At 66.4% G+C, this 82,199-nt stretch carries 76 protein-coding genes, 1 tRNA gene and 1 pseudogene; 38 read left to right on the top strand and 40 right to left on the bottom strand.

Going from position 1 to position 82,199, the window contains the following annotated elements; translation table 11 throughout:
• Nucleotides 1–8: 8 nt before the first annotated feature.
• Together Rhe02_RS30945 and Rhe02_RS30940 are read right to left on the bottom strand one after the other, a co-directional pair.
• Nucleotides 9–617, bottom strand: a complete 609-nt coding sequence (locus Rhe02_RS30945; protein WP_239124158.1) for a response regulator transcription factor — start codon at nt 615–617, stop codon at nt 9–11.
• Between the two features lie 9 nt (nt 618–626).
• Nucleotides 627–1,061 (bottom strand): nuclear transport factor 2 family protein, encoded by a 435-nt coding sequence (locus Rhe02_RS30940; protein WP_203911942.1) that lies wholly within the window; start codon nt 1,059–1,061, stop codon nt 627–629.
• A gap of 73 nt (nt 1,062–1,134) precedes the next feature.
• Here Rhe02_RS30940 and Rhe02_RS30935 point away from each other — a divergent pair, with 73 nt between their 5' ends.
• The 3 genes and pseudogenes from Rhe02_RS30935 to Rhe02_RS50795 all read left to right on the top strand — a co-directional run.
• Nucleotides 1,135–2,127, top strand: coding sequence for an MDR family NADP-dependent oxidoreductase (locus Rhe02_RS30935; RefSeq protein ID WP_203911941.1), 993 nt, complete (start codon nt 1,135–1,137; stop codon nt 2,125–2,127).
• Nucleotides 2,128–2,146: 19 nt separating this feature from the next.
• Nucleotides 2,147–3,613: an MFS transporter gene (locus tag Rhe02_RS30930; RefSeq protein ID WP_203911940.1), complete on the top strand. Its 1,467-nt coding sequence runs from the start codon at nt 2,147–2,149 to the stop codon at nt 3,611–3,613.
• A gap of 428 nt (nt 3,614–4,041) precedes the next feature.
• Nucleotides 4,042–4,380: pseudogene (locus Rhe02_RS50795) on the top strand (helix-turn-helix transcriptional regulator); the annotation flags it as partial.
• On the opposite strand, the gene Rhe02_RS30925 reads toward Rhe02_RS50795, so the two are convergent.
• The 6 genes from Rhe02_RS30925 to Rhe02_RS30900 all read right to left on the bottom strand — a co-directional run bounded on the left by Rhe02_RS30925 (nt 4,321) and on the right by Rhe02_RS30900 (nt 11,913).
• Nucleotides 4,321–6,147, bottom strand: coding sequence for an ABC transporter ATP-binding protein (locus Rhe02_RS30925; RefSeq protein WP_203911939.1), 1,827 nt, complete (start codon nt 6,145–6,147; stop codon nt 4,321–4,323). The pseudogene Rhe02_RS50795 and the gene Rhe02_RS30925 overlap by 60 nt on opposite strands.
• A complete protein-coding gene (locus Rhe02_RS30920; protein ID WP_203911938.1) occupies nt 6,144–7,793 on the bottom strand; it encodes an ABC transporter ATP-binding protein in 1,650 nt (549 codons plus the stop codon). The genes Rhe02_RS30925 and Rhe02_RS30920 overlap by 4 nt, the downstream gene beginning before the upstream one ends.
• 96 nt (nt 7,794–7,889) lie before the next feature.
• Entirely contained in the window at nt 7,890–8,045 is a 156-nt protein-coding gene (locus Rhe02_RS30915) for a SapB/AmfS family lanthipeptide (RefSeq protein ID WP_203911937.1), read from the bottom strand.
• A gap of 25 nt (nt 8,046–8,070) precedes the next feature.
• The gene (lanKC, locus tag Rhe02_RS30910; RefSeq protein ID WP_203911936.1) at nt 8,071–10,668 is read right to left on the bottom strand and encodes a class III lanthionine synthetase LanKC; all 2,598 of its coding nucleotides are present in this window, start codon (nt 10,666–10,668) and stop codon (nt 8,071–8,073) included.
• 135 nt (nt 10,669–10,803) lie between these two features.
• Nucleotides 10,804–11,424: a TMEM175 family protein gene (locus Rhe02_RS30905; RefSeq protein ID WP_203911935.1), complete on the bottom strand. Its 621-nt coding sequence runs from the start codon at nt 11,422–11,424 to the stop codon at nt 10,804–10,806.
• A 72-nt stretch (nt 11,425–11,496) separates the two neighbouring features.
• Nucleotides 11,497–11,913, bottom strand: coding sequence for a nuclear transport factor 2 family protein (locus tag Rhe02_RS30900; RefSeq protein ID WP_203911934.1), 417 nt, complete (start codon nt 11,911–11,913; stop codon nt 11,497–11,499).
• A gap of 87 nt (nt 11,914–12,000) precedes the next feature.
• Here Rhe02_RS30900 and Rhe02_RS30895 point away from each other — a divergent pair, with 87 nt between their 5' ends.
• Entirely contained in the window at nt 12,001–13,077 is a 1,077-nt protein-coding gene (locus Rhe02_RS30895; RefSeq protein WP_203911933.1) for an acyl-CoA dehydrogenase family protein, read from the top strand.
• Between the two features lie 37 nt (nt 13,078–13,114).
• Here Rhe02_RS30895 and Rhe02_RS30890 read toward each other — a convergent pair whose 3' ends face one another.
• From Rhe02_RS30890 to Rhe02_RS30865, 6 genes are read right to left on the bottom strand one after another with little or no spacing between them, the layout of a single operon-like run.
• Complete coding sequence (locus Rhe02_RS30890) at nt 13,115–14,344, bottom strand: NAD(P)/FAD-dependent oxidoreductase (RefSeq protein ID WP_203911932.1); 1,230 nt, start codon at nt 14,342–14,344, stop codon at nt 13,115–13,117.
• The gene (locus Rhe02_RS30885) at nt 14,344–14,667 is read right to left on the bottom strand and encodes a 2Fe-2S iron-sulfur cluster-binding protein (RefSeq protein ID WP_203911931.1); all 324 of its coding nucleotides are present in this window, start codon (nt 14,665–14,667) and stop codon (nt 14,344–14,346) included. Before Rhe02_RS30885 ends, Rhe02_RS30890 begins: the two co-directional genes overlap by 1 nt.
• 10 nt (nt 14,668–14,677) lie before the next feature.
• On the bottom strand, nt 14,678–15,190 hold the full coding sequence (locus Rhe02_RS30880) for a flavin reductase family protein (protein WP_203911930.1): 513 nt from the start codon (nt 15,188–15,190) through the stop codon (nt 14,678–14,680).
• A gap of 12 nt (nt 15,191–15,202) precedes the next feature.
• On the bottom strand, nt 15,203–16,150 hold the full coding sequence (locus Rhe02_RS30875) for an aromatase/cyclase (RefSeq protein WP_203911929.1): 948 nt from the start codon (nt 16,148–16,150) through the stop codon (nt 15,203–15,205).
• 9 nt (nt 16,151–16,159) lie between these two features.
• Nucleotides 16,160–16,945, bottom strand: coding sequence for an SDR family NAD(P)-dependent oxidoreductase (locus Rhe02_RS30870; RefSeq protein ID WP_203911949.1), 786 nt, complete (start codon nt 16,943–16,945; stop codon nt 16,160–16,162).
• A complete protein-coding gene (locus Rhe02_RS30865) occupies nt 16,942–17,205 on the bottom strand; it encodes an acyl carrier protein (protein ID WP_203911928.1) in 264 nt (87 codons plus the stop codon). Before Rhe02_RS30865 ends, Rhe02_RS30870 begins: the two co-directional genes overlap by 4 nt.
• Nucleotides 17,206–17,365: 160 nt before the next feature.
• Here Rhe02_RS30865 and Rhe02_RS30860 point away from each other — a divergent pair, with 160 nt between their 5' ends.
• The 14 genes from Rhe02_RS30860 to Rhe02_RS30795 all read left to right on the top strand — a co-directional run bounded on the left by Rhe02_RS30860 (nt 17,366) and on the right by Rhe02_RS30795 (nt 34,121).
• On the top strand, nt 17,366–18,094 hold the full coding sequence (locus tag Rhe02_RS30860; RefSeq protein WP_203911927.1) for a 4'-phosphopantetheinyl transferase family protein: 729 nt from the start codon (nt 17,366–17,368) through the stop codon (nt 18,092–18,094).
• A complete protein-coding gene (locus tag Rhe02_RS30855) occupies nt 18,091–19,482 on the top strand; it encodes an acyl-CoA carboxylase subunit beta (RefSeq protein ID WP_203911926.1) in 1,392 nt (463 codons plus the stop codon). The genes Rhe02_RS30860 and Rhe02_RS30855 overlap by 4 nt, the downstream gene beginning before the upstream one ends.
• Before the next feature lie 141 nt (nt 19,483–19,623).
• Nucleotides 19,624–20,808, top strand: coding sequence for a glycosyltransferase (locus Rhe02_RS30850; RefSeq protein ID WP_203911925.1), 1,185 nt, complete (start codon nt 19,624–19,626; stop codon nt 20,806–20,808).
• Entirely contained in the window at nt 20,801–22,588 is a 1,788-nt protein-coding gene (locus Rhe02_RS30845) for a lipopolysaccharide biosynthesis protein (protein ID WP_203911924.1), read from the top strand. The genes Rhe02_RS30850 and Rhe02_RS30845 overlap by 8 nt, the downstream gene beginning before the upstream one ends.
• 75 nt (nt 22,589–22,663) lie before the next feature.
• Nucleotides 22,664–24,160, top strand: coding sequence for an O-antigen ligase family protein (locus tag Rhe02_RS30840; protein WP_203911923.1), 1,497 nt, complete (start codon nt 22,664–22,666; stop codon nt 24,158–24,160).
• Nucleotides 24,157–25,173, top strand: a complete 1,017-nt coding sequence (locus tag Rhe02_RS30835) for a Gfo/Idh/MocA family protein (RefSeq protein WP_203911922.1) — start codon at nt 24,157–24,159, stop codon at nt 25,171–25,173. The genes Rhe02_RS30840 and Rhe02_RS30835 overlap by 4 nt, the downstream gene beginning before the upstream one ends.
• A complete protein-coding gene (locus tag Rhe02_RS30830) occupies nt 25,170–26,117 on the top strand; it encodes a thiamine pyrophosphate-dependent dehydrogenase E1 component subunit alpha (protein WP_239124156.1) in 948 nt (315 codons plus the stop codon). Before Rhe02_RS30835 ends, Rhe02_RS30830 begins: the two co-directional genes overlap by 4 nt.
• The gene (locus Rhe02_RS30825) at nt 26,114–27,109 is read left to right on the top strand and encodes an alpha-ketoacid dehydrogenase subunit beta (RefSeq protein ID WP_203911921.1); all 996 of its coding nucleotides are present in this window, start codon (nt 26,114–26,116) and stop codon (nt 27,107–27,109) included. The genes Rhe02_RS30830 and Rhe02_RS30825 overlap by 4 nt, the downstream gene beginning before the upstream one ends.
• Complete coding sequence (locus Rhe02_RS30820) at nt 27,109–28,233, top strand: biotin/lipoyl-containing protein (protein WP_203911920.1); 1,125 nt, start codon at nt 27,109–27,111, stop codon at nt 28,231–28,233. Before Rhe02_RS30825 ends, Rhe02_RS30820 begins: the two co-directional genes overlap by 1 nt.
• A 14-nt stretch (nt 28,234–28,247) precedes the next feature.
• Nucleotides 28,248–29,372 (top strand): DegT/DnrJ/EryC1/StrS family aminotransferase, encoded by a 1,125-nt coding sequence (locus Rhe02_RS30815; protein WP_203911919.1) that lies wholly within the window; start codon nt 28,248–28,250, stop codon nt 29,370–29,372.
• Nucleotides 29,373–30,374, top strand: a complete 1,002-nt coding sequence (locus tag Rhe02_RS30810) for a glycosyltransferase (RefSeq protein ID WP_203911918.1) — start codon at nt 29,373–29,375, stop codon at nt 30,372–30,374. It begins immediately after the preceding gene.
• Entirely contained in the window at nt 30,367–31,350 is a 984-nt protein-coding gene (galE, locus tag Rhe02_RS30805; protein WP_203911917.1) for a UDP-glucose 4-epimerase GalE, read from the top strand. Before Rhe02_RS30810 ends, galE begins: the two co-directional genes overlap by 8 nt.
• Entirely contained in the window at nt 31,347–33,251 is a 1,905-nt protein-coding gene (locus tag Rhe02_RS30800; RefSeq protein ID WP_203911916.1) for a DegT/DnrJ/EryC1/StrS family aminotransferase, read from the top strand. Before galE ends, Rhe02_RS30800 begins: the two co-directional genes overlap by 4 nt.
• 12 nt (nt 33,252–33,263) lie before the next feature.
• On the top strand, nt 33,264–34,121 hold the full coding sequence (locus Rhe02_RS30795; RefSeq protein ID WP_203911915.1) for a phytanoyl-CoA dioxygenase family protein: 858 nt from the start codon (nt 33,264–33,266) through the stop codon (nt 34,119–34,121).
• 58 nt (nt 34,122–34,179) lie between these two features.
• Here the strand turns inward: Rhe02_RS30795 and Rhe02_RS30790 are convergent, their stop codons facing one another.
• Nucleotides 34,180–34,671, bottom strand: a complete 492-nt coding sequence (locus Rhe02_RS30790; protein WP_203911914.1) for a hypothetical protein — start codon at nt 34,669–34,671, stop codon at nt 34,180–34,182.
• Between the two features lie 815 nt (nt 34,672–35,486).
• On the opposite strand from Rhe02_RS30790, the gene Rhe02_RS30785 reads away from it, so the two are divergent.
• From Rhe02_RS30785 to Rhe02_RS30770, 4 genes are all read left to right on the top strand, one after another.
• Entirely contained in the window at nt 35,487–36,995 is a 1,509-nt protein-coding gene (locus Rhe02_RS30785; protein WP_203911913.1) for a recombinase family protein, read from the top strand.
• Nucleotides 36,996–37,079: 84 nt separating this feature from the next.
• Nucleotides 37,080–37,391: an STAS domain-containing protein gene (locus tag Rhe02_RS51025; protein ID WP_203911912.1), complete on the top strand. Its 312-nt coding sequence runs from the start codon at nt 37,080–37,082 to the stop codon at nt 37,389–37,391.
• A gap of 230 nt (nt 37,392–37,621) precedes the next feature.
• Nucleotides 37,622–38,446 (top strand): hypothetical protein, encoded by an 825-nt coding sequence (locus Rhe02_RS30775; protein WP_203911911.1) that lies wholly within the window; start codon nt 37,622–37,624, stop codon nt 38,444–38,446.
• A 34-nt stretch (nt 38,447–38,480) separates the two neighbouring features.
• Nucleotides 38,481–39,689 (top strand): helix-turn-helix domain-containing protein, encoded by a 1,209-nt coding sequence (locus Rhe02_RS30770; RefSeq protein ID WP_203911910.1) that lies wholly within the window; start codon nt 38,481–38,483, stop codon nt 39,687–39,689.
• 314 nt (nt 39,690–40,003) lie between these two features.
• On the opposite strand, the gene Rhe02_RS30765 is transcribed toward Rhe02_RS30770, so the two are convergent.
• Together Rhe02_RS30765 and Rhe02_RS30760 are read right to left on the bottom strand one after the other, a co-directional pair.
• A complete protein-coding gene (locus tag Rhe02_RS30765) occupies nt 40,004–40,534 on the bottom strand; it encodes a hypothetical protein (RefSeq protein WP_203911909.1) in 531 nt (176 codons plus the stop codon).
• 105 nt (nt 40,535–40,639) lie between these two features.
• A complete protein-coding gene (locus tag Rhe02_RS30760; RefSeq protein ID WP_203911908.1) occupies nt 40,640–42,325 on the bottom strand; it encodes an aminotransferase class V-fold PLP-dependent enzyme in 1,686 nt (561 codons plus the stop codon).
• 194 nt (nt 42,326–42,519) lie between these two features.
• On the opposite strand from Rhe02_RS30760, the gene Rhe02_RS30755 reads away from it, so the two are divergent.
• Nucleotides 42,520–44,553 carry a carbohydrate-binding module family 20 domain-containing protein gene (locus tag Rhe02_RS30755; protein ID WP_203911907.1) on the top strand — a complete coding sequence of 678 codons (2,034 nt, stop codon included), beginning with the start codon at nt 42,520–42,522 and terminating at the stop codon, nt 44,551–44,553.
• Nucleotides 44,554–44,557: 4 nt separating this feature from the next.
• Here the strand turns inward: Rhe02_RS30755 and Rhe02_RS30750 are convergent, their stop codons facing one another.
• Nucleotides 44,558–46,627 carry a HelD family protein gene (locus Rhe02_RS30750; protein ID WP_203911906.1) on the bottom strand — a complete coding sequence of 690 codons (2,070 nt, stop codon included), beginning with the start codon at nt 46,625–46,627 and terminating at the stop codon, nt 44,558–44,560.
• Nucleotides 46,620–47,240, bottom strand: a complete 621-nt coding sequence (locus tag Rhe02_RS30745) for a DedA family protein (protein WP_239124154.1) — start codon at nt 47,238–47,240, stop codon at nt 46,620–46,622. Before Rhe02_RS30745 ends, Rhe02_RS30750 begins: the two co-directional genes overlap by 8 nt.
• Before the next feature lie 144 nt (nt 47,241–47,384).
• On the opposite strand from Rhe02_RS30745, the gene Rhe02_RS30740 reads away from it, so the two are divergent.
• Nucleotides 47,385–48,020: a carbonic anhydrase gene (locus tag Rhe02_RS30740; RefSeq protein ID WP_203911905.1), complete on the top strand. Its 636-nt coding sequence runs from the start codon at nt 47,385–47,387 to the stop codon at nt 48,018–48,020.
• A gap of 50 nt (nt 48,021–48,070) precedes the next feature.
• On the opposite strand, the gene Rhe02_RS30735 is transcribed toward Rhe02_RS30740, so the two are convergent.
• A complete protein-coding gene (locus Rhe02_RS30735; protein ID WP_203911904.1) occupies nt 48,071–48,400 on the bottom strand; it encodes a hypothetical protein in 330 nt (109 codons plus the stop codon).
• Between the two features lie 201 nt (nt 48,401–48,601).
• Between Rhe02_RS30735 and Rhe02_RS30730 the strand changes: the two genes are divergently transcribed.
• Both Rhe02_RS30730 and Rhe02_RS30725 read left to right on the top strand, forming a co-directional pair.
• Nucleotides 48,602–49,093, top strand: a complete 492-nt coding sequence (locus Rhe02_RS30730) for a DUF3145 domain-containing protein (RefSeq protein ID WP_203911903.1) — start codon at nt 48,602–48,604, stop codon at nt 49,091–49,093.
• A gap of 7 nt (nt 49,094–49,100) precedes the next feature.
• A complete protein-coding gene (locus Rhe02_RS30725; protein WP_203911902.1) occupies nt 49,101–50,498 on the top strand; it encodes an MFS transporter in 1,398 nt (465 codons plus the stop codon).
• 49 nt (nt 50,499–50,547) lie between these two features.
• Here the strand turns inward: Rhe02_RS30725 and Rhe02_RS30720 are convergent, their stop codons facing one another.
• The 10 genes from Rhe02_RS30720 to Rhe02_RS30675 form a co-directional block, all read right to left on the bottom strand.
• A complete protein-coding gene (locus Rhe02_RS30720; RefSeq protein ID WP_239124153.1) occupies nt 50,548–51,339 on the bottom strand; it encodes an aldo/keto reductase in 792 nt (263 codons plus the stop codon).
• 16 nt (nt 51,340–51,355) lie between these two features.
• Complete coding sequence (locus Rhe02_RS30715) at nt 51,356–51,982, bottom strand: HAD family hydrolase (protein ID WP_203911901.1); 627 nt, start codon at nt 51,980–51,982, stop codon at nt 51,356–51,358.
• Nucleotides 51,983–52,115: 133 nt separating this feature from the next.
• Nucleotides 52,116–53,528 (bottom strand): acyl-CoA carboxylase subunit beta, encoded by a 1,413-nt coding sequence (locus tag Rhe02_RS30710; protein WP_203911900.1) that lies wholly within the window; start codon nt 53,526–53,528, stop codon nt 52,116–52,118.
• A 15-nt stretch (nt 53,529–53,543) separates the two neighbouring features.
• Entirely contained in the window at nt 53,544–54,770 is a 1,227-nt protein-coding gene (gene fabF / locus Rhe02_RS30705) for a beta-ketoacyl-ACP synthase II (protein WP_203911899.1), read from the bottom strand.
• A gap of 10 nt (nt 54,771–54,780) precedes the next feature.
• Nucleotides 54,781–55,020, bottom strand: coding sequence for an acyl carrier protein (locus Rhe02_RS30700; RefSeq protein WP_203911898.1), 240 nt, complete (start codon nt 55,018–55,020; stop codon nt 54,781–54,783).
• 45 nt (nt 55,021–55,065) lie between these two features.
• The gene (locus tag Rhe02_RS30695) at nt 55,066–56,010 is read right to left on the bottom strand and encodes a beta-ketoacyl-ACP synthase III (RefSeq protein ID WP_203911897.1); all 945 of its coding nucleotides are present in this window, start codon (nt 56,008–56,010) and stop codon (nt 55,066–55,068) included.
• Nucleotides 56,007–57,176 carry an acyltransferase domain-containing protein gene (locus Rhe02_RS30690; RefSeq protein ID WP_203911896.1) on the bottom strand — a complete coding sequence of 390 codons (1,170 nt, stop codon included), beginning with the start codon at nt 57,174–57,176 and terminating at the stop codon, nt 56,007–56,009. The genes Rhe02_RS30695 and Rhe02_RS30690 overlap by 4 nt, the downstream gene beginning before the upstream one ends.
• Before the next feature lie 78 nt (nt 57,177–57,254).
• Nucleotides 57,255–58,457 (bottom strand): PucR family transcriptional regulator, encoded by a 1,203-nt coding sequence (locus Rhe02_RS30685; protein WP_203911895.1) that lies wholly within the window; start codon nt 58,455–58,457, stop codon nt 57,255–57,257.
• Nucleotides 58,458–58,466: 9 nt separating this feature from the next.
• On the bottom strand, nt 58,467–59,183 hold the full coding sequence (locus Rhe02_RS30680; RefSeq protein ID WP_203911894.1) for an LppM family (lipo)protein: 717 nt from the start codon (nt 59,181–59,183) through the stop codon (nt 58,467–58,469).
• Between the two features lie 42 nt (nt 59,184–59,225).
• Nucleotides 59,226–59,864 carry a hypothetical protein gene (locus Rhe02_RS30675; RefSeq protein ID WP_203911893.1) on the bottom strand — a complete coding sequence of 213 codons (639 nt, stop codon included), beginning with the start codon at nt 59,862–59,864 and terminating at the stop codon, nt 59,226–59,228.
• A 131-nt stretch (nt 59,865–59,995) separates the two neighbouring features.
• Here Rhe02_RS30675 and Rhe02_RS30670 point away from each other — a divergent pair, with 131 nt between their 5' ends.
• A complete protein-coding gene (locus Rhe02_RS30670; RefSeq protein ID WP_203911892.1) occupies nt 59,996–60,547 on the top strand; it encodes a copper resistance CopC family protein in 552 nt (183 codons plus the stop codon).
• Here the strand turns inward: Rhe02_RS30670 and gltX are convergent.
• Nucleotides 60,521–61,882 (bottom strand): glutamate--tRNA ligase, encoded by a 1,362-nt coding sequence (gene gltX, locus Rhe02_RS30665; protein WP_203911891.1) that lies wholly within the window; start codon nt 61,880–61,882, stop codon nt 60,521–60,523. The genes Rhe02_RS30670 and gltX overlap by 27 nt on opposite strands.
• A gap of 27 nt (nt 61,883–61,909) precedes the next feature.
• The gene (locus Rhe02_RS30660) at nt 61,910–63,637 is read right to left on the bottom strand and encodes an ABC transporter ATP-binding protein (protein ID WP_203911890.1); all 1,728 of its coding nucleotides are present in this window, start codon (nt 63,635–63,637) and stop codon (nt 61,910–61,912) included.
• Between the two features lie 23 nt (nt 63,638–63,660).
• On the opposite strand from Rhe02_RS30660, the gene Rhe02_RS30655 reads away from it, so the two are divergent.
• Both Rhe02_RS30655 and Rhe02_RS30650 read left to right on the top strand, forming a co-directional pair.
• Entirely contained in the window at nt 63,661–64,308 is a 648-nt protein-coding gene (locus Rhe02_RS30655) for a ThuA domain-containing protein (protein WP_203911889.1), read from the top strand.
• A gap of 9 nt (nt 64,309–64,317) precedes the next feature.
• Nucleotides 64,318–65,013 (top strand): fibroblast growth factor, encoded by a 696-nt coding sequence (locus Rhe02_RS30650; RefSeq protein ID WP_203911888.1) that lies wholly within the window; start codon nt 64,318–64,320, stop codon nt 65,011–65,013.
• Here the strand turns inward: Rhe02_RS30650 and Rhe02_RS30645 are convergent.
• The 5 genes from Rhe02_RS30645 to aceE all read right to left on the bottom strand — a co-directional run bounded on the left by Rhe02_RS30645 (nt 64,965) and on the right by aceE (nt 70,514).
• Nucleotides 64,965–65,468, bottom strand: coding sequence for a hypothetical protein (locus Rhe02_RS30645; protein WP_203911887.1), 504 nt, complete (start codon nt 65,466–65,468; stop codon nt 64,965–64,967). The genes Rhe02_RS30650 and Rhe02_RS30645 overlap by 49 nt on opposite strands.
• 7 nt (nt 65,469–65,475) lie before the next feature.
• On the bottom strand, nt 65,476–65,880 hold the full coding sequence (locus Rhe02_RS30640) for a secondary thiamine-phosphate synthase enzyme YjbQ (protein ID WP_203911886.1): 405 nt from the start codon (nt 65,878–65,880) through the stop codon (nt 65,476–65,478).
• Between the two features lie 24 nt (nt 65,881–65,904).
• Nucleotides 65,905–67,164, bottom strand: coding sequence for a M48 family metalloprotease (locus Rhe02_RS30635; RefSeq protein ID WP_203911885.1), 1,260 nt, complete (start codon nt 67,162–67,164; stop codon nt 65,905–65,907).
• Nucleotides 67,165–67,232: 68 nt separating this feature from the next.
• Nucleotides 67,233–67,472 (bottom strand): DUF6289 family protein, encoded by a 240-nt coding sequence (locus Rhe02_RS30630; protein WP_203911884.1) that lies wholly within the window; start codon nt 67,470–67,472, stop codon nt 67,233–67,235.
• Nucleotides 67,473–67,778: 306 nt separating this feature from the next.
• On the bottom strand, nt 67,779–70,514 hold the full coding sequence (gene aceE, locus Rhe02_RS30625; protein ID WP_203911883.1) for a pyruvate dehydrogenase (acetyl-transferring), homodimeric type: 2,736 nt from the start codon (nt 70,512–70,514) through the stop codon (nt 67,779–67,781).
• A gap of 223 nt (nt 70,515–70,737) precedes the next feature.
• On the opposite strand from aceE, the gene Rhe02_RS30620 reads away from it, so the two are divergent.
• The 3 genes from Rhe02_RS30620 (at nt 70,738) to Rhe02_RS30610 (ending at nt 73,270) form a co-directional block, all read left to right on the top strand.
• On the top strand, nt 70,738–71,265 hold the full coding sequence (locus Rhe02_RS30620; protein WP_203911882.1) for a hypothetical protein: 528 nt from the start codon (nt 70,738–70,740) through the stop codon (nt 71,263–71,265).
• 76 nt (nt 71,266–71,341) lie between these two features.
• Entirely contained in the window at nt 71,342–72,904 is a 1,563-nt protein-coding gene (locus Rhe02_RS30615; RefSeq protein WP_239124152.1) for a mucoidy inhibitor MuiA family protein, read from the top strand.
• Between the two features lie 9 nt (nt 72,905–72,913).
• Complete coding sequence (locus tag Rhe02_RS30610; RefSeq protein WP_203911881.1) at nt 72,914–73,270, top strand: YciI family protein; 357 nt, start codon at nt 72,914–72,916, stop codon at nt 73,268–73,270.
• A 10-nt stretch (nt 73,271–73,280) separates the two neighbouring features.
• Here Rhe02_RS30610 and Rhe02_RS30605 read toward each other — a convergent pair whose 3' ends face one another.
• Genes Rhe02_RS30605 through Rhe02_RS30595 form a run of 3 tightly spaced genes read right to left on the bottom strand, consistent with a single transcriptional unit; the run spans nt 73,281 to nt 75,375 of the window.
• Nucleotides 73,281–74,072 carry an ABC transporter permease gene (locus tag Rhe02_RS30605; RefSeq protein WP_203911880.1) on the bottom strand — a complete coding sequence of 264 codons (792 nt, stop codon included), beginning with the start codon at nt 74,070–74,072 and terminating at the stop codon, nt 73,281–73,283.
• The gene (locus tag Rhe02_RS30600; protein WP_203911879.1) at nt 74,072–74,968 is read right to left on the bottom strand and encodes an ABC transporter ATP-binding protein; all 897 of its coding nucleotides are present in this window, start codon (nt 74,966–74,968) and stop codon (nt 74,072–74,074) included. Before Rhe02_RS30600 ends, Rhe02_RS30605 begins: the two co-directional genes overlap by 1 nt.
• Entirely contained in the window at nt 74,968–75,375 is a 408-nt protein-coding gene (locus Rhe02_RS30595) for a GbsR/MarR family transcriptional regulator (RefSeq protein ID WP_203911944.1), read from the bottom strand. The genes Rhe02_RS30600 and Rhe02_RS30595 overlap by 1 nt, the downstream gene beginning before the upstream one ends.
• Nucleotides 75,376–75,511: 136 nt before the next feature.
• Between Rhe02_RS30595 and Rhe02_RS30590 the strand changes: the two genes are divergently transcribed.
• From Rhe02_RS30590 to Rhe02_RS30565, 6 genes are all read left to right on the top strand, one after another.
• Nucleotides 75,512–77,779, top strand: coding sequence for a thiamine pyrophosphate-dependent enzyme (locus Rhe02_RS30590; RefSeq protein ID WP_239124151.1), 2,268 nt, complete (start codon nt 75,512–75,514; stop codon nt 77,777–77,779).
• Between the two features lie 127 nt (nt 77,780–77,906).
• Nucleotides 77,907–78,323, top strand: a complete 417-nt coding sequence (locus tag Rhe02_RS30585; RefSeq protein WP_275412656.1) for a DUF3052 domain-containing protein — start codon at nt 77,907–77,909, stop codon at nt 78,321–78,323.
• A 13-nt stretch (nt 78,324–78,336) separates the two neighbouring features.
• The gene (locus tag Rhe02_RS30580) at nt 78,337–78,792 is read left to right on the top strand and encodes a peroxiredoxin (protein WP_275412655.1); all 456 of its coding nucleotides are present in this window, start codon (nt 78,337–78,339) and stop codon (nt 78,790–78,792) included.
• A gap of 58 nt (nt 78,793–78,850) precedes the next feature.
• A tRNA-Val gene (locus Rhe02_RS30575) sits at nt 78,851–78,922 on the top strand.
• A gap of 286 nt (nt 78,923–79,208) precedes the next feature.
• Nucleotides 79,209–80,804, top strand: coding sequence for a DUF262 domain-containing protein (locus tag Rhe02_RS30570; RefSeq protein WP_203911876.1), 1,596 nt, complete (start codon nt 79,209–79,211; stop codon nt 80,802–80,804).
• 20 nt (nt 80,805–80,824) lie between these two features.
• Complete coding sequence (locus Rhe02_RS30565) at nt 80,825–82,066, top strand: type II toxin-antitoxin system HipA family toxin (protein ID WP_203911875.1); 1,242 nt, start codon at nt 80,825–80,827, stop codon at nt 82,064–82,066.
• The last annotated feature ends 133 nt before the right edge of the window (nt 82,067–82,199 follow it).

The raw sequence follows: 82,199 nt of genomic DNA, 5'->3' as shown, positions 1-82,199 counted from the left end.
CGCCAATATTAGAGCCAGCCGGACTCGGTGGCGATGCGGATTGCGTCGACGCGGTTGCGGGCGTTGAGTTTTGTCGCGATCGCGGAGAGATAGTTGCGCACCGTGCCGGTGGAAAGAAACAGTCTTGCGGCTATCTCGGGCGCCTCGGCGCCGTCCGCGGCCAGCCGCAGCACGTCGATCTCGCGATCGGTCAGCGGGCATTCGACGCTGTCCCATGCCGCGAGCGCCAGGTTGCTGTCGACCACGCGCTGGCCGGCCGCCACCCGGCGGATCGCTTCGGCGAGGTCGCGGGAAGGGGCATCCTTGAGGATGAATCCGCCGACTTTGGCAGAAAGCGCTCGTCGCAGGGTGCCCGGCCGGCCGAGGCTGGTCAGGATCAGCGTGCGGCAGCTGGGTAGGTGTTCGTGGAGGGCGCTGGCCGCGGTCAGACCATCGATGCCGGGGAGATCTATGTCGATCACGGCGACGTCGGGCGTGCACTGCAGCGCGGTGGGCATGATGTCATCGCCCGACGCGACCTCGGCCACCACGTCTATATCGGATTCGAGCTCTAGCAAGGCGACGAGGGCGCCACGCACCATGTGCATGTCCTCAGCCAACATAACCCTAATCGCCACAACGGTAATCTACTTGCCGTCGAGCTGGCCTGCCCAGACCCGTGCCATGTCAGCCACGTCGTGCTGGAGCACACGTGACTTGACCAGCAGTTGTCCGTGCTGCCGGACCAGGACGTCGGCGACCGTGCAGCTGGGCTCGAAGGTGACCTGACCGTTTTGAGCCGTCACGCTGACGATGGCGGTGAACCGGACGTGAAGATCGTCGCCGGTTTCGCTGACCTGAAGCGCGCCCACCCAGTGCCGGAAAACGCTGTCGCCGTAATGCTCCAGGCTCGGGGTGATCCCCGCGGTCAGCTCGGTGCGGCCGTGCAGCTTGAACAGACCGGAGGCATGCTCAAACGACCCGTTTTCTGTAAAGGTCTGGACATATTCCTCCACGCGTCGCTCCTCCAGCAAGGGGAGCTGGCGCGCATAGAACTTCTGAACCTCGACGTAGATGTCCATGCGACGATATTGATGTTGGAGGCTCCACTTCCGCTTTAGCACTAGTGGAGACGGCTTTTGCACGATGCCGCTCATGACAACAACGCGACAGGTTTCTCTCGCCTCTCGCCCGCAAGGCGACCTCACCCTGGCCAACATGGCCCTGGTCGAGGTCGAGCTGGGGCAGCCAGGCGAGGGCGAGGTGCTGGTCCGCAACGAGTGGATGCTGATGGCTTCCGCATACCGCGACCTGATGAATGAGCAACCAACGTTGCCGATCCCGGGTTTCCAGATCGGCCAGGCGCTTTACGGGCGCGCGGTTGGCACGGTGGTGGCCTCGAACAGCCCCACGCTGAGCGAGGGCGACCTCGTTGAGCATTTCTTCGGCTGGCGCGAACACGCCAGCGGGCCCGCCCAGGCGTTCCGCAAGGTCGACCGTGATCTGTTCCCGGACTCCTCCTACTTCCTGTGCAACGGGCCGACCGCGTGGCAGGGAATGGTCGACGTCGCCGGCGTGCGCGAGGGCGACACCGTCTTCGTCTCGGGCGCGACCACCGGCGTCGGCTCCGTGGCCGGCCAGATCGCCAAGGCGCTGGGCGCCAAGCGGGTGATCGGCAGTACCGGCAGCAAGGCCAAGGTGGACTACCTCATCGAGGGCCTCGGCTTCGACAGCGCCTTCGACTACCACGACGGTCCGGTTCTCGATCAGCTGAAGGCGCTGGCGCCGGAGGGAATCTCGGTCTTCTTCGACAACGTCGGCGGCGAGCAGTTCGAAGCTGCCGTCCAGGTGGCCACGCCGTTCGCCCGCTTCGCGCTTTGCGGCTCACTTTCCGGTCAGCTCGGCACCGCCGACACCAAGCTGGATGTCATGACGGCCATCGCCAAGCAGCTGTCCATTCGCGGCTTCGCCTGCTACCACACACCTGAGCAGGTCGACACCTGGAACGAGCACTTCTCGCGGTGGCTCATCGAGGGCCGATTCGTTTACCCCCACACCATGGTCGAAGGCGGGATCACCAACGCGCCCGACGCGCTGATCGCGCTGCTTGACCGGCAGTACAGCGGAAACGTTGTGGTTCAACTGTAGAGAGGCAGGCACGGAAGAAATGAGCGGAAGCGACGTCAAGCCGTCCAGGCTGGGTCTGGTGCTCACCGCCTGCTGCCTGGGCCAGTTTCTCATGGTTCTCGACGCGGCCTCGATCAATGTGGCGCTCTGGGAGATCTCCCAGGCGCTGCATTTCGACCCCAGCGGCCTGCAGTGGGTAGTGAGCCTCTACACCATCGTGCTGAGTGGGTTCCTGCTGCTCGGCGGCAGAGCGGCAGACCTGTTCGGGCGCCGCCGCACCTTCCTGGTGGGCACCGGCATCTTCACGGCCGCAAGCCTCGTGGCTGGCCTTGCGGTCAACCAGCTCACGCTGGTGCTGGCGCGCGGGCTGGTCGGTCTCGGTGCCGCGATCATGGTGCCGGCCACGCTGGCCGTGCTGGGCACCACTTTCACCGAACCTGCCCGGCGGGCCAAGGCCTTCGGCCTGTGGGCCGCGTTCGGCGGGGGCGGTGGCGCGGTGGGCGCGCTGATCGGCGGCGCGATCACGGGCATGATCGGCTGGCGCTGGGTCGAGCTCATCAACGTCCCCATTGGACTGATCCTGCTCGCGGTCACCGCACTGGTGGTGACCGAGCAGAAGTCGGACGTCAGGGGCAAACTCGATTGGGCCGGCGCGATCTCGGTGACGCTGGGTCTCGTCGCGCTCGTCTACGGCATCACCCAGAGCACCTCGGCGGGGTGGGGGTCGAGCGAGGTCGTCTCCGCCCTGGTCATCGGCGTCGCGCTGCTCGCCTTCTTCGTGGTCGACCAGGCCAAGCTGGCCTCGCAACCGCTTGTCCCGCTGAGCATCTTCCGCAACCGCTCGGTCTCGGCCGCCAACGGCGCCGCCCTTTTCGCCAGCGGCGCCTTCGGCGTGACCTTCTTCTACGCCACCCTGTTGATGATGGGCATCCTGCACATGGACGGCTTCGCCGTGGGCCTGTCCTACCTGCCGCTCGCCCTGGGCACCTTTGTCACCGCGCGTGCCTGCGCCCCAGCGGTCAACCGCTTCGGCCCGCGCCCGATCCTGCTGGCCGGATTCATCCTGACCGGTGCCGGGCTGGCCTGGCTCGGCTTCGCCGACGAAACCTCCAGCTTTGCCGCTGACCTGCTTGGTCCCACGCTCCTGATCGGTCTGGGCGAAGGCATGGTCATCGCCGCCGGCACCATCGCCGGGACCGCCGGCCTGCCCTGGCAGCTGCAGGGACTCGCCTCGGGTCTCATCAACACCACCCGCCAGCTGGGGGTGGCGCTGAGCCTCGCCGTCATCGTGGCCGTCACCGCCGTCTACACCAACAACCTGATCGCTTCCGGCACTGCCGAGATCTCCGCCACCGCGGCCGGCTACGGCTTGGCCTTCTTCATCCTCGCCGGGATCGCCTGCGTGGGCTTTACCTGTGCCCTTTTCGTTCCGGCCAAACCCAGACCGGCACCCGAATCCCAGCCTCCGATCGAGGCCAAAGAGCCCGCCCTGGCCGGCTCCAAATAGGCAGCTCCCCAGCACCAACGGCCGGCCCGGCCCCCCTTCCGGGCCGGCCGTCCTTTTGTCGACACATCTGAAACGTTCAATTAATGGAGTAATCGAGGCACCCACGCCATGGCGTTGACGGTGTAGATTTGGTCTACACATACATGTGTGCGGAGGTATTGATTGCGCGAAGTGTCGTGTGCAGGGGCCACAGACACAGTCCGCCGCTGGTTTTAGTCAGCTGAGACTGGGGAATTTGACCTGTGATAAAGGTTGCACTGGCACATCAGAGCGGCTTGACGCGTGGGGCGCTGGCCGCAATTTTGAATCAGAAGGACGACCTCGAGGTGGTGTGGTGTTCAGCTCGCGGTGACGACCTGGGGGAGCAGGTTCGCCAAAAACGGCCGGACATTGTCGTGCTCGACTTTGATCTGCCGACAAGCACACCGATGACTGAACTCTGCAAAGATCTTGCTTCGCAGTGCCTCGTCCTGATGGTGGCGGAAAGGCGTTCAGCCTCATGCCGCAGCGGGGAGCTGGCCACGCTCGTGCCACGAATCGGGCTGATTACTACGGAATCGACGCCGGAAGCGCTCATCGACGGGGTGCGCAAGATGACCCGCGGGGAAATGGTTCTCGATGCGGAGCTTGCCCGCGCCGCGCTGGTGGCGGTGAACAATCCGCTGACCGAGCGGGAGAAGGAGGTGCTTCAGCTCGCCGAGGCGGGGTTAACGGCTCGCGATATCGGGGCCAAGCTGTTTCTCAGCTACGGCACCGTTCGCAATCATCTGTCCCGGGTGCTGACGAAGACGGGTGCCCGCACGCGGATCGAAGCCATCCGGCTCGCCCAGGAGGCGGGCTGGATCTGAGCCGGCCTTGCCGGGTGCGGTCCAATGGCCAAGCAGCTCACGATAAAGCGCTGAGCTGGCAGCCAAGGTCGCGTGATCGGCGGCGAGGGCGTGAGTACCGTCCAGTACCAACACTCTTGGGGCGCGTAGCGCAGAACTCACCCGGTGGGCGATGACGATCAGCGTCCGGCCCTGGGCCGCGAATGCCTGCTCGGCCAGGCATTCGGCCTCAGGGTCGAGATGGCAGGTGGCCTCATCGAGGATGGCGATCGGCGCCGAGCTCAGGTAGGACCGGGCCAACGCGATGAGCTGTCGCTCTCCGGCGGAAAGGCGCCCGGGGACCACCAAGGCGTCGAGGCCGCCGAGCCGCGAAAGCAGATCCCGGGCACCGACCGCCTCCGCGGCGGCGCGGATTTCGCCGTCGGTGGCGGCCGGGCGCAGGTAGCTGAGGTTCTCCCGGAGGGTGCCGCCGAAAACGTAGGCCTCCTGCGGAATGAGCATGCAACCCCCGCCATGCCGAACCGATCCGCTGCCGGGCGTCAACAGTCCACATAGGATCGCGGCCAGGGTGGATTTGCCGATCCCGCTGGGGCCGATCACGGCGAGATGCTCACCGGGGGCGACGACGAGATCGAGGTCGTGCAGCACGGGTTCGGAGTGCGGGCCGTAGGCGAAGGTCACCCGGCGCAGCTCGAGCCCATCGCCGCTGCCGGCCGGGGGCGGCGCAGGTGGATCGGCGTTGGTGACGTCGAGGATCCGTTTGAGCGTCACCAGGAAGCGCAGCCCGCTGCCGCCCAGACCGGACATCAGCTTGCTGACGGCCGGCTGCAACCCGAAGAGCACATAGGTGAGGCCCCCCATGATCTCGCCCGCGGTCAGGCCCCGGGCGACCAGCCACGGCCCTGCCGCGAGCACCACGATGAGCGGTGCCCAGCCCGCGATGGCGAAGCAGGCGGTGCGCAGCATGGCCGGCGCGGCCAGGGCCCGTTCCGCTGCGGCCTGGCGCTCGACCGGTTCGGCGATCATCGTCAGGACGGGATCCTGCGCCCCGCAAGCGATCACGTCGCGAGCACCGGTCAGGACGGTGCCGGTGGCGGTGGCGAGCTCCTCATCGGCGTAGACCGACTCCCGCAAACGTTGCGCGGCGAGCGGAAGGGTGGCCAGGAACGCGAGAAAGCCCACGGCGACCAGCGGAACGATGAGCGCCAGCAGGATGGGGGCCAGCGACACCAGGCCAGCCGCGGTGCCGATCAGGCTCGTGAGAAAGGCTCGTGCGGCCAGGATCAGCCCAGCGTAGGTGTCCCTGACCACCTCGACCTGGCGGGTGAGGCGAGCCACCGCGCCATCGTCGGGGCGGCCGGCGACGCCGTGGCGCAACGCGGCCGTCACCACTCGCCTCACGAGATCGTCGCGCAGCGGCTCGGCGAAATCGCTCAGGCAGCGCAACACCTGCCGCGATCCGAGCGCTCCCACCAGCGACGCGGCCATGACCGCGGCGAGCCAGGCCAGGCCGACGCCGGTGCGGCCAAGCAGAAACCCGTCGTCCACCGCGTGGGCCACGGCGATCCCGATCAGGGCGGCGGGCAGCATCTCCGGCACCGACCAGATCAGCAGGCGGACCAGCGAGCGGCGGCGAAGCCGGGACAGGCCATAGGCCACCGGACTTTGCTCGCCGCGCGAGGCCGGCCGGCGGGGCGTCGGTGTCATGGCGTTTCCGGTTGCAGAACGGCCCGGTAACGCGGGTCGGGCCAGAGCAGGTGATGCGGGGCGATCGCTTGCACCCGCCCTTCTTCGAGCCATACGACGAGATCGGCGCGGGCCGCGGTGGGCACGCGATGGGTGACGATCAGGCGGGTACGGCCGTCGTCTTCCAGCAGCGCCTGCGCGATTTTCATCTCCGTCACCATGTCCAGGCTGGAGGTGGCGTCGTCGAGCACGAGCAGGCGTTCGGCGTGCCAGGCGCGGGCGAGTCCCAGCCGCTGCCGCTCTCCGCCCGACATCGGGGTTTGGGCCAGCGGTGTCTGGTACCCAGAAGGAAGCCTGATGACAAAGCTGTGAGCCTGCACCGACCGGGCCGCCTGGATGGCTGAAGCCGGATCGCGGCCCAGGGCGATCGCCTCGCCCACGGTGCCGCCGATCAGGTGGGGGCGTTCAAAGGCGCAGCCAATGGCACGGCGCAGCTCGTGGTGGGTGAGTTCCGGCAACGGGATGCCGTCGAGCAGCACGGCCCCCGAGTCGGGATCGCGGAGCCGGGCAGCAAGCTCCGCGAGCACCGACTTGCCTGAGCCGGATCTGCCCACCACCGCGACCGAAGCGCCGCCGGGCAAGGTCAGATCAACGTTGTGCAGCAACGACTTCACGCTTACCTGCCGAAACCGCAAGGTGCCCGATGCCGAGGTGGGGAGCGTCGCCGCGCCGTACGCAGTGGACGGCCGGGTGAACACCTCGGCAAGTCGGTTGGTGCCCGCCCTGGCTCGGGCCAGGGCGCCGAGCACGCCGGTGAGACCGCCCAGCCCCGCGCCGAGCACGGCGTAACGGCTGGCGGCGAACAGCTCGCCCGGGGTGATCCGGCCTTGGGTGAGCGCGAACCCTCCCACCGCGAGTACAGCGACCAGCACCACCGGTCCTACCACGGTGGCTTGCGCGCTGGTGCGCGCCAGCACCGTCCACAGGCGACGGCCGTGCGCGCTCAGTTCCGGTACGGACCTGAGTATCCGCCGTTCCTCCTGTTCGGCCGTAGCTGCCGCGGCGATGGTACGGATTCCGGCAAGCGCCTCGGTGAGCCCGGTGGCGATGGCGCCCTGCGCCTTCTGATAGCCCAGCGCGACAGCGGTGGTGCGTCGGGTGAAGGCCCGAAGCACCATGGCCACCAGCCAAACCCCGGCCAGGAAGGCAAGCGCGATCCAGACATCGATCAAAGCGAGCAGGATCAGGCTGCCGAGCGGGGCGAGGACGCCAACCGCGGTGACGGCAAGGCTTGTCCCGGCCTGAGCCGCGTCGACGGCGTTGCCTGAGACGCGGCTGACCAGGTCACCGGTTTCGAAACGGGCGACGGTGGGCGCACTGAGCGACAGCAGATGCCGCACAGTGCGCAACCGCAGCCAGGCCGTAGTTCCGGCGACACAGGCCACACCGGCGGCGGCCTCCGCGAGATCGGTCGCGACGGCCAGCGCGATCAGAGCGGTGGCAATGATCAGCGCTCGCTCGACCTCCCCGCCGGACACGATCGCGTCGATCGCCGAGCCCAGCACGGCCGGCAGGGCAAGGGTCACGCCCGCGCTGGCCAGCGAACAGATAGCCATCAAGGTTAGCCAACCGCGGCCCTTGCGGACGATTTCGGCAAAATGCGTCACGGGGTATCCTTGTGTCTATCAAGAAGGCCGCGGGCCCGGGCGAATGCGAGTCGTCCGGGGCCGCGGTTTTTGGTGGTGTGGTGCGGTGTTTCGCTATCAGTTGGTGAAGCAGGCCGCAACGCTGAGAACGCTGTGGTCGCCGCAGAGCGCGACACTCAGGTCGCTGGCGGTGCAGGAGTGGCCGGAGGAGCTGGAGCCGGTCGCCATGTCGACGATCGGGCTGTCCATCGCCTGCAGGTCGAGAAGTGCCATGATGGCCTCCTTATATCGGGGTGTTTCACTGACCCACGCCGGTCGGCGTGGGGGTCTGCGGATCCGGCGTGTCAGCACGCTGGATCGGGTCGAGCAGTGGCACGTGCACGGGGCTGTCGTGCAGGGCGCAGCCGAGGGCGAGCAACACCCCGGCGGTGCCGGTCGCGAGATCCATCGACATCCGCAGCAGCGCTGTCCCGGGGAAGGCGATGCCGCCGGCGCGGGGCAGGGCGTGCCAGCTCAGCCCGTGGATCTGCCTGAGCACCAAGGGATCCGTCGCCTCCAGGTCGGCCCGCCCGGCCAGGTAGGCCAGGATGCCGGCCCGGCCCGAGAAGAGCCCGGGCAGGATGTACATGATGGATTGAGCGGCGCGCAGTGCCTGGCCGGAAGCCTCAGCGAAGCGATCGTCGTGCCGCCGCTTGAGGAATTCGTCCAGCGCCACCCCCACGCCCACACTGCCGACGTCGAGGTAGGGCATGGTCCGCCAGCCTTCGTTCACCTCGAGCGCGCCGTCCGGGCGCACGATGCACCGCCTGAGATCCTGGCGCAGCGCCACTTCGGCACGATCGAGGTAGGTCGCATCGCCGGTGTCGTCGTAGGCCCGCATCAGGAGCATGGCCGCGCCGGACGAGCCGCGCATCAGGCCCGCGTAAGGGTTCGCGCGGCCGCTGATCTCCGGGACCGAGTCTTCCGTTCCCAGCCGCTCGGCCACCAGCTCGGCAGCGCGCAGCCCGGCTTGACGCAGCACCGGCTCGCCCGTTCGGTCGGCGAATCGCAACAGGTTGAGGCCGACGCCGGCCAAGCCGCTGTGCATGTCGAGGCCAAGCGTTTCCCACTTCTCGCCCAGGCATATGTCTAGAAGGTCGAGAGCATCCTGCTGGTAGCCAAGGTGATCCAGCGCGAAGGCGGCGCCGTGCAGGCCGTCATAGAACCCGGGCGGGGTGCCTGCCTTCGGGCTGAGCGCGCGTTGCCGCAACCATTGCTCGAACTCAGGGAACTGGCCCGCGCCGGTGGCTGACAGCGCATAGAGCACGCCGGCCGCGCCGTAGGCCAGGCTGATTCCGCCGCCGTCGGAGTAGGTGCGGATGTCGCCCGGGAAGAGCCGATCGTCGCGTTGCGGGGTGGCGCTTTCGACGATCGAGCGGACCAGGTTTTCCCGAAGCTGCGGCCATCCTTCGGGGGCCCATTTCTGCTCGGGTACCATCTCCACGCTCTCGGGCGCGATGACGTCAACCGCTTTGGCGAGGTACTCATCGGGTACCAAGGGAAAATGCTCTTTGATGATCTTTGCGAAGTCTCTCGCCTTGGCGCGGGACAGCCACAGCACATTGGTCATCGGCAGGAACATGGCCAGGCGAAGGCAGGCGAGCGCGTAACGGTCGACGTCGAGGCCCTTGGTGCCGCGGGGCGCGGAGAAGCCCTGATTGCCCAGGCCCGGCATGGTCGCGTCGGCCACCGGCGCAACGACCTCGAAGTCGAGCAGGCCGACCGTGCCGTCCTCGCGGACCATCACGTTGAACAGGTGCAGGTCGCCATAGACATATCCGCGCGCGTGGATAGCTTCGACGGTCTCCTCGACCTGGCGGTAGATGTCCAGTGCCCAGGTGGCGAACTCGGCGAAGTCTTCGGCGGAAGCGTCCAGATTGATCATTGGATAGCGCCGGACGATCGCCTTGTTCAGCGGCAGGCCGTCGATGAAGTCCATGGCCAGGAAGCTGTGCTCGCCGACGGTGAAGAAATCGCGAGCCGCCGGGATGCCGGGTATCCCGGCGAAGCGTTGCAGCGTCTCGTATTCAAGCTCCAGCCGGCGCACCGCATCGTGGCGGCGGGCGTCGAGCCCGGAGTGGGGGCGCGCCTCCTTGAGGACGACCTCCTCGTCGGTGCGCGTGTCCTTGGCGACATATATGCCCCCGCCGTTGGAGAAGTGCAGCACCCGCTCGATCGCGTAGGGCAGATCGGCCATGGTCACGGCGTTGCGGGCGGCGAAATGGGGCTCGAGGAACTCGGGCAGGGTGATCCAGGGCGGAACATAGAACACCGGGGCCCGGCGATCCGGCACCAGAGTGCCGGTGTCATCGGCGATGGCGCCGACGAGCTGGCCGTCGTCACCGACCATGAAGCGGTTGACAAAGCTGCCGTAGCGCACGAACAGCGGGCCCTTGCCCCAGCGCAGATCGCTGAGGATGTAGGGGCTTGGCTCGCCTTCGAGCAGCTCACCGAGCTCGTTGAGGATCGTTTCGCAAGCCGCGTCGTCCTCGGGATAGATCGTCACGAGCTTGCCGCTGTAGCCGCGCGGGGCGTACTTGGACACCCGCGCCATCAAGGCAGCGTGCGAGCGCAGAAACTTGAACTCGATGTTGCGCGACACGCAGTAGTCCCACACCGCGGCGAGCACCTTCTCGGCGTTGTCCAGGCACGCGGACACATGGATCTTCCAGCCCTGCAAGGGCAGCTTCGCGTCTGCGGGATAGAAGACCAGCCAGTCATCCTGCTCAGTGCGCTTCCACCCGGCGGGCAGCTCGCGCTCTGCCACGGCGAAGGGGCTGCTTTCCGCCTGCCGCGCGTGCAGGACGTCGTAGAAGACGGGGTCCGCCATGATGAACGCCTCATACCTGTCTTCCACCGCACCCAGCCTCCAAATTGAGCAACCTGGGGCAATCTTTGAGTAACAGCGGGGCTTGCTCTAGTGGCATACGTCATGAGTGGGCCCTGACATGAGCACCAATCTATTCGTTACAAACGCGGAGTTTCAACTCTGTTACGCAGGGGAAGGGCGCCCCCGCTCCCGGAGCCGGCCGGCGGTCGCGGCGACGACCGGGATGAGGACCCAGCTTGCCTGCGCCAACCGCGGGTCGATCAACGCCAGCGGAATGGACACCGCGAACATGGACAGGCCGGCGAAGGTACCAAAGATCAGGTCGCCCGGTGTGGAGCTCGGCGTGCCGTCGCGCCACAGCCTTCCCCGCTGCGCGGCGCGCACCATCAGCACGAAAGCCAAGCCCCACAGCAGCATCACGCACGAGTAGAGGATCGGGCCGAGGCTGAATTTTCCTTGCGAGGGAAGCGCTCTGGTGGCGAACGGGACAACGATGATGCTGAACAGACTCAACAGGTTGAACACCACCAGACTGGTGTTCAGGCGCGCGATCCGCTGGAAGAAACGGTGATGCCGGATCCAGAACATGGCAATCACCAGAAAGCTGATGACGAAAGCCAAGTAGCCGTCATCGAGGTTTTCGGCGAAGCTGCGCCAGATCTCCGCGTTGGTTTCGCCCTCCGGCAGGGGAAGGTCCAATGCCAGCAAAGTCATGGCGATGGCGAAGACCGCATCGGAAAAGAAGACTGTGCGGTCGAGGTTGTAGTCCGGTTGCTCTTTCACCGAAACATTCTGTCGCACCAAGAGGCGCCGGGCCGTGTGTGACGCGGCCCGGCGGCGGGGGGATGGGACGGTTCAGTCGGTCGGGGTGTCCTTGACGATGTACCGGGACTTCGTGTGCAGAACACCGTTGATGCGCACCAGAACGTCGTCGACGGTGAAGGTGGGCTCGAAGACGACATGGCCCTCCTTGTCCACGCGGGTCACCAGCGTGTAGTAGGAGACCTTCAGCGAGTCGCCGTCGCTTGGCTCGATGACTAGATGGTCGTACCAGTGGCGCACCACGACACCTTTGTATCGGGGCAGTGCCGCATACATTCCGGCAATCATGGTGGCGCGTCCCTCGGCCCGCTCGTTGCGGTGGGCGTGTTCGATCCACCCGTCGGGGGTGAAGGTGGCGGCGTAGTCCTCAATCTTCAGATTGTCCAGCAGCCGCATCTGGTTGGCATAGAACTGCTGCACTTCCGCGTAGAGCTCGGCATTGACGGTCATGAGAAGACATTGCCAGTGCGCCCTCGAGCGGCGATCGACCGCCGCTGGCCATGCTGGGGCGAAAAGACTGCCCGCGTAGGAGGAACGATGCAGGAATTGCTGCCATTGGCAGAGAAACTCAAGGCGATCGCCGCCGAGCATGCGCAGGCGGCGGATCGTGCCGGGCGACTGGACATCGCGGTCGTGCAAGCCCTGACCAGCTCGGGGTTCAGCCGGCACTTCGTGCCCGCCAAGTGGGGCGGCAGCGAAGGCACGTTCGCGGAGCTTACGCAGGCGGTTATCGCCGTCGGTGAGGGCTGCCCGGCGACCGCTTGGTGTGCCTCGCTTTCTGCCTACTCGGGGCGCTTCGCGGCCTACCTGCCCGTGGCGGGGCAGGAGGTGTTGTGGGGCAACGGGCCTGACCGGTTCATCGTGTCGGGGCTGGTGGCCTCCGGCTCGGCGACCGAGGTCGAGGGCGGATACCGCATCGGCGGGCGCTGGCTTTATGTGAGCGGCTGCGAATTCGGTGACTGGGCCCTGCTGTGCGGTCCCGCCGGGGATCCCAGTGTGGCCAAGTTTTTCGCGGTACCAAGGGAAAAGTATGCCATCGAGGCGACGTGGGACAGCGTCGGCATGAAGGCGACGGGCAGCCACACGCTCGTCGTCGACGACGTGTTCGTGCCCTCGCACCTCACCTTCGAGCGGTCGGCCATCATGACCGGCCGCAACGAGCACTCGACGGCGCCGGCGCACAACGTGCCCTTCGGCGCGGCCGGCGGCCTCACCTTCGCCGGGCCCGCCCTCGGCGCCGCGATCGGCGCCTTGAACACAACCATCGCCATTCTGGCCGGCAAGAAGCATTCGCCGGGTGTGGCGCAGGGCCTGGCGCGCGCTTCGGGGGAAATCGAGGCGGCTCGGCTGTTCGTCGAGAGGGTGGCCGCCACCCTTGACACGCAACCGGTGACCCGGCCCACCGCCGCTCGCTGCGCTCGCGACTCCGCGCTGGCCGCCGAGCTGCTGGTGACCGCGGTCAACGGTCTGGTGAAGGCCGGTGGCACCAGCGGCCTGGCCGAAACCAACGACCTGCAACGGTTCTGGCGCGATGTGGTGGCGGCGACGAGCCACGTGGCGCTGCGCTTCGAAATCTCGGCCGGCCCGTTCACCGAAACCCTGCTGGGTGCGTGATAGACGAAGGGGGTCCGCCTCGGCGGGCCCCCTTCGCTTACCCCACCGGCGGTTTGGGTCTGGCCTTGAGGTCGAAGCCCGGCGTGGCCACCTCTTGTGGCGTCAGGTCGGGATCGCCGGCCAGGAGTCTGCGGGCGAGCACGTGGTCGGCCGGCTTGTTGGCCGACTCGACGGCGATGAGCTTGCCTTGCCGGAAGCAGAAGACGGAGAACTTTCCCGCTTCGGGGTCTCCAGCGACGACCGTCTGGTCGCAGCCGGTGGAGATTCCGGCGATCTGCAGTTTGATGCCGTACTGGTCGCTCCAGAACCACGGCACGGCCGTGTACCGAGTCGGCTTGCCACAGATGTTGGCCGCGGCGCAGTGGGCGTGGTCGACCGCGTTCTGCACCGATTCCAGCCGCACCCGCTGACCGCCGGAGTGCGCGCTGGGATAGCTCGCGCAGTCGCCGATCGCGTAGATGGTCTCGTCCTCGGTGCGCAGGTATTCGTCGACCACCACACCGTTGTCGACTTTCAAGCCCGCCCCCGCGGCCAGCTCGGTGTCGGGCGCCACTCCGACGCCGACGACCACCAGGTCGGCCTCCAGACGGCTCCCGTCGTCGAGCACCACCTTGGTGACCCGGCCCGAGGCGTCGCCGTCGAAGGCGGTGACCGATCGTCCAACCAGGACGGTGGTGCCCTGACGGCCGTGCTCCTGCGTCAGATGCGTGGACATCTGTATGGAAACGGCTCGGGCCATGGTTCTGCTGAGGCTTTCGATGACGGTGACCGGCACGTCCAGCTTGCGGGCGGCGGCGGCGACCTCCAAGCCGATGAAGCCGCCGCCTATCACCACGAGACGGCGGCTGGTCTCCAGCTGGCCCTTGAGGATTTCCGCGTCGGCCAGCGTGCGCAGCGCGGTGACCCCGCGCAGCCGGGATCCGGGCAGGTTGAGCAGCCGCGGATAGGCCCCGGTGGCCAGCACGAGCCGGTGGTAGGGCAGCTGCCGGCCGTCATCGAGGTGCACCTTGTGCTCTATCCGGTCGATGCCGGTCGCGCTGCGCTCCACCACGTCAATGCGGTGCTGGGGGTAAAAGTCGTCCGGGCGGAACGGCAGATCGGCGTCGCCGTAGAGGAAGGACTTCGACAGCGGCGGCCGTTGGTAGGGCGGCACCCGCTCACCGCACACGAGCGTGAGCTTGCCGGTGAACCCGTTGTCGCGCAAGGAAACGCAAACCTGGAACCCGGCCTGGCCGCCACCGACGACCACCACGTCGCCGACGTCCATCACAACTGCCGCTCGGGCATGTGCACGACCAGCCCGTCCATGTCCTCACTTACCGGCATCTGGCAGCCGAGGCGGCTGTTGTCCTTGCGCTCGCTGGCGGTCACCTCCAGCAGCTCGTCCTCCAGGTCCAGCATCGGCGGCAACGGCACCGTGTTGTCCTCGTCGATGTACACGTGGCAGGTGCCACAGGTGGCGCCCCCGCCGCATTCGGCCAGGATCCCGGCGATGCCGTTGGCCACAGCACCGCGCATCACGCTTCGTCCGGCCGGCACATCCACGATCGTGGTGGTTCCGTCGAAGGACTTGTAGGTAATCTTTGCCATGGGTGACTCCTCAGATCAGGCTGGCGTAGCGGCTGCGGTGAAACAGCAGCGGCTCCCGGCTCGGGTCCTCGCAGTGGATGGCGACCACCCGGCCGACGAGCAGAATGTGATCGCCGCCCGGGTACTCCGCGTGCAGCCGGCACTCGAAGCAGGCCACCGCGGAGGGGAGCACCGCGTTGCCGGTGATCCCCTCGATCGCGCTCAGGTGCACCATGGCCGCCTCGCCGGTGGGCCGGTCCGGCCTGGCAAACCGGGCCGACAGATCGCGCTGTTCCTGTGAGAGCACGTTCACCGCGAAGCTGCGCCGCCTTGACACCTGGGCGCGCATCCGGCCGCTGCCGCCCACGCCGACCATAATCAGCAAGGGCTGCAACGACACGGAGACGAAGCAGTTGAGGGTCATCACATTGGTCTCGGCTCCGGTGCCTTGCGTCAGCAGCGCGACTCCGGTCGGGAAACTGGCCATCGCCGCCCGGAACGTGGTGGCGTCGGGCTGAGAGATCGTCGCCGCGTCTGTCGTCATGGTCGGCTCCGTTCAGCTTTGTTCAGCAGCCTTCTTGGCGTGCTGCATGGTCGTCATGCTGTTGGTGCTCAGGGCGTGCTTTATTTTGTGGCGGGCTTCCTGCACCGTCCCGTTTGGACCGAGCACCTTGGGCACGACCTCAGGGCGGATCATCACCGTGTGCTGGGAGCTGAGCTCCACTCCGCTTCCGTTGTCGCGGATGTCCCAGCGGCCGGTGTGCGCCGCCATGATTTCCGGGGTGCCGGTCTGCTTGTAGACGATGGCCTCGTTGGGGAAGCACACCCGAACCGACCGGGTGGTGTGGATCGAGCCGTCAACGCTCTTGGTGTCCATTTCCATGGACTGCACGTTGGGTACGGTCTCGGTCAGCTCAAGGCGAGCCACGTGCGGCAGCCGCTCCGGCCAGAGGTCGGCCCGGTAGAGGAAGTCGTAGACCTTGTCCGCGGTGGCTTCGACATAGACCGACTCGGAGAAGGTCAGCACCAGCGTGTCGAAGTCCTCGCCGAACTCGGCCGCCTTCTTCAGCGAGGCAAGCTCGGCGTTGCTGTTGGTGTCCACCGCTTTGGTGACGAAGGCTCTGGCTTCGGGATCGTCGTCGATGATGGTGAAGTCGTGCAGCAGCACCACCCGGGTGGACCCGTCGGTCTGCGGCTCGACGACCCATTCGCCGCCCATCGACTCCACCGGCGGCGAGGTCACCACCTGATGGAAGCGGATGCGCAGGCAGCCCGGGTCGAGCGTGCGCCGCGACGCCCAGGTGCGCACCTCGCCATTGGCGAAGGCCCACAGCCGCAGGCGTTCGTTGTTCTCGTCCAGCTGCATGGTCTGCACGTGCACCGTGGGCGAGAAGATGTAGGGCCACTTCGTGACGTCGGAGATGAGCCCGTAAATCGTCTCGGCAGGCGCGTTTATGTTGATGATGTGACTCGTGACGTGGGTGCGACTAGAGGCGACTGTCACGGCCCCTCCTTAGTAATTGCCCAATCCGCCGCAGACGTTGATCGCCTGTGCGGTGATGGATGCGGCCGTGTCGGTGGTCAGGTAGCCGACGAGCCCGGCGACTTCCTCCGGGGTGGAGTAGCGCCCGAGCGGGATCTTCGCGTCGAACTTGTCCTGCACGATCTCCTCGGTGACTCCCCAGTGCACGGCGTAACCCTGGCGAACCTTTACCGCCATTGGGGTTTCCACGTAACCGGGGCACACCGCGTTCACCGTCACCCCGGTCTTGGCCAGCTCCAGCCCAACGGCTTTGGTGAAGCCGACGACACCGTGCTTGGAGGCCGAATAGGGGGAAGCGTAGATCACGCCTTGCTTACCTCCGGTGGACGCGATGCTGATGATGCGGCCCCAGCCGCGTTCCAGCATGCCGCCCTGCACCAGCACCTCCTGGGTGACCCGGAAGACGCTGTTGAGGTTGGTGTTGACAACGTTGAGCCACAACGATTCCTGCAACTTGTGGATCTCGCCGCCGCCGCTCGTGCCGGCGTTGTTGACGAGCACGTCGATGCGCCCGTAGGTCTGCACCGCCTGTGCCACGGCCTCTTTCACCGAATCGGTGGAGGCCACGTCACCGACGGCGCCGGCGGCTTCGTAGCCGTCCTCGCGGAGCTGCTTGACGACGGAGGAGACGTTCTCTCCGCTGCGGGCCACCACGAAGACCGCGAACCCTTGCTGGGCAAGTGTTTGCGTGCAGGCTAGCCCGATCCCGCTGGTCGCTCCCGTCACGAGAGCGACCTTCGCCTGCGTGGACATCAGACCGGGGCCAATACAGAGTTGACCTTGGTCAGGAAGGCGCGCGGGGTCTCGATTCCGTGCAGGTCCTCGTCGGAGACGGTGACCCCGTACTGCCGCTTGACCAGAGCGGCGGTTTCGAGCAGCGCGAGCGAGTCATAGCCGAGGTCGAGGAACGAGGTGTCGAGGATGTCGCCCTCCAGGCTCACGGCATCGTCCTCGCCGGCGCACTCGCGCATAATCTTCTTAAGATCGTCGATGGTCAGCTGGGTTGGCTTGCTCATTGAGTTCCCCTTCTCATACCTGGGCTTGACGCCAAGAAGGTTGCCGACGCGGTCTGGAGCAGAGCTTGAAGTCGCCTGGACGCAAAGGCGCTCGACCAGCCATCTAGTAGCGGGTGTCTGACTTGGATGTGATTCAGCACACGTGGATGGAGGGCGTGCCATGCTTCTGGAGAACGAACTACACGTCTGGCAGGGTGTCGCCCCGCGCGAGACCACCTACGCCGACTGGGCCATGCTGTCCAAAGAGGAACATGCCCGATGGCTGCGGATGAGCCCGGTGACCGCGGCCCGGTTCGCCGCTTCGCACGCGGCCGCCCGCAAGATTCTGGGCGGATATCTGCACGCGCCGCCGATCACGCTGCGGATGGGCCGGGCGACCTGCCCGTCCTGCGGGCGCGCCGCCAGCGGCCGGCCGGTGGTGCACACCGCGGGTGCGCCGCTGTGGTTCAGCCTGTCCCACTCCGGACAGGATTGGCTGCTGGCCATCGGCAGGCACCTGCTCGGCGTCGATATAGAGGTGGCGCGGCCGGTCGACATCGAGGCGCTGGAGTCGCTCGCGCTCAGCGAGCCGGAACGCAAGGTGCTCGCCGACCATGACAAGGCCGACCGGCACAGCCTGTTCTACCGCAGCTGGACCCGCAAGGAAGCGGTATTCAAGGCCACCGGGCTACGTTGTCTATCCACATTGGATGTGCGCCCCGAGCAGGATGAGGTCGTGGTGGAAAGCCTGAGCCGGTCCGGCCCGAAGCAGTGGCTGGTGCGTTCTCTGGCGGTGGGCAGCGGGCGTTACGCGGCCGTGGCCGGCCCGGCCCACAGCGACACCACGGTGGTGCTCAAGCAGTGGCCGACAGTAGCCAAGGCCGCCGGCAAGCCCAGGGAGGACCTGTGACAACGACAGTCGTCGAATACGCGAGCCCGGTGATCAGGCTGCGGGATCTGTTTGACAGCGAGAGCCTGCACCTGCTCGGGCCGATCGATGAGTGCGGGGTGCTCGCCGCCCGCGGCATGATCGACGGCGCACCGGCGGTGGCTTTCTCCACCGACTCCGGCCGGATGGGCGGCGCGATGGGGGTCGAAGGCTGTCAGCGCATCGTGGCGGCGATAGATGCCGCCCTCGCCGAACGGATCCCGGTCATCGGCCTGTGGCACTCGGGCGGAGCACGCCTGCCGGAAGGGGTTTCCGCGCTCGACGGGGTGGGGCTGGTCTTCGCCGCCATCGTGCGGGCCTCGGGGAAGGTGCCGCAGATCTCCGTGGTGCTCGGGCCGGCCGCCGGGGGCGCCGCCTACGGCCCGGCCCTCACCGACATCGTCATCATGTCCGGGGCCGGGCGCATCTTCGTCACCGGTCCCGAGGTCGTCAAAAGCGTGACCGGCGAACAGGTCGACATGGACTCGCTGGGCGGCCCGGACATCCACGGCAAGCAGTCGGGTGTGGCGCACATCGCGGCCAAGGACGACGCCGCGGCGATCGCCAGCGCTCGCCAGCTCGCCAGCCTGCTTGGCCAGCAGGGAACCCTGCTGCCCGCGCTGCTCGGCATCGACAACGATCTGAGCACCCTGTTGCCGGACAAGCCCTCCCGGGCTTACGACGTCAAGCCGCTCATCAAGGCCATTCTCGATGAGCAGGGTGTCGAGCTGCACGGCAAATGGGCGCCGAACATCGTCACCACCCTGGGCAGGCTGGCAAGCCGCACCGTCGGCGTCATCGCCAACAACCCGCTGCGGCTCGGCGGCTGCCTCGACTCGGCCAGCGCGGAGAAAGCAGCCCGCTTCGTGCGCATGTGCGACTCGTTCGGGGTGCCGCTGATCGTGCTGGTGGACGTCCCCGGCTACCTGCCGGGCCTGGGCCAGGAGCGCGAAGGCGTGGTCCGCCGCGGAGCCAAGCTGCTGCACGCCTTCGCCGAAGCGGTGGTGCCGCGGGTGACGCTGGTGACCCGCAAGGCCTATGGCGGCGCCTACATCGCGATGAACTCGCGCTCGCTGGGCGCGACTGCGGTCTATGCCTGGCCCACCGCCGAGGTGGCGGTGATGGGGGCCAGTGCCGCGGTCGGCATTCTGCACCGGCGCAAATTGGCGGCCGAGCCGCCCGAGACCCGCGAGGAGCTGCGGGCGCGTCTGATCGAAGAGCAGACCCGCGCCGCGGGTGGCGTCGACCGCGCGCTGGAGATCGGGGTCGTCGACGACATCGTCAAACCCGAGGAGACCCGCCGCCGTTTGGCCGAAGCCGTGTCGAAGGGCCTTGGCAGCCGGGGCCGGCACACCAACATCCCGCTCTAGGCTCTTTACCATAGTTGAGGAAGCTGGATAGACGTTCCTCAGCCGATCTTTTCGATCTACATCGATGTGTTGTCATTCGCCGAGCCGCCTCGCCAGGGAGGAACAGCGGCATCCGATTTTGCAGACGCTATTCTCGGCTGCGTGGATGTAGCAGTTCGACGCCCGCTACGGGTCGGCATGGTGGTGGTCAGTGAGTATGACTCCGATGCCCGGGTGCGCCGGCAGGCGGAGGCGCTCGTGGACCGTGGCGACGAGGTCACCGTCGTGGCGCTGCATGCCGAGGGCAAGCCCGACGTCGAAACCGTCGACGGAGTGCGCGTAGTTCACCTGCCCACGCAGAAGTACCGGGGTGAGTCGAGCCTTTCCTACATCAAGCTGTACGGCGGGTTCACCGCCCGGGCCACCGCTCGGCTTGCCCGCTGGGCGCGAAAGTTTGACGTGGTACAGGCCCACTCGATGCCCGAGGCTCTCGTCTTTTGCGCGTCGGTGCAGCGGGCGCTGCGGGTTCCGGTGCTGCTCGACGTCCACGATCTGACATCCGAGCTGTTCTCCTCGAAGTTCGAGAACAAAAATGCCCTGATGTCGGCCATTCGGCTGAGCGAGAGAGCGTCCTTTCGGTTCGCGAATGAGGTGCTCACGGTCCACGAGCCCTATGCCGACATGCTTCGCACCATGACCAAGACCCGGGTGACCACGGTCATGAACTGTCCCGACGACCGTCACTTCATGCCGCGCCCATTCAAGACCTGGGATCCAGCCGGTGAAGTCGTTTTCGGGTACCACGGTCTGGTGGCCCCGAGACATGGCCTCGTCCAGGTCGCCGAGGCGCTCGCGTCGATGCATGGGGAAGCGCCCAAAGCGCGGCTGAAGGTGTGGGGCAGCGGAGATGGGATTGAGCCGCTTCGGCGGCGGGTCGAGGAGCTGAACCTCACCGACGCGGTGCAGTTGCCCACCAAGCTCCTGCCGGTCAGCCAGATGACCCGGGAGCTGGAGGGCATCCATATCGGGGTGCTGGCGAGCCAGCTCGATCCGTGGACGTCCAACGTGCTTCCGAACAAGCTGATGGAGTACGCGGTGATGGGCATCCCCGTGATCACGTTCCGCAACGCCACCATCGAGCGCTACTTCCCAGAGGACACCGTCACCTACGTGGATACGGCCAGTCCGGAGAACCTGCGCGATGCCATGCTGCGCCTGATCCGTGACCCGGAGAAGGCAAACGCTCAGGCCGACCGCGCCCGCGAGGTCATGGTGGGGCGCACCTGGCGTTACCAGAAGCAGAACTACTACGAGGTCATCGATCGCCTGGCGCAACGGCGTGGCTGAGGTCGCCATGGACATGCCCCCCGCCGCGTCCCCGTCCGGGGTGCGACGCGGGGTGGCGGTCATCCGGGCAAGTCTGCTGTCGATGCTCGCCATCGCCGCGCTGGGGATCACGCGGCTGGTCCACAGCGCGCTCGTGGCCCACGGCACAGACGAGTCCACCTTCACCGCGGTCGGGATCCTCATCGGCTCGACCATGGTGGCGGGCCTGTTCCTGCCCGGCGGGCTGTCCAGCGCGGCGGCGAAGTTCATTCCTTATCACTTGGGCCGCTCCGACGTGGCGATGGCCCGTGCGGTGTACCGGCTGCTGCTGATCGTCGGCTACGCCTGCTCGCTGGCGCTCGGCCTGGTCGTGGGCGCGGGCAGCCTGTTCTACGGCTACTCGGGCGCTGACGCGCTCTCGGTCGGCCTGCTGACGGTGGCGTTCTCGATCTACAGCATCGAGAAGTCGGCCCTTTACGGCTTCGACCGGGTGGAGTCCTACGTCCGCCTGGAGCTGATCGGCTCGGTGACCGCCATCGCACTGACCGTGCTGGTGGTGGCATTCGGCTGGCACGCCTACCTGATGCCGCTGACGCTCGGCTACACCGTGCTGGTCATCGGCTCCTGGCTGGTCCTGCGCCGCTCCACAGACTCCACATTGGACAATTGGATCCCCGAACAACCCACCCCCCACACCGCCGCCGCCCCAATCACCTCCCGCGACACCCTGGCCAGCAGGCCAAGCGCCCTCAGCGCTGGTGAGTCCGTGACCTTCAGCGGCGGTGCGGCTGGCGAGTCGCGGGCCTTCGGCGGGGCGGCCAACGGATCGGCCGCCGCCAGCGGTGGCGCAGCTGGCAGCGTGGACGCCTTGGGCTGGAACGCCGCCGGTGGGCCGGGTGCGGCGTCTGGCGGCGCAGGCGCTTTGGGCAGTGGCGCTGCAGGTGGGCTGGGTGCTGGGGTGGCGGTGGCCGGTGGGCGAGTGGTGGTGCCGAGGGGGCAACGGCGGGAGATAGCCGGTTATGTCGGCATGGCGAGCCTGGGCGGGCTGGCCAGTGCTGGGCTCTTGCAGGCGTTGCCGTTGCTGGCCGCTATCTATACGACTCCGGCCGAGGTGAAGTATTTCGTCACCGCGGTGAGCCTGGTGGCTCCGCTCTACTTCCTGCCCCGCGCGCTCGGGATGGCTCTTTTCCCCGCGATGGCCCACGCTCACGGCTCGGGGGACCTGGAATCGATCCGCCGTCAGGCCGACCTGTCGACCCGGGCGCTGTTCGTGGCCCTCGCGCCGCTGTTCGTGGTGGCGATCATGCTTGCCAGGCAGGTCCTCACGCTGATCTACCCGCCCCAGTTCGCCGATGGCACGGTGGTGTTGCAGGTGTTGCTGCTGGCGACCTATCTCATGGTGACCCCGGTGGCCGCGATCAACGCGCTGTCCAGCGGGACGCCGCGTGAGGTGCGGGTGCCGGTGTCGTCGGCCGTGGTCGGCTGGTTCGCCGGGGTCGGCGCGGCGATCCCGCTGGGGCTGGCCTTCGGCGATGTCGGGGTCGGTCTGGCCTACCTGATCGCCGCGGCGGTCAGCGCGGCGTGGCCGCTGAGCGCGGTTGCCAAGCGTCACCAGCTGGCCTGGTTCGGGCCGATCGCAAGGTCGGTCGCGGTGGTGGTGGCCGGGCTGTTGGTGGCGCAGGTGCTCCCGCACGGATGGCTGGCCGGCATCGGTGCGGCGGTGGCCGGCGGTGCCATCGCGGTGGCTCTCCTGCGCCGCGACTTGCGGCGGATTCTGGGTGACGCCCGTTACAGCGCGTAGAGATCGCCCGTTTGCAAGCGCCAAGACTTGGCTGCTAGCGTCCATTTTTACGCGGTTAGGTGGCAAGGAGCGGGTGTGCAAACTGGCGAGGTGGTGATGCCACACACCGTTGATCCGCCGCCGTCGGCGCATGCGAGCCCGGTTTCCGCGTGGCTGGGCAAGGCGATCGTGGCGCTGCTCGGGGTGCTTCTCGTCGAGGTGCTCCTGGAAAGCTGGCTTGTCACCGCGCTCGGTGAAGTCGGCTGGCCCAAGACGTTCAAGAGCGTGCTCTATTTCTCGCTTCTCGCGCTCACCGCGGTGAAGTTCTCGGTCGACCGCAGCTGGGGACGGCTACGCACCAGGGCCGATCTGGTGCTGCTGATCCTCGGCGTGATCATGGTGGTGGCCGGGATCGTTGGCGGATCTTCAGCCCTGCTGGTCAGCCAGGCGATGTTTGTCTACTTCCGCGGTGTCCTGGTCTTCTACGCGATGCGGGCCGTCGCCCCGGGCTGGCGCAGCTTCAAGCCGCTGCTCTGGATCGGCGGCGTCATCATCGCCATCAATTCGGTCGTCGCGATCTGGCAGTTCATCGTGGGGGAGTCCGCCTACACCGCCCTCGGCTGGGTCGACCTGCAGTGGGCCGGCGAGCACCGGGCCCAGGGTCTGCTGGAACACCCCAACGACCTCGGCCATGTCACCAGCTTCATGCTGCTCGGGCTGCTCGCCTGGTTCCTCGTCGCAGAGAAGATCAAGCCCCGCTGGTGGGCGCTTTTCGTCCTCATCGCGGTGGGTCTGGCCGTGGCCCAGTCGCGGCTGTCGCTTGTCGCCGCGCTTGCCGCCGTGGTGGCCGTCGCCGTGGTGAGGCGTCGCGACCTCAAGCGCCTCATCGTCGCTGGTCTCATCATCGGGGTGGTCGGGGCCTCACCGATGGTGCTGCTCAAAGAGAATCGCGACGATCTCATCTACCGCGTCAACGGATTCATCGGCGCGCTGTTCACTCCCGGCGAGGACGACCGCCCCGAGTGCATCGACACAAAATCGCCAGAATGCGACCGGGAGATCCGCATCATCTTCATCAAGCAGGGCACCGAGCTGTGGGCGGAAAGCCCGGTGCTGGGCTATGGGGTCGGCCAGTTCGGCGGAATCGTCGCGGTCAAGGAAGACCCCGACTGGAACATGGACCAGCGTTTTCAAGACGTTCTCGGGCCGAAGGGCTTCGACCTGCACGACTTTAAATCCACCTCGGTGGACGTTTTCTGGCTCCACCTGCTGGTGGAGGTGGGCGCGCTCGGCCTGATCGCGTATCTTGCCTGGATGTACCTGATCAGTGCCCCCCTGGTCAGCGCGGCTCGCAGGCACGGCAACGAGCCGCGCGACGCGATCTTCCTGTGGTCGACCGCGGCCATCGCCTTCGCGGTGCTCATTGCCACCTGGTCGGCGTCGCTGGAGGACCCGCTGTTCCCGCCGATGCTCTTCGGCGTTCTCGGCTTCGGGTGGGCGCTGCTGTGGTCTATGCCCTCTTCGGCGGCCTCGGCGGCCATCGCGGCCGGCGATGAAGATAATGTTCGCCCAGAAAGGCGGGAGATGACATGACGGGTGCGATTGCGCAGATCGGCTTCGGCTACTGGGGTCCGAACCTCGCCCGTAACCTGGGCGCTCTGGCCGGGCCGCGGTGGCGTCACCTGGTCGATCTCTCGCCGGAGCGCAGGGAGAAAGCGGCCTCGCTCTACCCGAACGTGAACGTGACCGACGACCTCGATGCCGTGCTCGCCGATGACGGGGTCAGCGCTGTGGTGGTGGCCACACCGGCCGCGAGTCACGCGCCGCTGGCGCGTCGCGCCCTCGCCGCGGGCAAGCACGTCTTCGTCGAGAAGCCGCTGGCACTGTCGACCGCCGATGCGGTGGAGCTTGCCACCACGGCCGACGACAAAGATCTCGTGCTGATGGTGGGGCACACCTTCGAGTTCAACCCGGCCGTGCGCGCGATGAAGGAATATGTCGACAACGGCGAGATCGGCGAGGTGCTTTACCTACACTCGCAACGGCTCAACCTGGGCCGGATTCAGAGCGACATCAACGCTTTCTGGTCCATCGGCCCGCACGATGTGTCGATCGCCAACTACCTGCTGGGCTCGTCGCCGGAATGGGTGTCGGCGCGCGGTGCCCGGTACCTCAATGAGGCTGTCGAAGACGTCATGTTCGTCACTGTCGGCTATCCCGGCGGCATCCTCGCCCACATGCATGTCAGCTGGCTGGATCCGTCGAAGACCCGCCGCACCACCGTGGTGGGAAGCAAGAAGATGCTGGTTTACGACGACATGGACGCCGACGGCCGCCTGAAGATCTACGACAAGGGCGCCGACCGCCTCGACGCCGATGCCTACGGCGCTTGGCAATACCGGCTGCGCGACGGCGCGATGCACGTGCCGAGCCTGCCGATGGTGGAGCCGCTCTCCACCGAGCTGCGCCATTTCATCGAATGCGTGGACGCCAACCGCCGCCCGGTCGTCGACGGCTGGAACGGCGTGCGCACGGTCGCCGTCCTCGAGGCCGTCGACGAGTCGCTGCGCCACGACGGCGCGAAGGTGGCGGTGAAGGGACAGTGACCATCGCCCCCACCCGCATTCCTCGCCAGCGCGAGCTGCAGGCCGACCCGAGGACCATGGGAACCCCCGAGGAGCCTCGCGATCTGCGGCTGTATAGGCGGATGCGCTTCATCCGGCGGTTCGAGGAGACGCTGCTCGGTCTCTTCGACGAGGGTGTGCTCAACGGCACGACACACGCCTGTATCGGCCAGGAGGCCGACGCGGTGGGTGTGATCGAGCACGTGGAAGAGGGCGACCACATCTTCAGCAACCATCGCTGCCACGGCCATTACCTTGCCCGCACAGGCGATGCGCTGGGTCTGATGGCCGAAATCATGGGCAAGGAGGCGGGCGTCTGCGGCGGCATCGGCGGCAGCCAGCACGTCTGCGCGCCCGGGTTCATGTCCAATGGCGTGCAGGGTGGGATCGTCCCGACCGCGGCCGGGATAGCGCTCGCGATGAAGCTGCGCGGCTCGGATCGGGTCAGCGTGGTCTTCATCGGCGACGGCACCCTGGGCGAGGGCGCGGTCTACGAGACGCTCAACATCGCCGCCCTGTGGGACCTGCCGCTGCTGATCGTCCTTGAGGACAACGAGTGGGCGCAGAGCACGCCGACCGAGCTGAACACGGCCGGCAGCATGCGGGCGCGGTTCGAGGCCTTCGGCATTCCGGTCACGGAGACCACCACCACCGACGTCGCCGAGCTGGATGCCTTGGCGGGTAACGAAATCGCGGCGGTGCGCACGACCGGCAAGACCCGAGTTCTGTTGGTGCACACCTATCGGCTGTGCCATCACTCCAAAAGCGACGATCACCGGCCGGAGGAGGAGGTGGCCCTGCGCTGGGTCACCGAGCCGCTCGCGATCGCCCGGCAGCGGATTGCCGAGTCGCAGTGGCAGCGCATCGACGCCGAGGTGGAAGCGGCGCTGGCCGAGGTCGTGGCGACGGCGAGGGCCCTGCCATGATCTTTTCCAAGGAGTTGGGTGCGGCTCTGCGCGAGAGCCTGGAGACCGACGATCGGGTCGTGCTCATCGGTGAGGACATCATCGATCCCTATGGCGGGGCGTTCAAGGTGACCCGGGGGCTGTCGACCGACTTCCCGGAAAGGGTGCGCACCACCCCGATCAGCGAGGGCGCCATCGCCGGGATCTCGGCGGGGCTGGCGCTGGCCGGAATGCGCCCGATCGCCGAGGTCATGTTCGGTGACTTCATCACGCTTTGCTTTGACCAGGTGGTCAATCACATCACCAAGTATGAGGCCATGTACAACGGGCAGGCGACGTGTCCGGTCGTGTTCCGGGTGCCCTCCGGTGGGCATCGCGGTTACGGCCCGACCCACAGCCAGAGCCTGGAGAAGCATTTCCTCGGCGTGCCGCACCTGAAAGTCGTTGCGGCGTCACTTTTTCACGACCCGCGTGAGGCATTCCGCGGCTTCCTGGAACAGAACACGCCGGTTCTCTACATCGAGCACAAGCTGCTCTACCCGCAGAACCTGAGGCTGCCCGAGGGCGGGATGGTCGGCGACCTCATGGCCGTCAAGCACGGCTCGACGATCGGGCTCTCGGCGGTACCCAGAAATGATTGCACGGCAACGGTATTGGCTTATGGATATCAGGCCATGCTCGCCGCCGAGGTGGTCGAAAGGCTCGCGGTCGAAGAGGAGATCTTCGTCGAGCTGCTGGTGCCGGCGCAGCTTTCGCCGATGGACTGGACCCCGGTCGAGGAGTCCGTCCGCGCGACGGGAAGCCTGGTGACCGTGGAGGAGGGGACAGGCGGCTGGTCGTGGGGCACCGAGATCGCGGCCGTCATGTCCGAGAAGGCATTCGGCCGCCTTCGCCGCCCGATCTCAGTCGTGGCAAGCGAACGCACCGTCATCCCGTCATCGCGGGCGCGCGAGGCGGGAATGCTTGTGGGCACGCCACAGATTGAAACCGCGATCCTGGAGGCGGCGAAATAATGAAGCCCGTCATCATCCCGACGCCCGATGTCAACAGCGAAACCGGCATCGTCGTGGCCTGGTTCGTCGAAAATGGACAGTGGATTGACGCGCAGGCCGATCTCGTGGAAATCGAGACCAGCAAAGCGGTTATCGAGGTGGTCGCGCCTGAGAGCGGATACCTGTTGCAGCTGGCTTCGGTCAAGGACGAGGTGAGCCTGACCAGTCCGGTCGCCCTGCTCTTCGACGACGAGGCGGCGCTCAAGGCGCACGAGGCCCAGCTGGTGGCGCAGCGCGAGGCCGCCGCCGCGGCGGGTGCGGGGGTGCGCGCGAGCGTCAAGGCCGTGAAGCGGGCCGAAGAGCTGGGCGTGGATCTGTCCACGTTGGACGCCAGCCACCTCATCACGGTCAAGGATGTCGAGGCAGCCGCTGCCGCGGGCCAGCAGGTCGACTACAGCACGCTGCCCTTGCCGCTGACCGCGCAGCCGGGTGTCGAGCGGGTGCTCATCATCGGCGGCGGCCGTGGGGCCACCCAGGTGATCGACATCTTCGCCGATCTGCCCGGGCAGCAGGCGGTCGGCATCGTCGACGACAACCGCGACAAGTGGGGTGTCGAGCTGGCCGGCGTTCCGGTGGTGGGCGGCACCGATCGTCTCAAAGAGCTTCTTGATTCGGGGCACTACGATGCCGCGATCATCGCGATCAGCACCTCGGTCGCGGCCCGGCGCAAGCTTCGCGAGCTGTGCGCGGCCAACGGGGTCCGGCTCACCAACGCCATCGACCGCACCTCCAAGGTCGCCACCGGGGTGGTGATGGGCAAGGGCAACGTCATTTGCGCCTTCTGCCACATCGGCACCGAGACGGTGGTCGGCGACAACAACTTCTTCTCCGCCTACAACTCCTTCGACCACCACAACGTGGTCGCCAATGATTGTTCCACCGGTCCCGGCTGCCTGACCTCCTCGCGGGTCAAGCTCGGCGATCAGGTGCGGCTGGGCACCGGCATCCACATCGAGCCCGGTGTGGAGCTCGGTGACCGGGTGCAGGTGGCCTCGGGCGCGACGATCCTGCGCTCGGTCCCGGCAGATCATGTCGTGAAGACCAAAGTCGTCACGACCTCCGTTGTCCCTTCTCGGCGCTCGTGATAGGAGCTTCGCCAATGTCCAAGATTCCTCTGGTGGATCTCAAAGCGTCCTACGCCAAGCAGAAGGAGGCGATCGACGCCGCGATGCAGGAGGTCATCTCCAACACCCGGTTCATCAACGGGCAGGAGATCAAAGACTTCGACGCCGCGTTCGCTCAGTTCTGCCGGACCAAGCACTCGATCGGTGTCGGCTCCGGCACGGCCGCGCTGCACCTTTCGCTCGCGGCGCTTGGCATCGGGCCCGGCGACGAGGTGGCCGTCCCGGTGCACACCTTCATCGCGACGGCGGAGCCGGTGAGCTGGCTCGGCGCCCGGCCGCGCTTCGTCGACATCGACCCGGAGACCGGCAACATGGACCCGGCCGAGCTGAAGGGCTTGATGGAAGGCGTCTCCGCCATCTTGCCGGTACACATCCACGGCCGGCCGGTGGACATGGAGGCCATCGCGGCGATCGCCGCTGACGCTGGCGTACCGGTAATAGAGGACGCGGCCCAGGCGCAGGGCGCGGAGATCGTCAAGACCGACGGGACGGTGGTCCGCGCGGGCGGCTACGGAATCGCCGGCTGTTTCTCCTTCTTCCCGGGCAAGAACCTGGGCGCCTTCGGCGACGCGGGCGGCATCACCACCAACGACGACGAGTTCGCCGCGAAGGTGAAGATGCTGCGCGACCACGGGCGCACCACGAAGTACGAGCACACGGAGATCGGTTACGCGCACCGGCTCGACACCCTTCAGGCGGCCGTGCTCAACGTGAAGCTGACCGTGCTCGAAGAGGGCAACCTGCGCCGGCGCGAGCTGGCCGCCGACTACAGCGAGAAACTGCGCGGTGTCGGCGACCTGCGGCTGCCCCCGGCCACACCCGGCCAGGTCTCGGTGATGCACCACTATGTCGTGCGCACCCACCATCGCGACGCCCTGCTCGCGTTCCTCAAGGAGCAGCAGATCGAGGCGGGCATCCACTACCCGATCCCGCTGCACCTGCAGCCCGCTTACGCGTTCATGGGACACAAGGAAGGCGACTTCCCGGTCGGCGAGGCCTACGCCCGGGAGTGCCTGTCGTTGCCGATCTACCCGGAGCTGACCGATGAGCAGCTCGAGCGGGTGGCGGCCGCCGTGCGGGACTTCTTCGAGAAGCAGTAAATGGCATCCGAACAGTTGCGCGTGCTCGCTGTCACCAACATCTGGCCGGTTGGTGACAGCTTCCGCGGCATCTTCGTCAAGGAACAGGTCGAGGCGTTGCGCCGCCTCGGCGTGCACGTCGATGTCGAGGTGGTCGCCCAGAACCGGGGCAAGGCCGACTATTTTCTTGCCGCCCAACGAGTCCGGCGTAAGGTGCGACGTGGCCGATACGATGTCGTGCACGCCCATTACGGGATGTCGGCCTTTTCCGCCCGCTTCGCCCCGGGTGTGCCGAAAGTGCTGTCGCTTTACGGAAGCGACATCAACGTGTCGTGGCAGCGGGCGTTCACCCGGTTCGGTGCCAAGGACGTCGCGGCGCGCATCTATGTCTCGCAGAACCTCGCGGACAACGCCGGCGATCCCGGCGGGCACGTCATCGCCGACGGCGTCGACTTCAAGCTCTTCGCGCCCGGCGACCGTTCCGGCGCCCGGGCCCGCTTCGGCATTGCGAAAGGGGAGTCCGCGATCCTCTTCGGCGGGCATCCCGCCAACGAGGTCAAGGGCTATGACGTGTTCAGCGATGTGCTGCAAGAGCTGCGTTCGCGTGGGCGCAACGTACGCGAGCTGCTGATCGTCGGACAGAACCAGCCCCGCAGCGAGGTGCCGCGCAAGTTCGACGCCGCTGACGTGCTGCTGTTCACCTCGCGCAAAGGTTCCGAGGGTTCGCCGAGCGTGCTCAAGGAGGCGGCCGTGATGGGGCTGCCGATCGTCTCGGTCAACGTCGGTGATGCGGCTAAGGTGCTGGCCGGGGTCACGCATTCCGAGGTGGTGGACTTTCCTGAACCTTGGGGTGACGACGAGGCGCGGGCTAAACTGATCCGCTTGCTGGCAGACCGGGTGGCCGACGTCCTGTCTGCCGCCGAGCGCTCCAACGGGCGCGAGCTGCACAGCTCGCTGAGCTCGGAGCGGGTAGCCGGGCAGATCGTCGAGGTGTACCGAAAGGTGTTGCAGCGCAATGGTTAGACGCGACGTCTGGCTCGTCACCGGTGGGGCGGGTTACATCGGCGGGCATATCGTCGCGCGCCTGCACGCGGCCGGCCGGCCGGTGGTCGTCTACGACGACCTTTCCACCGGAAGCGCGCATCGCGTGCCCGACGGCGTCCCGCTGATCTGCGCTTCGGTGCTTGATGAGGAGGCCCTGGCGAAGGCGCTCGTCCAGCACGAGGTGACCGGTGTGATGCATGTGGCCGCGAAGAAATCGGTGCCCGATTCCATGCGCGACCCCGTGCTGTACTACCGCGAGAACATCGGCGGAGTCGTCACGCTGCTCGCCGCGATGGTGCACACCGGGGTGAAGAAGCTCGTGTTCACCAGCTCCGCCGCGGTCTACGGGATGCCATCGGCTTCGATCATCACCGAGCAGACCCCGGCCGAGCCCATCAGTCCCTACGGCTACAGCAAGCTGGCCGGCGAGCGGATGATCGCCGACGCCGGCCGCGCCCACGATATCTCGTGGCTCGCGTTGCGCTACTTCAACGCGGTCGGAGCAGAGGGCGACCAGCTGGCCGACCGCGGGGGGACAAACCTCTTCCCGGTCATCTTCCGCGCTTTCGCCGCGGGCAAGCCGGTGGCTGTGACCGGCGGCGACTTCGCCACCCACGACGGAACGGGCGTACGCGACTACATCCACGTCGCAGACTTGGCCGACGCGCATGTGGCCGCGGCCGATCGGCTGACCCGCGGCCCGGCGGCGCAGGTGCTCAACGTCGGCACGGGCAAGGGTTACTCGGTCCTCGACGTCCTCGCGGCCCTACGCAAAGTGACCGGCGTCGAAGTGCCTTATGCGATCGGGCCCCGCCGGGATGGTGACCCCGCGACAGTTATCGCTGCAGTCGATAGGGTGCGCGAAGAGCTTGGCTGGTCCGCTCAGCGTGATCTTGATCAGATGGTGGCGTCGGCATGGTCGGCCCGGCAGGCGACGGACGAAGGTATGCGATGACAGCGCAGGGAGACAGTATGTGGGACAGCCGGGTGGCGCGATTGCTCGATCGCACGCCATCGCACAGGTTCAGCCAGGGCGAGGTGGCCGAGCTGCGCCGGTGGTCCGGCGAGGTGCGGGCGGTGGTGCAGCGGCTCGCCCTGCCCGAGCAGTGCGTGCTTGCCGTGCAGGAGTCCCGCCGTTTGGACAGCGACGGCCTCAGCCGTGAGGAGCTGGTGTTCCGGCGCGACGACGGCTCTACCTTCACCGCGATGCTGGTCCGTCCCGACGAGCAGACCCAGCAGGGCGCCGTCGTCGCCTATGGCGCTGACCCTGACGCGCTCGCTCTCGACGGGCTCACCGTGCTCGCGCTGTCCACTGTGGACGAAGCCGACGACGAGGCGCTGCTTCTGGTGGGGCGCTCCCGCCTGGCGGCGGGGGTCGACGACGTGCTCTCGGCACTGGCTTGGCTGCGCGATCACCAACAGATCGAAACCATTGGGTTGTACGGAACAGACGCCGTCGTCCTGCACGCCGCGCTGATCGCCGGTGGTGGCGCGCCGGTGGCCGTGGATGCGGCGATCGGGTCCTACACCGATGCAGGCAACCGCGAGCTGGCCCTGCCCGGCATCCTGCGCTATGCCGACCTGCCCGACCTCTATGCCGCGCTCGCGCCGCGCCCGCTCTGGCTGGCCGGCGAGAACGCCACCGTGAGCGGGGCATATAAGGCCTTCGGCGCCGAGGAGCAGCTGCAGATCGGCAAGCCGCTCGCCTCGTTCTTCGGCAACGCGCGCGTCGCCACCCCCGGCATCCCACCGCTGAAGGTGCACTTCGGCATCCCGGCCCGGCTCGAGATAGCCGACCGGCTCGACCAGGTGCTCGCCTCGGGCATGCTCACCCAGGGCAAGCTGGTGGTGGAGTTCGAGAAGCTGGCGCAGCGCTTCACCGGCGCCGAGTCCATCGCGGTGTCCACCGGCACGGCCGCCCTCGACATCGCCTACCAACTGCTCAACGTGGCGGGCAAGACCGTGCTCGCGCCGGTCAATACCTTCTTCGCCACAGCCGCTTCCATCGAGCGGATGGGAGGCAAAGTCGACTTCGTCGATGTCGAGCTGGACGGCTTCGGCATGGATCCTCAGTCGCTGCGCGAGGCGCTCGCCCGCCACGATGACGTGGCCGCGGTGGTGGTTGTCCACATTGGAGGAATCGTCGCCCCCTCGTTCAAGGAGGTGCTGGCGGAATGCGCGGCCCGGGGCATCCCGGTGGTCGAGGACACCGCCCACGCGCTGGGCGCCACCCTCGATGGTCAGCTGGCCGGCACGCTGGGCGCGATGGGCACCTACTCGCTGCACCCGGCCAAGGTGGCCACCAGCGGTGAGGGTGGTTTCTTCGTCGCCAAGGACCAGGCCCACCTCGACGCGGCCCGCAAGCTCCGGGACCACGGCAAGATCTCCATCGACAAGAACGTGCACGACCGGCTGGGCAACAACTGGCGGCTCTCCGAGGTGCATGCCGCGGTGGGTCTGGCCCATTTCGCTCAGCTCGACGACATGCTCGCCATGCGCCGCGCTCTTGCCGCCTGGTACGACGAGAACATCGACAGCGTGCCACGGGTGAAGCGATATGCGATCCCCACCGGTTCGGTGAGCAACTACTACAAGTACATGGCCATCCTCGATCCCTCGATCGATCGGGCCGAGCTCAAGGCACGCCTGCGTCAGCGCCACGGGGTCTCGCTCGCAGGCGAGGTTTACGACGTCCTGCTCAGCGACCAGCCCTACTTCGCCGAGCGCTTCGCGGGGCGCACCTTCGAGCGAGCCGAGTGGTTCACCCGCCACCACATCTGTCTTCCGGCCTTCCCGTCGATGACGACGGCAGAGCAACGCCACGTTCTCCACGCGCTTCGCACCGAACTGTCCTGAGAGGAAAACGCAATGCAGGTTCTGTCCAACGGCGTTCCCGTGACCACCGATTCTGAGAACTTTGCGCCGATGCGGGACAGCTCCGCGCTGCTGGGCGATCCAGACAAGCTGCGCGCCCAGTTCGAGCAGGACGGCTATGTCTACCTGCGCGGGATTCTCGACCGGGAGAAGGTCATGCAGCTGCGTGGCTTTTACTTCGGAATGTTCGACCCGGCCTATTTCGCCGAGGACACCTCGCCCGAGGCGGGCATCTGGTCGGGCACCATCCCGGCGGGCCAGCTCTCCCACGGCGTAGCCGGCCACCCGGCGCACACCCTGGTGCGCTCGCCCGAGTTCGAGCAGTTCGCCGCGAGCCCGGAGCTTGAGCAGGTGGCCCGGATCCTTCTCGACGACGACCAGGTCTTCCAGCTGCCCCGGCAGATCGTACGTCACTTCAACAAGGGCCCGCTCTCCTCGCGTGCCCACACCGATTTCGACTACATGGATCGGGGCTCGGCGAGCATCATCACGATGTGGTTGCCGATAGGGGACTGCCCGGTTCAGTCGGGCGGCTTGACCTATCTCGAGGGCTCGCACACCATCGCCAAGGACAAGCTGGACGTTCTGAAGACAAAACGAACCGATCGGCCGAATGACACTCGGCCGATCAGTCACGATTTGGATTGGACGGCCCAGCAGCTGGGCGGCCGCTGGCTCTACGCCGACTATCAGGCCGGCGATGTCGCCATCCACTCGCCGCACCTTGTGCACGCCTCTTTGGACACCCAGACCGACATGATGCGTATGTCAGTCGACGTCCGTTTCCTTCCGCGCAGTGTCGAGCCGGATCCGCGCTGGCTCACCAAGTGGTCCGGCGACGACGGCAACTGATCGGCCGTCACACAACGCAATGGGTCTTCGCTTCGGCGAAGACCCATTTTTAGCGTGATCAGAATCTGACTTTGTTCTTACTGCCCTTCGGCCGCCCGGAGGGCTTGGAGTGTTGCGGGGTCAGGGCGTCTTCTTCGAGCAGGCGGCCGGTGAGGACCGCCCAGGCTCTGAAGTTACCCTCGCGCCAGCGGGGTTCTCGCCGAGGCGGTCGATGGCGCCAGGCGTCCGGCTCTGGGAGATCGGTCGGCCGGGCTTCGCCCTCCTCGCGAATGTGCTTGCGTCGCTCTTTCATCAGATCCCGCATGGTTTGCGGCTTTAGGTCCAGAATCTCGGCAGCGTCGTAATAATCCAGCAATGTTTCCGACGCCAGGCGTTGGGCTCGAGTGCGATGATCGCTTGCCCGCATATCGGCACGCTGCGCTGACAGGAGCTCCCGTGCTTGCTGCAACTCGTCGAGACGTGCCTGCTCGGCGACTGTCAGCTCCCGTTTGCCGTGCTTGACCGCCCTTTCCAGGGGTGGTGTTGTCACCAACACGTTGTCGTCCTCCAATGAAGTGCACCCAGATCGAAGTAGCTGGGGTACTCATAGTTTCGACGCTATGGCCAGGGCCGCCAAAGTTCAACACCGCAACGGTTGGACTCGCTCGTTGGTGCATTTGCCGTTCGGTGGCGGCCGGGCAGTGTTCTTGATTTACTGCGTCTATTCGTGTTTGGTCCCGTCACCAAGTAGGCAATCGGTCGTTATTACGCTCCGTATTTCCGAACACATACTCTAATTCCCAAATAAAAATAATGGCAGCGGAAAGCGTTGACGCTTATCTTCCTGTCCAATTAGTATCCTTCCTGGTGCTGTGGGTAATCAAGGGCTTGTTCCCCTAAGAATAAGCCCTGATATGCGTTGCTCACTTCATGCGGAACCGTGGTGCGGAGGCAAACTGCAAGGCTAAATCGCACAACGAAGGGGGAAACAAAACATGAGTGACTTGAATGACTGGGCAAAAAGCTACGTCTTAACCGATGATCCAAATGATACGTCGGAGTCGGGTAGCGGAAATGATGCGTCAACCGCGATGTAAAGAGCACACCAGCGGTTACCGTGCCGGATGCGAAGCCTGCCGGGCTTACGGCCGCTGGTATACGAGCACCCGCCAAAGGCTTTTGCAGCAAGGGAAATGGGAGTCAGCAGTCAGCACGGCAGCGGTTCTTGCACACATCCGTTATCTGACTACCAACGGTCTTGACTATAAGCAGATCGCCGACAGAGCTGGGATTGATCGGGCAAGCCTGGACGCCATAGTCAAGGGACGGACCCACACCACACTCGCCGTGACCGGGCAAGCAATCCTCGGCGTAAATCTGCCGGCGATGCGAGCCAGGCGTGGGTTCATCGAGGCGACAGGCACCCGGCGCAGGCTGCAGGCACTGGCGCTGGCTGGGTGGACAGCGGCCCGGGTCGGGCAGCGGCTAGGGGTGATCCAGCGCAATATTTCCCGGGTACGACATGGTGACATCCGTCGCGTGCGGGCGACCTTTGCCGCCTCAGTCGCCCAGCTCTACGATGCGGAAGCCGGCCGAGCCGATCTCATCTCGCGATCGGATCGTGAGATGCCGTCGGGCAAAGCCTGGTTGCCGGCGAGGATGTGGACAGCGCAGACCATCGACGATCCACACGCCGAGCCGCTGGCCCCGCTGGCCCAGCCGATCGGTGTGCGGCGCAGGCTGCAGGCGCTGGCCTACATCGGCCAAGGACCGGTTCAGATCGGCGCCTGGATCAACGAAAGCGCTGCCGTGGTGCAGGAGTGGACATTGGGCGGTCCTATCCCGAGCTACGCGGCGCATCTCGTGGACTCTGTATATAGGCGTTGGCAGGCTACCCCGGGCCCGGACACCCAGGCCCGCGAGCTTGCGGCTGAGCGGCATTGGGCGTCCGCGCTGGCGTGGGACGGCCGCGACATCGATGCCGTGGATGCCAGACCACAACGCAGCGCGAAGCCTCCCGATCCCGGAGAGGTCGAAATGGCCAACGTGCTCGGGGCGCTGGCCGGCGATGTACCCAAAACCGATCTCACCCGAGCCGAACGAATCTATGTGGTCAACCAGCTTCACAAGCGTGGTGTATCGGATCAACGAATCAGCTCATTGTTGCGCTGGTCGTCCGATGAGGAACGCGGTCAGGCCGCAGTAGCCCGGTTCAGGACGAGCCACCAGATCGGGCGACAGAGCGATCTTAATCAGATGGCCTTCCCTTCGTTACCGAGTGTTAATCGGAACAGTGATAACAAGGCCAGGGTGGGCCTCATGCGCCTGGGCTACGCGTTCATGACTGGCCGAGCGGCCGAAGATCAGCTCCAGATGGAGGCGCTCGGTCAAGCCCGTTGCGAGCAAATCATTGTCGAGGGTCCGAGCGAGCAGTTCGACCGCCCGAAACTTCGTGCCGCATTGCGCCACCTGGGCCGCGGCGACACCCTCGTGATCTATACGCCCGACCGGGTCGCTGGATCCATGAGGGAATTACTTAGCCTGCTTAACAATCACCTGTACCAGCGTGAAGTCAACATGATGATCCTGGCCGGAGACTTCGCCGGTCTGCACCGTCCCGACGGTCCGACCATCGGCGACAAACTGCTGTTCCAGGTGGCCGCCATGGCGGCCGAGATGGACAAAGGAGGAGGTGTCACCGAGGGCGCGATGGCCGGCGGTGCGCAGACAAGGTCCTCACCGCGGCCGGGGGGTCGGCCCGCGGTGATGAACGAGGAACTGATCGCCGCAGCGCGGGTTCGACATGTGCGAGGGGAGTCGGTCACCGACATCGCTCGTCAGCTTGGGGTGGGGCGGTCCACGCTGTATCGCGCCTTAAGACTTACTGAACGCTAGACATGACGGGTCGTTGTCGAGGTGCCGCAACGCCAATCGGCGTAGTCGCATCGTGATATCTGTGTTCTGCCGAAAGGAGCACAGATGACAGCGTCATGTGCGGTGGAAGTATCGAACGGTGAATGTTATGTATCGCTAACGGGAGAGGTCGATCTCCACAATGCTGAGGTGATTGTGGAGTGGCTGCAGCTCGCGGTCGATGTACCGGGCTGCTCCAGCGTGGAGGTCGATCTCTCATCGTTAGATTTCCTTGATGGGCAAGGTATATCTAGTCTGCTGCGTGGCCACCGTTACGCCGAAGCGCGTGGCGTGAACTTCAAAGTCAAGCAGCCACGGCTGATCGTTGCGCGTGCGCTCAATATCACTGGTGCGGACCGGGTTCTCGGCTTGTGCTAATGCTTGCTTGCCAGTTGAGTCGTCTCTGGTGGTTGTCATAGGGACAGACTGGTATCGGCTTCATGCAGCGCTGTCGCACACATACGGCCCCTGCAAGCGGCCTCAGTCTTTATTGGTTCCAAATACTTCGGGACACTCTTAATCCGGATTGGATGCCACAGTCAGCCATGCATACGTTTACTCCAACCACAGCGAGGGGACTTCGCTTCTTCACTGCGATCATGTCGGCAATGATTGTTTTGGTCATGCTGGTCGCGATGGCGGCGCTCAAGCGCAACAGCGTCCAGACCCGGCCCACGGTGGATGTGCAGACACTGCCGGGACCAGTAGATCTTCTAGAGCTCGCCAACGGCCGGGCGATCGGCCCGCTGGGAATGGTGGTCGCCGTACCGTCCGGTAGCTGGCTGCAGTGGGCCTACATAGACAGCAAAGGTGAGGTTTCCGGCTCGCCTGCGGCAGAACGGGACTCCAGCGCGATGGAATCGGTGGTGAAGGCGTGGATCGCCGCCGATTTCCTGATGCGCGATCCCACTCCCAGTCAGAGCCGTCTGGAACAGATCCGCCGGATGGTGCGCGACAACAACGATAAAGACGCGCAATCGCTGTACGTCAGTCTGGGCGCAGACGAATCGATCGAACGTATGATTGCGGTTTGTAGCCTTGCGCACACCAAGGTGGCGCCGGGTTGGTGGGCTAAAACCACCACCACGGCGGCGGATACGGCAAGACTGAGTCGATGTATTGGTTCGGGTAAGGCAGCGGGTCCGAAATGGACGCCCTGGCTGCTGACCGAGCTGCGGCAGATTCGCGGGCAGGGTGCGTTCGGTATCACCCAGGGCCTCACCGTTTCGGCCGCACCGCAGGTTGGCTACAAGAACGGCTGGACGCTCTACGAGCGAGAATGGGCGGTTAATTGCATGGCTGTGGCTGATACGTGGTCGCTGGCGATTATGCAGCGCTATCCCAAGGAGCTGAACCTCGAGCACGGCGCGCGTAACTGCGCCCAGATCGCCACGCAGCTCATCTTGTTCATGCAGGCCTCCCGCGCCGGTTGACGCGCAGGCCGAAGCGAAACGCCGGGAGGTTGTCGTGAGTCGAAATCGGCTGATGGGTGCCGATGCAGAAATAGGAGTTCGCCTGGCGCGGTGGCGTAGGCGCCGCGGGCTCTCTCAGTCCAGACTCGCCGCGCTGGCCGGGCTCTCCCAGCCCTACCTGTCGGAGCTGGAGTCCGGAATCAAGCCGCTAGACCGTCCATCCACTCAACTGAAACTTGCAGAGGCGTTGCAGATTTCGCTGGCGCAACTACTGGATCAACCGGGTTATCCCGATCACACAAGAAACAAGGTTCTGGCTCAGGTACCAGGGGTACGGGTCGCATTGCTCGAGCTTGCGTTAGGGGAGAGGTCCACGCCGAGCCGCTCGATGGAGGCGCTGCGGCTCGATGTTGGTGACCTGGTGGACATTCGCAACTCGGGTAACTGGTACGGCACCATGCATCGAATGGCTCCGCTGTTGCGTGAGCTTGCCGCGCATGGCCGCGCCAGCGCGGAGCTGATGACCCGAGCCCTGTCGGTCGTCCGTTTCGCCTTGGCCCACTTGGGCTTTGATGATCTGGCCGGGGAGGCCGCGGATCTCGGCGTGCGTACAGCCGCCGGTATAGCTGATGGGGCATATCTCAGCCTCGCCCGCTACTCGTGGGTCAAGTCGTTTCCGGTGGAAGCGGCCGAGATCGGGCTGCGGGCCGCGCTGGGGGCGCTGGCCAGTGCCAAGACCGACAGCCGGCAGGCCACCGAAATGACGGGCTGGCTCCATCTGCTTGCCGCGCAACAGGCCTGTTATCTGGGCCGGGGGAACGACGCGAGCATGCACCTGGACGAAGCGCGGCTACTGGCGAAACTGCTCGGTGAGCCGGTGCGCGTCTCGTCACATGCCGCGGGTTTTTCGGGCAACTGGTTCAACACGACCACTGTCGACGTATGGCAGATGTCCGCGGCGGCCCAGCTGCGCGATATCCGCTGGGCGATGCGAATCCGGGACACCATCGACCTCACGGCGCTCCCGTTTCCGCTGGGCCAAGCCTGGTACCGCTTCGCGCTGGCGCGGGCTCTGCTGGCCGCGGGCCAGGACGAGGAAGCGGTGGCAAGCCTGGTCACCGCCGAACGTGTGGCGCCGCAGCACTTCCGGATGTCGCGCTATACCCAGGAGTTGCTCTCCGAGCTGATGGTGCGAGCGCAGCGCAAGACGAATCGTGACCCGATTCTTGCGCTGGCTCAGCGGGTCGGCCTGAGTCTGCAATGAACGCAAACACAATTATTACTGCCCATCGCAACTGGCGATCGAAATCGGCTCAAGCCGCAATATGCTGAAGGTGGTTCAGACAGTCATCCTATCGAAGTAGCGGAAAGGCTCCTCCGCACCGGTTGCCACCGCTAGGGAGTGGCTGAGCCTGGGTGTGGCGTCCAGACACGTGCTATGGACGCCACGCCCTACTTTTTTGTGCTTTTTGTGCAACTGCAGTTTGTACAACTGTGTATTGGGCATGGCAAAGCCGCGACGAGCGGTCAGGATACGGCCAGTCCCTGACAGCTCGCCGCGGAGTCTTTGTTCGCCGGTCAGTCCTGTGGGTCGCGCGCTTTGATGAATGCGGCCTCGACCTCCGCCAGGACACCGAGTGTCACCGGTTCGGCGTCGGGCCAGCCCGGCGCGGGGTAGGCGCCATCATGACTTGCTATGTATATGGCTCTGATGACTTGGCTGGCGGAGCGGTGGTCGAGATAGCCAAGTAGGGTGCCAAAGCGATGCAGCGCCCGCCCGATCGCCAAAGAGCAGGCGATGAGCAGGATGGCCCAGGTCTGTTCGGTCTGGTCGTGTTTGGGGCTGCGCAGCGATTGCGCGTCGAAAAGCGACACCCAATCCACGAGTATTTCCTTCTTGCCGGGCACCCAGTGCAGATGCCGGGCGACGCTCGCCTCCAGCAGGAGCCGGCCGTCGTCGTATTCGGACAGCAGACTGACCGCGGCCACTATGCCCACGTCCTGTGTGCTGGCATAGGCCCGGGCCCCGGCGGCCATGGCGGCGCTCACCGTGTGCGCATGCTCCGGCTCACCGATCAGGGGTGGTTCTGTCGTCTCGATTTCGAGCATATTGCTTCCCTCATCCTCAAGCTTCGGGTAGCCAACAAAAGAGTCAACGCATAGCCGCGCGATTAGTTTCGTGCCAGTTGACGCTGATGGAGAAGGGCAGAGCGGTCAGGTCATGCAGACGGCGGGCAACTCGAACCAGCGAAGCTGGTCGAAGCGCGGGGAGACGGTCACGACCGCGTCGGGGGACTCGGTGGTGGGCATCGCGTCGCAGATCTCGTGGGCGACCCGCAGATAGTCGCGCAGGGCGGACTCGGGTGCCCTTTCGTGGTGGGCCGGCCAGCGCAGCCGGCCGGTGGCATCATAGTGCAGCTGGGTCAGGCGCAGCGGCGGCTCGACGAGGCCGTCGCGGTGGCGCCACAGCCCGCTGTAGGGGTTGAACCTGTATTCGGGCAACAGCTTCCACGCCTCGTTCGCCACCACGTGCACGGCTTCGACGATGTAGCGGGCGGTCGCCTCGGAAATGAAGTAGTTGAACGAAACCCGCGCCCAGCCGGGCTTGATCCCCTCACAGCCGGCCCGGATCTCCTCTTCGAACTCGTGCGAGCGGGCCAGGTCGATGCCGAGCAGACGATGCCCGTAGGGGCCGGCACACGAGCACCCGCCGCGGGACTGGATGCCGAACAGGTCGTTGAGGATGGCCACGACGAAGTTGTGGTGCAGATGGCGGCCGCTTGGATGCAGTACCCGAAAAGAGATTATGGAAAGTCTCTCCGCCTCGAGATTGCCGAGGATCTCGATGCGCGGGTTGGCCCGCCACGATGTAATGGCGTGCCTCAGGAAGCGTTCCTCCTGGGCCTTGATGACATCCGTGCCGACGGCCTCCTTCAGCTGGAAGACCAGGCCGGCCCGGATCGAGTCGACGATGGCCGGAGTGCCGCCCTCCTCCCGCGCCTCGTGGTCGGCAAGGTAGCGATGGTCAGTCGGGTTGACGTATTCGACAGTGCCGCCGCCCGGGACGCTGGGCACCCGGTTGCGCAACAGATCGCGGCGCACGACCAGCACGCCGGGAGTGCTGGGCCCGCCCACAAACTTGTGCGGGGAAAGGAAAATCGCGTCCTTGTAGGCGTCGGGATGCTCGGTGCACCGGCCGTACATCTCGATCTGGATGTAGGGCGCGGCGGCGGCGAAATCCCAAAACGACAGCGCGCCATAGCGGTGCAGCAGGTCGGAGATGCGATGGGTGTCCGACAGGATGCCGGTCACGTTGGAGGCGGCCGAGAACGAGCCGATTTTCAGCGGGCGATCGACATATTTCTTCAGCTCCACCTCAAGGGCGTAGGGATCGATGTGGCCGCCGTCGTCCTCCGGGATGACGATGACGTCGGCGATCGACTCGCGCCACGGCAGCTCGTTGGAGTGGTGCTCGTAGGGCCCGATGAAGACCACCGGGCGTTCCTCGGCGGGAATCTGCTCACTGAGGCGGTAGCGCTCGTCGAGCTCGTGGGGGATCCGCAGGCCCAGGATGGAGATCAGTTTGTCTATCGCGCCGGTGGAGCCGGAGCCGGTGAAGATGACGGCGGTCTGGTCGTCGCCGCCCACCGAGGCGCGAATGATGTTTCGGGCGTCCTCGCGCAGCCGGGTGGTCTGCAGGCCGGTGCCGGAGGCTTCGGTGTGGGTGTTGGCATAGCGCGGCAGCACCTCGTCGCGGATGAAGTCTTCGAGAAAGCCAAGCGCTCGCCCGGAGGCGGTGTAGTCGGCGTAGGTCACCCGGCGAGGCCCGAACGGCCCCCACATGACCTGGTCATCGCCGATGACCTCATCGCGGATGCGCCGCAGAAGGGGTGCTGCCATACCTCAGTATCCGCCCTCGGCAACGGCCATACCCCCAAAAGATCTTTGCAAGATTTTGCGGGTACGCAACCCTCCTGGCCTTGCCCAGAAGTTGATCAAACGAAAGGAGCAGGTCAAACGGGCTTCACAGTGACGAAAAGCAACCGTAACCTCGGTGAAAACTCCGCAAGAAGTTTCGACTGAGGAGCCCGCCCATGTTCAGAATCCGTCCCCTTTATGCCGGCGCGGCATCACTCCTGCTTACAGCGGCACTCCTGACCGCGGTCGCGGTCAACTCGCCCGCGCTCGAAGAGGTCAAAGCCGACGCCAATCCCGGCGCACGCGACGTCATCGTCCATCTCTTCGAGTGGCCTTGGGCGTCGATCGCGTCCGAGTGCACAAGCGTGCTCGGGCCCAAGGGGTTCGGCGCGGTGCAGGTCTCCCCGCCCCAGGAGCACGTGGTGCTGCCCGGTCAGGGCTACCCGTGGTGGCAGGACTACCAGCCGGTCAGCTATCAGGTCGTGTCGCGCCGCGGCAACCGGGCCGCCTTCGCGAGCATGGTGCAGACCTGCCACACCGCGGGCGTGAAGATCTACGTCGACGCGGTCGTCAACCACATGGCGGGCGGCGCTTCCACCGGCACCGGCAGCAACGGCAGCACCTACTCGCACTACAGCTATCCGTCGGTGCCCTATGGCAACGACGACTTCCACCACTGCGGCCGCAACGGAAACGACGACATCGCCAGCTGGACCGACCGGTGGGAGGTGCAGAACTGCGAGCTGGTCGACCTGAGTGACCTGAAGACCGAGTCGAGCTACGTGCGCGGCAAGCTCACCGCCTACCTCAACGACCTCATTTCGCTGGGTGTGGACGGGTTCCGCATTGACGCCGCGAAACACACCCCGGTCGCCGATCTGCAATCTGTCCTAAGTGGACTTAACGGGACGCCTTACATCTTCACCGAGGTCATCGAGGGTGGGCCGGGCGAGATCAGCCCGACCGAGTACACGGGAATAAGCGATGTCACCGAATTCCGGTACGGGGACAAGGTGGGCAACGCGTTCCGCGACGCCAACCTGTCGGGCCTCAACGACTTCAGCGGCATGCTGCTGGGCAGTGGCGACGCGGTCAATTTCATCGACAACCATGACACCCAGCGCAACGGGCGGGCCCGCCTGACCTACAAGGACGGCCAGACCCACGCGCTCGCCCAAGCGTTCAGCCTCGCCTATCCCTATGGCGTCCCGCAGCTGATGAGCAGCTTCAGCTTCACCAACAACGAGGCCGGCCCGCCCGCCGCCGCCAACGGAACCACGAACGCGGTCACCTGTGGCTCCGGCTGGGAATGCGAACACCGGCGCACGATCGTGGCGAACCTGGTCGGGTTCCACAACAGAGTCAACGGCACCAACGTGAACAACTGGACCTCGCCGCAGAGCAACCGGATCTCCTTCGGCCGCGGCAACGCCGGGCATGTCGCATTCAACCGGTCCACCACCGCGTGGACGGGCACCTTCAGCACCCAGCTGCCCAACGGGTCCTACTGCAACGTGGCCGCCACCGGCTGCACCACCATCACCGTCAGCGGGGGACAGTTCACCGCAACGGTTCCCGCCAACGGGATGATCGCGCTCCAAAATGGAACCACCGGCTCGCCATCACCCACGCCCACGGGCGGCTGCACGAACACCGCGGTCACCTTCAACCTCAACGAAAGCGCCTACATCGTCGGCTCGATCCCAGCCCTGGGTAACTGGAACACCGCGGCCGCCATCCCGGTACCGGGCACCATCAACATTCCGTTCAACACCTCGTTCCAATACAAGTACATCCGCAAGGACGCCGCCGGGAACGTCACCTGGGAGTACGACCCGAACCGAAGCCACAGCACGACAACGGCTTGCACGGCGACCTACAACGAAACCTGGAACGGACCGGGCGGCTCCTGCTCGAGCATCGCGGTCACCTTCGAAGTCAACGCCACCACGGTCTTGGGCCAGAACGTGTTCGTCACCGGAAGCATCGCCGCGCTGTCGACCTGGAACACCGGCTCGGCGATCGCGCTTTCCTCGGCGGCCTATCCGATCTGGCGCGGCACCGTGAACATCGCGCCGTCGACCTCGTTCGAATACAAGTTCATCAAGAAGGACGGCAGCGGCAACGTCACCTGGGAGAGTGGCGCCAACCGCAGCTACAGCACGCCTTCCAGCCCGTGCGCGGTGACCGTCAGCTCCACCTGGAAGTAGCGCGTCAGCGCCAGTCGGTGGTGGCGACCGTGGTCAGGCGTTGCGTGGCGCGAGACAGTGCCACGTACAGGGTTCGGGCACTGTCGACGAGCCCCGGCTCGATAAGAGCCACCGCGTCGTACTCCATACCCTTGGCCGCCAACGCGGTCACCACCCCGACCCGGTCGTCGGCCTTGAGCCACGACCGGACCCGGTCGCGGAAGGCGGCGTCGGGCGCGATGACGCCGACCGTCCCCTCGACCTCGCCGAGCAGTTTCTCGACGGCCTCGCGCACGACCTGGGCGAGGCCGTCGCCGCCCGTCCTGAGGTGAACGGGGGCGATCCCGGTGGACCGGACAGCGACCGGCAGCGGCAGGTCGGGGGAGACCTTGCGGATCACCTCTGCGGCCACCTCGAAGATCTCGGCCGAGTTGCGGTAGTTCGTGGTCAGCTGGTGGTGGTGCCTGGTCCGGCGGCCGATCGCCTCGTCGCGGGCGCGGCCCGGTTCCTGGGCGTCGCCGATCCAGGCCGACTGGGCCGGGTCGCCGACTATGGTCCAGCTCGCCGCGTGCCCGCGGCGGCCGATCATCCGCCACTGCATCGGGGTGACGTCCTGCGACTCGTCCACGACCACGTGGGCGTAGTCGCGATAGTCGGCCTCGCGCTGGACCCTGTCCCGCCGCCCGCCCATCACCCCGAGCGTTTGGGCCTGCCGCGTCTTGCGCTTCGGCTTGGGCTGCGTGCCGATCAGATCCGCAAGCTCATCCAGCAGGGGAACGTCATCGATGCTCGGCTCGGCCCTGACCGCACGGCTCAGCTGCCGCTGCTCCTCATTGCTCAGCAAGCCATCGGCGTAGCGGTGCAACTTGCGCGGGTCGGCCAGCCAGGAGAGCACCTCCTGCGGGGTGACCAACGGCCACCAGTTGCGCAAGAACGCCCGGAAGTCCTCGTGGTCGCTCAGATCGTCGTCGAAGCGGCTCTGCTCGATGTGCATGCGTTCCTTGACGCTTGCCCAGAGCGCGTCCAGCACCTCGCCGAACGCCTTGCCGCGCACCTCATTGCGCCGTGCCCCCCGCCCGACCCGCCGGCGGATCTCCTCCACCTGGCGGCGCGACAGCACCAGCCACTCTCCCCGGTACCGCATCCGCAGCCCATCCGGATTGGACGGTGGCGCGTCCTCGGCCGCCCGGCGCAACACCTTGCGCATCCGCAACGAGCCCTTGACCGCCCTGACCTGAGCGGTCTCCTCGCGGGTGGCGTTCACCCCAGGGACCAGCTGGCCGAGCGAGCGCAGCGTGGCCGACTCCTCGCCAAGCGCGGGCAGCACGGTCTCGATGTACTGCACGAAGACCGGTGACGGCCCCACGATGAGCACGCCGCCACCGGCGAACCGGCTGCGGTCGGTGTAGAGCAGGTAGGCGGCACGGTGCAGCGCCACGGCCGTCTTGCCCGTCCCCGGCCCGCCCTCGACCACGGTCACGCCGCTGGCGGGGGAGCGGATAGCCAGATCCTGCTCGTGCTGAATGGTGGCCACGATGTCGCGCATCCCGGTGCCCTTGGCCCGGCTCAGCGCGGCCATCAGCGCGCCGTCGCCGACCACGCGCAGATCCGCCGCGGCCGCGTTCGGGTCGAGCAGATCGTCATCCAGCGAGGTGACCCGCTCGCCGAACGAAGTGATCATCCGTCGCCGGATCACGCCGAGCGGCTGCGCGGCGGTGGCACGGTAGAAGGCGGCCGCGGCCGGGGCCCGCCAGTCGATGAGCAACGGCTCGCCGTCCTCGGCCCGCACCCCGAGCCGGCCGATGTAGCGGCGCGCCACACTCTCCTCGTCGCGCAGATCGGTCTCGGGATGCATGTCGAGGCGGCCGAAGACCAGCCCCTCGTGCTCGGCGTCGAAGACGTGCCGCCGCTTGGCCGCGTGGAAGACCATCGCATCGCGCTCCACCAGGGAGCCGAAGTTGCCGACCTTGGCCAGCTGATAGCCATCGACCTCGGCCTGCTGGGCATCGGCCCGCAGCCTGGCCAGGCGCGTGTAGACCCGGTCTACATGCTTTTGTTCCAGGGCAATTTCGTCGTGCAAGGTTGTGTCAGTCATGGGCAGTGCTCAGAGCCTTTTTCGCGCGATGTTTGAACCACAGCGTGGTGGCGATACCCGCGACCACGGCGAGCCCAAGCGCGGCCCAGGAGAAGCGGGAGAGCCAGCGTTCCGCGGCCTCTCCGATCCAGTAGATGACCCACACCGTTCCGAACGCCCAGACCAGCCCGCCGGATGCGTTGGCGATCAGGAACTTGCGGTAGGGCACCTTCAGCGCCCCCGCCATCGGTCCGGCCAGGATTCGCAGGAGTGCGATAAATCGTCCAAAGAAGACAGCCCAGGTGCCCCAGCGCGCGAACATTCCCTCGGCCCGGATGAGCTGTTCCTCGCCCAGGTGCTTGGGGAAGCGCCGGCCGAGCCGTTCCAGCATCTGCCGGCCGCCGCGCTTGCCGAAGGCGTACCCGATCGAATCGCCGATGATGGCGCCCGCTGAGGCCGCGATGGCCACGCCCCACGGCGAGCCGATGCCCTTGACCGAAAGCAGGGTGGCGCTGACCAAGGTGATCTCGCCCGGAAGCGGGATGCCCATGCTCTCCAGCCCGATGATCAGGCCCACGATCAGGTAGATGACCATCGGCGGGAAGGCTTCCAGCCAGGCCGTTACCGCTTCCACCGATGACCCCTTCCTGCGCCACGCTGGACCTGCCCGCGAAAAGATACCTGACTCGGGGCTTCTGAGCCCTCTCGTGCGTGACACTTACGACATTTGTTAGCCGTTCGCTTCCCGGAAACTAGGCGAAACAGCGACAGTATTCTCGTGACGTTTCACGCTGACACGGTTCCAGCGCGATCGCAGACGGGTTCCCGACCCGGCCCTGTCGAAGCGCTCGCCAACCTGCTTGCCGGCAATCGTCGCTTCGTCGCCGGCCGCCCGCGATATGGACACCATGTCGCCAATGCGGCAGCGAGCTCGCGCGCCCAGCAGCCCTACGCCGTCGTGGTTGGCTGCATCGATTCGCGAGTGCCTCTAGAAGCGGTCTTCGATCAGAATTTCGGGTCGATCTGCGTGGTCCGGGCCGGCGGCCACGTGCTAGATCGAAGCATCGTCGGGTCCATCGAGTTCGCGGTCGGTGAGCTCGATGTGTCGCTGGTGATGGTGCTTGGCCACGAGCGCTGCGGGGCGATCGCGTCCACCATCGAAGCCATGCGCTCCGGAGATATTCCGAGCGGGTCGCTTGGCTACCTGGTTGAGCAGATCGAGCCGTCGGTCACCGCGGTCGGCATCCATGACCCCGACGTAGAGCACAAGGCGCTGCGCCAGCATGTCGCCCGCACGGTCGAGTCGCTGCGCAAGGTCGACCGGCTGGCCGAGGCCGACCGGGTGGGCCGTGCACACGTCGTCGGCGCGGTCTACGACCTCGACACCGGACAGGTGACGATCCTCAACCCATAAGACATAAGGCCCGCCTGTCCGGGCGGGCCTTATCAATGTCTGTCGGGGCGTCAGCCCTCGAACACGCCGGCTTCGACGAGACGCTTCTCGGTGGCGTCCCAACCCTGGCCCGGGTGGGCGGTGTTGAGCGCGACCAGCTCGGCGCGGATCTTCGTGGCGTGACCGGCGGCGGCCAGCACCCGGATCTCCTCGACGAACGCGTCGGAGGAGGTGCTCAGGTGGACCGTCTTGCCGTTGGTCAGGTTACGGACATAGGCGTGCTTGCCGCTGTTGAGCGGGATGACGTACTTGTACTCGCCAAGCACGCTGAGCGCGCCGTCCTTGCCTGCTTGTCCAGCTCGGACTGACGCGCGCGCGGTCTTTGAAGTGTTGGTCGCCACGAGCTGCTCCTTGGGAAAACGCTGAAGGCTGATTGCCGGAAAAACTCTACACGACCCCGTACACGGGGAAAAAGTTCGGTCTCGTTCTTGGCGAGTCACTGGCGTCACATCGCCGCAGCAGTCATCATGGGCTGACAACTTGACACCCGATCAGCCAGGTCGTAGGGGAAGACGTGCCTGTCCTGCCGGGAGGTCATTTAAGTGCCGACGCGTGGCGTTGTATACGTCCACTCGAGCCCGCTCGCTTTGTGTCAACACATCGAGTGGGCTATGTCTCGTGCGCTCGCGATCCCGGTGAGTTTGCCGTGGACGGTCCAGCCGGTCGAGCCAAGCGCGCGTCGCGCCGAGTGCGGATGGTCCGGAAGACCGGGCACTGCGGCACAAATCGCCCACGAGCTTCGCCAGTGGTCGATGGTCCGCTTCGAGGTGACCGAGGAGCCGAGCGCCGGCGTCGACGGGGAGCGTTTCATGCACGTCCCGTCGCGCGGCCTGTTCCGCGCCACCACCGGTGCCGCGGGCGACATCCAGATCGGTGAGGACAGGCTGCGCACCCTCATCGCGTCGGCCCGCACCCCGGAGGCGCTCGCTTTCGCGCTCGACGCGGCGATGGGCACCGAATGGGACCAGGAGCTTGAGCCGTACCGCTACGCCGCCGAAGGAGCGCCGGTAACCCTGTTGACCCGCGCAGGATGATGCCTGGGTGACCACTCGGCGGCTCGCTCGTAGTCTCTACGCGCTCCGCATCACCGACGAGTTCATCCCCTGGTTTCCCCTTTACGCGCTCTACATGATCGACTCTGGGGTCTCCGCGGGCGAGCTGGCCTCGCTGTTCGTCATCTGGTCGGTCACCGCCTTCACCGTCGAGATCCCTTCCGGCGCTTGGGCTGACGCGTTCTCCCGGCGCAAACTCGTGGCCCTGGGCGCGGCCATCCGTGGCGTGGGCTTCCTGATCTGGACGATCTGGCCCAGCTATTGGGGTTTCGCCCTCGGCTTCGTGCTGTGGGGCATCCGCAGCGCCATGAAATCCGGCGCCGTCGAGGCCCTCGTCTATGACGAGCTGGCCGCCATCGGCCAGACCGACGCCTACCTGCGCATCGTGGGCCGCGGCCAGACCCTGGCCATTGCCGCCATGATGCTGGCGACGGCTCTCGGCGCACCAATCTTTTCCTTTGGCGGGTACGGGTTGGCAGGCTGGCTGAGCGTCGCGGTGTCCCTGGCCGGGGTGGCCGCCGCGCTGTCGTTCCCGGAAACCCCACGGGTCAAGGCCACCGCCACCGGCGGCGTGACCGAATACCTTCACCAGCTACGCGCCGGGCTGCACGAGGCCCGTTTCCACCCCATCGTCCGGCACGTGCTCATCCTCGCCATCGCGATGGCCGGGCTCACCGCCTTCGACGAGTTCCTTCCCTTGCTGCTCAAGGAACTCGGCGCGGCCACGGCCCTGGTGCCCCTGCTGCTCCTGATCCCCGCCGTCGCCATGGCGGCCGCCGCCACAGTCACGTCTCGCTTGGCCACCATCTCACCCGCCACCGCCGGCCGGCTCCTGCTCGCCGCGGCCGCCCTGCTCGCCATCGGCCCCTTGACCGGTCACCCTGTCCTGGCCATGCTCCTGGTGGCCGGCAGCTTCGGCGCCACCCAGATCGTGCGCCTGGTCTCCGAATCCCGCCTACAGCAAGCCATCGCCACCACCGCCCGCGCCACCGTCCTATCCGTAGCCGGCCTCGGCGCCGAGCTGCTCGCGGTCACCGTCTACTTCGGATACGGCCTAGGCTCAACCCATCTACCCGCCACCACCCTGATCGCCCTATTCGCCCTGCCCCTAACCTGCGTAGCCCTCCTCGCCCGCCGCTGGCTCCCCACCCCCCCACCCCACCAACCTCCCGGCCTCCCGCCCCACCGACCCGGTTCGTGGTGGTTGCGCGCCGTGAACTCCCGTGCGGCGACGAAGGCCCGGCGGCTGCGCCGCCGACCAGCGGGTGGGGTGTTGGCAACAACACCCCACCTGCTCGTGGGACCTCCCTGCCGCCGACTCTCGCTGCGGCTGCGCCGCTTTCGCCACCTGCCCCTTTCCGGAACCGCCTGGATCTCGCGCCGCTGAAGGCGCGGTTCACCCCCAGCCTGGGCGGACCCGTGAATCAGGTTGCTGGTTAGTGGGTGTGGCCGAGGGCGTCGATTTGGGTCATCTGCTCGGTGGTGAGGGTGAAGCCGAATATGTCGGCGTTCACGCGGATGCGGTGCGGCGTCACCGATTTCGGGATCGCCACAATCTCGTGCTGGATGTGCCAGCGCAGCACTACCTGTGCCGCCGTCACGCCGTGTGCTTCGGCTATGCCGGTGAGGGTGGGGTCGTTCAGATTTGTTGTCTTGAATGGGCTGTAGCCCTCCAGCACGATGCCGCGCTTGCGGTGCTGCTGGTGAACGGCGGGGTCGTGCAGCGCTGGGCTCCACCTGATCTGGTTGACCTCGGGACGCTGTCCGGTTTCCTTGTCGAGCTCGTCCATTTGGGCGGCGGAATAGTTGCTCACGCCGATCGCCTTGGTCAGGCCTGCGTCGCGGGCGGCGATGAACTCGCGCCACACCGAGACGGAGCGGCGGCCCGCGGGTGGCCAGTGGATGAGCCACAGGTCGATCGCGTCGACGCCTAGCCCGTGCAGGCTTGCGCGGAGGGTGGAGCTTTCGTGGCCCGCTCGGTCGGGTGGCAGTTTGGTCGTGATGAAGACCTCCGACCGGGGCACGCCGCTGTCGCGCAGCGCCCGGCCCACCTCGGCCTCGTTGGCGTACATGGTGGCGGTGTCGATGTGGCGGTAGCCCGCTTGTAGCGCGGCGACGACCGCGTCGTAGCAGCTGCTACCGCGCGCCTGCCAGGTGCCGAAGCCCAGCAGTGGCATCTCGCTGCCACCGGCCAGGGTGACCGCAGGCTGCCCGTCGATAGAAGTCATGATCTTCTCCTCCGCGTCATGCGCCATCATCAAGTGGAACGCTACCCGCAGACGAGCGGGCAAACGCCGAGGGAACTCGGACGTAAGCCATTCCAGCGGCGATGGCGGCCTGGACGCCCAGGTCGGTGTCCTCGAAGACCAGGCAGTGGCGCGGCGCGACATTGAGGCGCTCGGCGGCGAGCAGGAAGCACTCTGGATCTGGCTTGCTTCTACTGTAATCACCTGCGCAGACCATCACCTTGAACTTGTCAAGCAGGCCAAGCTGGCCGAGCGAAGCCGTGACCGAGTCACGCACGCCGCCGGAGACTACGGCGAAGGGGATGCGGCCGAAGGCATCGTCGATGTGGAGGAGAACCTCGGGCACGGCGGTGAGCTGGGGCAGAAGCTGGCGGAAGAGGGCATCTCTGCGTTCGTCCACGGTGTCGATGGGCATGGCCAGGCCGTGGCGCTCATTGAGCGAAGCGATGATGTCGGTTGCCGGCCGCCCGCCCCAGGCGTAGAAGAGGTCCTCGGGAAATTCGCAGCCCCACTCGTGGAGGGCTTGTTTCCAAGCGACGTAGTGCAGGGGCATGGAGTCGACGATGGTGCCGTCACAGTCGAAGAGATAGGCGTGGAAGTCACCCGGAGGCAGCGGCAAGGTCACCAGCGCAGGTTACGCGAACGCGAAACCAAGCACGGACATGGCGTTGCCTCCGCCCAGGAGTTCACCCGGCGGCCCGCCAACCGCGGAAACGCCGCCCGGCGGAAACCAGGCGGCGCAACGGGAAATTGGCGTGTTACAGCGGGATGTTGCCGTGAGCACCGCGCGCCGCGGGGGCGTTGGCCAGGGCTTCGGCTATGCGCTTGCGGGTCTCGGTGGGCTTGATGATGTCGTCGACCACGCCGATCTCCAGGGCGCGCTGGACGCCGCCGGCCTCGTGCAGCTGCTGCTCGATGAGGTTGGCGCGCAACGCTTCCCGCTCCTCGGCGGGGGAGGCCGCGAGCTTCTTGCGGTGCAGGATGTTCACGGCCGCGCTGGCGCCCATGACCGCGATCTCGGCATTGGGCCAGGCGAAAACGGCTGTGGCGCCGAGGGAACGCGAGTTCATGGCGATGTAGGCGCCACCGTAGGCCTTGCGGGTCACCAGGGTTACCCGCGGCACGACGGCTTCGGCGAAGGCGTGCAGGAGCTTGGCCCCGCGGCGCACCACGCCGTCCCATTCCTGGCCGAGGCCGGGCAGGTAGCCGGGGACATCGACGAGCACGATCAGCGGGACGCCCAGGGAGTCGCACATCCGCACGAAACGAGCGGCTTTCTCGGCGCTGGACGCGTCGAGGCAACCGCCGAGGCGCAGCGGATTGTTGGCGATGACACCGACCGTCCGCCCGGCGAAACGGCCGAGCGTGGTGACGATGTTCGGCGACCACTTGTTGTGCAGCTCCACACCCGGCTCGTCGAGCAGCGCTTTGACCACCGGCTTGACGTCGTAGGCGCGGGACGCCTCGGGCGGCATGGAGGCGGCGAGGTCGCGCTCCTCGGCCACGTCGGCGGGGGAGAGGCGGCCTTGCGCGCCAAGGAGTTTGGCGACCTTGCGCGCCTCTGCCAGGGCGGAGTCGTCGTCCTTGGTGGTGATGTGCACGACGCCGGAGCGGCGGCCGTGCGGCTCGGGACCACCGAGGCGTTCCATGTCCACCTGCTCGCCGGTGACGCTGCGGACCACCTCCGGCCCGGTCACGAAGATGCGTCCCTCGGCGCCCATGATGACGATGTCGGTCAGCGCTGGGCCGTAGGCGGCGCCACCGGCGGCGGGGCCGAGCACGACCGAGATCTGCGGCACCCGGCCGGACGCGCGAACCATGGCCGCGAAGACCTGACCCACCCCGTCGAGCGCGGTGACCCCCTCGGCAAGGCGCGCCCCGCCGGAGTGCCACAGCCCGATGACCGGAACCCTTTCCCGCACGGCGATGTCGATGGCATCGACGACATGTCTGCATCCCTCGATGCCCATCGCGCCACCCATTTTGGTGGCGTCAGTGGCGAAAGCGATGACCTTCGTGCCATCGATCTCGCCACGCGCACCGACCACCCCGGAGTCGTCCTGGCCGGTGAGGGTGCGCAGGGTGCCCTGGTCGAAGAGAGCGCGCAACCGCACCAATGGATCACGGTAGTCCACGGCGGTTTCGTCAACCGCCGCCGGGGTGATGGTCATCTATGTCTCCAAAAATCAGGCGCGCGAGAAAATCAACGCCACATTGTGGCCACCGAAGCCGAACGAGTTGTTCAGCGCAGCGGGGATCTGCATGTGGCGGGCCTTGAGCGCGGCGACATCGAGCGTCAGCGCGTCATCGGGGTCATCAAGGTTGATGGTCGGCGGAATGACACTGTCGCGAATGGACAGGATCGTTGCGATCGACTCCAGCGCACCGGCCGCGCCGAGCAGGTGCCCGGTCATCGACTTGGTGGCGGTGAGCACGGGGTGATCGCCAAGAACCCGCCTGACGCCGAGAATCTCAGCCATGTCGCCGACCGGGGTCGACGTGGCGTGCGCGTTGACGTGCATGACATCGACGGCCGCGATGCCCGAGTCGCGCAGCGCGGCGAGCATCGCCCTTCCGCCGCCTTCACTTTCGGGATGCGGCTGCACTATGTCGTACCCGTCGGAGGTCATGCCGGCGCCGGCAAGCCTGCCGTAAATCGTGGCGCCCCTTGCCAACGCGTGATCGGCGCGCTCGAGGATGACGATGCCGCCGCCCTCGCCGAGCACGAAGCCGTCACGACCCTTGTCCCAGGGACGGGAGGCCCGCTCGGGATCGTCGTTGCGCGTTGACATGGCGCGCATCGAGGCGAAGCCGGCGATCGGCAGCGGATGGATGACCGCCTCCACGCCACCGGCGATGACCACGTCCGCGCGGCCTGCGCGGATCATGTCCAGGCCCCACGCGATCGCCTCCGCGCCGGTCGCGCAGGCGCTGGTCGGCGCGTGCACACCGGCCTTTGCGCCGTATTCCAGCCCGACAAAGGCGGCCGGGCCGTTGGGCATGAGCATCGGGACCGTGTGCGGGCTCACCTTGCGCGGACCCGAGGCTTCGAGGATGTCGTCCTGGGCGAGCAGGGTTTGCGCCCCGCCGATGCCCGAGCCGACCACGACCCCGAGACGTTCTTTGTCCAGGCCCGCATCGGCGAGGCCGGAGTCGGCCCACGCCTCGGCCGCGGCGATGAGCGCGCAGGCCTCGGACCGGTCGAGTTTGCGCAGTCTGATCCGGTCCAGCACCTCGCTTGGCTCGACAGCGAGCTGGGCGGCGATGCGAACCGGGAGCTGCGCGGCCCACTCCTGGGTCAGCTTGCTGACCCCGGAGCGTCCGGCCAGCATCGCTTCCCAGGTGGAGGCGACATCTCCGCCGAGCGGGGTGGTCGCTCCGAGCCCTGTTATGACGACGTCAGGCTTTGTCACGATGGTTTCCTCAGGCCTGCTTGAGCACGAAATCGGCGGCGTCGCCGACGGTCTTGAGGTTCTGCACCTCGTCGTCCGGGATCTTCACGCCGAACTTCTCTTCCGCCGCAACGACGACCTCGACCATGGAGAGCGAGTCGACGTCGAGGTCTTCGGTGAAGGACTTCTCCTCCGTGACGTCGTCCGGGTTCACGCCGGCGACCTCTTCGAGGATTTCGGCAAGGCCAGCGACGATCTCGTCCTTGGTCATTTCTTTCCCTTTCGATGGTGTCTTTACTAGAGAGTTACTACAGAACTACGGGCAGCGAACAACCTGGCCTGCATAGGTCAGGCCACCGCCGAAGCCGACGAGGAGGACCGGCGTACCGGACTTGACCTCGCCCCGCTCGATCATTTTGGACAGCGCGAGCGGGATGCTCGCCGCCGAGGTGTTGCCCGACTCGACAATGTCGCGGGCCACCACATCCGGATTTACACCGATCTTGCGTGCGACCGGCTCGATGATGCGCAGGTTGGCCTGATGCGGCACGAAACCGCCCAGGTCAGCGGGTAGGACACCGGCCTTTTCACAGGCCGCGAGGGCGATGCCGGGCACCGTGGTGGTGGCCCAGCGGAACACCTTCTGTCCTTCTTGGACGATGTAAGGCCGCCAGCCGTTGATGGCGATCGCCTCGCTCGGCTCCGAGCCCCAGACGACGGGGCCGATGCCGGGCTCCTCGTCGCCGGTGGTCAAGGTGATTACGGCGGCGCCCGCGCCGTCACCGAAGATCACGGCGGTGGACCGGTCGGTCCAATCGGTGATCTCCGACAGCTTCTCCACGCCGATGACGATGGCGTTGCGCGCGGCGCCGGCACGGATCGCGTGATCGGCGTTGGCGAGCGCGTACGAGAAGCCGGAGCAGGCGGTGTTGAGGTCGAAGGCGGCCGGCGACGCGATGCCCAGCTTCGCGGCCACCTTGCACGCGGTGTTGGGGCTGCGGTCAGCGTTGGAACAGGTCGCCACAATGATCAGGTCGATGTCGGCCGCGGTCAGACCGGAGGCGGCCAAGGCCTTCTCGGCGGCGAACCCGGCCATGTCGGCGACGGTCTCGCCATCGGCGATGCGCCGCTCCTTGATGCCGACGCGAGACTGGATCCACTCGTCGTTGGTGTCGACCATCTGAGCCAGGTCGTCGTTGGTCAGCACCCGCGACGGCTGGTAATGGCCGAACGAAAGGATTTTGGACCCCGTTGCTGTCATGAAAGCTCTCCGATGCGCGCGAGCGGTTGGCCCGGGGCGACCGGGTCGTCGTGGTGGGCCAGCCATTCGATGAGGTGACCGGGCTGGTGGGCGGTCACGTCAACGTTGCCCTGGCGGGTGACCACGCGGCCGATGCTTTCACCGGCCTTGATGGGCGAGCCCTCTTCGAGGCCTGCGGTGGGCTCGAAGGTGCCGCCGACAGTGGCGACCACGACGCGGAAATGGAGCGACGGCTCGTTGGTGTGAGCCGCGCGGTGCCGGCCGATCAGATCACGAGCGGCGGCCAGGTCGTCGGGTGTGTTCAGCGTAACGATCTCGGGGGCCTGTTCGCCCTTGAGTTCACGTTTGATCAGGCCGGCCAGGGTGCCGGCCGGGGGAAGCTCGATGATGGCGGTGATGCCGAGGTCGGCGAGGCTGCGCATGCACAGGTCCCAGCGCACCGGCGCGGTGACCTGCTTGACCAGCCGCGAGAGCATCTCGGGGCCGTCGTGCACGGCGACGCCGTCGGCGTTGGAAAGCAGCATCCTGGCGGGGTGGGCGGCGTTGATGCCGCCGGCCACGGCGGCCAGGGCCTGCTCGGCCGGGGCCATGTAGGGCGTGTGGAAGGCGCCGGCCACCTGCAGCGTGATGATGCGGGTGCGGGCCGGCGGCTCGGCGGCGAACTTCTCCAGCCCGTCCTTCGCCCCGGCGGCCACGATCTGGCCGGCCCCGTTGCGGTTGGCCGGGTAGAGGCCGTGTTTCTCAAGCGCTGCAAGGATTTCGGCCTCTTCTCCGCCGAGTACGGCGGCCATGCCGGTCGGTTCCAGAGCGCACGCCGCGGCCATCTCCCTTCCGCGCACCCCAGCCAGGGTGATCGCGGATTCGGGGCTCAGCACCCCGGCCAAGGCGGCCGCGCCCAGCTCGCCGACGCTGTGCCCGGCGACCACCGAAACGTCGGCGATCGGCAGGTGATCGGCGGCCAGCAGAGCGGCGGCGATCAGCAGCGGCTGGGTCTTGGCGGTGTCTTTGATCTCCTCCGCGTCGGCTTGGGTGCCGAGGTGGAGCAGATCGACCCCGGCGAGCGCGGACCACCAGCGAAGGCGGGCCTCGGCGCCGTCAAGAGCGAGCCACGGGGTGAGAAAGCCGGGCTTTTGGGCACCCTGGCCAGGCGAGAGAACTGCGAGCACCTACTAACCCTGAGGGATCACGGCCGACAGTGCCGTTGATGGCGCTCACCAAATCCTCCTACAACTGTTGTAGGGGGTCTACAAAGAGCTCGTGGCTCCGGGCTCTAAACGCCCTAGTGCAAGCGCGATTCTTAGCGTGAACGCGTCGCGTGGCAAGAGCGGCGCGAAGCCGGTGACCTCCGCCACTCGTCGCAATCGATAACGCACGGTGTTGGGATGGACAAACAGCGCGCGAGCGGTCGCCTCCAGCGCTCCACCGTTGGCGAGGAAGGCGTCCAGCGTCTCCAGCAGCTCCCCGCTCGCCCTGACCAGAGCGCCGTAGGCGGCATGGCGCAGGATCCGCCGCGCCTCACCGTCGCCCGACAGCGCTCTTTCCGGCAATAGGTCATCGGCGGGTACCGGCCGGGGCGCCGACGGCCAAGCGGCCGCCGCCCGGAATCCAGCCATCGCCGAGCGCGCCGATTCGGTCGCCGACTCCAAAGTCGGTACAGAGGGGCCTACCACGACCGGGCCGGGTCCAAAGGTGCTCAACAGCGCGGTGGCCGCGTCGGTGGCATCTTTGGCACCACCGATCACCACCACGAGCCTGTCCCCGTGTACGCCGCCCAGCACCTCGAACTTGGCGCGCCGCGCCGCGCGGGCCACCGCGTGCAGCACCGCCCCGGCCTCGCCACCGGGGGACTTGCCCACCACGACGGCCACCGGCGGGGCGTCTGTCCAGCCGAGCGCGGCGGCACGGCTGGCGAGCACGTCAGCTGAGTCGCCGCGCAGCAGGGCGTCGACCAGAAGCGCCTGCAGCCGGGCGTCCCAGGCCCCGCGTGACTCGGCGGCGCGGGCGTAGACGCGGGCCGCGGCGAAGGCGACCTCACGCGAGTAGCGCAGCACCGCCTCGCGCAGCAGGGCCTCCTCGCCCGGCGCGGCCAGGAAGGAGACCTGCGCCTCGACCACATCGATGGTCACCTGGATCAGCGCCACCGTCTGCTGCAAGCTGATGCTTCGGGCCAGCGCACGCGGGGCGGCGTCGAAGACCTCGTCGGAGACGGCCTGCGGCCCGCCGCTGAGGCCACCGCCCTGGCGCAGCCATTCCACCAGCGACTGCACCCCGGCCTGGGCCACCAGCATGACCCAGGCTCGCTGGTCGGCAGGAAGATCGCGGAACCAGACCAGCGTCTCGTCCATTCGCGACACGCTTGCCGTGGCGAGTGCGCCGGCCGATCGCTCGATCTGCCGCAGCGTCGCGGCGAGGGGCTCCTCGCCCGTTTCGCCGGCGACTTTGGTCATGGTCACAGCCTAGTCAACATGCTGCACAGCGGGTGCCGGCATGGGCGGCGCGACCGGCTTGGGCCGGCGGTTGACACGGATGACAAGGACGACGATGCCGATGATGATGAGGATCCCGAAGATGGCGGCGACCCCGCCGACCAGCAGCCAGGGGAAGCCCACCGGCTCCTCGGAAACCGCCTTGAACTGGTGCTTGCTGCTGAGCTTGACCCGCCAGCTCACGGTGTTGCCGCTGAGGGTGGCGAGGTTGTCGCGCTCGATGACGCGGCCGGGGAAGGTGATGGAGATCCTGAATTCGGCGGCGTTGAGCAGGTCGTAGAACTGCAGCGTCGGGCCGAGATCCATGGTGGCGGTGTCGCCGTTCATGGTGAACGTGTAGAGGCCGCCGCTGTGGACGATCTGCGGGCCCGAGCCGTCCTTGCGGCTGAACTCGGCCAGCGGCACGCGGTCGAAGATGAATCGCCGGCCCAGGTACTTGCTGTCCTCGTAGACCTCGGTGCGCTGGCTCGGCGGGATAGCGCCGATCTGGGCGACGGCGTCGTTGACGATCTGCGCCGGGGCCTTGCCGGACTTGTCCTGCTCGAGCACCGCCTTTTCGATGCCGAAGATCAGCGAGCCGCTGACCATGTCGTCGTCGCTTATGGCGACAGCCATCTCTACCTTGATGCAGCCGGTCAGCGCGAAGGCCGCGAGAATCAGCGCAAGGCAAGCCTTAAGGGGACGCATGCGCGTCAGTATGGCCTAGCGGGCTGCGCGGCGTAAGCGGGCTCAGACCTGCCGGCGCAGCACATAGGCCAAGGCGAATACGCCCGCGGCCACGACGATGATGACGGCGATATTGAGACCCATGAAGTTACGCCAGTCGCCGAGCATGCGGCCGATGTCGGGCGCGTCGGTCGGGGGCGCGGCGCCGCCGCCTCCGCCGCCCAGATCGGCCGGAAGCCCTTGCAGGGGAACGCCTACGGCCTGCAGCGCGCCGGGCATGGAAATGCGGCCGTAGAACCAGGCCTCGCCGACCTGACGTTTGTCGGGCTGCTCCGCCGGGCGGTAGGCGCGTGGACCGCCGGTCGCCAGCGGGTAGAGGTCGTATTGCTCGGTCGCCTTGCCGTCGGTGGAGAGCACCACGGTGAACTTCGGGCCCAGCTTCTCCGGCGGCAGCGTCGCGGCCGTGCCGGCCTGGGTGGCGAACAGGGTGAGCTCGCTGCGCAGGGCGTCCTGACGGGCCGGATCGCGTTGCGAGCTGACGGTGATCGGGTTGGCCAGACTCGTCCCGGTGATCTGTATTGTCTTGACCGGCGGGGCCGGACTCGGCGTTGGTGCCGGCGCGCCGAATGCGGCGGCGGGCAGGAAAACCAGCCCCACCGCGGCGACGAACGGCCCGGCGAGGGTGAGCAGCCGACCTGGCATGAGTGGCCCCACTCTTTTGATATTCCCCGTAAGTTTCCTCATAGACGCCCAGCAGGGCAATGGGGTTGCGCCAAACACAGTCGGATTTCGTCAGCGCGGCCGGGAACTTATCGGCCGGGTACCGTCGACCAATGCTCATGAAGCGTCTGACCTTGATATTCGCCGCGATGGCCGGCCTGGTGCTGACCGTGGCGAGCCCGGCGTTAGCCCATAACACTTTGGTGAAGGCCGAGCCGGCCAAGGATCAGGTCATGACCGCGGCCCCCGCTGAGGTCAAGTTGCAGTTCCTGTCGACGCTCAAGCCAGCTACCAAGTTGACGGTTACCGGCCCGGACGGGGCGAGCGCGATCGGTGCGGTGAAGGTGGAAGGCAAATTCATTTCCGCGCCATTCACCGCGACCGTGAGCGGGCTCTACACCGTCGGCTATGAGCTGGTCTCCGACGACGGCCACCCGGTGAAGACCAGCTACACCTTTACTCTGCAGCTGCCCCCGCCGCCGCAGCCGACCGCCGAGCCGGTTCGCGTGACAGAGCCGCCGGCGGCGAGCAGCCAGGCGGTCGCCGCGCCGGAGAAGAAGAGCAACGACACGCCATGGCTGCCCTGGATCGGCGGCGCGGCGGTGGCCGGACTGTTGGTGGGTGGCCTGATTACCGTGCTACGCAACAGACGCGAGCGCGCGTAGCCGCTGCAGGGTGCGCTCGCGGCCGAGCACCTCCAGCGACTCGAAGAGCGGCAACCCCACGGCGCGCCCGGTCACCGCGACGCGTACCGGGGCCTGTGCCTTGCCCAGCTTGAGACCGTGCGTTTCGCCCACCGCGACGAGCGTGTCCTTGAGCGTGTTGGCGTCCCAAGTGGACAGCGCCTCGAAGGCCTCGATGACCGCGGGCAGGATGGCCGCGTCCTTGGCCGCCTTCTGCCAGGCCGCGTCGTCGAGCTGCGGGCGATCGACGAAGAGGAAGTCAATGTTGGGCACGATCTCCGACAGCAGCGCGATGCGGGTCTGCGCCAGCTCCGCGACCTGGGCGAACACGGCCCGGTCGAAGTTGGGGATGGTGGAGGTCCAGGGCTCACACGCGTCGATGAACTCCGACAGCGGAAGCGCGCGGATGTACTCGCCGTTGAAGGCGCGCAGCTTCTTCTCGTCGAAGAACGCCGGAGACGAATTCACGTTCTCCAGGCGGAACTCCTCTTCGATGACCGACCACGGCACGATCTCCCGATCGCCCGAGGGCGCCCAGCCGAGCAGCATCAGGTAGTTGCGCATGGCGTCGGCGAGGTATCCCTCGTCGCGGAAGGACTCCAGAGCCACCCGGTCACGGCGCTTGGAAAGCTTCTGCCGCTTCTCGTTGACCACCACCGGAACGTGCGCCCAGACCGGCGGGGTATGGCCGAGGGCCTCCCACAGCAGCTGCTGCTTGGGCGTGTTCGGCAGGTGCTCCTCGGCGCGGATCACGTGGGTGATGCCCATGGTGATGTCGTCGGAGACATTGGCCAGCAGGAACACCGGCGAGCCGTCGCCGCGGGCGATGACGAAATCCTCGATGAGCTTGTTCTCGAATGTCGGCTCGCCGCGGATGAGATCGACCACCTTGGTCACGCCCTCGTCGGGCGTGCGGAACCGAAGCGCGCCAGAGGTGAGGCCCCGGTCGCGGCAGTGGCCGTCATAGCCGGAGTGCTTGTTGCCGGTGCGCTCGACCACGTCGTCTCGGGTGCAGTCGCAGTGGTAGGCCTTCTTCGCGTCGACCAGCAGCTGGATCGCCTTGGCCTGCTCGGCGGCGTAGGACGACTGGAACAGCGGGCCCTCGTAAGAGCCACGGCTGATGCCTATCCACTCCAGCGCCGACAGGATCCCTTCGGTCCACTCCGGACGGTTGCGAGCCGTGTCGGTGTCCTCGATGCGAAGCACGAAGACGCCGCCCTGCTGCTTGGCGAAGATCCAGTTCTGGAGGGCCGATCGGGCCCCGCCGACGTGGAACATTCCTGTCGGAGAAGGTGCGAAGCGTACGCGAACAGTCACGGGTCAAGCCTATCGTCTAGCGCCACCCTATTCCGCGGCGGCGACGAGCAGCTGGTGCGTCGCGAGTTCCCTATACAGCTCGCTGCTGGAAAGCAGCTCCTCGTGACGGCCGGAGGCGACCACCCGGCCGCGGTCGAGCACGACTATCTGATCGGAGTCCACGACCGTGGAGAGCCTGTGCGCCACGATGAGCACCGTCCGGTCGCGGGCCACGGTGTCGATCGCGGCCCGCAGGGCGGCCTCGTTGCGCGCGTCGAGGTTGCTCGTCGGCTCGTCCAGCAGCAGGATCTGCGGCGAGGCGAGCAGGGTCCGGGCGATCGCCAGGCGCTGCCGCTCCCCGCCGGACAGCAGCACGCCCCCCTCGCCGACCTGGGCGTCCAGGCCGAGCGGGGTGCGCTCGACCAGCTCTTCGAGGTTGACCGCGCGCAGCACGCCGAGCATGGCCTGCTCGGTCGCGTCGGGGGTGGCCAGCAGCAGGTTCTCCCGCAGCGTCCCGGCCAGGACGGGGGATTCCTGCTCCACGTAGCCCAGCCGTGAACGCAGCTCGTCATGGGCGATGTCGCGCACATCGACGCCGCCGACCCGCACCGCGCCCGAGCCGACCTCATAGAAGCGTTCCATCAGAGAAAGGATCGTCGACTTGCCCGCGCCCGACGGCCCGACCAGCGCGGTGCGGGTGCCGGCCGGGACGGTGAAGGACACCTCCCGCAACACGGGCTCGGCCGAGCCGTAGCCGAAGGTGACCTTGTCAAAGGCGATGGCGCCGGAAGCCGGAGTGGCATCCGAAACGGAGGCGGCGGACTCCAGGGGCAGCACCATCACCTCCTCCATCCGTTGCAGCGCACCAAGTCCGGCCTGCAACTGGGTGTAAGCGTTGAGGGCCTGGCCTAGCGGCATCACCAGGAAGAAGATGAACAGGACGAAGGCCACAAGATCGCCGATCGTGATCGCCCCGCTGGCCACCCGGGCCCCGCCGACCCCGAGCACGAGCAGGAACGAGCCCTGTACCGCGATCGACATCACCGGTGACACGAAGGCCTCGAGCTTGGCGATGCGCACCCCGGCCCGAAACGCCTGAGCCGCGGACTCGTTGACAGCATTGGTTTCCCGCTCCTCGGCGCGCGAAGCGCGGATGGTACGGGCGGCGCTGAGGGCCCGCTCCACGGTCGAGGTCATCTCGCCGATGCGTTCCTGCGCCTGGCGGGAAAGCTTGCGAATGCGCCGGACGAAGACGAAACCGCCGGTCAACCCCAAGGTGAGCCCGATCAGGGTGACTCCGAACAGAACCGGGTCGAGCAGCAGCATCCCGACCGTGGCGCCGACCACCATGATCGCGCCGGTGACCGTCTCGAACAGGCCGGAGGTCACCACCGCGCGCAGCAGGGTGGTGTCCGCGCCGATGCGGGAAAGCAGATCGCCGGTGCGGCGGGAGTCGTACTCGGCGATCGGCAGGCGCAGCAGGTGCCCGGCGAGCCTGCGCCGAGCCGTGAGCACAAGCCCCTCGGCGGTGCGCTTGAGCGTGAAGCTGCGAAATCCGTCGAGGATGGCGACCGCGATGACGACAAAAACCAGGGCCATCACCTCGGTGGTGATGGTGGCGGAGGTGGTGATCCCGTCGATCACATTGCGGGTCAGCAGCGGCTGGGCAAGAGTGCCGGCGGCGCTGACGAGGGAGAGGATGGCCACCACCACCAGCGATCGGCGATGATCGCGAAGATATGGCCAGAGGGATCGCAGGCCCACCTGAGGATGCATGCCGACAAAGGTACTGTGGCCGCGTGCGAAGAGCGTTGATCGTCAGGGGCGGTGCCGACTTCCATCAACCGGTGCAGACCACCGACAGTTTCCTTCCTTTCCTGGAATCGTCGGGCTTCACCGTCGAAATCTCCGATTCGCTGGAGGTCTATGAAGACGTCGAGGCTCTATCCGGTACCCACCTGATCATTCAATGCTGGACCCGCGGAGAGCTGACGCCGCCGCAGCAAGCCGGACTGGAAACGGCAGTGCGTGGTGGGGTTGGGTTTGCCGGCTGGCACGGCGGCGTGGTGGCGGCCTTCGCCGACCGCAACTATCAGTGGATGACGGGAGGCTGGTTTGTGTGTCACCCAGACAACTTCGTCGACCACGAGCTGACCGTCGTCAAAGAACATCCGATTGTCGAGGGAATCACCACCGTGGCGCTGCACACCGAGCGCTATTGGGTGCTGACCGATCCGCTCAACGAGGTGCTGGCGACGATCACCATGCCGGCCGAGCCCGGAAAGCCTTGGCGTGAAGCGGTTACCCACCCGGCGGTGTGGACCAGGCAGTGGGGGGCGGGCCGGATTTTCGTCTCGACTGTGGGGCACCATCTGCCAGACCTTGATGTGCCAGAAATCCGCCTGCTGACCGAAAGGGGTCTGCTCTGGGCGGCTCGCGGCGACTAGCATTTCTGCATGGGCGTGTGGTGGTTCGGCCCTTCCTGCCCGGTGGCTCCCCGGGAACAGATGTGGATCGATGATTCGATGGGCTGGTTCGAATCCGAGTTCGGCGAGCCGCGCGCCATTGTGCTGCCCGCCCATTTCGCCGGGCTCACCAGTGCCCAGGAGGTGTTCGCGAAGGTCGCCGACTGTCTGGGCATCGACCCAGGCGGGGTCGACCTCGAGCTTTACGGCGAACGTCCTTTGCAGCACGATCGGGCGCGCGGGCACAGCGCGGCCGGTCACTATCGCACCCGCAAAGGCCGTCCGGTCATCGCCATCGAGACCGGGCAGCCGCTGAAGTCGCTTGTCTCCACGGTGGCGCACGAGCTTGGGCACGTCCTCCTGCTCGGCGACGGCCGCGTCTCGCACACCCGCCGTGATCACGAGCCGCTGACCGATCTGCTGACCGTCCACTTCGGACTTGGTATTTTCAGCGCCAACGCGGCCTTCGAGTTTTCCTCCCGTCAGTCCGGCTGGAGCTGGGAGCGGCTGGGCTACCTCACCGAGCCGATGTACGGCTACGCGCTGGCCCGTTACACCTGGCGGCTGGGTGAGCCCAAGCCCGGCTGGGCTGAGCACCTTGATCTCAACCCGCGCACATGCCTGCGCCAGGGCTTGCGCTACTTCAGGAACCAGACCTCGGCGTCGGCCAAAAATGCCTTAACCTGACCCTTTATTTGGGTACCGGCGATAGTCAGCGATCCCGAAGAGCATGGCATGACGACCGTCGACAGGCTGTGCGCGACCCCACCCAGGTCGAAGTCGTCGGTGGTGAAGAGCCTTCGGTCGGTCGGGTCGTGTATTTCCACTTCTATTCCACCCGCGCTGGCCGTCATCCCGGTCGCAAGATCGAGCTCTAGGCGCACCGGGGCCAGGGTGATCTCCGGCTCGGGCCACGGTAACCCTTGCACCTCAGGGAAATGCCGGGTGAACTCGCCCGCCAGCCACCGCCCCAGCTCCGTGTTGGTGGCCACCACCCGGGTTCGTTCGTTGTGCCAGCAAACGATGGCCCGCCCGCTCCCGCGCTCGGACCAGTCGGCGCGCCACACGCTGGCGAAGGCCAGGCGGCGCTCGCCGTCGGTGATTGTCAATCCAGGGTTGGCCCCCACAAACCGAATGTCCATCTGTTGTTCACCCGGCCAGAAACGAGAAGCGAACCTGGCGGGTTCGGTTGTCACCATTGGTGTCCACCAAGCAAATCGATTGCCAGGTGCCCAAGGCGATCCTCCCGTTGAGCACAGGCAGGCTCGCGTAAGGCGCCACAAACGCGGGCAGCACGTGGTCGCGTCCATGACCCCGGGAGCCGTGCCGGTGCTGCCAGCGGTCGTCGGTCGGCAGCACCTCATCGAGGGCCGCCAGCAGATCGTCATCGCTGCCCGCCCCGGTCTCGATGATCGCTATTCCGGCCGTGGCGTGCGGGACGAACACGTGCAACAGCCCATCGCCACGTCCTTTCACGAACGCAAACGCCCGCTCGGTCAGGTCGGTGACCGACGGCCTCGATCCGGTCTCGACGGTGATCACAGTGCTCTCCATGGGTACACCCTAGTTAAGGAGCCATCACCAGTCGTGGGCGAGCACCAGGGCATAACGCCTTTCGAAGCGCCGCAGCTCGGCATCGATGAGCAGCGCCTCGCTGTCGGTCAGGACGATTCGCGGATCCTGGTGTGGCGCAAGGGCTAGCATGCGGTGGCGCAGTCCGGTCGGTGGGTGGTGCCGAAACGGCGACGCTTCCTCGCGCACAGTGAGCTGGCGCAGCCGTGCCATCCGCTCCGCACGCTCCGCGCGGGCCTCTTCGACCGCCGTGCGCCAGCCGTCAAAGCCGTGGCCACCGCGCGCCCGGGAACCGATCACCGGTGGCAGTTCGTCATGGAAAAGGTCGAAGAGCGAGGCTGCCCTGCTTCCCGCCAGGCCAGCGGCGACCGAGTCGGCGTAATATTCGGCGCGCTGGCCCTGCCGCGCGGCGACCACCTGGATGGCGATGTCCGCCGTGCGCAGCAGGTGGGCGAGCGCCATCATGAAGGGGCGGCTGATGAGCTGTCCAAGGCGGGTGAGCCCGCCGATGACCGTGCCGTCGTCCCACCCGTTCCAGGCCGAATCGTCCGGGCGGACCAGGTCGGCCATGGACCCGAACATGGTGCAGGCAGGCATTGTCAGCAGGCCTCGCCGGACATCGCGGTTGATGAAGTGGGCCAGCTCGTGAGCTATCAGAAAGACGCGTTCCTGCGGGCGCGCCGCGATCCATAGCGGAACCCCGATCATCATCACTTTCCGGCGCCTGATCCCGACGACGGCGGCGGAAGCGTTCCATTGCGGCCCGACGAAGATGTGCTCCGGTGTCTTGGCGCCCACCGCTTCCGCGGCCCGGTCGAGGAAAGCGTGCAGCGCCGGTGCGTCTGCGCGGGTGATCTCGTCGTACAGTTCCCGGATCGGCTTGAGCCGGCCCAGCCTTGGCCGCAGCAGCCAGGCCACGGCGAGCAGGATCAGGCCCAACGCCTTCAGCGGCCACGCGCCGGCCACGACCAGGTAGACCGCCACCCCGATGACGGCCACCAGGACCGTCATCAACACCGCGGAGATGGCCAGAAGCACCAGCAGAGGCGACGTCATCCCGGGCCGTTTCAGCTCCTCGGCCGCGATCTCGTGGAACAGCCTCCGGTTGAGGTCGAAACCGATGGCTTCAGCCCAGCGATCGAAGCGCCGTCCGGTGAAATGGTCGAGGTTGTGCTCGCACCGCTCACACCACGGAACCCGGCCGTACTCGGCCACCAAGGCGATGTGGCAGGTTGGGCAGACGGCGGGGGCGGGCGCGAGGGTCACCGGGGCATGCTAAGCGCCAAGGCCTCCGCGCGGTGGCCCCGCGCTTCGGCCTTGGCTGTTTGGCTTGCTCAGCATGGGCTTTCGGTGAACGTGATGTAGCCGCTGCGGATGCCCCAGGTGGTGATGTCGCCGTCGCAGTCCTCATACTTGCCGCCGACGGCGGTGGTGTGGGCGGCGTTGCTGTACCAGGTCGTGTAGCAGTAGTGGTCGATCGTGCAGGCGCGGGCCTGGGCGGGCACGGCCGGCAGCACGGCGGTCACGGTGGCGCCGGCCGCCAGCGCGGCGGCGAGGAGGGCACGTCGGAGCATAGCGGTCTCCTTCTCATCGAGAGATTTACACCACTATATATTGCGACACGACAATGCTGGCTCCTGCTAAAGCAAGTCGCGGCAGCGCCGCCCGAAGGCCGGTCTCTTCCCTCGTGATCTTGAAGGCGAAGTGCGTGCCTTCAAGATCGCTCAGTCCAGAGACCGGCGCGGCGCTGTAATGCTGGCTCCTGCTAAAGCAAGTCGCGGCAGCGCCGCCGGAAGGCCGGTCTCTTCCCTCGCGATCTTGAAGGCGAGGTGCGTGCCTTCAAGATCGCTCAGTCCAGAGACCGGCGGTGGCGCTGCGGGTCAGGAATCCCCGCCGGTTTCCCCGGCGGGGGCGGCGGTGACGTCGTCGATGGCGTATTTGCGTGCGGCCTCGGCGGCTGCGGTGACCGGCACCTGGCCCGAGCGGCCCAGCTGACCCAGCACGGCCACCACAATCGACTCGGCGTCGACGTTGAAGTGGCGGCGCAGGGCGGAACGGGTGTCGGACATGCCGAACCCGTCGGTGCCCAGCGACACGTAGTCGCCCGGCACCCAGCGTGAGATCAGGTCCGGTACCGCCCGCATCCAGTCGGACACCGCGACCTTAGGTCCGTCGGCTTTGGACAGTGCCTGGGTCACGTAGGGCACCACGGCCGGCTTGTCCGGGTGCAGCAGGTTGTGCTGCTCGGCCTCGACCGCGTCGCGGCGCAGCTCTGTCCAGCTGGTCGCCGACCACACATCGGCCGACACGCCCCAGTCCTGGGAGAGCAGCTCCTGTGCCTTCAGGGCCCACTGCATCGAGATGCCCGCGGCGAGAATCTGCGCCTTGGGACCGCTGCCGGAGCCGGCCTTGTAGCGGTAGAGACCCTTCAGCAGCCCGGACACATCCACGTTCTCCGGCTCGACCGGCTGGAAGATCGGCTCGTTGTAGATGGTCAGGTAGTAGAAGATGTTCTCCGGGTCGTCGCCGTACATGCGGCGCAGGCCGTCCTGCACGATGTGCGTGATCTCGAAGCCGAACGCGGGGTCGTAGGCGACCGTGGCCGGGTTGGTGGCCGCGATCAGCAGCGAGTGCCCGTCTTCGTGCTGCAGGCCCTCGCCGTTGAGCGTGGTGCGGCCCGCGGTCGCGCCGAGCAGGAACCCGCGCACCATCTGGTCCGCTGCCGCCCACAGGAAGTCGGCCGTGCGCTGCCATCCGAACATCGAATAGAAGATGTAAACGGGGATCATCGGCTCGCCGTGGGTGGCGTAGGAGCTGCCGACCGCGGTGAACGAGCCCACCGACCCGACCTCGTTGATGCCCTCGTGCAGGATCTGCCCGACCGTGGACTCCTTGTACGACAAGAAAAGCTCGCGGTCAACCGGCGTGTACTGCTGCCCGTGCGGAGAGTAGATCTTCGCGGTGGGGAACAGGGAATCCATGCCGAAGGTGCGCGCCTCATCGGGAATGATGGGCACCCATCGCGGCCCGATGTTCTTGTCCTTCATCAGGTCTTTGAGAAGCCGCACGATGGCCATGGTGGTGGCCACCTTCTGCTTGCCCGAGCCGCGCTTGAGATCGGCGTAGGCCTTCTCCTCCGGCAGCACCAGCTTGGTCGCCGCGGTGCGGCGGGCCGGGATCGAGCCGCCCAGCGCCGCGCGGCGCTCCATAAGGTATTCGTATTCGTCGCTGGACTTGCCCGGGTGGAAGTAGGGCGGCTCATACGGGTTCGTCTCGAGCGCCGAATCCGGGATGTCGAGATAAAGCCGGTCGCGGAAGGCCTTGAGGTCGTCCAGGGTCAGCTTCTTCATCTGGTGGGTGGCGTTGCGGCCCTCGAAGTGCGAGCCCAGCGTCCAGCCCTTGATGGTCTTGGCGAGGATCACGGTCGGCTGCCCGGTGTGCTCGGTGGCCGCCTTGTAGGCCGCATAGACCTTGCGGTAGTCGTGCCCGCCGCGCTTGAGGCCCCAGATCTCGTCGTCGGACATGTGCTCGACCATCTTGCGGGTGCGCGGGTCGCGCCCGAAGAAGTGCTCGCGCACGTAAGCGCCGGACTCGGCCTTGTAGGTCTGGTAGTCGCCGTCGGGCGTCGAGTTCATGAGGTTGACCAGGGCGCCGTCGGTGTCGGCGGCGAGCAGCGGGTCCCACTCGCGGCCCCACACCACCTTGATGACGTTCCAGCCGGCGCCGCGGAAGAAGGCCTCCAGCTCCTGGATGACCTTGCCGTTGCCGCGTACCGGGCCATCGAGACGCTGCAGGTTGCAGTTGATCACGAAGGTCAGATTGTCGAGCTCTTCCCGCGCGGCCAGGCCGATCGCGCCCAGGGTCTCCGGCTCGTCCATTTCGCCGTCGCCGAGGAACGCCCAGACGCGCTGCTGGCTCGTGTCTTTGATGTTCCTATGCATCAGGTACCGGTTGAAGCGCGCCTGATAGATGGCGTTCACGCCGCCGACGCCCATCGAGACCGTCGGGAACTCCCAAAAGTCGGGCATGAGCCGCGGGTGCGGGTAGGAGGGCAGCCCGCCACCGGCATGTGACAGCTCCTGGCGGAACCCGTCGAGCTGCTGCTCGGTGAGGCGGCCCTCCAGGTAGGCGCGAGCGTACATGCCCGGCGAGGCGTGCCCCTGATAGAAGATCTGGTCGCCGCCGCCGGGGTGGTTCTTGCCCCGGAAGAAGTGGTTGAAGCCCACCTCGTAGAGCGACGCGCTGGAGGCATAGGTCGAGATGTGCCCGCCCACCCCTATCCCGGGCCGCTGAGCGCGGTGCACGGTCATCGCCGCGTTCCACCTGATGTAGGCGCGCAGCCTGCGCTCCACGTGCTCGTCGCCGGGGAACCAGGGCTCCCGGTCGCTCGGGATGGTGTTGATGTAGTCCGTCGTCGTCAGCGGCGGGACGCCAACCTGGCGCTCGCGGGCGCGCTCAAGGAGGCGCAGCATGATGTAACGTGCGCGCTTAGCTCCGCGCTCATCGATGACTCCGTCCAGCGACTCGACCCACTCGGCCGTCTCCTCGGGATCTATATCCGGAAGCTGGCTCGGCAGGCCGTCGCTGATCACCGGGCGCTTGCGTTCGGTGGCCACAGGCGTTCCCTCGTAGTAGTGGTGTTTTTGACTGTTGTCCTCAGCGCTATCCTGCCCTCCCGATGGGCGGTTCGTCACGTGGACCGCGCTTTGATGCGATGCGCGACACGCATACTGACCAGTAACTTCTCATCGGCTTTGATCATCCTGGGGCATGGCATTCGGATCCCGGTCAATTTCCACCGGATGCGCCAATCGATGAACGGCACTATTGTGAAGCTCCATGCGACGACTCCTCGGCCTGCTGGTGCTCCTTTATGGACTGCTGCTCGCGCTGAACACCACGGCCCCCGGCCTGGCCGAACTCGCCGGTGACAAGGTGACCGCCCACGCGACGGGCGACTCGGCGAGCTGCACCGCGGTGCTGGCGAGGCCGCCTTTCGGTGGTCTGTATGGCAATTGCCCCGCGAGCTGGTCCGGTTCGCAGGGCGGCCGTCTCTTCGGAGCCGATGTCGCCGCCCGGCTGGCCGCGGATTCCGAGGTCGCCGCCAACACCTATCCGCTGCTCGACGACTACGCCGTGCTGCCGCCCAGCAACTCCGATCAGGTGGCCGGCATCATCGCTCTGCTCATCGTCCTGCTCGGGATCATGCTCCTGGTCTCCGAGCGCAAGCGCCGCGGTGGCGGCCGCCCTGGCTACCACGACCACGATTCGGACACCGACTCCGATTCCGGCTCAGATTCCGGGGAATCCGAGTCGGTCGGCAGCGGCGGTGACGGCGGAGGCGACAGCGGCGGGAGTGGCGACTGAGGTTAACGAACCGGCGGAGCTGACCGGAGGTCTGCGGCAGTCGGCCGAGGCGCCGCTAAGCGCTAGCCTGATCACTATGACTCAGCTCGAGGCACCTATCGTCGCGGTTACGGTCTTCCCCGATCGCGCGCGGATCACCCGGCGCGGCACGGTCAGCCTGACCGAAGGCGAGCATCGGGTGCGAAGCGGCGCCCTGCCCATGGGCCTGCTGCACGACTCGGTGCGGGTCGCCGGAATCGGGGCGGCCACGGTGCTCGGGGTGGATGTGAAGACCCGCCGCCGGCCGCAGTCGAGCGACGCGCAGGTCGCCGAGCTGGACGACAGGATCCGCGAGATCCAGGAGAGCATCGATGAGCTGGTCGACGCCGACGCGGTGGCCACCGGCCGCGAGCGCTTCCTGGGCCGCGTCGCCATCCGCTCGGCCGGCTCGTTCTCGGCCACGGACGTGGGGCGGGCCACAGGATTCGCCGATGACATCGACGGCGAGCTGTTGCGCATCAAGGCGGCCAAGCGGCATCGGGAGCGGGAGCGGGCCTACCTGATCAAGGAGCGCGAGGCCGCCCAGCGCCGCCGCGCTGACATGCGCAACAACTCGCACCCCGATGAGCTTGTGGCTGAAGTGACCCTCGACGTGACCCAGGAGGGTGACGTCGAGCTGGAGCTGACCTACGTCACTATGGGCGCGAGCTGGCACAGCACCTATGACCTGCGCTTGGCGGGGGAGAAGCTGACCCTCAACTGGTACGGGATGATCACCCAGCACACCACCGAGGACTGGCCCGAGTGCCAGCTCAAGCTCTCCACCGCCCGCCCGTCCGGCGCGCTGGACGTTCCCGAGCTGGAGCCCTGGTACATAGACCGGCTTCGCCCGATCCGGCCGATGGCCTACGCGGGCGGCCCGCCACAGATGGTGGGGATGGCGGCCAGTCTGGACATGGCCTCGCCCGCGGCGATGCCGATGCGGGCCGCGGCCAAGCCGGCCCCGATGCTCGAAGAGTCCTATGCCGTCGCCGAGCAGGGCCCGGCCGCGGCGACCTACACGCCGACACGCCCGGTGGCCGTTCCGGCCGATGGCAGCAGCCACCGCACCGTCGTGGCCCAGTTCGAGCTGGACGCCGTGCTCGACCACATCACCGCGCCGGTGCAGGCGCAGGAGGCGATCCTGCGCGCCACCGTGCGCAACACCTCCTCGCACACACTGCCCGACGCCACCGCCGCGCTTTTCCACGAGGGCGACTTCGTGGGCTCCAGCCACGTGGAGGCATGGGCGCCCGACGAGGAGCGCGAGCTCGCCCTCGGTGTCGACGACCGGGTCAGGGTGGAACGCGAGCTGGTCAAGCGCAACGCCAGCAAGGCCACGCTCGGCTCGACCCGGCGGGTCGACGCCGAGTACCAGACCACGGTGGCCAATCACAGCCCCCGCACCATCCGGCTCACGGTGCTCGACCAGCTGCCGGTATCGCGCGACGGCCAGATCACGGTCAAGGAGACGCTGGCCAAGCCCGACCCGGCCGAGCGTTCGGAGCTGGGCGTGATCACATGGAAGGCCGAGCTGGAGATGGGTGCCCGCGCCCAGTTCCACCTGGGCTTCCGCGTCGAGTCGCCCAAGGGCGTCGACCTTGCCGGTTGGCGCGACTAGTTTCGGCGTATGCGATTCGACCGCTACACCGTGATTCTGCTGACGCTGCGCCCGGATGCGCCCGTGATGACCGACGAAGAGGCGGCCCAGCTTCAGGATCGGCACCTGGCGCACGGCGCCGATCTGCAGGACCGGGGGCTGATCCTGGCCCGTGGGCCGTTGACGGAGCAGGACGACGAGCGCTTCCGCGGATACTCCATCTGGTCGGTCGACGCGGCGACCGCCCGCGAACACGCGCAGGCCGACCCGGCGGTGCGGGCCGGCCGGTTGGCGGTCAACGTGATGACCTGGATGATGCCCGAAGGCAACATCCAGTTCAGCAAGGTACGGGCGCCCAGGTCGATCGCCGAGGTGATGGCCGACTAGGGCTGTTGCCTCAGACCGTGACGTCGCGCCGGTTGAACCGCCACGTGCCCGCCGCGGCCAGCAGCACGGCCAGGCCGAGCAGGAGCGCGGCGTGACCCGGCTGCACGCCGTTGCGCAAGGGCTCGCCGCCCAGGTACCAGTCAAATGGGGAAATTGATTCTGTCCAGCCAAATCCTTCGATCTGCGGCAGGAACGAGTCGGCCAGGTAACCGAGCACGACCACGGCCGCGCCCGTGCCGATGGCGGCGATCCGCTTGCCTGTCCAGGCCCCGGCCGCATAGCTCAGCGCGGCGAAGAACAGGCCGAACAGGGCAAGCTGGAGACAAATCGCCATGATCTTGCTCGGTGCCACCTCCGGGAACTCCGCGGGCCCGCGCAGGCCGATGATGGCCAGGCAGAGCACCGTTCCCATGACGGCCAGCACCGCGGCGATCGCGCCAAAGCGTTGCAGCGCAAGCGACACCCGGCTCACCGGATGGGCCAGCACCAGATCGAGCGTGCCCGCCTCCTCGTCGCTCGCGATCGCCTTGACCCCCGCCGACACGGCGAAGACGGCTACCAGCATCGGTACCAGAAGGCCGAAAACGCTTGAGGCGAGGTAACTTTCGGGCTGGTTCAGGTTTTGCAGGTGCAGGGCTTCCTTCAGCGACTCGGGATAGGTCTCCATGGCCTTGGCCATTTCCGGATTCTTGCCGATGCTGGTCCAGAAGCTGGCGTACATCGAGGCCACCGCGGTCACCGCCAGCGTCCAGCCGATCCAGCCACGCCTGTTGTCCCGCACCGTCTTCCAAAAGACGCGCATCACGCCTCCTGGGGGTGGGCGTAGTAGGTGAAGAAGAGCTCTTCCAGCTCGGGTTCTTCGCTGACGATATCGGTGACGTGGAAGCCGGCGATCGACTTGATGAAGGCGTCGGCGTCGCCGGAAAGCCTGCCCCGCAAGACGTTTCCGGTGAGGCTCGGCTCTTGCAGCCCCGCGATCTGATCGAGGCCGGGAGGGCTGCCGAAGACCACCTCGACCTTGCGGACAGCTCGCTTGCGCAGGTCGTCGATGTCCTCGACGGCCACCAGCGTGCCGTCGCGGATGATGCCGACCCGGTGACAGGTCTGCTGCACCTCGCTCATCACGTGCGAGGACATAAAGACGGTCTGGCCGTTGCCGGAAGCCTCGCGCACCAGCTCGACGAACTGCTGCTGCAGGAACGGGTCCAGGCCGCTGGTCGGCTCGTCGAGCACCAGCAGCGGCGGCCGGTGCATGAACGCTTGCACCACACCGACCTTTTGCCGGTTTCCTTTTGACAGGGTACCGATCCTCCTGCTCAGATCCAGGTCCAAGGCAGCCGCGAGCTCGTCGATGCGCTGGCGCGGCACACCACCGCGCAGATCGCCCAGGTAGTCCAGCAGCTCGCGTCCGGTCTGGCGGCCGTTGACGACGAAGTCTCCAGCCAGGTAGCCCAGCTTGCCGCGCAGCTCGTGGGAGGAGCGCGGGTCGACACCGAGCACCCGCACGGTGCCCGAGGTGGGACGGATGAGGTCGAGCAGCAGGCGGATGGTGGTGCTCTTGCCGGCGCCGTTGGGGCCGAGGAAGCCGAAGACTTCGCCCTCGCCCACGGTGAGGTCGAGGCCCTTCAAAGCCGTTGCGCCGCTTCGGCCGTAGCGCTTGACGAGCGCCTCGGTCTGGATGGCCGGGGTGGTAGCCATCACTGATCCTTTCTCAGGTGTTTCTGACGGAACTCCTCCATCAGGGACGGGAGCTTCTCGGCGATGAAGCCGTAGAAGTCCCGGGAAACCCGAAGCCTTTCCGCCCTAGTGGATTCGTTCTCATCGAGCAGGGAGAGGCCTCGTTGCATGACGTCGCGCATGAAGGCGAACTTGACCGCGGGGTCGGTGGCCCGGACCAGCGCATCGGGCAGCATCTCGTAGGCGTGGCCCCGGCCCGGGGTGGGCACGCGCTGCACCATGTCGGACCGCTCCAGCATGCGCATGCCCGAGCTGACCGAGCCTTTCGACAGGCCCAGCGCCTCGCCCAGCTGAGCGCTCGTCTGCTGTGGTGGATCGCAGATCAGCAGCCAGCCAAGCAATCTGCCGTAGGCGGGAGGCATGCCCATGCCCGCCAGCAACACGCCAACCTCGTCGGCGAACTGTCTTTCCTTCACCGTAGACTCCGAACGTTTAGAACGTTCTGAACGTTACCACAACTTGGGAAGTGGCCGTTGCCGGTCACTTTCGGTCATAGTGTCGTGCGTGACCGAGCCCAATCCGGACGAACGCCTTCGCCGCATCCTGTCCCAGTGGCGGCCTGCCGAACAGCAAGGCGATCCGCAGGCGAACATCAGGCCGGACAGCGGCCTGACCGGGGCACGGGCGCTTGAACTCTTCGACGCGCAGCTCACCAGCCGTCACCTCGACCTGACCGCGCGCCGGTTGCGCGCCAACGACGCGGGCTACTACACGATCTCCTCGGCCGGCCACGAGGGCAACGCGGCGGTGGCCGCCGCCCTGCGGCCCACCGATCCCGCGCTGCTGCACTACCGATCGGGCGCGTTCTACTGCGCCCGGGCCGGTCAGCTCGCCGAGGCGAAGGTCGACCCGATTCGCGACGTGCTGCGCGGAGTGGTCGCCGCGGCCACCGACCCGATTTCGGGTGGGCGGCACAAGGTCTTCGGCCACCCCGATCTGCACATCATCCCCACCACCTCGACGATCGCCTCCCACCTGCCCCGCGCGGTGGGGCTCGCCTTCGCCATCGAGCGCAACCGTCTGTCCAAACTAGACAAGCCATTGATCAAGGTGGACTGGCCGCGTGACGCCATCGCGGTCTGCTCCTTCGGCGACGCGTCGGTCAACCACGCCAGCGCCACCGCGGCCTTCAACACGGTCGGCTGGGCCGACTTCACCGGCCTGCGGCTGCCCCTGCTCTTCGTCTGCGAGGACAACGGCCTGGGCATCAGCGTGCGCAGCCCCAACGGCTGGGTCGGCGCGGTGCTCAAGTCGCGTCCCGGGCTTCGCTACTACTACGCCGACGGCTGCGACCTCGCCGAGACCTACGCGGTGGCCCGTTCCGCCGTGGCCTGGACCCGCCGCCACCGGCGCCCGGCCGTGCTGCACCTGCGCACCGTGCGGCTGATGGGCCACGCCGGAGCCGACGCCGAACAGGCCTACCGCACCACCGCCGAAATCGAGCACGACCTCGCCCTCGACCCGTTGCTGGCCACCGCCAAGATGCTCGTCGACTCGGGTGTCGCCACACCCATGCAGTTGCTGAGCCGCTACGACGAGATCGGCTGGCGGGTCACCCAGGCGGCTGAGCAGGTTCGCCACGAACCCAAACTCAACACCGCGGCCGAAGTCGTCGCTCCGCTCGCTCCGCGCCGCCCGGTCCGGGTCGTCACCACGGTCACCAAATCGGGCGACCGGGCCGCTGGAGCGCTCGCCGCCGCCCGCGAACGCGCCTTCAGCGGGCGCCTGCCCGAGAAAGGCGACCCGCTCACCCTGGCCCAGACCATCAACGCAGCGCTCACCGACGTCATGCTGTGCCACCCGCAGTCGCTCGTGTTCGGCGAGGACGTGGCCCGCAAAGGTGGCGTCTACGGGGTCACCAAGGGCCTGCGCGACCGCTTCGGCCCGGCCCGTGTCTTCGACACCCTCCTGGACGAGACGTCCATCCTCGGCCTCAGCCTGGGCGCTGGGGTCGGCGGGCTGCTGCCGATCCCGGAGATCCAGTACCTGGCGTATCTGCACAACGCCGAGGACCAGCTGCGGGGCGAGGCGGCCAGCCTGCGCTTCTTCTCCTCGGGCAAATACCGCAACCCGATGGTGGTGCGCATCGCCGGGCTGGCCTACCAGCAGGGATTCGGCGGACACTTCCACAACGACCACTCCGTCGCCGTCCTGCGCGACATCCCAGGGCTCGTCATCGCGGTGCCCTCGCGGGCCGACGACGCCGCCGACATGCTGCGCACCTGCATCGCCGCCGCCGAGGTCGACGGCACGGTCAGCGTCTTCCTCGAGCCCATCGCCCTGTACCACACCCGTGACCTGCACCAGACCGGCGACGGGGGATGGCTTTCCCGGTACACGCCGCCGGGGATGTGGGGCGACACGCACGCCCCGGTCGGGCGCGCCCGCGTCTACCCGCACGGGCAAGCCGACCAGCTCACCATAGTCACCTTCGGCAACGGGGTGCGGATGTCCCTTCGCGTCGCCGCCCGCCTGGCCGAAGACGGCATCGGCAGCCGCGTCGTCGACCTGCGCTGGCTGTCGCCGCTGCCGATCGCCGACCTGATCCGCGAGGCGTCCGCCACCGAGCGGGTCCTGGTCGTCGACGAGACCCGACGCACCGGCGGCGTGGCCGAAGGCGTGATCGCCTCCCTCGTCGACGCCGGGTATGTAGGCTCGGTGCGCCGGATAGCCGCCGTGGACACGTTTTTGCCGCTCGGCCCGGCGACAGCACATGTCCTGGTGGGGGAGGCGGACATCGAACGAGCCGCCCGAACTCTGCTCGGTTCGTAGAGTTTTGCCGGACCCGCCCGGTGAGCCACTTGCGCTAAGCGCTAGAACTGTGTGAACTACGCGCGTCGGGTGTGTCAGGCCCTACGCTTGTACCTAGATGGACACTCCAGTAAGGAGGAAGGCTGCAGTGAACGCGACCGCTGGTCAGGGCGCCCGGTTCGGCATAGAGGCGGGCATGGTGGTCATGGAGATGGGATACGACGAAGACGTCGATCATGATCTTCGTGACGCCCTGGCCGACGCTGCCGAGTCCGACCTGGTGGATGAGGACACCGATGAGGTCGTTGACGCGGTACTGGTTTGGTACAGAGAAGACGACGGCGACCTGGTAGACCTCCTCGTCGACGCCATCGTCCCGCTGGCCGACAACGGAGTGGTGTGGCTACTCACCCCCAAAGCCGGCCGCAGCGGCCACGTGGAGCCCAGCGAGATCGCGGAGGCCGCCCCCACGGCCGGCCTGGCCTCGACCTCCACCGTCAGCGCCGGCCCCGACTGGAGCGCCACACGCCTCGTCGCGCCGAAAGCCGCCCGATCGAAGCGCTGATAGGCTGACTTTCGTGCTGATCGACGTAGGTGCGCAGGCGCCAGACTTCCTGCTTCGAGACCAAAACAACCAAGAGGTCCGCCTCTCGGAGTTCCGCGGCTCGAAGAACGTGGTCCTGGTCTTCTACCCGTACGCCTTCACCGGCACCTGCCAAGGTGAACTCTGCGCGATCCGCGACAACCTCAACGACTTCGTGAACGATTCGACGCAGGTTCTGTCGATCAGCGTCGACTCAGTCTTCGCCCACAAAGTCTGGGCGGACCAGCAGCGGTACGAGTTCCCCCTGCTCGCCGACTTCTGGCCGCACGGCGCCGTGGCTCAGGCCTACGGCGTCCTCAACGAAGAGAAAGGCTGCGCCCTGCGCGCAACCTTCATCATCGACCGCGCAGGCACGGTGAGGTTCGCCGAGGTGAGCCTCACCGGCGCCCGTGACCAGGACAACTGGCGCAAGGAGCTGGCCGCCATCTGAACCCACCCGGCTGACAGGTAGGATGGCCCGGTCGTGCGGGCTGTCCGGCCTGCACTGCGGGCGCGTAGCTCAGCGGAAGAGCATCCGCCTTACAAGCGGAGGGTCACAGGTTCGAACCCTGTCGCGCCCACTTTCACACCCAGGCTCTTTGCCTTACGCCTCAACGGTTTCACCTTCTCCGCTGTCAATCACAGAGTGCCCGTGGTTGGCCGGCGTTGTCCCCAGTTGACCGCGCGTTGTCGCACGTCCATCGCACGTTCTGATCTTGCCTGGTTGGACGAAGCGGGTGTCCAGTCCGAGAGCGGACGAAGGCGTGTCCGTCCCAGACGTCGGACGGTGCCTCCAAGACTCAGATGTCGCCAGCTGGCATCATTAGATGGAATGCTCGCATTCCTCGTATACGGCGAAGGACTTTGATGCCTGAACTAGCTGCCCAATTGCCCCACAGGCCGAGACCGGGGACCTACGATATTCCGTCAATTGTCGAAGGTGCGCTAGCCGGGCGTTTTCGGATACCGAAATTCCAGCGAAACTATCAGTGGGATACAGATGACGTTCTTAGCCTATTTGATAGCATCTGGCGCGGTTTCCCGGTTGGGACGCTTCTGTTCTGGGTGAATGGGGCTCCCGCCGAACGGATCTCATTCGGTCCGCTGGAATTCGAGGTGAAAGAGAGAACGGATGCCCTATGGGTGGTCGATGGACAACAGCGCATTACTTCGCTCGTTGGCGCGCTTAACCCATCGATCCGAGGCGTCGACGATAGGTTTGAGGTCTTTTTTGATCTTCGAGCGCAACGCTTCGTCCAAGCAAAGCGAGGCAAGACCCAAGCTAGCTGGCTCCCGCTGTATGAGGCCATAGAAACTCGTCGAATGCTCGCCTGGCTTCGAGAACACGGTGCAGATCTCACGCCGGATGACTTCGACGTCGCAGATGCCGTGGCAGGTGCCTTGCGCGAATATCAAGCACCGACATACACCGTTGCGACAGAAGACGACTATCTACTCCGCCAAATCTTCGACCGCGTAAATTCCGCCGGCAAACCAATTGGACGTACACAGATATTTCACGCGCTGTTCGCAAGCGATACCGACCCGACTAGCCCAAGCACCGTCGTAGAAGGCCTGTCGCGTCTAGGCTTTGGCCGGCTCGATGAGAACAAGATCGTGCAAACCCTGCTCGCGATCAGAGGCGGAAATATTCAACGCGACCTGCATGGCGAATTTGAAGCCTCAGAGGTCGTTGCCGAGTGGTACGAGAAGACAGAGGTGGTGCTACAGAAGACGATCGAGTTCCTGAGGGAGGAGGGAATACCGCACCTTCTAGTGATGCCATCGACGCTTCCGATCCCGGTTCTTGGAGCATTCTTCTACCTACATCCTGATCCCGACCCTTATGTTCGGAGATTGCTTGCAAAATGGCTATGGCGTGGCACCGTGCATGGGTTCGGTTCGCAGGGTCAAACACCTGCTCTTAGACAAGCGGTTGCTGCGGTAAATCCGTTCAAACTGCAAAGCCACCGCGCCCCAGACGAATACTCGGCGGTCGTTAACCTTCTTCGGCAGGTCTCGGATGATTCTCCGTCATTGGATCTCGGGCCTTTCACCACGCGAGATGCACCGGGCAAGCTTGCGATGCTGGCCTTAGCCTCGCTACGACCGCTGGATCTGAGCGGCCAGCCAATCAACTTAGCTGAAGTAATCGAAGACCGTGGTGTTGCGGCGCTCCGACGACTTGTCCCCGGGCCAAACAACGTGCTCGGTAATCGAGGCTTTTGGCCAGGTAGATCTAAACCCACAGGGGCTGAGGATGAAGCGATCCTCCTGAGCCACGGTATAGGTGCGAACATGGCAAAATTGCTGCGTGAAGGACTTAACGCCGAGTTCATTCGCTTTCGCGACGCTGGATTGGTAGCACTTGTAAACAGCTACGTGATTGGCCGAATCGATCCTAAGAGCGTAATTCGACGTCCTATAGGCTCCTTGATCGTGTCCGACGAGGATGCTCAATAATGCCATCCAATGTGCGTGTCTTGAGCGTCCAACTTATGGATCCGACGGGAAGTTGGGTCGACGTTGGCCGGCTACTCCACAGCAACGAGATTACGCGATTCGAAACATATGCGTCCTATTGGGGAACTGTTAATAGGCCGGTCCTTGGCCAGATATTCGAAGAGCGGGGTCCCGGTTGGAGGCCCAGCCAACGGCTTGCTCTGCCGCCTTGGTTCTCCCATCTGCTTCCAGAGGGCTACCTGAGATCGCTGGTCTCGGACGCGGCGCATGTTAACCCGGTTCGTGAGTTTTTCTTGCTTGAGACAGTGGGCGGCGACGATCTTCCAGGTGCCGTCAGAGTGATAGAGGAGGCAGGCGTCGGGTTTGCTGACGAACTCGAAGAAGGTGACGACACTCATGCGAGCCAGCACCCTTCATCAGACTCAGAAATGTTGTTCAAGTTCAGTCTCGCCGGTGTCCAGCTGAAGTTTTCGGTCTTAATGGACAAGCAGCGCGGTCTGACTTTGCCGGCGCGTGGGACTGCAGGAGATTGGATCCTAAAGCTCCCTGATAACAGGCCTGGCTTTACCGGGGTGCCTGAGGCAGAATTCGGATCTCTTACGCTAGCGGCCGCGGTCGGGATTCCGGTGCCGGATATCCAACTACTGTCCGCTAAAGGTGTCCCTGGACTACCTGACTGGGTGACAGCGAGCAATTCTGACTCGTACGCGATTCAACGGTTTGATCGGGCGGCCGACGGACGTCGCGTTCACGCAGAGGTTCTTGCCCAGGTGCTAGATATCCCGACGTCCGATGAGCGTTACAAATACAGCCGCGCCAATTTTGACACAATCGCTAATGTGCTTGCGGAGCTTTGTGGTCGCCAAACAATAGGCGATGTCATCGACAGGATCGTTCTCAACGCCCTCATTGGTAATGGTGACGCTCATTTGAAGAATTGGGCCATCATCTACAAGGACGGGAGAAATCCGTCGCTTAGCCCTCTCTTTGACGTGCTACCCACTGTTCTCTACATTCCCGGAGACGATCTTGGGCTGAAGTTGAACGGCAGCAGAGCCTTCTCACAAGTGGGGACGAGGAGCTTTGACCGGCTCGCTGTCCGGGCAGGTTTGAGTGTCGAGGAGGCTAGGAATCGTGCGGCTGACGCAGCACTTCGGATAGCGTCTAAATGGGATATTCTCAAGGATTATCTCAGTAAGGCACATTTTGCAACTCTCACGAAGCATCGCGATGCAATCCCGGTGCTCAGAGCAAATCGTTGATCCAGTAGGACATCGGTGATCGCGAGGCCGCTTGACCTGCTTCGTGGGCTTGGCTGCCTGGCAAAGCCTTCCGCTCGATCTTGGTTTGAGCAGGACGGAGCCTCGCCATCCCGTCGCCGTCGGCCCGCACTCC

This window comes from Rhizocola hellebori (assembly GCF_016862955.1).
In the GTDB taxonomy this organism is placed as follows: domain Bacteria; phylum Actinomycetota; class Actinomycetes; order Mycobacteriales; family Micromonosporaceae; genus Rhizocola; species Rhizocola hellebori.
The sequence above is the reverse complement of the archived record's forward strand: the minus strand, read 5'-3'. Positions and strand labels throughout refer to the sequence as shown.

What these genes read in the sequence shown, in the direction of transcription:
- Rhe02_RS30890 (WP_203911932.1), bottom strand. Translation starts at nt 14,344, where the DNA reads ATGGACGTCGGCGACGTGGTGGTCGTCGGTGGCGGCCAGGCCGGGTTC.
- Rhe02_RS30785 (WP_203911913.1), top strand. Translation starts at nt 35,487, where the DNA reads ATGCGAGCCAGGCGTGGGTTCATCGAGGCGACAGGCACCCGGCGCAGG.
- Rhe02_RS30640 (WP_203911886.1), bottom strand. Translation starts at nt 65,880, where the DNA reads ATGGAGAGCACTGTGATCACCGTCGAGACCGGATCGAGGCCGTCGGTC.
- Rhe02_RS30645 (WP_203911887.1), bottom strand. Translation starts at nt 65,468, where the DNA reads ATGGACATTCGGTTTGTGGGGGCCAACCCTGGATTGACAATCACCGAC.
- Rhe02_RS30800 (WP_203911916.1), top strand. Translation starts at nt 31,347, where the DNA reads ATGACAGCGCAGGGAGACAGTATGTGGGACAGCCGGGTGGCGCGATTG.
- Rhe02_RS30820 (WP_203911920.1), top strand. Translation starts at nt 27,109, where the DNA reads ATGAAGCCCGTCATCATCCCGACGCCCGATGTCAACAGCGAAACCGGC.
- Rhe02_RS30925 (WP_203911939.1), bottom strand. Translation starts at nt 6,147, where the DNA reads ATGACACCGACGCCCCGCCGGCCGGCCTCGCGCGGCGAGCAAAGTCCG.
- Rhe02_RS30750 (WP_203911906.1), bottom strand. Translation starts at nt 46,627, where the DNA reads ATGACTGACACAACCTTGCACGACGAAATTGCCCTGGAACAAAAGCAT.
- Rhe02_RS30795 (WP_203911915.1), top strand. Translation starts at nt 33,264, where the DNA reads ATGCAGGTTCTGTCCAACGGCGTTCCCGTGACCACCGATTCTGAGAAC.
- Rhe02_RS30835 (WP_203911922.1), top strand. Translation starts at nt 24,157, where the DNA reads ATGACGGGTGCGATTGCGCAGATCGGCTTCGGCTACTGGGGTCCGAAC.
- Rhe02_RS30675 (WP_203911893.1), bottom strand. Translation starts at nt 59,864, where the DNA reads ATGCCAGGTCGGCTGCTCACCCTCGCCGGGCCGTTCGTCGCCGCGGTG.
- Rhe02_RS30915 (WP_203911937.1), bottom strand. Translation starts at nt 8,045, where the DNA reads ATGGCACTTCTCGACCTGCAGGCGATGGACAGCCCGATCGTCGACATG.
- galE (WP_203911917.1), top strand. Translation starts at nt 30,367, where the DNA reads ATGGTTAGACGCGACGTCTGGCTCGTCACCGGTGGGGCGGGTTACATC.
- Rhe02_RS30775 (WP_203911911.1), top strand. Translation starts at nt 37,622, where the DNA reads ATGATTGTTTTGGTCATGCTGGTCGCGATGGCGGCGCTCAAGCGCAAC.
- Rhe02_RS30885 (WP_203911931.1), bottom strand. Translation starts at nt 14,667, where the DNA reads ATGGCAAAGATTACCTACAAGTCCTTCGACGGAACCACCACGATCGTG.
- Rhe02_RS30825 (WP_203911921.1), top strand. Translation starts at nt 26,114, where the DNA reads ATGATCTTTTCCAAGGAGTTGGGTGCGGCTCTGCGCGAGAGCCTGGAG.
- Rhe02_RS30620 (WP_203911882.1), top strand. Translation starts at nt 70,738, where the DNA reads ATGCGACGACTCCTCGGCCTGCTGGTGCTCCTTTATGGACTGCTGCTC.
- Rhe02_RS30680 (WP_203911894.1), bottom strand. Translation starts at nt 59,183, where the DNA reads ATGCGTCCCCTTAAGGCTTGCCTTGCGCTGATTCTCGCGGCCTTCGCG.
- Rhe02_RS30660 (WP_203911890.1), bottom strand. Translation starts at nt 63,637, where the DNA reads ATGCATCCTCAGGTGGGCCTGCGATCCCTCTGGCCATATCTTCGCGAT.
- Rhe02_RS30710 (WP_203911900.1), bottom strand. Translation starts at nt 53,528, where the DNA reads ATGACCATCACCCCGGCGGCGGTTGACGAAACCGCCGTGGACTACCGT.
- Rhe02_RS30810 (WP_203911918.1), top strand. Translation starts at nt 29,373, where the DNA reads ATGGCATCCGAACAGTTGCGCGTGCTCGCTGTCACCAACATCTGGCCG.
- Rhe02_RS30900 (WP_203911934.1), bottom strand. Translation starts at nt 11,913, where the DNA reads ATGACCGTCAATGCCGAGCTCTACGCGGAAGTGCAGCAGTTCTATGCC.
- Rhe02_RS30760 (WP_203911908.1), bottom strand. Translation starts at nt 42,325, where the DNA reads ATGGCAGCACCCCTTCTGCGGCGCATCCGCGATGAGGTCATCGGCGAT.
- Rhe02_RS30895 (WP_203911933.1), top strand. Translation starts at nt 12,001, where the DNA reads ATGCAGGAATTGCTGCCATTGGCAGAGAAACTCAAGGCGATCGCCGCC.
- Rhe02_RS30605 (WP_203911880.1), bottom strand. Translation starts at nt 74,072, where the DNA reads ATGCGCGTCTTTTGGAAGACGGTGCGGGACAACAGGCGTGGCTGGATC.
- Rhe02_RS30865 (WP_203911928.1), bottom strand. Translation starts at nt 17,205, where the DNA reads ATGAGCAAGCCAACCCAGCTGACCATCGACGATCTTAAGAAGATTATG.
- Rhe02_RS30765 (WP_203911909.1), bottom strand. Translation starts at nt 40,534, where the DNA reads ATGCTCGAAATCGAGACGACAGAACCACCCCTGATCGGTGAGCCGGAG.
- Rhe02_RS30860 (WP_203911927.1), top strand. Translation starts at nt 17,366, where the DNA reads ATGCTTCTGGAGAACGAACTACACGTCTGGCAGGGTGTCGCCCCGCGC.
- Rhe02_RS30630 (WP_203911884.1), bottom strand. Translation starts at nt 67,472, where the DNA reads ATGCTCCGACGTGCCCTCCTCGCCGCCGCGCTGGCGGCCGGCGCCACC.
- Rhe02_RS30700 (WP_203911898.1), bottom strand. Translation starts at nt 55,020, where the DNA reads ATGACCAAGGACGAGATCGTCGCTGGCCTTGCCGAAATCCTCGAAGAG.
- Rhe02_RS30930 (WP_203911940.1), top strand. Translation starts at nt 2,147, where the DNA reads ATGAGCGGAAGCGACGTCAAGCCGTCCAGGCTGGGTCTGGTGCTCACC.
- Rhe02_RS30720 (WP_239124153.1), bottom strand. Translation starts at nt 51,339, where the DNA reads ATGACTTCTATCGACGGGCAGCCTGCGGTCACCCTGGCCGGTGGCAGC.
- Rhe02_RS30650 (WP_203911888.1), top strand. Translation starts at nt 64,318, where the DNA reads ATGGGCGTGTGGTGGTTCGGCCCTTCCTGCCCGGTGGCTCCCCGGGAA.
- Rhe02_RS30695 (WP_203911897.1), bottom strand. Translation starts at nt 56,010, where the DNA reads ATGACAGCAACGGGGTCCAAAATCCTTTCGTTCGGCCATTACCAGCCG.
- Rhe02_RS30570 (WP_203911876.1), top strand. Translation starts at nt 79,209, where the DNA reads ATGCCTGAACTAGCTGCCCAATTGCCCCACAGGCCGAGACCGGGGACC.
- Rhe02_RS30935 (WP_203911941.1), top strand. Translation starts at nt 1,135, where the DNA reads ATGACAACAACGCGACAGGTTTCTCTCGCCTCTCGCCCGCAAGGCGAC.
- Rhe02_RS30615 (WP_239124152.1), top strand. Translation starts at nt 71,342, where the DNA reads ATGACTCAGCTCGAGGCACCTATCGTCGCGGTTACGGTCTTCCCCGAT.
- Rhe02_RS30685 (WP_203911895.1), bottom strand. Translation starts at nt 58,457, where the DNA reads ATGACCAAAGTCGCCGGCGAAACGGGCGAGGAGCCCCTCGCCGCGACG.
- Rhe02_RS30815 (WP_203911919.1), top strand. Translation starts at nt 28,248, where the DNA reads ATGTCCAAGATTCCTCTGGTGGATCTCAAAGCGTCCTACGCCAAGCAG.
- Rhe02_RS30600 (WP_203911879.1), bottom strand. Translation starts at nt 74,968, where the DNA reads ATGGCTACCACCCCGGCCATCCAGACCGAGGCGCTCGTCAAGCGCTAC.
- Rhe02_RS30610 (WP_203911881.1), top strand. Translation starts at nt 72,914, where the DNA reads ATGCGATTCGACCGCTACACCGTGATTCTGCTGACGCTGCGCCCGGAT.
- Rhe02_RS30595 (WP_203911944.1), bottom strand. Translation starts at nt 75,375, where the DNA reads ATGGGCATGCCTCCCGCCTACGGCAGATTGCTTGGCTGGCTGCTGATC.
- Rhe02_RS30755 (WP_203911907.1), top strand. Translation starts at nt 42,520, where the DNA reads ATGTTCAGAATCCGTCCCCTTTATGCCGGCGCGGCATCACTCCTGCTT.
- Rhe02_RS30880 (WP_203911930.1), bottom strand. Translation starts at nt 15,190, where the DNA reads ATGACGACAGACGCGGCGACGATCTCTCAGCCCGACGCCACCACGTTC.
- Rhe02_RS51025 (WP_203911912.1), top strand. Translation starts at nt 37,080, where the DNA reads ATGACAGCGTCATGTGCGGTGGAAGTATCGAACGGTGAATGTTATGTA.
- Rhe02_RS30940 (WP_203911942.1), bottom strand. Translation starts at nt 1,061, where the DNA reads ATGGACATCTACGTCGAGGTTCAGAAGTTCTATGCGCGCCAGCTCCCC.
- Rhe02_RS30670 (WP_203911892.1), top strand. Translation starts at nt 59,996, where the DNA reads ATGCTCATGAAGCGTCTGACCTTGATATTCGCCGCGATGGCCGGCCTG.